The organism is Streptomyces sp. NRRL WC-3626, from assembly GCF_000718785.1.
Classification (GTDB): Bacteria; Actinomycetota; Actinomycetes; order Streptomycetales; family Streptomycetaceae; genus Streptomyces; species Streptomyces edwardsiae.
Window position 1 is genome coordinate 398,199 of the sequence record NZ_JOCA01000002.1, and the last position, 110,510, is coordinate 508,708.

Sequence of the window (110,510 nt, forward strand, 5' to 3'; positions counted from 1 at the left end):
CGCGCCTCGCCGAACTGGACGAGCGGGGCGTGGCCCGGCTCGCCGAGCTGGAACCCGAGGGCTGAGCCGGCCAGTACAGTGCGGTGCACCATCGGGTTCACCGCACAGCAGTGGGGCACAGCGAGCCCGGCCCTGTCGGACGGAACGGACGGAACGTGTCGGACCTCGACCTGCTGACCCAGTCCCTGGCGCGCAACGTCAAGCGCTGGCGCACCGAGCGCGGCTTCACCCTGGACGCGCTCGCCGCGCGGGCGGGGGTCAGCCGCGGCATGCTCATCCAGATCGAGCAGGCCCGCACCAACCCGAGCATCGGCACGGTCGTCAAGATCGGGGACGCGCTCGGCGTCGCCGTCACCACCCTGCTCGACTACGAGCAGGGCCCCAGGGTCCGGATCGTCCCGGCCGACCGGACCGTGCGGCTCTGGCACACCGAGGGCGGCAGCTACAGCCGGCTGCTCGCGGGCACCGAGGCTCCCGGCCCGCTGGAGATGTGGGACTGGCGGCTGATGCCGGGCGAGAGCAGCGACTCCGACCCGCACCCCGCCGGCACGGTCGAGCTCGTCCACGTCACGTCCGGGGAACTGACCCTCACCGTCGACGGAACCGAGCACCGGGTGCCGGCCGGGGCCAGCGCCTCCTTCGAGGCGAACGCGCCCCACACGTACGGCAATCGGGGTGATGTCCCGATGGAGATGATCATGACCGTGTCCGTGCCGCCCGTGCACTGAGACACCCCTCGGACGGCCCGCCGGCGGCTGTTACGGTGCGGCCATGCGCGCACCCATCGGAGACTTCGACCACGCCACACCCGCCCCGGACTGCCTCGACGAGCTCACCGCCCCGGTCGCCGCCGCCGTCCGCGCCTGGAGCGGCGGCGTTCCCGCCGACCGGATCCTGCACGTCGACACCGACCCGCGCTGGGCGGACACCGCCGTCTTCGTCGAGCACTACGGCCGGGACCTCCTCGAACGGTCCGCGAACTGCGTGGTGGTGGCCGGCAAGCGCGGCGGCGGGACCACGCTCGCCGCCTGTGTGGTCCTGTCCACCACCCGGCTCGACGTCAACGGCGTCGTACGCCGTCACCTCGGCGCCCGCAAGGCATCCTTCGCCCCGATGGACACGGCCACGGGGGAGACCGGCATGGAGTACGGCGGCATCACCCCGATCGGGCTGCCCGGCGACTGGCCGGTGCTGGTGGACGCGGCCGTCGTGGACCTCCCGTACGTGCTCGTCGGCAGCGGCCGGCGGCGCGGCAAACTGCTCGTGCCGGGCAAGGCGTTCGCGGAGCTGCCCGGAGCGGTCGTACTGGAGGGGCTGGGAGCGGCCTGACCCGTCACCTCATCGCGTGGTGGGCGAGCGCGAGGTGAGGATCCGCGGCACCGGGCGCCGGCTCCGGGTCGGCGTGGACCAGCGCCGCGGTCAGCCGGGGGATCGCGTGCAGCAGCGCGTGCTCGGCCTCCACGGCGACGCGGTGGGCCTCGCGCAGCGTCGCCTCGCCGTCCACCACGACCGCCACCTCGGCGCGCAGCCGGTGGCCGATCCAGCGCAGGCGCAGCTCGCCCACCGCGCGCACTCCCACAACCCCGGTCAGCGCCCGCTCGGCCCGGTCCACCAGAGCCGGGTCCACGGCGTCCAGCACCCGCCGGAACACCTCCCGCGCGGCGTCCCGCAGCACCAGGACGATCGCCGCCGTGATCGCCAGCCCGACCACCGGGTCCGCGTACCGCCAGCCCAGCGCCGCGCCACCGGCACTCAGCAGCACCGCCAGCGAGGTGAATCCGTCGGTACGCGCGTGCAGTCCGTCGGCGACCAGCGCGGCCGAGCCGATGGCACGCCCGACGCGGATGCGATAGCGGGCCACCCACTCGTTGCCCGCGAATCCGACGAGCGCCGCCACGGCGACCACCGGGAGATGGTCCACGGGGCGCGGATCCAGCAGCCGTGCGAACGCCGTCCAGCCGGCGAAGGCCGCGGACGCGGCGATCGTCAGCACGATCGCGAGGCCGGCCAGATCCTCCGCGCGCCCGTAGCCGTAGGTGAAGCGCCGGGTGGCGGCGCGCCGTCCCAGCACGAAGGCGATGCCCAGCGGTACGGCGGTCAGCGCGTCCGCCGTGTTGTGCACCGTGTCGCCGAGCAGCGCCACCGACCCCGACACGGCCACCACGACCGCCTGCGCCAGCGCCGTCACGCCCAGCACCGCGAGGGACACCCACAGGGCGCGCATGCCCCGGGCCGAGGACTCCAGCGCGGAGTCGAGCTTGTCGGCGGTCTCGTGGGAGTGCGGGGTGAGGAGATGGGAGAGGCGGTGCAGCGGTGACGCCCGATGGTGCCCGTGCCCGTGCCCGTGCCCGTGCTCGTGCTCATGGTGGCGGTCGCTCACGATCGTCCCCTTCCGGTGCGCGAGGTGGACGCGACGGCGCCCACGGCACCATTATGTGCGTATGAGCGCACGCATGCACCTATCACCTGCGCACGATGCGCACCCACACACGCCTGGCGAGGAGCACTTCGCGCTCGCGGCGGAGCTGCTCGCCCTGCTCGGCGACCGCACCCGGCTGACCCTGCTGCACGCCCTGACCGGCGGCGAGGCCGACGTCACCACGCTCACCGGGGCCTGCGGCGCGGCACGCCCCGCGGTCAGCCAGCATCTGGCGCGGCTGCGGCTCGCGGGGCTCGTGGACACCCGCAAGGAGGGCCGCCGGGTCATCTACTCCCTGCGCGACGGCCATCTGCGCCGGCTGGTGGACGAGGCGCTGAACGTGGCGGACCACCGGATCGGCGACCGCCCCCCGCACGACTGACGGGGCCCGGCTCAGTACCGCGCGGCCGTGCCCAGGTACTGCTCCGCGAAGGCGGCAGCGGCGGCGGGGGAGGAGAACAGACGGCGCAGCCGCGCGAGCGTGGTGCCCGCGCGGAACGGGTCGCCCGCCGCGCCGCCGTGGTACAGCTCCGACAGCCACTGCGAGAACTCCTGGTAGTCCCACACGCGCCGCAGGCACTCCCGTGAGTAGCCGGCCAGTCCGCTGTCGTCGTCCCGGGTCAGCCGCGCGGCCAGCGCGTCGCCGAGCAGGAACGCGTCGTGCAGGGCGAGGTTCATGCCCTTGGCGGCGATCGGCGCGACCAGGTGTGCCGCGTCCCCGGCCAGGAACAGCCGCCCGGACGCCATCGGCTCGGTGACGTGGTCGTGCATGTCCAGCACGCGCTTCTCGATCAGGCGCCCCTCGGTGAGCGGCTCCGCCCCGGCCGCCCCGAGGCGGCGGCGCAGCTCCGCCCAGACCCGCTCGTGCGGCCAGTGGTCCGGGTCGTCGCCGGGCGGGCACTGGAGGTAGTAGCGGGTCACCCCGGGACCGCGGGGCATCTGACCGGCGAAACCGTCCGGATGGCAGCCGAACAGTACACAGTCGCCGGACGGCGGCGCCTCGGCGAGCAGGGCCAGCCAGCCGATGCCGTAGTCGTGCCGCGCCACCCGGGCCCGCTCCGGAGCGAGGGACGCCCTGGTCACCCCGCGGGCACCGTCGCAGCCCGCGACGAAATCGCACGCGACGGTCTCCCGCCGGCCGGTCTCCGCGCCGACGTACGACACCGAAGGACGGCCGCCGTCCAGGCCGTGCAGCCGTACGTCCCGCACGCCGAACCGGATCTCCCCGCCGCGCACGTCGGCGTACTCCCGCACCAGGTCCGTCACCAGCAACGGCTGCGGATACACCCAGTGATGGCTGCCCGTCAGCTCCTGATACGAGAACCGGTACCGCTCCCCGTCGAACCGGAACTCGCACGCGGTGTGCCGCTCGGCCCGCTCCAGCAGGTTCCCCGCGAGCCCCCGCCGCTCCAGACCGCGTACCGCCCACTCCTCGATCACCCCGGCCCGGGGCCGCCGTTCGATGAACTCCCGCGTCCCGGTCTCCAGGACCAGACAGTCCACACCGGCCGCCCGCAGAATGTTGCCGACCGTGAGCCCGGCGGGTCCCGCACCCACGATCACGACCGGAAAGCGTTGCGGAGAAGGGGAGTTGAGGTGGGGGGAGGGCTGAATCATCGCGCCATTATGGCGGCGGCACGCCCTCCGCGCAGCGCCTAACCGAGACGGGGTATCTCGATCGCCGGGCAGCGGTCCATCACCATCTCCAGGCCCGCCGCGCGGGTGCGCTCGTAGGCCGCCTCGTCGATGACGTCGAGCTGGAACCACACCGCCCGGGCGCCCTTGGCCACCGCCTCGTCCGCGACGGCCCCGGCGAGATCGCTGTTGACGAACACGTCCACGACGTCCACCTCGAAGGGGATGTCCGCGAGGGAGGCGTAGCCCTGCTCGCCGTGCACCGTCTCCGCCTTCGGGTGCACCGGCACCACCCGCTTGTCGAACCGCTGCAGCACCTGCGCGACGCCGTACGCCGCGCGCTGCCGGTTCGACGACAGGCCCACCACGGCCCAGGTGTCACCGAGTCCGGTGAGGATCTTGCGGACCGTCGCCTCGTCGCCGTACACCGTCGGCCTCCCGGAAGTCGTGAATCGGCTGTCGCATCGCACAACGAAGCGGGACGCACGGTGATTCCCGACGACGGCCCGTTCCCCCCTCGGCGAAACGGTGGACGATACCCGCGCCGGACCGTCCGGCGCCGGGAACCGCACCCCGTGACCCGAAAAGCGGCCCGGATACCTGCGTACGCCCGCTCACGCGCCTACGCTCGCCTCGTGCTGCGCATCACCGACGCCCGAACCGGCGACCTCGTGAACGCCGCCCCTGCACGCCGGGGCCTGACCCGGGTCGAGGCCCACACACAGGGGTTCGACCCGACGAACCTGCGTGTGCTACTCGTCGCCGACCTGCTCGTACGCGCCCTGGAGCTCGGCGGCACGCCGGTTTGGGCGCTGCTCACCGGCGAACGGGAGCAGGCGGAACTCCGCGCGGCCGGCGCGGCCCTCGGGGTGCGCCCCTTCGAGGACGCCGGGGACGTCGGCGCCGGCCTCGGCGAGGCGCAGGTGCTGCACGTGGTGAGCGAGGGCGGCGCGACACCCGGTGGAGTGCGGGTCGCCGTGGCGCCCGTGCACGGGGAGCCGGACGATGCCGACCCCGCCGCCCTGCGCCTGGCCCTGCTCGCACGGCCCAGGGGCGAGCCCGTGACGGCCGACGCGGCCGCCCTGGCAGAAGCGGCCGCCACCCTCGACGGCTGGCGCCGCGCGGTCGCCGGCTGGGCGCGACGGCCCTCCCGGCCGGTCCCCGACCCGGTCCGCGCCGATCTGCGCACCGCGTGGGAGGGTGATCTGGACACGGCCGGGGTGCTCGACGTGCTCCGCGCGGTGGCGGCCGACCCGGACCTGGCGGACGGGGCACGCTTCGAGACGTACGCCTACGCCGACCGGCTGCTCGGCCTCGACCTCACCCGCGACCTGGGAGCCCCGGCGTGATCGAGCGCGCCGGGCGGGGACCGCTGCGCCGGCTGGTCGTCCTGCGTCACGCCAAGTCCGCCCGGCCACAGGGCGTCGGCGACCACCGGCGTCCCCTCGCCCCGCGCGGGCTCCGGGACGCACCCGCCGCCGGGCGCGCGCTCGCCGAGGCGGACTGCCTGCCCGGCCTCGCGCTGTGCTCCACCGCCGTACGCGCCCGCCGCACCTGGGAGCTGGCCGCCGCGCAGTGGGGCACGCCCCCGCCGGTCCGGTTCGACCGGCGCCTCTACCTCGCCGGCGTACCCGGTCTGCTGGCGGTGGTCGGCGAGGTGTCCGCCGAGGTCGAGACGCTGCTGCTGGTCGGGCACAACCCGGGTCTGGAGGACCTCGTCCTCACCCTGGCGGGGGACGGCCTCGACGACAGCCTGGAGCGCGTCCGCACCAAGTTCCCCACCTCCGCGATCGCCGTCCTGTCCTGGCGCGGCACCGGATGGCGGAATCTCACCCCCGGCGCCGCCCTGCTGACGTCGCTGACGGTGCCCCGGGGCGGGACGGACCTCCCGCGCGGGGGCGCATAGGCTGGCCGGATGCAGGACGAGTACCGCACCGTCGCCCGCGCGGGTGTGCACGAGACCGAGGTCAACCGCTCCCGCTTCCTGTGCGCCCTCGCCCCGGCGGCCACCGAGCAGGAGGCGCAGGACTTCGTCGCCGCCGTCCGCAAGGAGCACGCCGACGCCACGCACAACTGCTGGGCGTACGTCATCGGCGCCGACGCCTCCGTCCAGAAGGCCAGTGACGACGGCGAGCCCGGCGGCACCGCGGGCGTCCCCATGCTCCAGATGCTGCTCCGCCGCGACATGCGGTACGCCGTCGCCGTCGTCACCCGCTACTACGGCGGCGTCAAGCTCGGCGCGGGCGGACTCATCCGCGCGTACGGCGGCGCCGTCGGCGAGGCGCTGGACGGCCTCGGCACGATCACCCGCCGCCGCTTCCGCCTGGCCACCGTGACGGTCGGCCACGATCGGGCCGGCAAGGTCGAGAACGACCTGCGCGCCACCGGACGCGAGATACGCGACGTGCGCTACGGCGAGCAGGTCGCGATCGAGATCGGCCTCCCGGACGCCGACGTACCCTCCTTCCGCGCGTGGCTCGCCGACGCGACCGCCGGCACCGCCGGGTTCGACCTGGGCGGAGAGGCGTACGGGGACGCGTGATCCGTCCGTATTGCCCGCCTGTGAGCGGATGATCCGCCCTTGCGGAACGGGTCATGACGGAGCGATACGGGAGTAACCGCCCGTGCTGTCGGACCCGGCGGTTACGCTGCGGGAATCATGAGACTGCTGCACACTTCCGACTGGCATCTCGGCCGGTCCTTTCACCGGGTCGGCATGCTCGGTGCCCAGGCCGAGTTCATCGGCCACCTCGTCCGCACCGTGCGCGAGCGCGACGTGGACGCGGTGGTCGTGTCGGGAGACGTGTACGACCGCGCGGTGCCGCCGCTCGCCGCGGTCGAGCTGTTCGACGACGCCCTGCACCGGCTCGCCGAGCTGGGCGTGCCGACGGTGATGATCTCCGGGAACCACGACTCGGCCCGGCGCCTCGGCGTCGGCGCCGGGCTCATGGGACGCGCCGGCATCCATCTGCGTACCGACGCCTCCGCGTGCGGTACACCGGTGGTGCTGGCCGACGGGCACGGGGACGTCGCCTTCTACGGGCTGCCCTACCTCGAACCCGCGCTGGTGAAGGACACCCTCGGAGTGGAGAAGGGCGGCCACGAGGCCGTGCTGGCCGCCGCCATGGACCGCGTCCGCGCGGATCTCGCCGCCCGCCCCCCGGGCACCCGCTCCGTCGTCCTCGCGCATGCCTTCGTCACCGGCGGCGAACCCAGCGACAGCGAGCGGGACATCACCGTCGGCGGGGTGGCCGCCGTGCCCGCCGGGGTCTTCGACGGCGTCGACTACGTGGCGCTGGGGCATCTGCACGGCTGCCAGACCCTCACCGGCCGCGTGCGCTACTCCGGCTCCCCGCTGCCGTACTCGTTCTCCGAGGCCGACCACCGCAAGAGCATGTGGCTCGTCGACCTGGCCGCCGACGGGACCGTCACCGCCGAGCGCGTGGACTGCCCGGTGCCGCGCGCCCTGGCCCGGATCCGCGGCACCCTGGAGGAGCTGCTCGCCGATCCCGCGCTGGCCCGGCACCAGGAGGCGTGGGTCGAGGCGACCCTCACCGACCCGGTCCGCCCCGCCGATCCCATGGCCCGGCTCGGCGAGCGTTTCCCGCACACCCTCAGCCTCGTCTTCGCCCCGGACCGGGCGGCGGACGACCCCGACGTCACCTACGCGCGCCGCCTCGCCGGCCGCGACGACCAGCAGATCGCCGAGGACTTCGTGACCCACGTGCGCGGCGCCGAACCGGACGCGCGCGAACGGACCGTCCTGCGGGACGCCTTCGACGCGGTCCGCGCGGACGACGCGGTGCGGGAGGTGGCCCGATGAGGCTGCACCGGCTGGACCTGACCGCCTTCGGGCCGTTCGGGAGCACCCAGAGCGTCGACTTCGCCGAACTGTCGGCAGCGGGGCTCTTCCTGCTGCACGGCCCCACCGGCGCCGGCAAGACCTCCGTCCTGGACGCCGTCTGCTACGCGCTGTACGGATCCGTCCCCGGTGCCCGCCAGAGCGGTCAGGGCATGACCCTGCGCAGCGACCACGCCGCTCCGGGCGTCCGCACCGAGGTCACGCTCGAACTCACCGTCGCCGGACGCCGGCTGGAGATCACCCGGCAGCCGCCCTGGGAGCGCCCCAAGAAGGGCCGCCGCGCGGGCACCACCGTGGACAAGGCCCAGACCTGGCTGCGCGAGTACGACGCCGTCCGGGGCGCCTGGAAGGACCTCAGCCGCTCGCACCAGGAGACGGGCGAGGAGATCACCCAGCTCCTCGGCATGAGCCGGGAGCAGTTCTGCCAGGTCGTGCTGCTGCCCCAGGGCGACTTCGCGCGCTTCCTGCGCGCCGACGCCGAAGCCCGCGGCAAGCTGCTGGGCCGGCTCTTCGACACCCGCCGCTTCGCCGACGTGGAGAAGCGCCTCGCCGAACGCCGACGGGCCGCCGAGACCCGCGTGCGCGAGGGCGACGCGGACCTGCTCGCCGACGCCCACCGCATGCAGCAGGCGGCGGGCGGCGCCATGGAACTGCCCGAACTCACGCCCGGCGAACCGGGACTGGCCGAGGCCGTGCTGGTCGCGGCCGCCGTCGCCCGCAGCACCGCACGGGAACGGCTCACCGCGGCCCGCTGCCGCCTCGCCACCGCCGAGTCCGCCCTCGCCGACGCCGACCGCGCTCTCGACGGCGTACGCGAACGGGACCGGCTGCAGCGGCGCTTCGCCGAGGCGCGCGAGCGGGCGGCGCGGCTCGAGGAGCGGTCCGGCGCCCACCGGGAGGCGCGGACCCGCATGGAGCGGGCCCGCAAGGCCGAGACGGTCGCCCCCGCCCTGGAGATACGGGACTCCGAAGACACCGCCCACCGACGGGCGTCCGGCGCCGAACGGCACGCGCGTGCGCTGCTCCCCGCGGCCTTCGAGGACGCGGGGGCGGCCGGACTCGCCGCCGCCGCACGCCGGGCCGCCGAGGAACTGGGCGGACTGGAGTCCGCCCGCCGCGCCGAGCGCCGGCTGACGGAACTCCTCGGTGAGCGCGCGGCCCTGGAGCGTCAGGAACGCGCCGACGAGGAGGCGCGGGAGGACGCCGAGACCTGGCTCGCGCAGTGGGACGGCACCCGCGCGGGACTGCGCGACGCCATCGAGTCCGCACAGCAGGCCGCGACCACCGCCCGGGAACTCGACGTACAGCGCGACCCCGCACGGCAGCGGCTGAACGCCGCACGGCTGCGCGACCGGCTCGCCCAGGAATGGGAAACGGCGGAAGAGCAGGCCCGGACCGCCCGGGAGGACGCGCTCGCGGCCCGGCAGCACTGGCTCGACCTCAAGGAACAGCGGCTGAACGGCATCGCCGCCGAACTCGCCGACGGCCTCACCGACGGCGACCCCTGCGCGGTCTGCGGCGCCACCGAACACCCCGCGCCCGCCCGCAAGGTCGACGGGCACGTCGACCGCGAGACGGAGGAGCGCGCCCTCGCCGTCCACCAGCGCGCCGACGAACGGCGCGCCGAGTCCGAGCAACGGCTCGGCGTCGTACGCGAGGCACTGGCCGCCGCGAGCGCGGAGGCCGGCGACACCCCCACCGAACAGCTCGCGCGGGAGTCGGACGAACTGGAGCGGCGCCACACGCGGGCACGCGAGGCGGCCTCCGTGCTGCACGACGCGCAGGAACGGCTGCGCCGCGCGGAGCACGAACACGGAATCCGGGTCGCCGCCCGGAGCGAGGCCGCCGTCCGGGCCGCCTCACGCGTGGGGCACCGCGAGCGGCTGGACCAGGAACGCGTCACGCTGGAGGAGGAGTTGGCGCGGGCGCGCGGGGAGGCGACCAGCGTGGCCGCGCGGGCCGCGCAGCTGGAGCGGAGCGCCGCACTGCTCACGGACGCGGCCGACGCGGTCCGCGCCGCCGAGGACGCCGCCCAGCGGCTCAAGGAGGCCGACGCCCGGCTCTCCGACGCGGCCTTCCGCGCGGGCTTCGACACCCCGCAGGCCGCCGCCGACGCCCTCCTCGACGACGCCGCCCACCGGGAACTCCAGCGGAGCCTGGACGCCTGGCAGGACGAGGAAGCCGCCGTGCGGGCCGTCCTCGCCGAACCGGAGACCGCGGCCGCCGCGCAGCGGCCGCCCGCCGACCTCGCGGCCGCGCAGCGGGCCGCGGAGGACGCGGACCGCAGGGTGCGCGACGCCGCCTCCGCGCGGGACGCCGCCGCCCGGCGCTGCACCGAACTCGACCGGCTCTCCGCGCGTGCGGCCGGCTCCGTACGCCGGCTGGGACCCCTGCGCGACGAGTACGACCGGGTGGCCCGTATGGCCGGGCTCGCCGCGGGCACCTCGGCCGACAACGAACGCAAGATGCGCCTGGAGTCGTACGTCCTCGCCGCCCGCCTGGAACAGGTGGCCGCCGCAGCGACCGTACGGCTGCGGCGCATGTCGTCCGGCCGCTACACCCTGGTGCACTCCGACGACCGCGCCGGCCGGGGACGCAGCGGTCTGGGGCTGCATGTCGTGGACGCCTGGACCGGACGCGAACGCGACACCGCGACCCTCTCCGGCGGCGAGACCTTCTTCGCCTCGCTCGCCCTCGCGCTCGGTCTCGCGGACGTCGTCACCGACGAGGCGGGCGGGGTCCGGCTGGACACGCTCTTCATCGACGAGGGATTCGGCAGCCTGGACGACCAGACCCTCGACGAGGTCCTGGACGTCCTGGACTCCCTGCGCGAACGCGACCGCAGCGTCGGCATCGTCAGTCACGTCGCCGATCTGCGGCGGCGGATCCACGCACAGCTGGAGGTCGTGAAGGGCCGTTCCGGCTCGGAGCTGAGGGTGCGCGGGACCCGCTGAGGCGGGTCGCCGCCCCGGCGCGCGGCGCGGCAGCGGCGACGAGATCGTGGCAGGGCCTCCTGCGGTCGCCGGCCGGGTGGCGCAGCCGAGGAACGGACGGGGCCAGGAGTTCCGCGGCGAGTCCGGGGACGAGCGCGCGCCGGGCGAGGTGCCCCGCGCCGACGACCGCGGATGCTCAACCCCCGGCTTCGGTACGGGAGTCGACCCGGTAGGTTCTGCGCATGGTGCGATACGCGGAGCCGGGCACGGTCGAGTGGGTGGAGTCGGGCGGCGGGCCGCTCATCGCGGTACCGGAGACGGTCCTGCCCTTCTGGACCGGCGCCGACGGCGAGGAGACCGCCTCGGACTACGACCGGGCCTGCGAGGTGGACGGACTCGTCGGCCTCCTCCCGGTCGGCGACGCGACGGCCCTGGTCCTGGGCGACGAGCCCGCCGCGACCGCGTTCCTCCCCGAACACGGCACCCTCGTCCGCTGGATCGCCGGCGACTCCGAGGCGGACCTCCTGGCGAGCGTCCCGGCGGCGCTGCGCACCGCTTCGTGGGGACCCGAGGTGACGTGGAAGGTCCCCGGCACGGTCGTCCTGTTCGACGCCGCCTGGCCGGGCACCCGGTCGACGACGGCCGACCACGTGAGCCTCACGCTCACCGCCGGCCGCTACGGGGTCCGCACGGCCCAGGTCCAGCCGGGCCCGGAGACCTGGCTGGTACTCGTCCGGCTACGGCCCCTGGCCTGACGGACGGCCCACCCGACCGGCGGCGTCCACGACGCCGTCGCCGCCCGCCGGGGCATGCCCGACGACCCCGCCCGCCCCGTCGCGTGGCTCGCCACGGACGAGGCGGACCGGATCACCGGCCAGGTCATCGACTCCGAGGCCGGCCTCCGGCGCCGGACCGGCTCACAGTGCCGCCAGCTCGTCCACCAGGTCGTCCAGGCCCAGCGAACCCTGGGACAGGGCGGCCATGTGCCACGCCTTGAGGTCGAAGGCGTCGCCGTGCCGCTCGCGGGCCTTCTCCCGGCCGAGGAGCCACGCCCGCTCACCCAGCTTGTAGCCGATCGCCTGACCCGGGATCGTCAGATAGCGGGTCAGCTCGCTCTCCACGAAGTCCGCCGGACGGCTGCTGTGCGCCCCGAAGAACTCCTCGGCCAGTTCCGGCGTCCACCGCTCGCCCGGGTGGAACGGCGAGTCCGCCGGGATCTCCAGCTCCAGATGCATGCCGATGTCGACGATGACCCGCGCCGCCCGCATCATCTGCGCGTCCAGGTAGCCCAGCCGCTCCTCGGCGTCCGCGAGGAAGCCGAGCTCGTCCATCAGCCGCTCCGCGTACAGCGCCCAGCCCTCGGCGTTGGCGCTCACGATGCCGACGGAGGCCTGGTAGCGGGAGAGGTTCTCGGCCACGTGCACCCACTGCGCGAGCTGCAGATGATGGCCGGGGACACCCTCGTGGTACCAGGTGGAGACCAGGTCGTAGACCGGGAAGCGGGTCAGCCCCATCGTGGGCAGCCAGGTGCAGCCCGGCCGGGAGAAGTCCTCCGACGGGGGCGTGTAGTACGGCGCCGCCGCACTGCCCGCCGGCGCGATCCGCGACTCCACCTTCCGTACCCGCTCCGCCAGGTCGAAGTGGGTGCCGTCCAGCGCGTCCATCGCCCGGTCCATCACGCCCTGCAGCCACTCGCGGACCTCGTCGACGCCCTCGATGTGCCGGCCGTGCTCGTCGAGGTGCGCCAGCGCCACCCACGGGGTCGCGGCCCCGGGCAGGATCTTCTCCGCCTCCAGCCTCATCTCGCCCAGCAGCCGGTGGTACTCGGACCAGCCGTACGCGTACGCCTCGTCCAGGTCCAGGTCGGTGCCGTTGAAGTAGCGGGACCAGCGGGCGTAGCGCTCCCGGCCCGCCGTGTTCGGCGCGCCCTCGATGGCCGGCGCGTACACGTCGCGCATCCAGTCCCGCAGCTCCACGACCGCCGCGGTCGCCGCGCGGGCGCTCTCGTCCAGCTCCGCGCGCAGCGCGTCCGGCCCCGCGGCGGCGAAGTCCTCGAACCAGCCGCGGCCCTCGCCCGTGTCCGCCCACTCGCCGAGCTGCCCGACGAACGTCTCCGTCGGCCGCGGAGCCGCGTACAGCTTGCGTTCCAGGCCCAGCGCGAGGGACTCCCGGTAGCCCGCCAGCGCGGCCGGGACCGCGCGCAGCCGCTCGGCGATCGCCGCCCAGTCCTCCTCCGACTCCGCCGGCGTCACCGTGAACACCTCGCGCACCGAATGCGCGACCGTACCCAGGTTGCCGACCGCGCGCAGCCCCTCGTCCGCCTCGTGCACGGCGAGCTCGGCGGTGAGCCGCTCGCGCAGCAGACGGGCGCAGCGGCGCTCGATGCCGCTGTCCGCGCCGGGCTGCCGCTCGGCCTCGTCGAGCCGCGCGAGCGTGGCCCGCTGGAGCCCGGCGAGCGCCTCCTGTCCGGCGGGCGAGAGATCGGGCAGACGCGAGGAGCTCTCCTTCACTCCGAGGAACGTCCCGGCGACGGGGTCGAGGGCGATGAGCTCGTCGACGTAGGTGTCGGCGACCTGACGGGGAAGCGCGCTGTTGGTCTGAGACATGGCGACCATCCTGGTACGCGTCCTGTCGCGCGTCATCCCGTTTGAGCTGTGGGCGAAGGCGGCAGCATCGGCCCGCAGTCCCACTGCTGGAAGATCAGCCGGGTCTCCACGCGCGCCACCTCCCGCCGCGAGGTGAACTCGTCCAGCACCAGCCGCTGCAGATCGGCCATGTCCGCGACGGCGACATGCACCAGATAGTCGTCGGGGCCGGTCAGATGGAACACGGTCAGCGACTCCGGCAGCGCCCGGATGCGCTCCACGAACGGCCCCACCAGCTCCCGCCGGTGCGGCCTGACCTGCACCGACAGCAGCGCCTGGAGCCCACGCCCCAGCTTGGCGGGATCCAGCGTCAGCCGGTGCCCGAGGATCACCCCCGAACGGCGCAGCCGGGTCACCCGGTCCAGACACGTCGACGGCGCGACCCCGACCTGCGCGGCGAGATCCCGGTACGTCGTCCGGGCGTCGTTCTGCAACAGCCGCAGCAGATGAAGGTCCACCGGATCCAGTACGACAGATTCGGCCATCGGGCGAACGTAGCACGGTATCCAGCCACCTGAACCCGTTCGGTGTTCACCCTTCCGTCCATGGACTTGGGCATGGACACGCGACACACCACCCGGGCACTCGCCACCGAGGCCGTGCACGCGGGCCGCGACGATCTCGCCGGACGGGGACTGCACGCCCCGCCGATCGACCTGTCGACCACCTACCCGTCGTACGACAGCCGGGGCGAGGCGGCCCGGATCGACGCCTTCGCCGCCACCGGCGCCGAACCGGAGGGCCCGCCCGTCTACGGGCGGCTCGGCAACCCGACCGTCGCCCGCTTCGAGACCGCCCTGGCCCGGCTCGAAGGCACCGAGTCGGCGGTCGCGTTCGCCAGCGGCATGGCCGCCCTCAGCGCCGTCCTGCTGGCCCGCGGCTCGATGGGACTACGGCACGTCGTCGCCGTACGTCCCCTGTACGGCTGCAGCGACCATCTGCTGACCGCCGGACTGCTCGGCTCCGAGGTGACCTGGACCGACCCGGCCGGGGTCGCCGACGCGCTGCGTCCGGACACCGGTCTGGTGCTCGTGGAGACCCCGGCCAACCCGACGCTCGCCGAGATCGATCTGCGGGCCGTCGCCCACGCGTGCGGCTCCGTGCCGCTGCTCGTCGACAACACCTTCGCCACCCCGGTCCTCCAGCGGCCGGCCGAGCACGGGGCGCGGCTGGTGCTGCACAGCGCCACCAAGTACCTCGGCGGGCACGGGGACGTACTGGCCGGTGTGGTGGCCTGCGACGAGGAGTTCGCCGGGCGGCTGCGCCAGGTGCGGTTCGCCACGGGCGGGGTACTGCACCCGCTGGCCGGATATCTGCTGCTGCGCGGCCTGTCGACCCTTCCGGTCCGGGTGCGGGCAGCGTCCGCGAACGCCGCCGAACTCGCCCGCCGGCTCGCCGCCGACCCGCGCGTGGACCGGGTGCACTACCCGCGTATCGGCGGGGCGATGGTCTCTTTCGAAGTGCACGGGGACCCGCACGGGGTGATCGCCGGCGTACGGCTGATCACCCCGGCCGTCAGCCTCGGCAGCGTGGACTCGCTCATCCAGCACCCCGCCTCCATCAGCCACCGCATCGTCGACGCCGACGACCGCAGGGACGCGGGTGTCGCCGACCGGCTGCTGCGGCTCTCGGTCGGCCTGGAGGACGTCGAGGACCTGTGGGCCGATCTGGACGCGGCTCTGGGGGAGCGGGCCGGCGCCCCCGGACGCCCGGAGGCACTGGCCGAGGGCTGAGACCGGCCCCCCGGGGAGCGGTCCGGTGGCGCACCCCCTTCCCGGGGGCCCGTACGACGAGGTGTCCCCGTACGGCGCGGGTTACGGCCGGCCGATCCGCTCGCCGTGCTCCCGCTCCCGCGGCAGCCGGTCCCGTACGGCGTCCAGGCGGGCCGTGACGACCAGCGTGCCCTCCTCGATCTGGTAGTCGAGGGGCAGCCCCAGTCCGCGCATCGCGGCGACCATGCCGGTGTTGGACGCCCGCGTCACGGCGTACACGTCGGAGCAGCCCGCCTCGGCGGCCATCCCCACCAGCCGGGTCAGGAGTTCGGCGCCGATGCCCCGGCGCTGCCACGCGTCCTCCACGAGCAGCGCCACCTCGGTCTCGTCGCCGTCCCACAGCAGATGGCCGAGGCCGACCATGCGGCCCGAGGCGGTCTGCGCGGCGAGCGTGCGGCCGAAGCGGGGGCTGAGCAGATGGTTCAGATAGCGGTCCGCGTCGCCGGCCGGCCCGTGGTACCGCATGCGCAGGGTCTCGGCGGAGCACCGCTCGTGCATCGCCCGCGCGGCGGCCAGGTCACCGGTGTCCGCGCGGCGCACGGAGATGTCGCTGCCCTCGGGCAGGGTGAGGACGTCACGGCCGCGCGGGATGCGCGGACCGAGCCGGGCGTCCAGCTCCACCAGGGCCCGCGCGCGGGCGAACTCGGTGGGGGTGAACGGCAGATACGGCCGCTCCAGGGTGAGCACCCCGCCCTCCGGGGCGCGCAGCCGGATCACGGTGTCGTCCAAGAGGCCCTCCTCGGGCACGTCTTCGGGCACCCGCCGGCCGCCCACGGTCACGGCGGGCCGGGAGCGGATCGTGCACCGCCCCAGCAACTGACGCAGCGCGAGCGGCAGTTCGGCCGCGTCCTGGGCGGTACGGACGGCCAGCCCGAGGACTCGGGTCGGGGCGTCCACCAGATCGTGGGCGTCGGCCCGCTCGGTCCAGGTGTCCGTGCCCCCGGCGCGCGACACGGCCGCGACGAGGTCCGTCCCCTCCGGTGCCCGCAGCAGGAACTCGTCGACGGTGTCCTCGCCCAGCGGGTGCGTCTGCAGGCTGAGGATGTCGACCCGCAGCCCGGCCAGCGCCGTGCACAGCACGGCCAGCGCGCCCGGTTCGTCCTTCACCGTCGTCCGCATCCGCCACAGTACGCTGCCCCCGGACCCGGCGGAGGGCGGCGGCGTGCCGCCGGTATCGTGCGCCGGCGGCACGCTGCCGTGGCGTCGTGCCCACCATGCGTGGAAGGCGGCCGCGCACCGCGCGGCGGGCCCGTCGTACCGGGTGTTCGTCACTTCAGACATGTCTCGACTCATACAGCCACTGTGAAGGAATCGTGTTTCGTGATCACGAACGTACTGTGACTGATGGGTAAAGCGCGCTTCTGTCCGCTTTGTTGGGTCGGTGACGTCGGTCACTGACCGGAGCGACCGGCCGGTGTCACTGGCCGACCAGTCCCGGGCGCAGCGTCCTCGTGAACAGCACCGTGCCGTCCTGCTCCCGCATCCGCACCGTCAACTCGCCGCTGCCGCCGTCGATGTCGACCTCGCCGAAGAACTGGAAGCCGCCCGCGGGCGAGACGTTCGACGCGGTCGGCGCCTTCACCCACACCCGCTCCGGACCGAACGTGCCGTCCAGCGCGACGGCCGGGAACGCCCCCGCGTTCAGCGGACCGGAGACGAACTCCCAGAACGGCTCGAAGTCGTCGAACGCGGCACGCGACGGCTGGTAGTGCTGCGCCGAGGTGTGGTGCACGTCGGCCGTCAGCCACACCGTGCCGGTGATCCGCCGGTGCTTGACGAACCGCAGCAGCTCCGCGATCTGCAGCTCCCGCCCCAGCGGCGCCCCCGGGTCGCCCTGCGCCACCGCCTCCACGTTCCGCGCGCCCTCGGTCGTGTCCGGTACGACGAGGCCGATCGGCATGTCGGCGGCGATCACCTTCCACACCGCGCGCGAGCGTGACAACTCCCGCTTCAGCCACTCCAGTTGCTCGCGCCCGAGGATGCCCTGCGGGTCCACGGTCTGGTCACCGGAGGAGTTGGCGTTCCGGTACGTCCGCATGTCCAGCACGAACACGTCGAGCAACGGCCCCTGCCGCAGCACCCGGTACACCCGGCCCTCCCGGGCGCCCGGCCGCAGCGTGGACATCGGGAAGTACTCGCTGAACGCGCGCCGCGCGCGGGCCGCCAGCACATCGACGTCCTTCTCCGTGTACCGGGCGTCCGCGTCGGAGATCCGCTGGCCCGGGTACCAGTTGTTGCGCACCTCGTGGTCGTCCCACTGCACGATGGACGGCACCTGGGCGTTGAAACGGCGCAGGTTCCCGTCGAGCAGGTTGTAGCGGAAGTTGCCCCGGTACTCGGCGAGGGTCTCGGCGACCTTGGCCTTCTCCTCGACGGTGATGTTCCGCCAGGTCGTTCCGTCGGGCAGCGGTGCGGTCGCGGAGAGGGGGCCGTCGGCGTAGACGGTGTCGCCGCTGAACAGGAAGAAGTCGGGGTCGAGCCGGGCCATCGCGTCGAAGATGCGGTAGCCGCCGATGTCGGGGTTGATGCCCCAGCCCTGGCCGGCCAGGTCGCCCGACCACAGGAACCGCACCCCGTCCCGGCGCCGGGCGGAGACGGTGCGGAAGGTGCCGGTGACCGGCTCACCGGTGCGGCGCGGGTCGTCGGGGTCGGCGAGCAGCACCCGGTAGTGGATCTGCTCCCCGGACGGCAGACCGCGCAACCGGGTCGTGCCGGTGAAGTCGGTGCCCGGGCCGAGGACCGGGCCGTGCCATCGGTGCGGATGGCGGAACGACTCGGTCGCCGACGTCTCGACGATCATCCGCGCCGGACGGTCCGAGCGCACCCACACCAGCCCCGAGTCACGCGTGACGTCGCCGGTCTGCACACCCCACGCGGCCCGCGGGCGCCCGGAGCGGGCGAAGGCGGGCGCCGCGCCGAGGGCGGTGGGCAGGGTCAGGGCCGCCGAGGCCGCGAGCGAGCCGCGCAGCACGGCGCGACGGCCGGGGAGCGGACGGTGGGACATGGTGCGCCTCCAGTGACGGGATCCGGCCAGTGTGCGCACCCACACCTACTCGGGCCGTACGGCACGCACGCGAACCCCGGGTGAACAACCGGACGCGTCACCGCGCGCGTGCGCGCCCCGGCCTCAGCCGCTGCCGTCGAGGATGACGCGGGCGACCAGCGCCGGGTCGTCGTTCATCGGGACGTGGCCGCAGCCGGGCAGCCGGACCAGCCGGGCCCGGGGAATGATCTGCTTGGCACGCACACCCTGCCGGGGGACGAGCAGCCGGTCCTTGGCGCCCCAGGCGACGGTCACCGGGATGCCGGGCACATCGTCCGTGAACCGTACGGTGGCGCCCGCGCGGAGCGTCTCGGTGAACCCCGCGGCCCCGGCGAGGGCGAGCGTCTCGGCGACCACGGCCTCGGCGGAACGGCGCCCGGGACGGGCGTAGATGGTGCTGGTCAGTACCGCCCGGCCGGCCGCGGAGCGGGCGAGACGCTGCACCAGCGGGAGCGGCATCCGCTCCGCGATCCGCCGCATGCCGGTCAGCACGGCGAAGGCGTACCGCCGCTCACCCCGGGTCCAGAAGCCCGCCGGAGACAGGGCGGTGACGGACCGTACGAGCCGGTCGCGGCCGAGCTCCAGCGCCAGCAGACCGCCGAGCGAGTTGCCCGCCACATGCGGCCGGCCGAGCTCCAGTTCCTCGCACAGGGCGCGCAGCGCGGCGCTCATGGTGGGCAGGTCGTGGGCGAGACCGCCGGGCAGCGCCGGCGAGGCGCCGAAGCCCGGCAGGTCCACGGCGATCACCTCGCGCTCCGTGGCGAGGATGTCCACCACCGGGTCCCAGGCCTGACGGTGGTGGCCGATGCCGTGCAGCAGGAGCAGGGGCTCACCGCGGCCCACGCGCGCGTAGGACAGGGTCACGGACTGCGGGCCGAGGGGAGAGGTGACCTTGAAGGACACGGTCGCGGACATGGGGCTGCTCCTCTTCTGGAACTCGGGACGCGCGGAAACGGACGCCGCCTGACGTCGTGGACAGCTTGTCAGCGATTACTACCGGCGGGTAGCCCCCGGTTGGGTGTGCCCCGGGGCGGCCGGTGCCGCCTGGACACGGCCGCGCGGGTCCGCTGGGATGGTGCCGTGACCGCCGACTCCGCGACCGATGTCTTCGAAGCGCACCGCCCCGTCCTCCTCGGGGTCGCCTACCGCATGCTGGGGCGGGTCGCCGACGCGGAGGACGTCGTGCAGGACGCGTGGCTGCGCTGGTCGGGCGGCGACCGGTCCGGCGTACGCGACCCGCGCGGCTACCTGGTGCGCGTCACCACCCGCCTCGCCATCGACCGGCTGCGCCAGATCAAGGCGCGCGGTGAGACGTACGTCGGCCCGTGGCTGCCGGAGCCGTACGTCACCGACTTCGGCGACGCGGTCCCGGACACCGCCGAACGGGCGGTGCTCGCCGACTCCGTCTCCCTCGCCGTCCTCGTCGTCCTGGAGTCCCTCTCCCCGCTGGAACGCGCGGTGTTCGTGCTGCGCGAGGCGTTCGGCTACCCGTACGCCGACATCGCGGTCATGCTCGACCGCGGTGAACCGGCCGTACGGCAACTCGCCGGCCGCGCCCGCGGACACGTCGGGGAGGGCCGTCCGCGTTACGACGTCGACCCCGCCCAGCGCCGCGACCTCACCGAACGCTTCCTCGCCGCGGCCACCGAGGGCGACCTGGAGGGGCTGCTGGAACTGCTCGCCCCGGACGTGCGTCTGGTCGGCGACAGCGGCGGCAAGTCGCGCGCCCCGCTGCGGGTCCTGGAGGGCGCCGACCATGTGGGCCGCTTCCTCTTCGGAACCGCCCGCAAGGGTCTGCCCGACGTCTCCTTCCGCTTCCTGGAGCTCAACGGCGGCGTGGCGGTGCTCGTCCGGTCCGGCGGCAAGCCCGACTCCGTCTTCCAGCTCGACGTCGCAGACGGACGCGTCCGGACGGTGTACGTCATCCGTAATCCCGACAAGCTGTATTCGCTCGCCGCTCTCCCGTAGGACCGCCTCCGGGTCCTTCGTCTCGGGTTGATTGGTATTGACCAAGGGTGTGGGCCGCCTTATGGTCGCAGACAAGTGAAACAACCTTTAATAAACAAGGGCGCTAAAACGCCCGCCGGACACGGCGATCGTGGAGGACAGGGTGGGGACCACGCAGCTGGAAACGGTGCCGGAACCGAAGTACTGGCACCTGAGGACCGTGCTCAGCGAGGCGCTGGACTCGGAGTTCTCGGTGGGCGAGATCCTGCCCAATGAGCGTGATCTCGCCGCCCGCTTCGGCGTCGCGCGCGCCACGCTCCGGCAGGCTCTGGAACAGCTCGAACTCGAGGGCAGGCTGCAGCGCCGCCGGGGGGTGGGTACGACGGTCGCGCCGCCGCGCATGGGCGTGTCCGTCGGGACGGCACAGCACGCCTGGCCGGGCGGGGCGCAGGATGCCTGGCAGGCCCTGGACTGCGCGCTCGAGGTGCCGCCCGCCGGCGTCGCCGAGGCGCTGGTGACCGGCAGCGCCGAGCCGGTGCACGTCGTGCGGCGCTCCCGGGTGTCCCACGGCCAGCCCGTCGCCGCCGAACTGCTGTACATCCCGGGGGACTCGGTACCGGACCTGACCGGCATCGACGCGCCGGCCGGTCCGGCACGCGCGCGTGCGGTGCTGCGGGAGCTGCAGCGGCTGGAGCTGGAGCGGCAGGAGAACGCGGTAGAGCTCGGGTCCGCCCGCGCGGACGACGCGAGGGAGTTGGACCGCCTGCCGGGCGCGCCGGTGCTGGTCGTGACGACCCGCTTCATCGCCCGCGGCCGTACGGCGGCCCTGTCCATGGCGACCTATCGCGCGGACACCTGCCGACTCACCTTCGGCGACGCGGGCGGCGTGGAAATCCACCACGGCCCGACCCGCCACGCCTCCTGACCCCGCAACCACGCCCACCCCTGCAGCCCGCCGTAGCTGCGGGCAGTCGTGCCGCTGGGGCGGCACGGGTGGGCGCAGCGGCACCCCCTCCAGCGGGGCGAGCGCACCCTCACCCCCGTCCAGCAGCTGCCCGGGGTGACGGCTGAGCGGGGGGACGGAGCGCAGCCCGGCGCCTACGGGGTGCCGTCGCGCCCACCCGTGCCGCCCTGCGGCACGACTGCCCGCGGACCGGCGGGATCGGCGGGAGCGGCGGGGAGCGATGGCGTCGCGCGACCCGGACTCGGGCGCTAGCGGCGGGCCGTTACCGTGCCCTCTACCGCGAAGAGTTGTTCCTCGACGTGGTCGAGGGCCAGGCGGACCGCCCCCGTGGCGACCGCCGCCTCCCCGAGATGGGACAGCGTGACCCGCGGCGGTCGCAGGCAGTAGCGGGCCAGTTCGCGGCGCAGCGGCTCGAGGACGCCGTCCAGGCCCGCCGCCCACCCCCCGATCACCACCAGCTCCGGATCGAGCGCCAGCACCAGCGCCGCCACATCGTGCACCAGCCGCCGGATGAACCGGTCCATCGCCGCCAGCGCCCGCTGATCACCCTCCCGCGCCTGGGCGAACACCTCGGCGACCGCCTGCTCGTCCAGCGGATGCAGCGGCTCGTCCGTCGTGGACAGCAATGTCTCCGGCGTGGCCTCCCGCCCCAGCAGATGCAGCGCCCCGATCTCGCCGGCCGCCCCGCCGTACCCCCGGTGCAGCCGCCCCCCGATCAGCGAACCGGCCCCGGGGCTCAGCCCGGCCAGCACGAACACCACGTCGTCGGTCTCCCGCGCGGCCCCCTTCCAGTGCTCGGCGACGACGGCGGCGTTCGCGTCGTTCTCCACGAGCACCGGACACTTGAAGGACCGGCTCAGCCGCTCACCGAGGCCGAGCCCCGTCCAGCCGGGCAGCGCCGTGCCCAGCCGCACCGTTCCGTCCGCCTCCACGATCCCCGGCGTACCCACGCCCACGGCCCGCAGCGAGCCGCGCGGGACACCGGCCCGGCGCAGTAGCTCGGCGACGGCCGCGTCGATCCGCTCCAGCCGCTCGTCGGCGTCGACCGTCTCGTCGACGTCCCGCGCCTGGGCCCCGATCACCCGCCCGTCCAGATCGGCCAGCAGCGCGGCCACCCGGTGCACGCCGATCTCCAGGCCCAGCAGATGCCCGGCCTCAGCCCGGAACCGGAACCGCCGAGCCGGCCGCCCCTGCCGCCGCGCGGCGCCCTCCTCGGCCACCGTCTCCACGACGAGGCCCGCCTCGATGAGCCCCTCCACCACGCCCTCGACGGTCGGCCGGGACAGCCCCGTCACCCGGGTCACCTCGGTCAGCGTCGCGCAGTCCGTGGCCCGCAGCGCGTGCAGCACCACCGCGGAGTTGATCCGTCGCAGCAGCGAGGGGTCCCCGCCGGTCAGCCGACCCACCGTCCGTCCTCCCTGCTCGTGCGCGTGTTGGGCGGATCGTACTCGGCGCCGACGGCCCCGGCGACCTCCGGGCGGGGACGCCCCGAAGGGGCACGGTTCAGCCCGGCGCCACGAAGCCCGACTCGTACGCCGCGATCACCGCCTGGGTCCGGTCCCGCGCCCCCAGCTTGGCCAGCACGGCGCTCACATGGGACTTCACGGTCTCCGTCCCCACCACCAGCTTCGCGGCGATCTCCGCGTTCGTCAGGCCCCGCGCCATCAGCCGCAGCACCTCCCCCTCGCGCTCGGTCAGCCGCGCCCGCGCCAGCCGGTCGCGCGCCGCGCGGTTGCCGTCGCCGTCGGCGTACTGCGCCGCGAGCCGCCGTACCGAGGCGGGGAACAGCAGCGACTCGCCCTCGGCGACCAGCCGCACCGCGTGCACGATCTCCGCCGGCCGTGCCCGCTTCAGCAGAAACCCGTCGGCTCCCGCACGCAGCGCCCCGTACACGTACTCGTCGTTCTCGAACGTCGTCACGACGAGGATCTTCGGCGGCGCGTCGACCGACCGCAGCAACGCGCGCGTGGCCTCGATCCCGTCCAGCAGCGGCATGCGTACGTCCATGGCCACCACGTCCGGCCGCAGCCGCCGTACCAGCGGAATGACCGCCGCCCCGTCGGCCGCCTCCCCGACGACCTCGATGTCCGCCTGCGCCTCCAACACGGCCCGCAGACCCGCGCGTACGAGGGGCTCGTCGTCGACGAGCAGAACGGTGACCGGCATCCGGTCAGCGTAGATCAGCCCAACGGCAGTTCCACCCGCACCCGCCAGTCACCCCGGTCGGGGCCGGTGTGCGCCTCGCCGCCCAGCAGGGACGCGCGCTCGCGTATGCCGCGCAGGCCGCTGCCCCTGCCGGGTGCCGGTGCCGCCCCGGTGAACGGATTGCGGACCTCCAGGCCCAGCGTGCCGTCCCCGACCGTGACACGGACCCGCACGGGGACGGCACCCGCGTGCCGCAGCACGTTGGTCAGAGCCTCCTGGAGAATGCGGTACCCCTCGCGGGAGACCGGCCCGGGCACGGTGTCCAGGGGGCCGGTCATGTCGGCGTCGACCGTCGCGCCGGAGGCCCGCGCGGACTCCAGCAGCCGGCCGGCGTCCGTGAGGGCCGGCCGGCCGCCGGCCGGTCTCCCGGACTCGCGCAGGACACCGAGGACCCGCTCCAGGTCCTCCAGAGCCGCCCGGCCGGTCTCCTCGATGGCGTCCAACGCCCGCTCGGTGAACGCGGGATCGCCGGCCGCGCGGGCGGCGCCCGCCTGCACGACGGCCACGGTCAGCGCGTGGCCGATGGAGTCGTGGAGCTCACGGGCGATGCGCGTGCGCTCCAGAAGCTGCTCGGTGCGTTCCTCCAGGGCGGCCAGCCGCTCGGCGGGGGAGGGGCCGAGCAGACGCCGCGCCAGCGCCGTGATCAGCCGCCCCGACGTGACCACGGTCGCCGCCAGGATCACCAGCAGCACGGGCAGCAGCAGGACATGCCACCACCTGTGGCCGTCGAGCAGGAACGGCTCGCCCGACGCCGTGTCCCCGCCGAACGCCGCCGCCGCCAGGTCCACCGCGGCGATGAGCAGGTTCGCGACGAACACAGAGGTCGCGCAGCCGATCAGCAGCCGCACCTGCAGCCATACGACGACCCGGCCCCGGTCGCTCCAGGAGACGGACGGAGCGACGACGATGCCGGCGCTGTCGCTGTCGTGCCGCTGGCCCGTCAGCAGCAGCCTGGCCTGCAACCCCTCCACCGTGCGCATCGCGGGCACCAGTCCCGCCGGCAGCAGCGCCACGGCCGCCAGCGCCCAGGTCCACCACGCCTCCTCCAGGAACAGCCACAGCGACGGCCACACGATCGCCATGAACAGATGCAGCAGGCGTGTGTACGTCACTGTCCGGCCGAACGGGCGCAGCAAGCGGGGCATTGCGTCATCGTCCCAGCCGTCACCGGCAACGGACCTCCCCCGCGCGGGGGAGACGATCTCCACCGGCGGGGGAGGCGCCGCCCCCGTGCGAGGCGCCACGCTGAGGCACATGACCAGCATCGACGTCCAGGACCTCACCAAGGAGTACGGCACCCGGCGAGCCGTCGACCACCTCACCTTCCGCGTCCTGCCCGGCCGCGTCACCGGCTTCCTCGGCCCCAACGGCGCGGGCAAGTCCACCACGATGCGCCTGGTGCTCGGCCTCGACCACCCCACGTCCGGCTCCGCCACCCTCGGCGGCCGCCCCTACGCCGCCCTCGACGAACCCCTGCGCCACGTGGGCGCCCTGCTGGACGCGCAGGCCGCCCACGGCTCCCGCACCGGCCGCGACCATCTGCGGGTCCTGGCGGCGAGTCACCGCATCCCGGACCGCCGGGTCGACGGGGTGCTGGAGGAGACCGGTCTGGGCCCGGCGGGGCGGCGCCGGGTGCGGACCTACTCCCTGGGCATGCGCCAGCGGCTGGGCATCGCCGCCGCACTGCTCGGCGACCCGGAGGTGATCATGCTCGACGAGCCCTCCAATGGCCTCGACCCGGAAGGCATCGTGTGGATCCGCACCCTGCTGCGCCGGCTCGCCGACGAGGGGCGGACCGTGCTGGTCTCCAGCCATCTGATGAACGAGACCGCCTCCTTCGCCGACCATCTCGTCGTCCTCGGCCGCGGCCGGCTCCTCGCCGACACCCCGATGCGGGAGTTCATCGACGCCCGCGTGCGTCCCGCCGTCCGCGTCCGCACCTCCGACCCCACCGCCCTCAGGAGTGCCCTCGCCCGGCACGGTCACGACGTCGCGGAACACCCGGACGGCCACTGGACGGTGCCGGACGCGCGCGTGGACGACATCGGACGCCTCGCCTCCGCCGCACAGGTGCCGCTTCTCGAACTCACGGCGGCCGAGGGCACCCTGGAACAGGCCTATCTGGATCTGACCGCCGCCGAGACCGAGTTCGCCGCACAGCCCCAGGAGGCCTGACCCATGCCGTTCGCACCCGTGCTCCACGCCGAGTGGCTGAAGATCCGCACCGTCCGCTCGCTCCCGGGAGCCCTGTTCGCGCTGTTCGCGGCGACCACCGCGTTCTCCGCGCTCGCCGGCCTCTCGGACACGTCGGACCCCGGGTCCGACCCCCTCTTCACGGCCCTGTCCGGTGTCACCCCCGGTCAGATCGCCGCCATCTCCTTCGGCGCCATGGCCGTGGCGGCGGAGTACCACGACGGAGCCCTGCGCCTCTCCCTGGCGGCGACCCCGCGCCGCGGCCGCTGGTTCGCCGCCAAGGTCACGGCCATCGCCGTACCCACGTTCCTCGTGAGCCTGCTGACCGCCCCCGCCGCCCTCCTCGCGGCCCGCGCGGGGCTCGGACCGGCGGCGAGCGGCCTCACCGCGGCCGAACAGATCCGGGGTGTCGTGGGCTGCGGCGTCTACCTCACGCTGATGGCCCTGCTCGCCGCCGGCCTGGCGACCGTACTGCGCAGCGGGGTGGCCACGCTGTCGCTGCTGATCCCGTTCATCCTGGTCGTCTCCTTCGTGATCGGCGACGCGGCCGGCACCGTCGTCGGCTATCTGCCCGACCGTGCCGGACAGGTGGTCCTGTACCAGCACCACGAAGGAACCCCCGGCCCCTGGACCGGACTTGCGGTGACCGCGCTGTGGACGGCCGCCGCCCTCCTGGCCGGGGCCTGGAGCCTGCGCCGCCGGGACGCCTGAGCGGGAGGCCGGCTGACACCCCGCCAACTGTCAGTGGCGGCGGGTTTACTGGACCCATGAACATCGCCCGGCACATCGCCCTCATCGACGAGCTGTGCTTCCGTCCGTTTCCGGCGGAGCACGGCCCGTCGGACGTCGGCTTCGGCGGACCGGGCCACCATGTCGCCGTACTGGAGACCGGCGACGGACCGGACGCCGACCCCGCGCGGTGGGCGGTCACGGTGGACCAGTTCGAGAAGGGCCGCGACGCCGTGTACGAGGTGCTGGCCTCCCGCTGGGGGGACGTCGACCCCTGGAACCTGCGGACGGTCCTGCTGCGCACGGAGCGGGAGGAGATACCCGAGCCGTGGGCCCGGCTCGGCGCACTGGCCGATGTGGCCTGGCTGTGGGAGGTGCAGGGCACCGGCCGCTGGGTCGCCGTCGCGGTCGCCCACCGCGACCCGGCGGACGCGGTCCGGTTGCTGGCGGTGGTCACGGAGACGGCACCGCCCTGACCGCCGGCCCTCACGGCCCCGCCGCGGCCTCCCGCAGCCGTCCGAACTCCTCCGCCAGCGTCACCGGCGTCCAGTGCGCGTTGAGCCCGCTCGGATTGGGCAGCACCCACACCCGGGAGTCACCGATGAGCCGCGCCTGCGGCCCCACCTGTGCTTTCCGTTCGTCGAACGCCGCGCGATACGCGGTGACCCCGACCACGGCCAGCCACCTCGGCCGCAGCCGCGCCACCTTCAGCGCGAGCAGCCGCCCGCCCTCCCGGTACTCCTCGGCGCTCAGCTCGTCGGCCCGCGCGGTCGCCCGCGCCACCACATTGGTGATGCCGAGCCCGTACGACAGCAGTTCCCCCTGCTCGGACGGCAGCAGCAGCCGGGGCGTGAAACCGGAGCGGTGCAGCGCCGGCCAGAAGCGGTTGCCGGGGCGGGCGAAGTGGTGGCCCGTCGCGGCCGTCGTCAGACCCGGGTTGATGCCGCAGAACAGCACCCGCAGGCCGTCCGCGGCCACGTCCGGTACGAGACGGTCGCGGGCGGCCTCCAGCTCCTCCTGGGTGAAGCGCGTCAGAGGATCGCCCCGGGGGTGTACCCGGCGGCCTCCGGGTGCCGCTTGAGGATCTCGTCGATCCGGCCGACGACGGCCGTGACCTGGTCGCTCGCCGCGCCGGTGAAGGACAGCTTGTCCGCCATCAGCGCCTCCAGCTCGGCCCGGCCGAGCGGCAGCCGCTCGTCGGCGGCGAGCTTGTCGAGGAGGTCGTTGCGATCGGCGCCCCGCTCGCGCATGGCGAGGGCGGTCGCGACGGCGTTCTCCTTGATCGCCTCGTGCGCGACCTCGCGGCCCACGCCCGCGCGCACCGCGCCCATCAGCACCTTGGTGGTCGCGAGGAACGGCAGATAGCGGTCCAGCTCCCGGGCGACGACGGCCGGGAACGCGCCGAACTCGTCCAGCACCGTCAGGAACGTCTCCAGCAGACCGTCGAGCGCGAAGAACGAGTCCGGCAGCGCGACCCGGCGCACCACCGAACAGGACACGTCGCCCTCGTTCCACTGGTCGCCGGCCAGCTCGCCGGTCATCGAGGCGTAGCCGCGCAGGATCACCATCAGGCCGTTGACGCGCTCGCAGGAGCGGGTGTTCATCTTGTGCGGCATCGCGGAGGAGCCGACCTGGCCGGGCTTGAAGCCCTCGGTGACCAGCTCGTGCCCGGCCATCAGCCGGATCGTCTTCGCCAGCGACGACGGCGCCGCGGCCAGCTGCACCAGCGCGGTGACGACCTCGTAGTCGAGCGAGCGCGGGTAGACCTGGCCGACGCTGGTGAACGCCTGCGAGAAGCCCAGATGCCCGGCGATCCGCCGCTCCAGCTCCGCGAGTCCGCCCGCGTCGCCGCCGAGCAGGTCCAGCATGTCCTGCGCGGTGCCGACCGGGCCCTTGATGCCGCGCAGCGGGTAGCGGCCCAGCAGCTCCTCCACCCGGCCGTGGGCGACGAGCAGCTCGTCGGCGGCGGTGGCGAACCGCTTGCCGAGGGTGGTGGCCTGCGCGGCCACGTTGTGCGAGCGGCCGGCCATGACCAGCTCGCCGTACTCACCGGCCAGCCTGCCGAGGCGGGCCAGGACGGCCACCGTACGGTCGCGCATCAGCTCCAGCGAGAGCCGGATCTGCAACTGCTCGACGTTCTCGGTGAGGTCGCGGGAGGTCATGCCCTTGTGCACGTGCTCGTGCCCGGCGAGGTCGTTGAACTCCTCGATCCGCGCCTTCACGTCGTGCCGGGTGACCTTCTCGCGCTCGGCGATCGAGGCCAGGTCGACGGTGTCGAGGACACGCTCGTAGTCGGCGATCGCCGCGTCGGGCACCTCGATGCCGAGGTCCTTCTGGGCCCGCAGCACGGCGAGCCAGAGCTGCCGCTCCAGCCTCACCTTCTGCTCGGGCGACCAGAGCGTGGCGAGCTCGGCGGAGGCGTAGCGTCCGGCGAGGACGTTCGGGATACGGGGCTTGGCGGGCGCAGCAGTCACGTATCGGGAGTCTACTGGCGATTCCTGCAGGCCGGCGCCACGGGGTCGTTCGTCGGAAGCTACAAGGGCCCGCGGTCAGCGGGCCTCGTACGGCAGCAGCTCCGGGCGCTTGGGCGGCAGACCGTCGCCCGAGGAACGGCCGGTGAGACGGCGGCCGATCCACGGCAGCAGGTACTGCCGGGCGAACCGCGCGTCCGCGGCGCGGCGTGCCGTCCAGCGCGGCGGCAGCGTCGCCTCCGGCGGCAGACGCCAGTCCGGATCGTCCGGCGTGTGCCCCAGCGTCTGCCAGACCGCCTCGGCGACCCTGCGGTGGCCGTCCGCCGTCAGATGCAGCCGGTCCACGTCCCACAGCCGGGGATCGGCGAGCGACGGCGCCCCGTACAGGTCGACGACCAGTGCGCCGTGCCGCTCGGCGAGCTCGTCGACGCACTCGAACAGCGCCTCCATCCGCGGGCGGAACCGCTCCAGGACCGGCCCCTGGCGGCCCGGGCTGCGCATCAGCACCAGCTGCCCGCAGTGCGGGGCGAGCCGCTCCACGGCTTCGGTCAGCAGCTCCCGCACCCGCACCATGTCGCACTTGGGCCGCAGGGTGTCGTTCAGCCCGCCGACCAGGGTGACGACGTCCGCCCGCATGGCGGCGGCGGTCTCGACCTGCTCGTCGACGATCTGCTGGATCAGCTTGCCGCGCACCGCCAGGTTGGCGTACCGGAAACCGGGGGAGGCGGCCGCCATCCGCGCCGCGAGGAGGTCGGCCCAGCCGCGGTAGGTGCCGTCGGGCAGGAGGTCCGACATGCCCTCGGTGAAGGAGTCGCCGAGGGCGACGAGGCTGCTGTAGGTGGGGTTCGTCTGCATGGCGACACAGATGGTAACCCGAGGCACATACCCGGCGGTCGGTCGCCCTCGCTCAGGCCCGCTGCCCGAACAGCTCCTGCAGCACGTCCTCCATGGTCACCAGCCCGGCCAGCCGCCCGTCGGTCCCGAGGACGGCCGCCAGATGCGTACGGCTGCCCCGCATCGCGGTGAGGACGTCGTCCATCGGCGTGCTCTCCCGCACCCGCGCGATGGACCGCATCTCACCGAGCCGGAACGGCAGGTCGCGCGGCGAGGCGTCGAGAGCGTCCTTCACATGCAGATAGCCGACGATGCGCCGCTGCCCGTCCACCACCGGGAAGCGGGAGAACCCGGTCTCCGCCGACAGCCGCTCCAGCCCTTCCGGGGTGACGCCCACGCTCGCGTAGACCACGTCCGCCAGCGGCATCACCACGTCCCGCACGGGCCGCCGGCCCAGCTCCAGGGCGTCGTTCAGCCGCTCCCGCGCGCGGTCGTCGATGAGGCCCGCCTCACCGGAGTCCTTCACGATCTGGGCCAGCTCGGCGTCCGAGAACGACGCGACGACCTCGTCGCGGGTCTCGACCCGCATCAGCTTCAGCAGCGTGTTGGCGAACGCGTTGATCGTGAAGATCACCGGCCGCAGCGCGCGGGACAGCGCCACCAGCGGCGGACCCAGCACCAGGGCGCTGCGCACCGGCTCGGCCAGCGCGATGTTCTTCGGCACCATCTCGCCGAGCAGCATGTGCAGATACGTGGCGAGCGCCAGCGCGATCACGAACGACACCGCGTGCCCCGCGCCCTTGGAGACGCCCACCGCGTGGAACACCGGTTCCAGCAGATGCGCGATGGCGGGCTCGGCGACCACGCCGAGGACCAGCGTGCACAGTGTGATGCCGAGCTGTGCGGCCGCCATCAGCGCGGACACGTGCTCCAGACCCCACAGCACGCTCTTCGCGCGCCGGTCGCCCGCCTCCGCGTGCGGTTCGATCTGGCTGCGGCGCACCGAGATCAGCGCGAACTCGGCGCCGACGAAGAAGGCGTTGACGACCAGCGTCGCCAGACCGATCAGCAGTTGTACGACGGTCATCGCCGTGCCCCCTCGTCGTCGGTGGTGCCGTCCGTCCGTGGTGGTGCCGGCTGGCGGTCGCCGGGCGGCGCGTGCAGCAGGACGCGTGCCGCGCGGCGGCCGGTGGCGTCCACCACGTCCAGCCGCCAGCCCGCCACCTCGAAGGTGTCGCCGACGGCCGGTATCCGGCCCAGCTCGGCCGCCACGAGCCCGGCGAGGGTCTCGTACGGCCCCTCCGGCGCGCGCAGGCCGACCCGGGCGAGCTGGTCCACGCGCGCGGAGCCGTCTGCCGAGAACAGGGTGCGGCCGCTCTCGTCGGCGCCGGCCCGGGCCAGGTCGGGCGTCTCGTGCGGGTCGTGCTCGTCGCGGACCTCGCCGACGACCTCCTCGACGATGTCCTCCAGCGTGGCCACGCCGGCCGTGCCGCCGTACTCGTCGATCACCACGGCCATGGTGCGCCGGCCGGAGAGCCGGTCGAGAAGCCGGTCGACGGTGAGCGAGCCGGGGACCAGCAGCGGTTCGCGCATCAGCTCCGACACGGGCACGTGGGCACGGCGCTCGGCGGGCAGCGCCAGAACGTCCTTGACGTGCGCGGTGCCGACGACCGCGTCGAGGGTGCCCCGGTAGACGGGGAACCGGGAAAGGCCCGTCGCCCGGGTCACGTTCGCCACGTCCTCGCAGGTCGCCTGGACGTCCAGGGCGACGACCTGCACGCGGGGCGTCATCACGTTCTCCGCGCTGAGGTCGGCGAGGTTCAGTGTGCGGACGAAGAGCTCGGCGGTGTCCGCCGCCAGGGCGCCCTCCCGCGCGGAGTGCCGGGCGAGCGCCGCGAGCTCCTGCGGCCCCCGCGCGGACGCCAGCTCCTCGGCCGGCTCCACGCCGATACGGCGCACTATGCGGTTGGCCGAGTTGTTGAGGTGGGTGATGAACGGGCGGAACGCGGCACTGAACCAGCGCTGCGCGTTGCCCACCGTCCTGGCGACGGCGAGCGGCGAGGAGATCGCCCAGTTCTTGGGCACCAGCTCGCCGACCACCATCAGGAACACCGTCGACAGGGCGGTGCCGATCACCAGGGCGAGGGAGCGGGCCACCGAGCCGGAGACGCCCATGTCCTCCAGCGGGCCCGCGATCAGCGCGGCGATCGACGGCTCGGCCAGCATGCCGACCACCAGATTGGTGACCGTGATGCCGAGCTGCGCCCCGGAGAGCTGGAAGGTCAGATTCCGTACGGCCTTGAGCGCGCCGGCGGCGCCCCGTTCGCCGCGTTCGACCGCCCGCTCCAGCTCGGCCCGCTCGACCGTGGTGAGGGAGAACTCGGCCGCGACGAAGGCGCCGCAGGCGAGCGAGAGCAGGATCGCCGCGAGAAGGAGGAGCACTTCGGTCATCGGGTCACCTCTGTCCCATGGTCGGACAGGACGGGAACAGACGCGCGGTGTCGCGGACCGGGGGGCTCGCCCATGGGCGGACGCACACAACCTTTCATGGAGGACCGAGTTGCCCACTCATGGTAAAGGACCGGCAAAGGAGTGTCGGCGGGCTGTGGATCACGGGGTGAGCGGCTTCACCCAGCGCCGCCACCGCTCCTCCGGCGCGTACCCGGCGGCGGTCCACGCGTGATGGGCGATGCCGTTGTCCTGGAGCACCATCGCGTCCGCGCGGCGTCCGCCGAGCCGTACGAAACGGTCCTCGGCGGCGGTCAGGAGCGCGGAGGCGATGCCGCGCCGGCGGTGGTCCGGGTGCACCGCCAGCCGGTACAGGTGGCACCGCCAGCCGTCGAAGCCGGCGATCACCGTGCCGGCCAGTTCGCCGCCGGTCTCCGCGAGGATAAGCGCCTCGGGATCGCGGGCGACCAGCCGCTCCACACCGTCCCGGTCGTCGCTGATGCTCGTTCCCTCGGCGGCGGCCTTCCAGAAGGCCAGCACGGCGTCCAGATCCCGGGGCGTCGCGGCCCGTACACGCAGCTCGTTCATCAGCCGATCCCACCACGCCCACCCCCACCCCACAGCCCATTCCACCATCCGGACCCCCGACGCCGTCCCCACGCCATCCTTCCGCGCCCCCGCGTCCTCGCGCCCCCGCGTCCTCGCGCCCCCGCGTCCTCGCGCCCCCGCGTCCTCGCGCCCCCGCGTCCTCGCGCTCCCGCGCCCCCGCGCCCCGCGTCCCGGCCGATCCCGCGCTCCCGCGTCCCGGCCGATCCCGCGCCCCGCGTCCCCCCCGATCCCGCGCTCCCGCGCCCCGCGCGCCTGCGGCCGCCGCTCCCGCCGGTCCGCGGGCAGGCGTGCCGCAGGGCGGCACGGGTGGGCGCGACGGCACCCCGTAAGCGCCGGGCCGCGCGACCTCCCCCCGCTCAGCCGTCACCCCGGGTGCCGCCGCGATGCCCACCACCGCCGAGCCGATGACGACCGCCGCGATGGTCCCCCACGGGATCGCGAGCGCCGTCATGCCCTGAAGGGCGAGGACCTGCTGGACGCACAGCCCCCACACCAGCCCCAGCCCGAGCCCCAGCACCGCACCGAACACCGCGATCACCACCGACTCCAGCCGGATCATCCGCCGCAGCTGCCGCCGCCCCAGCCCGATCGCCCGCAGCAGACCGATCTCGCGCGTACGCTCCACCACCGACAGCGCGAGCGTGTTGACCACGCCCAGCACCGCGATGACGATCGCCAGCCCCAGCAGGGCGTAGACGAGGTACAGCAGTACCGCGATCTGGTCGTGCACCAGCTCCTTGTAGTCGGCCTGATCACGGGCCTGCACCTGCGGATACGGCTCCAGCGTCGTCTCCAGCCGCTCGCGCAACAGCTCCACGCTCGTCCCGGCGGCCGCGTTGACGTAGAGCGCGGAGTCCTGACCGCCCGGCACGTACTCCTCGACCGTGGCGATGCCGAAGACCAGCCCGCCCGCCATCCCGAAGCCCGAGCCGCCGTCCATGTCGGTGAGGGCGGCCACCGTCAGCTCGGTGCTCCGGCCGCCGGGGAACTCGACCGGGACGGTGTCGCCCCTACGGACGCCGTGCTCCCCGGCGAAGTCCACGTCCATGGCGACGTTGCCGTCCGCGAGCGCGGCCGCCGTGTCGCCGGACGCGTATGTCACGCGTGCGACCTCGTCCGCCCCGTCGTCGTACCCGGCGGCGGTGGTCTCGACCCGCTCCCCGTCCGGCAGCGTCACCGCCACCGGCGCGAACCGCTGCCGTACGACCACTCCCACGCCCTCCGTGTCCCGCACCCGGTCGGTGACCTCCTGGGGGAACGGCGTGAAGTTGGCGTTCTGCAGCACGAAGTCGGCGCCGAGCGTTTTGTCGATCTGCTCGTCGAAGGAGCGGGACATCGAGGCGCTCGCCACCGACATCCCGCCCACCAGGGCGAGCCCCACCATCAGCGCGGCCGCGGTCGCGCCGGTACGGCGGGGATTGCGCAGGGCGTTGCGCTGGCTCATCCGGCCGACGGAGCCGAACAGCGCCGGGAACGCCCCGCCCAGCACCCGGATCACCGGCCGTACCAGCAACGGACCGGCGATCACCGTGGCGACCAGGGTGAGGACGACGCCGAGCCCCAGCAGGGAGGCCGCCGACGACGTCTCGCCGGCCAGGACGCAGCCCACCAGCGCGGCCGCGCCGAGCGCGCCCACCACGGAACCCACCACCGCGCGGGTGCGCAGCGGCCGTCCCGTACCGGCGATCTCCGCGTCCGCCAGCGCGGCCATCGGTGACACGCCCGCCGCGCGGCGGGCCGGGAGATACGCCGCGACGAAGGTGACGCCCACGCCGACGACGTACGCGGTGACGGGGGTGGCCCAGCCGACGACCATCTCCGTGGTCTTCAGGTTCATACCGATCGAGCTCATCAGCCGGATCAGCCCGAGGGCGAGCCCGGTGCCGGCCGCCAGTCCCACCGTCGAACCGACCAGACCGAGCAGCACCGCCTCGGTGAGCACGGACCGGCGTACCTGCCTGCGGTCGGCGCCCAGCGCCCGCAGCAGGCCGAGTTCACGGGTCCGCTGGGCGATCAGCATCGAGAAGGTGTTGACGATCAGGAAGACGCCGACGAGGACCGCGATCCCGGCGAAGCCGAGCATCACGTACTTGATCACGTCGAGGAATCCGCCGAGTTCGTCGGCGGCGGTCTCGGCGGTCTCGTCCGCCGTCTGCACCTTGTAGGCGTCGCCGAGCCGCTCGGTGACCCGGCGCTTCAGCTCCGCGTCGGTGACGCCCGGGGCCGCGTCGAGGGAGACGCTCGTGGCCAGGTCCGCCGAGCCCAGCAGCCTGGCACCCGCCACCGCGGGGTCGAGGAAGACCAGCGCCGCGCCCGGGTTCGTGGTGGTGAACGTGGCGATGCCCACGATCTCCACCCGGAAGGAGCCCGGCTGCGCCTGCACGGAGAGCGTGTCCCCGATCCCGACGTCCTTGGCGTCGGCGGTGTCCGCGTCCAGGACCGCCTCGCCGTCGCCGCGCGGGGTGCGGCCGGAGGTCAGCTCCACCACACTGCGCTCGCTGACGTACCAGTCCACGGCGATCGTCGGCGCGCCCGTGGTCGGCCCCACCGACTCGTTGTCGCCGTCGACGACCGTGATGTTCTCGACGCTGATGTCGGGGCGGGCCGACTCGACGCCGTCGACCCCGGTCAGCTCCCGCACGAGCGAGGCCGGCAGCGTCCGGACGGCGCCGGTGGGCACCGACGACTCCAGGTCGTCCCGCGGTTCCACCGTCACATCGGCGGAGGTGGACGCGAACAGCCGGTCGAAGGTACGGGAGACCGTGTCGGAGAAGATCAGGCTGCCCGCGACGAACGCCACGGACAGCACGATGGCCAGCGCGGACAGCAGCAGCCGTCCCTTGTGCGCGAGAAAGCTCCGCAGCGTCGCCTTCAGCACGGCGTCAGTCCTCCCCGGAGGTCGGCTCGTCGCCGGCCGGGGCGGCCCCCGTGACGGTGTCGTCCGCGGTCGCGCGGATCACGTCGAAGCGCTTCATCCGCTCCAGCACCGACTCCGCCGTGGGCCGGCGCATCTCGTCCACGATGCGGCCGTCCGCGAGGAAGAGAACCAGGTCGGAGTGGGCGGCGGCGCCCGGGTCGTGCGTGACCATCACGACGGTCTGATGGAGCGAGTCCACGGCCTCGCGGAGGAAGCCGAGCACCTCGAGACCCGCGCGGGAGTCGAGGTTGCCGGTCGGCTCGTCGGCGAAGATCAGCTCGGGCCGCGAGGCGAGCGCCCGCGCACAGGCCACCCGCTGCTGCTGTCCGCCTGACAGTTGCGCGGGGCGGTGCTTGAGGCGGTCCCGCAGGCCGAGCGTGTCGATGACCTGGTCCAGCCACTTCTCGTCCGGCTTGTGGCCCGCGATGTCCATGGGCAGGGTGATGTTCTCCCGCGCGTTCAGCGTCGGGATGAGATTGAAGGACTGGAACATGAACCCGATACGGTCCCGCCGCAGCCGGGTCAGCTCACGGTCCCTCAGCCCGGTTATCTCGGTGTCTCCCAGCCACACCTGTCCGGCGGAAACGGTGTCGAGTCCCGCCAGGCAGTGCATGAGCGTGGATTTCCCGGACCCCGACGGGCCCATCACCGCGGTGAACCGGCCGCGCGCGATGTCCACGTCCACCGAGTCCAGGGCCAGCACGGTCGTCTCGCCCGAGCCGTACGCCTTGGTCAGACCGCGGGCGCGGGCCGCGATCCCGTCGGCCGACGCGAGGCCGGGGGCGTGCTCCGCAGCAGGTGTGGACAAGGCCGCCTCCTCCGAATGGACGTCAGGTCGTGCTCGTCGCGCCGAGGGTAGTGTGATACGGCCCACACCCGGTATCCCCCGTGAGGGCAGGTCCGTCTCCACCTTCGGGCCCGGTCCCCGATGCCGGTGTAAGGGGCACGCGCTTCGGTTCGGTGGCCGCACTTGCCGCTGCTAGCGTTCCGGCGCTAGCTTCGAGGCATGGCGAAGACCCAGCTGAACGTGCGCGTCGACGAGGGCACCGCCCGCGCGGCGCGCGAACGTGCCCTCGCGCGGGGGATGAGCGTGAACCGCTACATCGAGGAACTGGTCCGGCAGGACACCGGCGAGGCGGGCCGCGCGTTCGTCGAGGCCGCCGCCGACTTCATGAAGCAGTACGAGGGCGTCTTCGCCGATGAGTTCGGCAAGGACCGCGAAGGCACGCGCGAAGGTCGCCGCTGAACCGTTGAACGACCTGCGCATCGACCTCGCGTGGCTGCTCATGCTCGCCGAGCGGCAGACCCCCGGCGACCCCCAGGTCACCGACTGGGGCGCCCTCGTCGCCGCCGTCGCACGCCACGAGGCCGAGATCTTCGACGTCCCCGTCTACGACGGCCCGTACGCCCGCGCCGCCGCCCTGCTCCAGCTGCTGATCCACGTCCCCGCGCTGGAGCGCTCGAACGCCCTCTTCGCCTCCGCCGTCGCGTACGCCTATCTGGTCGCGAGCGGTCTGAAGGTCGTCACCTCGCCGGAACAGGTGCGCGACCTGGCCCGGCTGGTCAAGGACGGCGAGGCGACCGTGGACGACATAGCGGCCGAACTGCGCCGCTGGAGCGGGTGATCAGCTCCCGCCGGCCGCCGCGTCGCCCCGCGGGCGCCACGCGGTGCCCATGACGCAGAACGAGGTGGGCAGCGCCGGCCCCTTCTCCGGCATCAGCATCCGCCGGTAGGGGCCGAGCTCGAACCCCGCCTCCCGCAGCGCGCCGACCGGATCGCGCGCCATGTGACAGCCACCGGCCAGCGGCGGCCACACCGTCCGGTCCAGCGCCCGCTGGGTCAGACGCATGACCCGTCCGCCGCCCCGGCCGTGCTCGAAGAACCGCACCTCGCCGCCCGGCCGCAGCACCCGCCGCAGCTCCGCGAGCGCCCGCGGCACGTCCCGGACACTGCACAGCACCAGCGAGAGCACCACCGCGTCGAACGCCTCGCTCTTGACCGGCAGCGCCTCCGCCGCACCCGGCACCACGTCCACCGGCACCTGGGCGCGCAGGGCCGCCTCCACGGCCAGCGCGCGCAGCGCGCGCTCCGGCTCGATGGCGACGATCTCCGAGACGGTGCCCGGGTAGTGCGCGAAGTTCAGACCGTTGCCCGCGCCGATCTCGATCACCCGGCCGGACAGGCCGCCGAGCAGTCTGCGCCGTACCCCGGCCATCCCCGCGCGGGTCTCGGCGGCGACGCTGACCCGCGCGTAGGAGCGGGCGAACAGCGGATGGTGCACGGTGTCCCGCTCCACCTTGGTGGACCGGCCGGACCGCAACTGCATGAGGACCTCCCCCGGAACGGGTCTACGGCGATTCTCCCCCGAAAGGCCGCTCCGCACCCCCCGCGTGCCGTCACGGGGCCTCGCGCGTCCGGAACGACTCCGCGTCCCAGCTCCCCTCGAGGCGGGGCGCGAGCCAGTGCGGGGCCGAACCCCGGAATCGCGCGGGGGCCAGGGCGCCCGCCCCGGCCGGTACGGCGCCCAGCAGCGGTACACCGGTCACGTCCGGCAGGTCCAGCAGATTGCACCGCGAGGCCAGATCGGGCCCGTCCGGCCAGCTGCCGATCACCACACCCGCCGGATCCAGCCCCCGCCCGCGCAGTTCACGGACCGTCAGCTCCGTGACGTTCAGCGTGCCGAGCCCCGCCGACGCCACCACCAGCACCGGCGCGGCCAGCAGTGCCGCCGCGTCCGCCAGCGTCCCGCCGGCCGCGTCGAACCGTACGAGCAGCCCGCCCGCGCCCTCCACCAGCACCAGATCGTGCTCGGTGGCCAGCTTGGCGGCCCGCTCCGCCACCTCGTGCGGACGCACGGGCGCCCGTCCGGCCCGGCGGGCCGCCGTGGACGGCGCCAGCGGCTCCGGGTAGCGGGCGAGTTCGTCCGTCGTCACCGCGCCGGCCAGCCGCGCGACCTCCGCGGCGTCCCCGGGCTCCTCCGGCCGTACACCCGTCTGCGCCGCCTTGAGCACGGCCACCGAACGGCCCGCCGCGAGCGCCGTCGCGGCGAGGGCGGCCGTCACCACCGTCTTGCCGACCTCGGTGCCCGTGCCCGTGATCACCATCACCGGCATGTCAGCCCTCCTTCGCCGCCGCGCGCACCGCGCGGGCGATCCTCGCCAGATCCGCGTCATCGGTGACGTACGGCGGCATGGTGTAGATCAGATCGCGGAACGGCCGCAGCCACACGCCCTCGCGCACGGCCGCCTCCGTGGCCGCCCGCATGTCGACGGCGTGATCGAGCTGGACCACCCCGATGGCGCCCAGCACCCTTACGTCCCGCACCCCGGGCAGTCCGGCCGCCGGGGCGAGGCCCTCCCGCAGGCCCGCCTCGATCCGCCCCACCTCCGCGCGCCAGTCCTGGCCGAGCAGCAGTTCGACGGAGGCGCAGGCCACGGCCGCCGCCAGCGGATTGCCCATGAACGTCGGCCCGTGCGCCAGCACCGGCACCTCCCCGCGCGAGATGCCCTCGGCCACCCGAGCGGTGCACAGCGTCGCCGCCATCGTCAGATAGCCGCCGGTCAGCGCCTTGCCCACGCACATCACATCCGGCGTCACCGCCGCGTGCTCCGCCGCGAACAGTGCGCCCGTGCGCCCGAACCCGGTCGCGATCTCGTCGAACACCAGCAGCACGCCGTGCGCGTCGCACGCCTCGCGCAGCACCCGCAGATACGCGGGGGAGTGGAACCGCATCCCGCCCGCGCCCTGCACCACCGGCTCCACGATCACCGCGGCCAGTTCACCGGCGTGCCGCTCGATCACCGACCGCAGATGCCCGGCGTACGCCTCCTCGTACCCGGCCGGGGGAGCGTCCGCGAACACCTGGCGCGGCAGAGCCCCGGACCACAGCTCGTGCATGCCGCCCTCGGGGTCGCACACCGACATCGGCTGCCAGGTGTCCCCGTGGTAGCCGCCCCGCCAGGTCAGCAGCCGCCGCTTCTCCGGCCGGCCCAGCGAACGCCAGTACTGCAGACACATCTTGACGGCGACCTCGACCGACACCGACCCGGAGTCGGCGAGGAACACATGCTCGAGCCCCTCCGGAGACATGTCGACCAGGAGCTTCGCCAGCCGTACCGCGGGCTCGTGGGTGAGCCCGCCGAACATCACATGGCTCATCCGCCCCAGCTGCCCGCGCGCGGCCTCGTTGAGCACCGGGTGGTTGTAGCCGTGGATCGCCGACCACCAGGACGACATCCCGTCGACCAGCTCGCCCGAGCCGTCCGCGAGCCTCAGCCGCACCCCGCTCGCCGACTCCACGACGAGCGGTTCCTGACGGCCCGGCATGGGCCCGTACGGATGCCAGACATGCCGCCGGTCGAGCTCCAGCAGCTCGGCGACGGACCGCTCAGGCATTGGGCGCGAGATCCGTTCCGGCGCCCCGGCGGCGGACGGCGACCAGGTCCGTACGAGGCTCCTCGGGCGCACTCGCGCTGGAGTCGGTGACAGCCGGACCGCATGCCCCGCCGCCCTCGTGGGAACCGCAGCCGCCCCCCGCGCGGTGCTCGGGCAGTGTCACCTCGCCGGCCCCCTCCACCTCGAACCCGGCGTCCGCGATCATCTCCAGGTCCGCCTTGCCGGCCTGGCCCTCGCTGGTGAGGTAGTCACCGAGGAAGATCGAGTTGGCCAGGTGCAGCGCGAGCGGCTGCATCGTGCGCAGGTGCACCTCACGGCCGCCGGCGATCCGCACCTCGACGTCCGGGCAGACGAACCGCGTCATCGCCAGGATGCGCAGACACCGCTGCGGGGTGAGGTTCCACTCCTTGGCGAGCGGCGTCCCCTCGAACGGGATCAGGAAGTTCACCGGCACCGAGTCCGGGTCCAGCCCGCGCAGCGCGAAGACCACGTCGACCAGGTCCTCGTCGCTCTCGCCCATACCGGCGATCAGCCCCGAACAGGCCGACAGACCGGCGGCGTGCGCCTTGCGCACCGTGTCCACCCGGTCGGCGTACGTGTGCGTGGTGGTGATGTCCCCGTACGTCGACTCGGACGTGTTGAGGTTGTGGTTGTAGGCGTCCGCGCCCGCCTCGCGCAGCCGCTCCGCCTGGCCGTCGGAGAGCAGCCCCAGACAGGCGCACACCTCGACGTCCTCGTTCTGGTCCTTGATGGCCCTGATGGTGTCCGAGACCCGGTCCACGTCACGGTCGGTCGGCCCCCGGCCGCTGGCCACCAGGCACACCCGCTTGGCGCCGCCCGCGAGACCGGCGGCGGCCGCCTGCGAGGCCTGGTCCGGCTTGAGCCAGGTGTACTTGAGGATGTCCGCCTTGGAGCCGAGCCGCTGGGAACAGTAGGAGCAGTCCTCCGGGCACAGACCGGACTTGAGGTTGACGAGATAGTTGAGTTTCACCCGCCGGCCGAACCAGTGCCTGCGCACCTTCCCGGCAGCGGCCACCACATCGAGCAGATCGTCGTCGGACGTCGCGAGGACGGCCAGTGCTTCCGCGCGGGTCGGCGTCTCGCGCCGAAGCCCCTTGTCCACCAGCGTGTTCAGCAGGTCCATGGGAGCCGATCCTGTCCTACCCGGGCCGCCCGGGCCAAGGAGAGTTCGTACAACAGAGGCCATTCGAGGTGTGGGTATTGCCACACAGTGGTCCGTCCGGGCTGCCGCTAGTGTCTGTGGACTGCCTACAAAATCCCCGGAGGACCCATGGCGTTCGGCTGGATCGACGAACAGGCGGAACTGCGCCGCCGGGCCGGACTCGTACGCACCCTGCGCCCCCGGGCCGCCGGCACACCGCCGCTCGATCTGGCGAGCAACGACTATCTGGGCCTGGCCCGGCATCCGGAGGTCACCGAGGGCGCGGCCCGGGCGGCGCGGACCTGGGGCGGCGGCTCGACCGGCTCCCGGCTCGTCACCGGCACCACCGAGCTGCACACCGAGCTGGAGCGCGAACTGGCCGGGTTCTGCGGCTTCGAGGCGGCCCTCGTCCTCTCCTCCGGCTACGCCGCCAACCTCGCCGCCGTCACCGCGCTGGCCCCGCACGGCACCAGGATCGTCTCCGACGCGGGCAACCACGCCTCGCTGATCGACGGCTGCCGGCTGGCCCGCGGCACGGCCCATGTGGCGGCGCACGCCGACCCCGACGCCGTACGCAAGGCGCTGGACGGGCACGACGGACCCGCGGTCGCGGTGTCCGACACGGTGTTCTCGGTGGACGGCGACGCCGCCCCGCTCGCCGCACTCGCCGAGGTGTGCCGGGAGTACGGCGCGGGACTGGTGCTCGACGACGCGCACGGTCTGGGCGTGCTCGGCGACGGCGGGCGCGGAGCCCCGTACGCGGCCGGACTCGCGGGCGCCGACGACGTCGTCGTGACGGTGACCCTGTCGAAGTCGCTCGGCAGCCAGGGCGGAGCGGTGCTCGGCCCGGCCCGGGTGATCGAACACCTGGTCAACACGGCCCGTACGTTCATCTTCGACACGGGACTCGCCCCCGCCGCCGTCGGCGCGGCGCTGGCGGCACTGCGGCTGCTGCGCCGGGAACCCGGGCGCGCGGCGCGGGCGGGCGAGGTGGCGCGGGAGCTGCACTCCCGGCTGACGGCCGCGGGTCTGGAGGCGGTACGTCCCAACGCCGCGGTCGTCTCCGTGCGGGCTCCCTCCCCGGAGCAGGCCGTGCGATGGGCGGCCGACTGCCGGGCGGCCGGTCTGTCCGTGGGCTGCTTCCGTCCTCCTTCCGTGCCCGACGGCGTCTCACGGCTCAGACTGACCGCCCGCGCGGACCTGTCCGGGGCGGAGATCGAACGCGCTGTACAGGTGATCGGCGAGACGCGGCCATGAGTCGGCGGGGCACGGCCGTGCGTCGTCCGATGCCGGATCGGTCGGGTGGGTGACCCGGGCTTGCCTCAGCGGACCGCGGTCAGGAACCGCGCCCAACAGTGGGGCGGGACGATCAGCGCGGGACCGTCCGGGGCCTTGGAGTCGCGCACGGCGAGCAGTCCGGCCAGGGCTCCGGTGGCCGGCCGGGCCGTCTCGACGCAGTTGTTCGCACCTGTGCTGTAGCTGCTGCGCAGCCATGTCACATCACGCAGTGCGAGGCTGGAAGGGATGGTCCGAGGGGGTGCGGTCATCGTGCCTCCTTACGCGCCGGCGGCCGCGCCGGCGATGAAATCCAACGAGTCCTCGGGTGAAAGGGCGTGGACCGAAAGGGCGTCGAAGGCCTCCGAGAAGGCCCGGAGGTCTTCTTTCCGCTCCAGATGGAGGCTACTCGTCAAGTGGTCGAGAACAACCACGTCCAGATCAGAAGTGCGCGAAAACGAAAAGATTACGAAAGGACCGGTCACGCCGATGTGTGCGCCCGCCGTGAACGGCAGTACCTGCAGCCGTACTTGGGGGAGCCGGGCCGCCTCGACCAGCCGTTCCAGCTGACGGGCCATCACTCCGGGCCCTCCGACCTCCCGGCGCAGCACCGCTTCGTCGAGGACCGCGCTCAGCTCGAGCGGCGGTGACGCCCGCAGTACGTCCTGCCGGGCCAGCCGTACCTCCACCAGCGTGTCCAGCCGCTCCTCCGACGCGTCCTCCAGGGCCGCCTCGGTCACCGCACGCGCGTACTCCGGTGTCTGCAGCAGACCGGGGATCACCGTGGTCTCCAGGGTGCGCATCGCGCTCGCCTGCGACTCCAGGCTGATGAAGTCCCGGTAGGTCGGCGGCAGTACACCGCGATAGGCGTGCCACCAGTGGTGCCGTCCGGCCTCGTCACCGGACCCCGACAGCACCAGCAGCAACTCCCGCAACTGCCGGTCGGTCACACCGTAGACGTCGAGCAGCAGGCGCACATCGGCCGGTTTCACCCCGCTCGTGCCCGTCTCGATCCGGCTCACCTTCGACTGGTGCCAGCCCGCGAGGCGCGCCGCCTCACCACTGGTGAGTCCGGCCGAGGTGCGCAGGGCACGCAATTCGGCGCCCAGTTTCCGGCGGCGCACCGCGGGACCGTGCTGCATGCGCTTCTCCTTACTCCTTCCGGGCCGCCCGGATACGGTCTCCCGTCGCAGAGTTCACCGCTTTGAGCGACAGATATATGCATATCCTGGTGGATCGCCGCCCTACGCCGTGCGGTGATGGCAGTCTGGCGACGAAGCACCAGTGCGGGACCGTACTCGAACCATCCGCTCCGTGCCGGACTGCGGTCCCGGGGGAAAGGGACGACGTCGCCATGGCAGACCATCTGGAAGCATCCGTCACTCTGCCGAGCGAGCCCGCCTCGGTCGCGGCCGCCCGTGCCCATGCGGTGGGCGCGCTGGAGGAATGGGGGATGCCGGCGGACGCGGAACTGTGCGACACGGTCCGGCTGATCGTCTCCGAGCTCGCCACCAACGCGGTGCAGCACACGCTCGGGCAGTCGCCCACGTTCACCGTGGACGTCGTCCTGGTCCGTGACGAGCGGGTGCACATCGGGGTCACGGACAGCCATCCGCGGTTCCCCAAGCGGCTGCCCGCGGCGGTCCAGCAGGACAACGGCCGCGGGCTGGTCATCATCCGCTGGCTGACCGTCGAATGCGGCGGCCGGCTCAGGGTCCGCCCCACGCGCGAGGGCGGCAAGACCGTCTCGGTCGACCTCCCGTGGACCGTGCCGACGGCCGCCGAAGCGGTCATGGCGGCGGTGCGGCGGAAGCGATAAGCCTCACCGGACGGGGCGGCGGCACGGCCGGGGCGCCGCCGCCCCCGCGGTCACCGCACCCGGCCGTACGAGACGCTGCGGGTCCAGATCTTCTGCAGCCGCACCACGTCCCCGGTCTTCGGCGCGTGCCAGATCTTGCCCTTACCCGCGTAGATGCCCACGTGGTAGACGTAACCGCCGGAATGGAAGAACACCAGGTCTCCCGCCTTGCGGCTGCCGGCGGAGATGTGACGCGTGGTGTTGTACTGCTGCGCGGCGGTGCGCGGCAGCTTCTTGCCGGCCTTCTTGAACGAGTACAGCGTCAGGCCGGAGCAGTCGAACCTGTGCGGCCCTATGGCGCCCCACTGGTAGGGCGATCCCTTCTTGGAGGCGGCGATGCGCAGCGCCTTGGTGGCCGTGGTCGCGGCCGCCGCCTCCGAGGCGGCTCCGGGGACGGCGATGGTGGCACCCACGGCGGCCAGGGTGAGGGCCGAGGCCGTGCCGGCCCGGGCCATGAGAGACGGGACACGATTGAGCGCAGTCATGCGCAACCCTTCGTCAGCCGCCTGTGAAGGATGACCTGTCGGATTCGGGCTGGCGAAGTGGCCCGGCCGCACGAGTGCGGCTTCACCCCAAGGACTGCTCGGAACTGACGTCCCGGCGGCCCGTCGTGCCTGGGTCCTCCACTCCTGCCGATCCACTCCTGTCGACCGGTCATCCGGGCGGCGGCAGGACTCGGCGTCCGCCCGGATCGCCCCGCCGCGGCGGCGGGGTCTTGTCGTCAGTCAGGGATCTTGGCTCATGGCGCGATCGAAAACCCAACGGAACGGGGGGTTTGTGTTGTTACTCACCACTCACCTGTTCGGGTGGACACCCCTTGGGCCGGGGCGTCGTCCCCTGCGCGGAGGAGCCGCGGACCAGCGGCGGAACGACCCGTTCCGCCATCCGGGTACGTGCGTTGCGCAACTTCGACGCCCTGAAAACTGCAGGTTCGTCTACGCCGGATGGTGGTAAGCCGTTCGGTCCGTTTCGGCCCCGCGCCGGGGCGCACCACCGGCCGGGGTCGTGACACCGGATGCGAGGGCGTCAACTGCCGGAGTCCGGCGGCAGCGTGACCCTGGCCGTACGGCGTTCGCCGTCCAGCACCCGCAGGGCGCGGGCCAGTGTGCCGGAGTGCAGTTCGCTCTCGCCGCGCCGGTGCATCAGGGTCAGCGCCTCGCGCAGCGCGACGGCCTTGCCGACCAGCGCCTGGGCGGCCCGCAGCCCCCGGTAGGTGTCACCGCCCAGCGCCGGGTTGACCCGGCCGAGCAGGTCGGCGGCCTCGAGGTAATGGTCGATCAACTCGGCCTCCGCGCGGGTCAGCGCGGGCAGCGGCGGCAGTTCCGGTGGCAGCATCCGCGGCTCACCTCGTGCCGGAGGAGTCGGAGGCGTCCCTGCGACGGGGCACGATCCGGTCCGCCAGGCCGTACTCCAGCGCCTCCCGGGCGTCCAGCACCTTGTCCCGCTCGATGTCCGCACGGACCTGTTCCGCGGTGCGGCCGGTGTGCCGGACCAGGATCTCCTCCATCCGCTCCCGGATCCGGGTCAACTCCTCGGCCTGGATCGCCAGATCGCTCGTCTGCCCTTCGACCGGCTCCAGGAGGGAGGGCTGACGGAGCACCAGCCGGGAGCCCGGCAGCAGGTATCGCTTGCCCGGAGTGCCGGCGGCCAGCAGCAGCGCGGCGGCACCCTCGGCGCGGCCCAGACAGATCGTCTCCACGTCGCAGGTGACGAACCGCAGCGTGTCGTAGATCGCCGACATGGCGTGGAAGGAGCCGCCGGGAGAGTTCACGTAGAGCGAGATGTCCCGGTCGGGGCTGTGGTGCTCCAGGTACATGAACTGCGCCATCACATCGTTGGCGGAGGTCTCGTCGATCGGTGTCCCGAGGATGACGATCCGCTCCTCGAGCAGCTTCGAGTAGGGGTCCATGGTCCGGTTCCCGAACGCCGTGCGTTCGGTGAACTCGGGCAGGACGTGGCGGGCGGATGGTCGGGTCATGGGAACCCCTTCTGTCGGGTCGTCTCCGTAAAAAATGTACAGGACGTACATGACGTTATGATGGGTTCATGGCCTACGAGATTCCGGTTACCCAAGCCAGGGCTGAGCTCGCCGACCTCATCAACCGGGTGGTGTACGGCGGTGAGCGCGTCGTCGTGACCCGGCACGGAAAACCCCTCGTCGCTCTCGTGTCCGCCGATGACCTGCGACGACTCGAAGAACTCCGGGAGTCCGCGGAACCCGCCGAGGAGCAGGTGATCAGCACGGTGGCGGGTGTCCGGGAGGCCGCTTCCGCTCCTCGCGAACGGCAGCGGTTCGGCATCGCGGCGGAGCACCGGGGGACTCCCCCCTCGTAGCCGTGCGACAGGACCGCGCACCCCCGTCCGCCACGGCGGGGGTGCGCGGTCGTTCCGGGCGCGGGGTCAGGCGAGGAAGGCCGGTTCCCGCTGGGGTGCCGGCCGCGGGCCCGTCCCGCGCTCCTTCAGCGCACCGCCGGCCACCACGGCACCCAGGCCCAGCGCCGCCCACCAGGCCAGCGTCAGAGCGGGGCCCACCGCCGCCGCGCCGTCGAAGAAGGACACCGAGCGCAGCAGTGTCGCGCCCGCGCCCGGTGGCAGCCACTGGCCGATCGCCCCGGCCGGTGCGGGCAGCATCTCCGGGGCGGAGGACGCCCCCGAGAAGGGGTTGCCGAGCAGCATGATCACCACGCCGCCGAGCGCGATACCGGCCCGTCCGACGAGCGCCGCCAGTCCGGCGACCGCCGCGCTCATCGCCAGCGCGGCCAGCGCGAACGTACCCGCCACGGTCCACCAGTTCCCCGGGACCGCCTCCAGCCAGCTGTGCGCCAGCGCCGTGGCCACCACGCCGGCCAGGGCGGAGGATCCGGCCAGCGCGGCCACCGCGCGGGCGCCGCGCAGGCCGAGGAGCGTCACCGCGGCGCCGGCGCCGATGCCGGCCATGGCCAGCGGGAGCACGCTGGTGCTCAGGACGGCGCCGCGCGGGTCCTCGTCGGCCGTGGGGACGACGTCCACGGTGGTCGCCCGGGTGTCCGGAGCGGACGCCCGGTCGGCCACCGCCTGCTGCAGCAGCTGGGCCACGACCGGGCTCGCGGCGGACGCGGTGAGCAGCTTAGGGCCCTGCTCCGTGGCGACGATGGCGCCGTAGACCTCGCGGTTCTCGATCGCCTCCCGGGCGGCGGTCTCGTCGGCGTAGTGGTGGAGGTCGAAGGCGCCCTTCCGGTGCTCCAGCTGTCGCTCCACGGGAGCGGTCGCGGCGGTGGGGCCGGCCAGGCCGAGCGGCAGGTCGTGCGGTGCCGTGCGGGACGCCGGCCAGGCGAAGGCCCAGAGCGCCAGGGCGACGACGGCGGGGATCAGCACGATGACGGCGATCACGCGGCGGTGCGGCGGCAGTGAGGTGGGGGACATGAGGGCTCCGGCGGGTAAAAAGAAGGATCGTTCGTTTTAGGTTCGTCGCCACCGTCCCGCTCTTCCGGTCGCTTGTCAAGAAGGAATGTTCGTTTTAGATTGCGGACATGGCTCGCGTATCCCAGGAACACCTCGACGCCCGCCGCCGCCAGATCCTCGACGGTGCCGCGTCCTGCTTCGCCCGCAACGGCTTCCACGCCACCTCGATGCAGGACGTCCTGAAGGAGGCGGACCTCTCCGCGGGGGCCGTCTACCGGTATTTCCGCGGGAAGGACGAGCTCATCGCCGCGATCGTGACCGACGTGCTCGACACGGTGCGGGGGATTCTCGAGGGGGCCGTGCGGGAGAGTCCGCCGCCGCTGCCGGACGTGCTCATTCCGCGCGCGCTGGCGCGGATGCGCGAGGAGCGGCCGGCCGTGCTGGACGACGGGTCGTGGATGTTTCCGCGGCTGATGATCCAGGTGTGGACGGAGACGACGCGCAGTCCTGAGCTGGCGGTGGTGCTGGGGGAGGGGTACGAGAACGTGCGGGGGGTCTGGGCCCGGGTGGTGGAGGGGTATCAGGAGGCGGGGCTGATGTCCGCGTCGGTGGACGCGGACGTGGTGGCCCGGGCGATGATCGCGTTGGTGCAGGGGTTCGCCGCGCAGATGGCACTCTTCGGGGGGGTGTCCGAGGAAACGTTGCGGGAAGGGGTGCGGGCGTTGATGGGGATGGGGGCTGTGGGGCGTGAGGGTGCCTGACGGGGTGTGTGTTCGGCTGGCGGAACCGGCCTGACCGGTTATCGGATTGGCAAAGAAGCGTCTCCAAGGGTGTCGCCGGTCGGTTCGTTGCGGCGAGGATCCCCCGTGGTCATGGCAACCACGAAGGGGGAGGCCCCAGTTGAGGGACAGCGGAGCGAAGCGGCGGGCGGCGGTGCTCGTCGCGGCGGCGCTCATAGCCGGCGCCGTCGCGGCACCCACGGCGAACGCGACGGCGGACGGCCATCATGGCAAGGACCGTGAGGCCAGGGGCGTGGCGATCGCCGCCGCCCGGGCCGCGAAGGCCGGCGTCGACTGGCGGGACTGCCCCGCCGACTGGAACCTGGCCGCGCCGATCCAGTGCGGCTGGGTCTCGGTGCCGATGGACTACGCCAAGCCGTACGGCAAGCAGATCAAGCTCGCCGTCGACCGCATCGGCAACACCGGCACCCAGAGCGAGCGCCAGGGCGCGCTGCTGTACAACCCGGGTGGCCCCGGCGGCTCCGGTCTGCGCTTCCCGGCCCGGGTCACCGCCAAGAACCCGGTCTGGGCCAACACCGCGAAGGCGTACGACTTCGTGGGCTTCGACCCGCGCGGCGTCGGCAAGTCCGCGCCCATCTCCTGTGTCGACCCGCAGGAGTTCGTCAAGGCGCCCAAGGCGGACCCGGTGCCCCGCTCCGAGGCCGACAAGCGCGCCCAGCGCAAACTCGCGCGCGAGTACGCCGAGGGCTGCCAGGAGCGCAGCGGCGAGATGCTGCCGCACATGACCACGCCCAACAGCGCGCGCGACCTCGACGTCATCCGCGCCGCCCTCGGCGAGAAGAAGCTCAACTTCCTCGGCGTCTCCTACGGCACCTACCTCGGCGCCGTCTACGCCACCCTCTTCCCGGACCACGTCCGCCGCATGGTCGTCGACAGCGTCGTCAACCCCTCCCGCGAGAAGATCTGGTACCAGGCCAACCTGGACCAGGACGTCGCCTTCGAGGGCCGCTGGAAGGACTGGCAGGACTGGGTCGCGAAGAACGACGCCGCCTTCCACCTCGGCACCACCCGCGACGCCGTCCAGGCCCAGTGGCTGAAGCTGCGCGCCACCGCCGAGAAGGACCCGATCGGCGGGGTCGTCGGACCGGCCGAGCTGATCGGCTTCTTCCAGAGCGCCCCGTACTACGACTCCGCGTGGGTCCCCGTCGCGACCGTTTTCAGTCAGTACGTCGCCGGCGACACCCAGGCGCTCGTCGACGCCGCCGCCCCCGACCTGTCCGACACCGCGGGCAACGCGGCCTCGGAGAACGGCAACGCCGTCTACACGGCCGTGGAGTGCACCGACGCCAAGTGGCCCACCAGCTGGCGCACCTGGGACCGCGACAACACCCGGCTGCACCGCGACCACCCGTTCATGACCTGGGCCAACGCCTGGATGAACCTGCCCTGCGCCACCTGGCCGGCCAAGCAGCAGACGCCCGTGGACGTCAAGTCCGGCAAGGGCCTGCCGCCGGTGCTGATCGTCCAGTCCGAGCGTGACGCGGCCACCCCCTACGCGGGCGCCGTCGAACTGCACCAGAGGCTCAAGGACTCCCGCCTCGTCACCGAGCGGAACGCCGGATCCCACGGCGTCACCGGCCTGGTCAACGCCTGCGTCAACGACCGGGTGGACACCTACCTGCTCACCGGCGCTCTCGACCGCACCGACGTGACCTGCGCACCGCACGCCACCCCGAAGCCGTGACACGCGTGAGGGGCGGCCGGAGCTCTCCGGCCGCCCCTCACCCGTGTGCGGATCAGGTCAGCGGCATGCGCGGGAAGCGGCGCTTGTCCTCCGCGCCGCGTTCGGCCTCCTGGGCCTTGGCGACGGCCGCGTACTGATCGACGTACTCCTGCTCGGACAGGGTGAGGATGGCGTACATGATCTCGTCGGTGGCGGCGCGCAGCACCGCCTTCTCGCTCTCCAGCCCGGCGTAGCGCGAGAAGTCCAGCGGCTTGCCGAAACGGATCACCACCGGGTGGATCCGGGGGATCTTCCTGCCGGGCGGCTGCGCCTCGAACGTGCCGATCATCGCGCACGGGATCACCGGCACACCCGCCCTGAGCGCCATCACCGCGACACCGACCTTGCCCTTGTAGAGGCGGCCGTCGTGCGAGCGCGTGCCCTCCGGGTAGATGCCGAGCAGTTCCCCTTTGCCCAGCACGCCCAGACCCTCCCGGATGGCGGCCTGCCCGGCGTCCTTCCCGCTGCGGTCGACCGGGATCTGGCCGGCGCTGTGGAAGAAGAACGCCGTCAGCCGGCCCTTGAGACCGGGGCCGGTGAAGTACTCGGCCTTGGCGAGGAAGGTGATGCGCCGCTTGAGCACGGCCGGCATCAGGAAGTGGTCCGAGAACGACAGATGGTTGCCGGCCACGATGGCGGCGCCGGACGACGGCACATGCTCGAGGCCCTCTATTCGCGGCCGGAAGACCAGTCGCAGCAGCGGGCCCAGCAGCACGTACTTCAGCAGGTTGTAGAACAAGGGCATGCTCCTCGACTCCGGCGGACGGGCGGTGCCGCCGCGTCCCGGCTGGCCATCCGGCACGTCGTGGGATGTCAGTCTAGGTGCGGACGGCAGGGCCCGGCATCAGGTTCGACGCGACCGGAGGGCACCGCTCCGCGCGGCCGTCCGAGTAGGCTCCGCGGCATGCGGATCTCCGTCTCCTCCGACATGGACGAACCCGTGGCCCGCGCCCTCCTCGCCGAGCTCCGCGACCGGGGCCACGAGGTACGGGCGCACGGCGCCCTCAGCCCCGGCGACGACCCGGGATGGGCCGTCTGCTCCGGGGCGGCCGCCCGCGAGGTCGCCGACGGGAGCGCCGACCAGGCGGTGGTGTGCTGCTGGACCGGCACCGGTGCCTCGATCGCCGCGAACAAGGTGCCCGGCGTCCGCGCCGCCCTGTGCACGGACGCCTACACGGCGGACGGCGCCCGCCGCTGGAACGACGCCAACGTGCTGGCCCTCAGCCTGCGGCTGACCTCCGTGCCGCTGCTGACGGAGATCCTCGACGCCTGGTTCGCCGGTGCCCCCGCCGACGACCCGGAGGACCGGCGCAACGTGGCACACCTCGACCGCGCCGGCTCCTGATCACAGCCCTACGACGACCAGCGCCGTGTCGTCGGTGGCGCCGCCCGGGGCCAGCAGTTCCAGCAGCACGATGTCCGCGAGCGTCTCGGGGTCCTGCGTCCGGTGCCGGCGCAGGGACTCGGCGAGCCGCAGCAGCCCCGTGTCGATGTCCTCCCGGCGTCGTTCGACGAGACCGTCCGTGTAGAGCACCAGCGTCGCGCCCGGCTCGAACCCGGTCTCGGCCTCCGGCCGGGCCGTCGGCACGGGCTGGGCGTCGAGCGGCGGGTCGGTGGCCCGGTCCAGGAACTCCACACGTCCGTCGCGGTGCAGCAGCACCGGCGGCGGGTGGCCGGCACTGCTGTACCTGATGGTGTGCCGGTCGAAGTCGACGAAGGTGGTCACCGCGGTCGCGGACTCGGCGCCGTCCACCACATGGGCGTAGCGGCCCACCACGTCCAGCGCCTGAGCGGGCCCCTCCGCCACCCGGGAGGCCGCTGTCAGCGCGCTGCGCAGCTGGCCCATCACCCCGGCCGCCGCCAGACCGTGCCCGACCACGTCCCCCACCGAGACACCGATCCGGTTGCCGCCCACCAGGTCGACCAGGTCGTACCAGTCCCCGCAGACGTTGAGCGCGCCCAGCGCGGGCCGGTAGCGCACCGCGGCCCGGCGATGGCCTACCTGCCGGCGGGCGGGCAGCATCGCCTCCTGCAGTGCCAGGGCCACCTCCCGCTCCCGCGCGTGCGCCTCGCGCAGCCGGTTGTTGAGCTCCTGCAGCTCCCGGCCGCGCGCGTACAGCTCGGCCTCCAGCATCCGGCCCCGGCCGTCTCCCTCGCCGCCCCGGAACCGGATCAGCTCCGTGACCTCCTCGACCCGGTGCACGATCAGCACCACCCGCCCGTCGGGGCCGCGCACCGGCGTGTTCACCGGGCTCCAGTAGCGCTCCTCCCACATGCCGGAGTGCTCCGGGGTCTCGACGTCGTAGCGCTGTACGGCCATGGTGTCGCGCTCACCGGTGGACAGGACCCGCAGCAGCGAGGTGTGCAGCAGGTGCGCGCCCACGGCATCCGGGTCGTCCGGGTTCTGCGGGAAGACGTCGAACATGTAGCGGCCGACGATCGACTCGCGGGAGCGTCCGGTGCCGTGGACGAAGGCCGCGTTGACGTCCGCGTACACCAGATCCGGGGTCAGCAGCGCGACCATGCCGGGCAGGGCCCGGTAGACCGCCTCGTAGTCGATCGACACCTCTGTCATGGCCCCGCCTCACTCCGGTGGCGCGGTCAGCGACTGCTCCGCCCAGATGATCTTCCCGCCGGGTACGAAGCGGGTGCCCCACCGCTCGGCGAGCTGGGAGACCAGCAGCAGCCCGCGTCCGCCCTCGTCCATCGCGCGGGGATGCCGCAGATGGGGTGCCGTGGCACCGTCGTCCACCACCTCGCACACCAGCGTGCGCTCATGGATCAGCCGCAGCCGGACGGGTCCCGAGGCGTAGCGGATGGCGTTGGTGACCAGCTCGCTGACGACCAGCTCCGTGGTGAAGACCAGCTCGTCCAGGCCCCAGCGGGTCAGCTGCCCGGTCGCCGTCCTGCGGGCCTCGGCCACGACGGCGGGATCCGCGGACAGGTCCCACGCCGCCACATGGCCGGGGTCGAGCCGTTTGGTGCGGGCCATGAGCAGGGCCACGTCGTCGTACGGACGGGTCGGCACCAGCGCGTCCACCACGGCCCGGCAGCTCAGCTCCAGTGTGGGTTTCGCGGCGCTCTCCAGTGCCCGCCGCAGCCGGTCCCGGTTCGTGTCGTAGGCCCCGTCCCGGTCGGGGGGCAGCAGCAGACCGTCGGTGTGCAGGACGAGCGTGGTGCCCTCGGGCAGGGTCAGCTCCACCGACTCGAACGGCGGACCGCCGACGCCCAGCGCGGGCCCCTCCGGCAGCTCCACGAAGGAGACGGTGCCGTCCGGCGCTATCACGGCCGGTGCGGGATGGCCCGCCGCGGCCATCGTGCACTTCCCGTCCACGGGGTCGTAGACCACGTACACGCAGCCGGTCCCCACCGGATGGCCGTAGGTCCCCTCCGGCCCGGCGCCCTCGTCCCCGGCCGACCGGTCCACCAGGTCGTCCAGGTGGGCGAGCACCTCCTCGGGCGGCAGGTCCAGCGCCGCCAGGGTCCGTACGGCGGTCCGCAGGCCGCCCATGGCCGCGGCGGCGTCGATGCCGTATCCGGGGGCCTCGCCGACGATGAGGGCGACCCGGGCGCCGGACAGCGGGATCAGGTCGTACCAGTCGCCGCCGAGACCCGTCAGTTCGTCGGCCGGGCGGTAGCAGGCGGACACCTCGACGGCGGCCTGATCGGGCAGATGGAGGGGCAGCAGGCTGCTCTGCAGCACCAGCGCCGCGTTCCGCTCACGCGTGTAGCGCCGGGCGTTGTCCACGCAGACGGCGGCGCGGGAGACCAGGTCCTCGGCCAGATGGAGGTCGTCCTCGTCGAAGGGATCGTGCCGGCGGCGGAAGAACGCGGTCATGCCCAGGGTGACACCCCGGGCGCGGACCGGGACGATCATCGCGCTCCGCAGGCCGAGCTCCAGGAAGGTGGACTCCCGGCCGCCCGGCGGCGTGGCCCACGCCAGGTGGAGCGGGTCGAGCCGCTCCTGAAGCCAGGACCGGCCCGTGGCCAGACAGCGCACCGGCGGAGAATCCGACGGGTACGACAGCACCGTCCCGGTCTCCACGGCTGCCCGCGGCAGGTCGTCGTGCAGTGACCGCTGGCCCGCCCGACGCAGCGGTACCAGGCCTGAAGCGGTGGCCGGGCCCGGCTGGACCTCGGCGCCGCGCAGCACCGTCTCCAACAGGTCCACGGCGACGTAGTCCGCGAGCTCCGGCACGGCCACGTCCGCCAGTTCCTGCGCGGTCCGCTCGATGTCCAGGGTGCGGCCGATATGCGCACCGGCGCGGTCGAGGAGGGCGAGGCGCTGGCGGGCGCGGTGCCGCTCGGTGACGTCCACGACGGTGTAGTACACGCCCATCGGGCGGCCCTGTTCGTCGTCCAGACGGGTGAACGACAGCACGTGCGCGGTCTCGCGCAGCGGCGCCGAGCGGACCCGGCCGACGTGCTGGTAGCCGACCACCTGTTCGCCGGTGTCCAGCACGTGCCGCATCCGCTCCTCGACGGCCTCGGCGTCCAGCCCCGGCTGCACATCGGCGAACCGCAGACCGAGGCGCTGTCCGGCCGTTCCGCCCCCGAACTGCTCCAGCGCGGTGTTGGACCACACGTAGCGCAGATCCGTGTCGACGATCGCGATGCCGATCGACGCACCGGCGACCATCTGTTCCAGCACCGGGCGGCTCATGTCCCAGCCCGGGGCGCCGTCCAGCTCCGACAGCAGGACCAGCAGCGGCGAACCGCCCCCCGGCCGCACCGTCGCCGTGATCCGCACCATCACCGCGACCGGCCGGCCGCCCCGGTGCCGGGCGGTCAGCAGCCCCGCCCAGTCGCCCTCCGAGCGGCACCGCTCGACCAGGTCCGGCATCCGCTCGGCGTCGCCGGTCATCAGCAGTTCGGCGAATGAGCGGCCCACGGTCTCGGTGGGGCGATAGCCCAGCAGCCGTTCCGCCCCGCCGGTCCAGCTCGACACCGTGCCGTGCGGATCCAGCAGCAGGGGAACGGCGTCGGCCACATCGAACGCCTGCCGGGCAACGTCCTGCTCCTTGTGTCCGCCCACGGGCGACCTCTCTGTCGCGGAGAGTGGTCCGAGAGTGGTGCTGCCACCTCTTGTCCCCATCATCACCCTGGGAGCGGGACGGCGGCTCCCCGAACCGCGCCGTCCCCCGGAATGATCACCGGGGGACGGCGCCGTTTCAGACCTGCCCGGCCAGGACCTTCCCCACCGTGTGCAGGGCGCCTTGGACCTCCTCCGCCGTGACGGTCAGGGGCGGGGCCAGCCGGATGGTGGAGCCGTGCGTGTCCTTGACCAGGATGCCCTCCCGCATCAGCCGTTCACTGATCTCGCGGCCGGTGCCGAGTGCCGGGTCCACGTCCACGCCCGCCCACAGGCCGCGCGCGCGGAACCCGACGACGCCCTTGCCGACCAGCGATTCCAGGCCCGCGCGCAGCACCTCGCCCAGTTCCGCCGCCCGCCGCTGGAACTCGCCCGTCTCCAGCAGTTCCACCACGGCCGTGCCGACCGCCGCGGCCAGCGGATTGCCGCCGAAGGTCGACCCGTGCTCACCCGGGCGGAGCACCCCCAGCACCTCGCGCCGGGCCACCACCGCCGACACCGGCACGATGCCGCCACCCAGCGCCTTGCCCAGCAGGACCATGTCCGGGACGACCGACTCGTGCTCCACGGCGAGCGTACGGCCCGTACGGCCGAGCCCGGACTGGATCTCGTCGGCGATGAACAGACACCCCGCGCGGCGCGTCAGCTCCCGCACCTCGGCCAGATAGCCGTCGTCCGGGACGATCACACCGGCCTCGCCCTGGACGGGCTCGATCAGCACCGCCGCCGTCGTGTCGTCGACCGCCGCCTCCAGCGCCGCCGGATCGTTGTACGGCACCACCCGGAAGCCCGGGGTGAACGGACCGAACCCGCCGCGGGCGACCTCGTCCGTGGAGAAGCTCACGATCGTCGTCGTACGGCCGTGGAAGTTGCCGGCCGCCACCACGATCGTCGCCCGGTCCGCCGGGACGCCCTTCACGTCGTAGGCCCACTTGCGGGCCACCTTGATCGCGCTCTCCACCGCCTCCGCGCCGGTGTTCATCGGCAGCACCATGTCGAGACCGGTCAGCGCGGCCAGCCGCTCCGCGAACTCGGCGAGCCGGTCGTTGTGGAACGCGCGCGAGGTCAGCGTGAGCCGGTCCAGCTGGCGGTGCGCCGCCTCGATCAGCGCCGGATGCCGGTGTCCGAAGTTGAGCGCCGAGTAGCCGGCCAGCATGTCGAGGTACCGCCGGCCCTCCACGTCCTCCACCCAGGCGCCCTCCGCGCGGGCGACGACCACGGGCAGCGGATGGTAGTTGTGCGCGAGGACCGGCTCCTCCGCACCGATCAGCTCGGCGGACGTACGCGCGGAAACGACAGTGGTCATGAGCGGATCTCCTGTGTGCAGCACTTGATGCCCCCGCCCGCCTTGTGGAACTCGGACAGGTCGACGGGAACGGGAACGTAGCCGCGCTCGGCGAGCCGGGCGGCGAGGACGGTGGCCCCGGGGGAGATGAACACATGACGTCCGTCGGAGACCGAGTTCAGCCCGAACGCCATGGCGTCCTCACGGGACGCGAGCACCCCGTCCGGATACAGCCGGGCGAGCACCTCGCGGCTGCCCGGCGAGAACGCCTCCGGGTAGTACGCGACGTTCTGTCCGTCCAGCACGAACAGCGCCGTGTCCAGGTGGTAGAAGTACGGGTCCACCAGCGTCAGGCCGATCACCGGCACCCCGAAGTACTCCTGCGCCTCGCGGTGTGCCTCGGGGGTGGTGCGGAACCCGGTGCCGGCGAGGATCCAGCGCCCGGCCGGCACCAGATCCCCCTCGCCCTCGCACACGGACTCGGGATGCTGCACCTCGTACCCCTCGGCCTTGAACCAGGCCTCGTACGGCACGGATTCCGGGCGCCGCTCGGGCGCCAGGAACAGGGAACCGAAGACGCGGCCCTCCACGACGACCGCCGCGTTCGCGGCGAACACCATGTCGGGCAGGGCGGGCTCCGGCGTCACGCTCTCCACGGTATGACCGTGCGCGCGGTAGGTGTCGACGAGCGTCCGCCACTGGCGCTGCGCCAGCAGGACGTCGACGGGACGGTCGGGACGCATCCAGGGATTGATCGCGTACCGGACGGCGAAGTGTCTGGGGTCGCAGACGAGATAGCGCCGCCGGGACGCCACACGGGAGTCGGGCACAGAGGGGTTCCTCCGCTTCCACGCGGTGACGACAGGGGTGAGACCACGGTAGGAAGCGAGTGATACGGGCGACAAGGAACAAAAGCTGCGTGTTCACGCAGGATCGCTGCGTGGTTCCACCGTTCGGCGCACGTCTGCTGCGCCATCCGGCGCGGGCTGACTCACTCCCGCCTCAGGACTGTCCGGCAGCAGATGGGACAGCACCATCACACTGATCGTCTTCCGGATGAACGGCTCCTGGCGGATCCGCTCCAGCACCTCCTCGAAGTGCTCCACGTCCCGCGCCCGCACATGGAGCAGCGCGTCCGCGCCGCCGGTCACCGTCATCGCGGCGGCGATCTCCGGATGGTTGCGCACCACCTCCGCCAGCCGCCGGGGCGGCGCGGCCCCCTCGCAGTACACCTCGACGTACGCCTCGGTCCGCCAGCCCAGAGCCGCCGGCCGCACCGTCGCCGTGAACCCGGTGATCACCCCGGTCTCGCGCAGCCGGTCCACCCGGCGCTTGACCGCCGTCGACGACAGTCCGACGGCCGCGCCGATCTCGGCGAACGACGTCCGGGCGTTCGCCATCAGCGCGGTCACGATCTTCCGGTCGAGCTCGTCGAACGACGCGGGCCTGCTGTTCATGCGGGCACTGTATCCAGCGCGAACGCCCACGTCCGGGGCATGTCCAGACGTGGAAAACACCCCTACACTCCACCTTCATGCTGCGCGCCCTCGCCGTCGACGACGAACGCCCCTCACTGGAGGAGCTGCTCTACCTGCTCAACGCCGACCCCCGTATCGACAGCGCCGAGGGCGCCGGCGACGCCACCGACGCCCTGCGCCGCATCAACCGCGCCCTGGAATCGGGACCCGACGGGCCCGACGCCGTCGACGTCGTCTTCCTCGACATCCAGATGCCCGGCCTCGACGGCCTCGACCTGGCCCGGCTGCTCACCGGGTTCGCCCGGCCCCCGCTCATCGTGTTCGTCACCGCCCACGAGGACTTCGCCGTCCAGGCCTTCGACCTCAAGGCCGCCGACTACGTCCTCAAACCCGTGCGCAAGGAACGCCTCGCCGAGGCCGTCCGCCGCGTCGTCGAGCTGCGCGCCGCCGCACAGCGCGACGCCGCCGCGCCGCGCATCCCCGTGCACGAACCCGACCCCGACCACATACCCGTCGAACTCGGCGGCGTGACCCGTTTCGTCGCCGTCGACGACATCACCCACGTCGAGGCCCAGGGCGACTACGCCCGCCTGCACACCGACCGGGGCAGCCACCTCGTACGGATCCCGCTGTCCACCCTGGAGGAGCGCTGGCGCTCGCGCGGCTTCGTCCGCATCCACCGCCGCCATCTGGTCGCGCTGCGCCACATCGGCGAACTCCGGCTCGACGCGGGCACCGTGAGCGTCCTGATCGGCTCCGAGGAACTCCAGGTCAGCAGGCGGCACGCCCGCGAACTGCGGGACCTGCTGATGCGCCGGACCACGAGCTAGGCGCGGGGGACGACATGCCTCAGGACCCGACCGAACGCCGGGTGGTCGTCACCGGCCCGCCCCGCCGCGCCCGCCGCTCCTCCGGCTACTACCGCCCGCGCACCGAGATCGACGAGCAGACCACCCTCGGCCACACCTACGTCCGCTCCCTCATGCGCATCCAACTGCGCACCGGACTCACCGTGTTCGCCGTCCTCGCCCTGCTCATCGGCCCGCTGCCGCTGGTCTTCGCCGCCGCCCCGGACGCCCGCCGCCTGGAGTGGGCCGTGCTCGGCTTCGGGCTCTACCCCCCGCTCGTCCTGCTCGCCCGCTGGTACGTCCGCCGCGCCGAACGCAACGAACGCGACTTCGTGCGGCTCGTCGAAGACCGCTGAGGCCGCCCGCCGCCGTGAACTCCGCCTACGCCGTCACCGCCGTCGCCCTCGTCGCCCTCGCGACCGTCCTCGTCGGCGCCTTCGGCCTGCGCATCTCCCGCACCACCTCCGACTTCTACGTCGCCTCCCGCACCGTCGGCCCCCGCCTCAACGCGGCCGCCATCAGCGGCGAGTACCTCTCCGCCGCCTCCTTCCTCGGCATCGCGGGACTCGTCCTCGTCCAGGGTCCGGACATGCTCTGGTACCCGGTCGGCTACACCGCCGGCTATCTGGTGCTGCTGCTGTTCGTCGCCGCACCGCTGCGCCGCTCCGGCGCCTACACGCTGCCCGACTTCGCGGAGGCCCGCCTGGCCTCGCAGACGGTACGGCGGCTCGCGGGCGCCTTCGTCGTCGGCGTGGGCTGGCTGTACCTGCTGCCGCAGCTCCAGGGCGCGGGGCTCACCCTGACCGTCCTCACCGGCGCGCCCGACTGGCTCGGCGGGGTGATCGTCGCCGTGGTGGTCACCGTCATCGTCGGCGCGGGCGGCATGCGCAGCATCACCTTCGTCCAGGCCTTCCAGTACTGGCTGAAGCTCACCGCACTGCTCGTCCCCGCCCTCTTCCTGATCGCCGCCTGGCAGAGCGACGGCGCCCCCAGCCACGCCTTCGACGAACCGGCCGCCTTCCGCGAACAGCGGGTGGTACGGATCGACGACACCCTGGACCTGCGGCTCACCGCGCCGCTCACCGTCACGGTGGACGGCACCGTCGACGGCCGCGACCTCGACGGCACCGAGACCGCCCTGTCCGCGGGCCCCCACCGCATCGACGGCGGCACCCGGCTCACCTTCGCCGAGGGCGCCGAGGTCCCCGCCGCCGGACGCGGCGCCGACGACGCCCTCTCGCCCTCCCGCGCCGAGTCCCGCGAGGAACGCCCGCTGTACGCCACGTACGGGCTGATCCTCGCCACCTTCTTCGGCACCATGGGCCTGCCCCACGTCGTGGTCCGCTTCTACACCAGCCCGCACGGCGTCGCCGCCCGCCGCACCACCGTCGCGGTCCTCGGCCTGATCGGCGCCTTCTACCTCCTCCCGCCCGTCTACGGCGCCCTCGGCCGGCTGTACGCCCCCGAGCTCACCCTCACCGGCGACGCGGACGCCGCCGTCCTGCTGCTGCCCGGCCGCATGATCGGCGGGACGGGCGGCGACCTCCTGGGCGCGCTGGTCGCCGGGGGCGCCTTCGCCGCGTTCCTGTCCACGGCCTCCGGGCTCACCATGGCCGTGGCCGGCGTCCTCACCCAGGACGTGCTCCCCACCCGCGGCGTACGCCACTTCCGGCTCGGTACCGTCCTCGCCATGGCCGTACCCCTCGGGGCGAGCCTCCTGGTCGGCGGACTGCCGGTGGCCGACGCCGTGGGGCTCGCCTTCGCCGTCTCCGCCTCGTCGTTCTGCCCGCTGCTCGTCCTCGGCATCTGGTGGCGCCGGCTCACCCCGCCCGGCGCGGCGGCCGGGATGCTGGTGGGCGGCGGCTCCGCCTTCGTCGCCGTCGCCGCCACCATGGCCGGCTATCCGGGCGACGGCCCGCTGCACGCCCTGCTCGCCTGGCCGGCGCTCTGGTCGGTGCCGCTGGGCTTCCTCACCATGATCCTGGTCTCGCTGGCCACGCCCGGCCGGGTACCGCCCGGCACGGCCGCGGTGCTGGCCCGCTTCCACCTGCCGGAGGAACTGCGTACGGAGGTGTCCGCATGAGCGGCTTCCTCGCCGGTCTCCTCGTCGCCGTTCTGCCCCTGCTGGCCGCCGGATTCTGGATCGGCCGGCGCACCGCCCGGCCCACCAGCCTCGCCGGACTCGGCACCCCCGTCGAGCACGCCACCTTCGAGGCGCTGCACACCGCCTCCCTGGCCACACCCCCGCTCCGGGCCGGCCTCACGGAGGAGACCGCCGGCAAGTCCGCCCGCAAACTGCGCTCCCTGCTGGGCACGGACGCCCTGTGCCTCACCGACCGCGACCAGGTCCTCGTCTGGGACGGCGCCGGGTCCCATCACCGCACCGAGATCATGGAACGCCTCACCGGCCCCCTCGACACCGGCCGCGGCGAGGCCTTCCCGCTCACCTGCGACACCCCCGACTGCACGGTCCGCTGGGCCGTGGTCGCGCCGCTCACCGTCGACGACCGGGTGCACGGCGCGCTCGTCGCCTGCGCGCCCCGCGAGTCCGCGGTCCTGGTCCGGGCGGCGGGGGAGGTCGCCCGCTGGGTCTCCGTCCAGCTGGAACTCGCCGACCTCGACCAGTCCCGTACCCGCCTCATCGAGGCCGAGATCAGGGCGCTGCGGGCGCAGATCTCCCCGCACTTCATCTTCAACTCACTGGCCGTGATCGCCTCGTTCGTGCGCACCGACCCGGAACGGGCCCGGGAACTGCTCCTGGAGTTCGCCGACTTCACCCGCTACTCGTTCCGCCGGCACGGCGACTTCACCACCCTCGCCGACGAACTCCACGCCATCGACCACTACCTGGCGCTCGTACGGGCACGGTTCGGCGACCGGCTCTCCGTCACCCTGCAGATCGCCCCCGAGGTGCTGCCGGTCGCGCTGCCCTTCCTCTGCCTCCAGCCGCTGGTGGAGAACGCCGTCAAGCACGGGCTGGAGGGCAAGGCCGACAAGTGCCACATCCAGATCACCGCCCAGGACGCCGGCGCCGAGGCCCTCGTCGTCATCGAGGACGACGGCGCCGGAATGGACCCCGGCCTGCTCCGCCGCATCCTCGCCCGCGAGGTCAGCCCCACCGGCGGCATCGGACTGTCCAACGTCGACGACCGGCTCCGCCAGGTCTACGGCGACGACCACGGCCTCGTCATCGAGACCGCCGTGGGTGCCGGTATGAGGATCACCGTCCGGCTGCCGAAGTACCAGCCGGGCGTCCACCTGACGGGGCGGCTCTCCCCCAAGTGAGGCGGGCCGCCCCGGACCGGTTCGTCAGGCGCTGCGGGTGGCCACCATTCCCAAGGTGATCAGTCCCAGGACGACCCAGCCGAACCACAGCCAGCCGTTGCTGCCGAGCGCCACCGTGTACGCGGTCACGGCGACCAGGGCACCGACGGTGAGCACCCCCATGGCCTTCGTCGAGCTGTCACCGTCGGAGAAACCGTTCGTGGAACCGGGCATCGCAACACCCTCCTCATCGTGCGGCTCACTCCATGGTGCCCCCGTTCCGCCTCCTTTACGGCGCGGAAGGCGACAAACGTTCGGGCAGGCTCAGTTTCCGCGGGCGTTCAACGAGGCCAGATAGGCGTTGTACGCCTCCAGCTCCTTGTCCCCGTCCCGGTCCGCCGCGCGGTCCGAGCGCTTGGCCTGCCGCTGGTCCGAGGCGTACCACTGGAACAGCAGCGCGATCAGCACCAGCACGGAGGGGACCTCGCTGAACGCCCAGGCGATGCCGCCGGCCGCGTTCTGGTCGGACAGCGCGTCGACGGCGAGCGAACCGGGCGGGTTCTCGAAGGTCGTGACCATCGGCGTGGACGCCATCATCAGCGCGATGCCGAAGAACGCGTGGAACGGCATGCCCGCGAACAGCTCCAGCATCCGCATCAGATAGCCCGGCCGGTGCGGGCCCGGGTCCACGCCCATGATCGGCCAGAAGAAGACCAGGCCGACGGCGAGGAAGTGCACCATCATCGCCACGTGCCCCGTGGTGGAGCCCATAAGGAAGTCGAACAGGGGAGTGAAGTACAGACCGTACAGGCTCGCGATGAACATCGGGATGGTGAACACCGGGTGCGTGACGACGCGCATGTAGCGGCTGTGCAGCAGCATCAGCAGCAGCTCCCGCGGCCCCTTGCGGCCCCGGCCGGCCGGCGGCAGCGCGCGCAGGGCCAGGGTGACCGGGGCGCCGAGCAGGATCAGGATCGGCGACACCATGCTGATCATCATGTGCTGCACCATGTGCACGCTGAACATGACCATGCCGTACTCGTTCAGCCTGGTGCACATCATCAGCCCGATGCTCAGCACACCGGTGACGAACGCGACGGTCCTGCCCACCGGCCACTTGTCCCCGCGCCGCACGAGCCGGACGACACCCCAGCAGTACAGGGCCAGCCCCAGCAGGCAGGCGATCAGGAAGAAGGGATCCGCCGACCAGCCGAGCCCCCGCCCCAGCGTGAACGGCGGCAGATCCATGGTCGTACCGTGCCCGCCGTGATCCATCCACCGGCTCCTGTTTCGTGCGGATTCTGCGCAATCTGTCCGCACTCAGAGTACGGCCGGCCCCGGCCACACCCGTGACCGGGGTCGGGACCGGGCCGAACCCGGCTAGAGAACACACTCCGCTTCCGCGTAGCGGTCCGTCGGAACCGTCTTCAACGTCTCCACCGCCTCCGCCAACGACACCATCACGATGTCGGTGCCCCGCAGGGCCGTCATCTTCCCGAACTCCCCCCGGTGCACCGCCTCCACCGCATGCCACCCGAACCGTGTGGCCAGCACCCGGTCGTACGCGGTGGGTGTCCCCCCGCGCTGCACATGCCCGAGGATCACCGGCCGCGCCTCCTTGCCGAGGCGGGCCTCCAGTTCGAGGGAGAGCTGCCGGGCGATGCCGGCGAACCGCTCATGGCCGTAGACGTCCTTGCCGCCCTCGTCGAAGTCCATGGTCCCGGACTTCGGCTTGGCCCCCTCCGCGGCGACCACGATCGCGAACCGCTTGCCGGCCGAGAAGCGCTCGCCGACCTTCGCGGCGAGTTCGTCGATGTCGAAGGGCCGCTCGGGTACGACGACGGCGTGCGCGCCGGCCGCCATGCCGGAGTGCAGTGCGATCCAGCCCGTGTGCCGGCCCATGACCTCGACGATCAGCACACGCTGGTGGGACTCGGCGGTGGTCTTCAGCCGGTCCAGGGCCTCGGTGGCCACGCCGACGGCCGTGTCGAAGCCGAAGGTGACGTCGGTGACGGCGATGTCGTTGTCGATGGTCTTCGGCACACCGACTATCGGCAGCCCGTTGTCCGACAGCAGCCGGGCGGCCTTCAGCGTGCCCTCACCGCCGATCGGGATGATCGCGTCGAGGCCGAGCTCGGCCACATGCCCCTTCGCCCGCTCCACGCCGTCCCGCAGATGCCCGGGACGTACCCGGGAGGAGCCGAGGATCGTGCCGCCGCGGGCGAGGATGCCGCTCACCGCGTCGAGGTCGAGCTTGAGGTAGTCGCACTCCAGGAGGCCCTTCCAGCCGTCCCGGAAGCCGATGACCTCGTCGCCGTGGTCGACGACGGCGCGGTGCACGACGGACCGGATGACGGCGTTCAGGCCGGGGCAGTCGCCGCCGGACGTGAGGACACCAATGCGCATAGCCCGAAACAACCTTCTCGATGTGGGCCGGACCGGACCGCGTCGTCCGGCTCGATCCCCGCCACCCTAGCCGCTACGGGGGGCCGGACCGCACCTTGCGTCCGCCTGCTGGACGACCCCGCTCACCTGTGCGGACCAGCCGTCAGACGGGCCGGTCGCACGGGGGGCCGTCCGCGGGCGGACGGGGTCTCACGCGGGCTGCTGCGCCGCCTCGATGCGCTCGCTGCGCAGCGCCTCGTACCAGCGGTCGTCGGTCGGCGGCAGCGCGTTGACGTCGAGGGCCAGCTTCAGCAGCAGGTCCGCGATCAGCGGGTTGCGGGCGAGCACGGGACCGTGCATGTAGGTGCCGAAGACGGTCTCGTTGAACGCGCCCTCCGTACCGTCCCCCGTGCCGTTGCCGTTGCCGAAGCGCACCTGGGCGAGCGGGCGGGCCGTGGGGCCCAGGTGGGTGACGCCCTGGTGGTTCTCGAACCCGGTCAGCGGGGGCAGCCCCAGCTGCGGGTTGACGTCGCCGAGCACGTCGCCGACGCACCGGGCGCCCTCGCCGCGGACCGATACCACGTCGAGCAGGCCGAGGCCGGGCTCGCGCTGGCCGAGGTCGTTGATGAACTCGTGGCCGAGGATCTGGTAACCGGCGCAGACCGAGAACACGATGGCGCCGTTGCCCACCGCCCGCTGCAGACCGCCGTCGCGGCGCAGCCGCTCGGCGGCCAGCCGCTGCGGACGGTCCTCGCCGCCGCCGATCAGATAGATGTCGCCGGAGGTCGGGATCGGCTGGTCGCTGCGCACGTCGAGCCGCGCCACGTCCAGGCCGCGCTGCCGCGCCCGGCGCTCCACGACGAGGACGTTGCCCTGGTCGCCGTAGGTGCTGAGCAGGTCAGGGTAGATCCACACGACCCGCAGCTGGTTGTCGCTCACTTCAAGTCCCCACAGGTGTCGTTGGTCAGTTGCCGACGCGGCGGCGCAGGTCCTGGAACGCGGTGTAGTTGGCGATGACCTCGATCCGTCCCGGCGGGCACAGCTGCACCGCCTGGTCGAGGTTCTCGCAGACCTGGAACTGCTGGTTCGCGACCTCCAGGCGTACCGCGAGGTCCAGCTTCCGGTCGCCGACGACACAGATCGGGTGGCCGGTCAGCCGCGTGTAGTCGACGTCCCACAGCCAGGAGGTGTCGGTGCCGTCGGCGCCGCGCGCGTTCACCGAGAGGATCACCGGGGTCGGCGGCGGGTCGATCAGCGAGAACGTCTCCAGCCAGCCCGCGGGGTTCTTGGCGAGCAGCAGCCGTAGATCACGGCCCTCGAACTGGACCACGTCGTAGCGGCCGGCCACGGCCTGCACCTGGTACATGCGCTCCAGGGCGACCTGCGGCGGCACCCCGAAGACGGCGGTGACGGCGGCGGAGCTCGCCGCGTTGGCCTTGTTGGCGCGGCCCGGCAGCTGGAGGTGGATCGGCCAGGCGGAGCCGTGCGGGTCGAGGACGTGGTCGCCGGAGAGCGCCCAGCTCGGGGTGGGCCGGCGGAAGCCGCACTCGCCGCAGAACCAGTCGTCGCCCGGGCGCTGCATCACACCGCCGCAGGACGGGCAGGACCAGGCGTCGTCCTTCCACATCTGCCCGGCGGCGACCCAGATCACGTTGGGGGAGGAGGACGCGGCCCACACCACCAGCGGGTCGTCGGCGTTGGCGACGATCACGGCCTTGGAGCCGGACAGGCCCTCGCGCCAGTTCTCCGCGAGCATGCGGGTCTCGGCGGCGCGGTCCAGCTGGTCGCGGGAGAGGTTGAGCAGGGCGATGCACTTGGGGTCGGTGGCCTGGGCGACGCCCACGAGGTACTTCTCGTCGACCTCGATGACGCCGAACCTGGCCTCCGCGCCGGCGGCCAGCGCCGACGTGATGCCGGCCGGCATGTTGGCGCCGAGCGCGTTGGAGACGACCGGTCCCGCGGCCTTGAGGGCCTCGGCGATCAGCCGGGTGGTGGTGGTCTTGCCGTTGGTCGCGGAGACCAGGGTCACGTCCAGGTGCTGTGCGAGCCTGGCGAGGAGATCGGGGTCGAGTTTGAGTGCCACCCGGCCGCCGATCACCGAACCGCTGCCGCGCCCGGCGGCGCGGGACGCCGCCGCGACCGCCTTGCCCGCGGTCACGGCCAGCTTGGCCCGCGGCGTGAGCGGGTCCGAGTTGCCTGCCATCAGTTCTCGATCCTCCTTGCGTACGCGCCGCGTCTGTGCCTGACGGCCACGTGGTGAGACCTCAGCCTATCGAGATCCGTTCGCACTCCAGAACCGCGGCACCACTGTGAGACGGGCGTTGCTGAAAGGACCGTACTCTGACAGGCATGCGACAAGGCTCCATCCCCGGCGTTCACGGACGTGTACGGCCCCTCACGCTGCTCGGCGAACCCGTGCTGCACGCCCCCTGCCGGGAGGTCACCGACTTCGGCCCGGAACTGGCCCGCCTCGTGGACGACTTGTTCGCCACGATGTACGCGGCGCGGGGCGTGGGCCTGGCCGCCAACCAGGTCGGCGAGCCGCTCAGGGTGTTCGTCTACGACTGCCCGGACGACGAGGACGTCCGTCACCTGGGCCATGTGGTGAACCCGCGCCTCGTCGAGAAGGACGGGGTGGTGGTGCGCGGTCCGGAGGGCTGTCTGTCGCTGCCGGGCCTGGAGGCGGGCACGGAGCGGTACGACCATGCCGTGGTCGAGGGCTTCACGGTGACCGGCGAACCGGTCACCGTCCACGGCACGGGCTTCTTCGCCCGGTGCCTGCAGCACGAGTGCGACCACCTGGAGGGCAGGATCTACGCCGACCACCTCACCGGCCGGCGCCACCGCAGACTGCTGCGCCAGGCGAACAGGGCTTCCTGGCACCGGCAGCCCTGACCATTCGGAACCCCGGCCCTCCTCCGGCACCGGGTCCGTCCCGGGGTGCCGCCCGGCCCGGCCGCTGCGCACCGGGCGCCCGGTGTTCAGAAGCCGGGGCCGCCGACCTTGTCGCCCGCGGCGGCCAGGCGGCCCCAGAGCAGGTCGGCGAGGCTGCGGACCAACTCGGCCCGGGAGCAGGGGCGTTCGCCGAGCCACCAGTCACCGGCCGCGTGCATCATGCCGACGATGCCGTGCCCCCACACCCGGGCCAGCTGCTGGCCGCCCGGCCCGAGGTCCAGCCGTTCCCCGATCACCTGGGCCAGCTCCTCGCCCATGCGCCGCAGCAGCGGTGCCGAGTGCTTGCCGACGTCGAAGCCCTGGTCGCTCTGGGTCTCCTCCGCCGGATGCATCAGGAACCGGTACACCTGAGGCCGGGCCTCGATCGCCGACAGGTAGGTGTCGAGGGTCGCCTCGACCCGCTCGCGGCGGTCCGCCGGGGCGTCCAGCGCGGCCCGCAGCGAGTCCAGCAGCGCGTCGGTGTGCCGTTTGGCCAGGGCGGCGTAGAGTCCTCCCTTGTCCCCGAAGTGCCGGTAGAGGATCGGCTTGGTGATGCCGGCCTCGGCGGCGATCGCGTTCATCGAGGCCCCCGGGCCGTCGCGCAGCACCACCCGGTCGGCGGCCTCCAGCAGCTCGCGCCGGCGTCGCTCGGCGGACGTCTGCTGATCGGTCCGCTGTGTGGTGTCCATGAGTTCTCCCCACCCGTGCTGGTTCGGTGACGCCTGCGCAAACTAACACTGAAGGTGCCGAGGCCATCGAACGGGATGCCGAGGGCGCCAGGGGAGTTGACTTTTCCTACCCGCCGGTAACAGACTCGGGGTTACCGCAAGTAACATGCACGTGTGCTGCCGCTGGAGGGGTCATGGCCGAGTTCACCATGGAGCTCAACGACGAACAGAAGGAGGTCCGGGACTGGCTGCACGGCTTCGCCGCCGATGTGATCCGCCCCGCGGCCGCCGAATGGGACGAGCGTGAGGAGACTCCCTGGCCGGTCATCCAGGAGGCCGCCAAGGTCGGCATCTACTCCCTGGACTTCTACGCCCAGCAGTACTTCGACGCAAGCGGCCTCGGCATTCCCATGGCCATGGAGGAGCTCTTCTGGGGCGACGCCGGCATCGCCCTGTCGATCGTCGGCACCGGCCTCGCCGCCGTGGGCGTCCTCGCCAACGGCACCGAGGAGCAGATCGGCACCTGGATCCCCCAGATGTACGGCGACGCGAGCGACGTCAAGGTCGCCGCGTTCTGCTCCTCCGAGCCCGACGCCGGCTCCGACGTGGCCTCGATGCGCACCCGCGCGGTGTACGACGAGGCCAAGGACGAGTGGGTGCTCAACGGCACCAAGACCTGGGCGACCAACGGCGGCATCGCCAACGTGCACGTCGTGGTCGCGGTGGTCGACCCCGAACTCGGCTCCAAGGGCCACGCCTCCTTCATCGTCCCGCCGAGCACCCCGGGCCTGTCCCAGGGCCAGAAGTTCAAGAAGCACGGCATCCGCGCCTCGCACACCGCCGAGGTCGTCCTCGACAACGTGCGCGTGCCCGGCTCCTGCCTGCTCGGCGGCAAGGAGAAGCTGGACGCGCGTCTCGCCCGCGCCCGGGAGAAGGCCAAGAAGGGCGGCGAACGCGTGAAGAACGCCGCGATGGCCACCTTCGAGGCCTCCCGTCCCGCCGTCGGCGCCATGGCGGTCGGCACCGCCCGCGCGGCGTACGAGGTCGCCCTGGAGTACGCCACCACGCGTGAGCAGTTCGGCCGCCCGATCATCGACAACCAGGGTGTCGCCTTCCAGCTCGCCGACATGCGCACCCAGATCGACGCCGCCCGCCTGCTGGTGTGGCGCGCCTCCTGGATGGCGATCAACGGCAAGCCGTTCACCGCGGCCGAGGGCTCGATGTCCAAGCTGTTCGCCAGCGAGACCGCCAAGAAGGTCACCGCGCAGGCCATACAGATCCTCGGCGGCAACGGCTACACCCGCGAGTACCCGGTGGAGCGCATGCACCGCGACGCCGCGATCTACACCATCTTCGAGGGCACGAGCGAGATCCAGCGCCTGGTCATCGCCCGCACCCTGTCGGGCATGCCGATCCGCTGAGTACGGCCACCCGAGCGACCCGGCGGTGCGGGCGGCACCGCCGGGTTACCCCTGCGCGGCTCCGGGGGAAGCCTGGTGCGTGACCGACGTGACGGAGGACGCGATGACACGCACGGCCCGGGACCTGCTGGAGACGGCCACCGGGGAACTCGCCCCCGACCCGCGCTCCAACCCGCTGGTCCCCCTGATCGCCCGCGGCGAGGCGGACCCCACGGTCCTGACCACGCTGGCCCTGGAACAGCGCTGGGTGATCCCGGCGGACCGCCGCGCCTTCCTGCACCTGGCGAAGCGCTCCGACCCGGAGCCGGCCGCCTTTTTCACCGCCCTGGCCGAGGGCGAGACCCTGGCGGCGGAACACCTGAGGACGTTCGCGGCCGCGTGCGGCGTGAACGAGACCCGGGCGAACGCGTACACCCCCCTGCCGGGCTGCCAGTCCTACCCCGCGTACGTCGCCTGGCTGGCCCTCAACGCCGAACCGGCGGACGCCGTCCTCGCCCTCACGGTGAACTTCTCCGCCTGGGGCGGCTACTGCGCGACGATCGCCAAGGCCCTGCGCACCCACTACGGCTTCACGGACGAGTCCTGCGCCTTCTTCGACTTCTTCGCGGAACCGGCCCCCGATCTCGACGAGGCGGCCATGAAGGCGGTCCGGACGGCCTTGGAGGAAGGCCGCCTCGACGAGAACCGCGCACGCCGGCAAGCCCGGCTGCTCCAGGCCTACGAGGCGGCTTTCTGGACGACGCTGGCAGAACTCGCCTAGGTACGCGGGGCTTTCGCCATGCGGCTGGGCCGCGTGGGGCGCGACCGGCCACATCCGGCCCGCACTCGCGAGACTAGGAGGCACCCCCACTGCTGTGGGCGATACAGGCAACGTCGATCCGGTCGGCCAACTTCGCAAGCTCGATGGTCAACGCGGCGACCGTGTCCTCGTCCAGCCCTTCCTCCCCCGCCTCCACCAGCCGGACCCACCGCCCGCCCACCGTACGCAGCAGCTTGCTGACATCGGCGGCGGCAACCTGCAAGGTCCCGCGGTCGTCGACGATCAGAGGCAGAGTCACTTCGCGGTTCACACTCGGGATCGTAGCCGCGCGGACATCACGCACCCTGCCAAACCGTGGTGATGTTGCAGAACTCCCGGATTCCGTGCCCGGACAGCTCACGCCCGTACCCGGACCGCTTGACCCCGCCGAACGGGAACGCCGGATGGGACGCCGTCATCCCGTTGACGTACACACTGCCCGCCTCCAGATCCCGTACGAACCGGTCGACCTCGGCCTCGTCGCGGGTCCAGACGTTGGAACTCAGCCCGAAGTCGGTGTCGTTGGCGATCAGGACGGCCTCGTCGATGTCCGCCGCGCGGTACAGCGTGGCGACCGGGCCGAAGGCCTCCTCGCGGTGGACGCGCATCTCCCGGTCGATACTGGCGAGCACGGTCGGCGGATAGAACCAGCCGGGCCCCTCGGGGCGCTCACCGCCGCACAGCACGGTCGCACCCGTGCGTACGGCGTCGTCGACCAGTTCCTCGAGATCGGCGCGGCCCCTCTCACTGGAGAGCGGGCCGACGTCGGTCTCCTCCTCCATCGGGTCGCCGACCTTCAGCGCCTTCATGCCGGCCGTGAAACGCTCGGCGAAGGCGTCGTAGACGTCCGTGTGCACGATGAACCGCTTGGCGGCGATACAGGACTGTCCCGTGTTCTGCGTCCGCGCGGTGACCGCCACCTCGGCGGCCCGGTCCAGATCGGCGGAGGGCATGACCACGTACGGGTCGCTGCCGCCCAGTTCCAGCACCGTCTTCTTGATCATTTCTCCGCAGGCGGAGGCGACCGCGCGACCCGCGGGCTCGCTTCCGGTGAGGGTGGCCGCCTTCACCCGCTCGTCGCGCAGGATGTCGTCGACGGCGGCGGAGCCGATGAGGAGGGTCTGGAAGCAGCCCTCGGTGAAACCCGCGCGGTGGAACAGGTCCTCCAGGTACAGGGCGGTCTGCGGCACGTTCGAGGCATGCTTGAGCAGGCCGACGTTGCCCGCCATCAGGGCGGGCGCGGCGAACCGCACCACCTGCCACAGCGGGAAGTTCCAGGGCATCACGGCGAGCACGGGGCCGAGCGGCCGGTAGCGCACCAGGACCCGGGAGGCGCCGGAGTCCCGCACGTCGGAGGCGTCGGGTTCCTCGTCGGCGAGGAGCTCCGCCGCGTGATCGGCGTACCAGTGCATCGCCTTGGCGCACTTCGCGGCCTCCGCGCGGGCCTGCTTCACCGGCTTGCCCATCTCCGTGGTGATCACCCGGCCGATGGACTCGCGGTCCTCGTCGAGGAGCTCGGCGGCCCGGTGCATCAGACGGGCGCGCTCCTCGAAGGAGGTCGTCCGGTACGTCCGGAAGGTGGCCTCCGCGAGCTGGATCCGGTGCCCGATCTCCTCCTCGTCCATCGGGTGGTACGTCTTGACCGTCTCACCGGTCGCCGGATTCACGGTGGCGATGTGCATCGCTGACCTCCCTGGAGCAGGCTGTGCTTTTTGACCTTCCCGCGCGGCGGTGGGCGGCGCAACGCGGGAAGGTCTCCTCAGGGCGAGTGCTCCGCCAGGCGGTCGAGAAACGCGCTCTGGGCGGAGACGATCACCTCGCGGGCCCGGTCCAGGGGGAACCACGCCACCCGGTCGAGTTCCGGGAACTCCGCCGTCCGCCCCGACCGCGGCGGCCACTCCATCGTGAAGGTGCCGGGGATGATCGCCGCCGGATCGAGATCGGCCTCCACCGCCCACGCCGTGACGGTCTTGCCGCCCGCCTGCCGGACCTCCCCGAGCGCGATGGCCTTCCCGTCCGGCGGGGCCAGCCCCAGCTCCTCCCGGAACTCGCGGCGTGCCGCCTCCCAGGCCGGCTCGGAGGGGTCGTACTCGCCCTTCGGCACCGTCCACGCCCCGGATTCACGCCGGGCGAAGAACGGGCCGCCCAGATGGCCGAGCAACACCTCGATGCCCTGAGCGGTGTGCCGGAACAACAGCAGTCCGGCGCTGCGGGTACCCTTCACGGCCGTACCCCGGGGTGCGCGGCGAGCAGGGACTCGACCGTGTCGGCGTCCTCGGGGCGCTTGTCCTCGCGGTAGCGGATCACGCGGGCGAAACGCAGGGTGACCCCGGCCGGGTAGCGGGTGGAGCGCTGGAGGCCGTCGTAGGCGATCTCCACGACGAGTTCGGGCCGTACCGTCACGACGTATCCGCTCTCCTCGACCGCGAGCTCCCGCAGCCGTGCGGTCTGCCAGGTCAGCATCGCGTCCGTCATGCCCTTGAAGGTCTTGCCGAGCATGGCGAAGCCGCCGTCGGCGGTGCGGGCGCCCAGATGCAGATTGGAGAGCTTCCCGGTGCGGCGGCCGTGGCCCCACTCGGCGGCCAGCACCACCAGGTCGAGCGTGTGCACGGGTTTCACCTTCAGCCAGGAGGCGCCGCGCCGGCCCGCGCTGTAGGGGGCGTCCACGCCCTTGACGACGACACCCTCGTGGCCGCGTTCCAGTGTCCCGGCGAGGAACTCCTCCGCGGTGCCCAGGTCCCCGGGCCCCGACACGAGGGTGCGGCGCACCCGCATGGGTCCGGGGACCAGCCGGGCCAGTTCCGCGTGCCGCTCGGTGAAGGGGAGGTCCAGCAGGTCGCGGCCGTCGACACAGAGCGCGTCGAAGAAGACGGGGGAGACCGGGACCTCCCGCGCGGCCGCGGCCACGTCCACCCGGGAGCCGACACGTCCGGCGGTCTCCTGGAAGGAGCGGGGGCGGCCGTTCTCGTCGAAGGAGATGACCTCGCCGTCCAGGATGAACCGGTCGCCCTGCAACTCCCGGGCCGCCGCCGTCACTTCCGGCAGCCGGTCGGTGATGTCGTCGAGGGTGCGCGTGTGTACGCGTACGGTGTCGCCGTCGCGGTGCACCTGGACGCGGATGCCGTCGAGCTTCTCCTCGACCGCGCAGACCCCCAGCTTCCCGACCGCCTCCGCGACCGAGGAGGCGCTGTGCGCCAGCATCGGCAGCACCGGGCGGCCGACGGTGAGCCGGAACCGCTCCAGCGCTCTTGGACCGTCCGCCAGCAGCGCCCCGGCCACCGTCTGCAGCGAGCCCGCCAGCATCACGGCCCGCCGTACGTCCGTCGCCGGCGCGTCCGTGGCCTGCGCCAGCCCCTCCACCGCGACCGCGTCCAGGGCGCCCTGCCGGACCTCGCCGGTGAGCAGCCCGAACAGGAACCGCTGCTCGTCCCCGGTGCAGGCGGCCAGCAGCTCGCCGACCAGCCGGGCCCGCTCGGTCTGCGACCCCGGACCGGACACCTCGCCGAGCGCGGTGAGCAGCGCGTCGACCTCGCGCACCGTCAGGGAGGGCTCGCCGGCCGGGGCGACCGGACGGCTCAGCACCTTCCAGCCGACCCCGATACGGCCCTGCGGCAGCCGTCCCGCCAGATACGGGATGACCACCGGCACATCGTCCGGCTCCGCCTCCCGGAACAGCTCGGCGAGCAGGGCGATCTTCCGGGACCGCGCCGAAGCGGCGGCGACCTCCTGGGACACACGGGCCAGCCGGGACAGCAGCATGCAGCCATGGTGCTACGGAGGCCGGCGCTCCACACCCCGGCCGTGCGCGTCTACCCCTCCACCGCCGCGTCCAGGTCGCTCATCCGCAGGTCCCCCACGATCGCGGCCGCCGCGCGGTATCCGCCGCTCGCCGCGTGCACCACCTGCTCGGCGAAGCCGATCGCGTTGCCCGCCGCCCACACCCCGGGCACCGTGGTCAGACCGGTCGGGTCGACGACCGGGTACGCCCCGAACGGGGTCTCGTTCATCTCGGCGCCCAGCCGCTCCAGCAGGCCCGTCTGCGGAATGGGACGCGGCGCGACGAAGACCACCGAACGGGCGTGTGTGCTGCCGTCGGCCAGCCGCACCCCGGTGAGCCGGTCGTCCTCGGCCACCAGCTCCGCGACCTCCCCGGACACCACACCGACGCCGGCGGCGGCGAGCCGGCGCAGATCCTGGTCGGACAGCTCCGCCTCGGCGACCCGGTGCAGGAAGAGGGTGACGTCCTTCGACCACTGGGACACCATCAGCGCCTGGTGCACACTCATCGCGCTCGACGCGAGCACCCCGAACGGCTCGTCGCGCACCTCCCAGCCGTGGCAGAAGGGGCAGTGCAGCACGTCCCGCCCGAACCGCTCGGCGACCCCGGGGACATCCGGCATCTCGTCCTTCAGCCCGGTCGCCACGATCAGCCGCCGGGCGCGTACGGCCGGTCCCCTGTCGAGTACGACGGTGAAGTCCCCGTCCCGGGTGACGTCCGTGACCCGGTCCCGGACGAGCTCCACGCCGTAGCGCGCGATCTCGTCCCGGCCCAGCGCCAGGAACTCGGCCGGGGACATCCCGTCCCGCGACAGATAGCCCTGCATGTGCGACGACGGCGCGTTGCGCGGCTCGCCCGCGTCGACGACCAGCGCCCGGTTCCGCGCCCGGCCGAGCACCAGCGCGGCGGACAGCCCCGCCGCTCCGCCTCCGACCACGACCACGTCGTAGGTCTCGGTCCCGTATGTCCCGTTCATCGTGACCACCTCCAGGACGACAGTCGCCCGGGCACTGCCGTATTGACAAACAACTTTGCCGAACCTGCAATATCGGTATGACTACGGACGATGTTCTGGCGGAAGTGGGCGCCCGGCTGCGGCGGATCAGGAAGGAGCGGGAGGTGACCCTCGCCGCGCTCTCCGAGGCGACCGGCATCTCCGTCAGCACGCTCTCCCGGCTGGAGTCGGGACTGCGTAAACCCAGTCTGGAGCTGCTGCTGCCGATCGCGCAGGCCCACCAGGTGCCGCTGGACGAGCTGGTCGGCGCGCCGCCGGTCGGTGACCCGCGCATCCGTGCCTCCCAGCCGATCCAGCGCTACGGCCGCACCTTCTGGCCGCTCACCCGGCAGCCCGGCGGGCTCCAGGCGTACAAGGTGGTCGAACCGCAGCGGAAGCTCGAACCCGAGCCGCGTACCCACGAGGGCTACGAGTGGCTGTACGTGATGTCGGGGAAGCTGCGCCTGGTGCTCGGCGAGCACGACGTGGTGCTGGTGGCGGGGGAGGCGGCCGAGTTCGACACGCGGGTGCCGCACTGGTTCGGGTCGACGGGGGAGGGGCCCGTGGAGTTCCTCAGCCTGTTCGGTGCGCAGGGGGAGCGGATGCACGTGCGGGCGCGGCCCAAGCGGGCGTGACGGACGCGGCGGCCGGGCGATCCCGCCGCGCGTGACGGACGCTTCCCTGATCGGCAAGCGACCGCTTAGTATGCGGTGGACCCGGTCAGGCGAACACGACGTTCACGCTCCCGTGGAGGCCCCGCATGCAGGCATGGCAAGTGCACGAGCTCGGCGAGCCGGGCGAGGTGATGCGTCTCGCGGAGGTGGCGCGGCCAAAGCCCGCTGACGGGCAGGTCCTGCTGAAGGTGCGCGCCGCCAACATCAACTTCCCGGACGCGCTGATGTGCCGGGGCCAGTACCAGGTCAGGCCGCCGCTGCCGTTCACGCCGGGCGTGGAGATCTGCGGCGAGACCGGGGACGGGCGCCGCGTGATCGCCAACCCCGCGCTGCCGTACGGCGGTTTCGCCGAGTACGCCGTCGCGGACGCCGCCGCACTGCTGCCCGCGCCCGAAGCGCTGGACGACGCCGAGGCCGCCGCCCTGCACATCGGCTACCAGACCGGCTGGTTCGGCCTGCACCGCAGGGCCCGCCTGGAGGCCGGCGAGACCCTCCTCGTCCACGCCGCCGCAGGCGGGGTCGGCAGCGCGGCCGTACAGCTCGGCAAGGCCGCCGGCGCCACCGTCATCGGCGTGGTCGGCGGCGCCGCGAAGGCGTCCGTCGCCCGCGGACTGGGCTGCGACGTGGTGATCGACCGGCGCGAGCAGGACGTCGTCGCCGCCGTGAAGGAGGCCACCGGCGGCCGGGGCGCCGATGTGGTCTACGACCCCGTCGGCGGTCCGGCGTACGCCCAGTCCGCGAAGGCCGTCGCCTTCGAGGGCCGGATCGTCGTCGTCGGCTTCGCGAGCGGGTCCATCCCCAGCCCCGCCCTGAACCACGCCCTCGTCAAGAACTACGCGATCCTCGGCCTGCACTGGGGCCTGTACAACACCAGGAACCCGAAGCTGGTCCAGCACTGCCACGAGCAGCTCACCGCACTCGCCGCGCGGGGCGCGATCAAGCCGCTGGTGAGTGAACGCGTACCGCTCGCCGGGGCCGCCGACGCCGTACAGCGGGTCGCCGACGGCCTCACCACCGGACGTGTCGCCGTGCTGCCCTCGACGGAGAACGGAGCCGCCGCATGACCGACGCCGCCGAACTGCGCCGCCGTACCCAGGACCTCCTCGCCGCGCATCCCCCGGCCGGCACGGAGCGCCTGGACTTCCTGCGCGCCCGCTTCGACGCCGGACTGGCCTGGGTGCACTTCCCCGAAGGGCTCGGCGGACTCGGACTCCCGCGCTCCCTCCAGGCCGTCGTGGACGCCGGACTGGAAGCCGCCGGGGCGCCCGACAACGATCCGCGCCGCATCGGCATCGGGCTCGGCATGGCCGCGCCGACGATCCTGCGGTACGGCACGGAGGACCAGAAGCGCCGCTTCCTCAAGCCTCTGTGGACCGGCGAGGAGGTCTGGTGCCAGCTGTTCAGCGAGCCCGGCGCCGGATCAGACCTGGCCGCCCTCGGCACCCGCGCCGTCCGTGAGGGCGAGGACTGGGTGGTCGACGGGCAGAAGGTGTGGACGTCCAGCGCCCATCTCGCCCGCTGGGCCATCCTCATCGCCCGCACCGACCCGGACGTGCCCAAGCACCGGGGGATCACCTACTTCGTCTGCGACATGACGGATCCCGGCGTCGAGGTGCGGCCGCTGCGCCAGATCACCGGTGAGGCCGAGTTCAACGAGGTGTTCCTCACCGGCGTCCGCATCCCCGACGCCCACCGCCTCGGGGAGACCGGCGACGGCTGGAAGGTCGCGCAGACCACCCTCAACAACGAACGCGTCGCCATCGGCGGCATGCGGCTGCCCCGCGAGGGCGGCATGATCGGCCCGGTCGCCAGGACCTGGCGCGAACGCCCGGAACTGCGCACCCACGACCTCCACCAGCGGCTGCTGAAGCTCTGGGTCGAGGCCGAGGTCGCCCGGCTCACCGGCGAACGCCTGCGCCAGCAGCTCGTCGCCGGGCACCCCGGCCCCGAGGGCGCCGGCATGAAGCTCGCCTTCGCCCGCCTCAACCAGGAGATCAGCGGCCTGGAGGTGGAACTGCGCGGCGAGGAGGGCCTGTTGTACGACGACTGGACCATGCGCCGCCCGGAACTGGTCGACTTCACCGGCCGCGACGCCGGCTACCGCTACCTCCGCTCCAAGGGGAACAGCATCGAGGGCGGGACCAGCGAGGTCCTGCTGAACATCGTCGCCGAGCGCGTTCTGGGCCTGCCCACCGAGCCGCGCACCGACAAGGACGTCGCATGGAAGGACCTGGCCCGATGAGCGATCTTCTGTACGCGGAGGAGGAAGAGGCGCTGCGCGCCGCCGTCCGGGACCTGCTCACCGACCACTGCGACGCGGCGGGCGTCATCGCCCGCACCGAGTCGGACACCCCGCACGACCTCGCGCTGTGGAAGTCGCTGGCCGGCGCCATGGGCCTCGCGGGCCTGCTGATCCCGGAGGAACTGGACGGGCAGGGCGCCACGCACCGGGAAGCCGCGGTCGTCCTCGAGGAGCTGGGGCGTGCGGTCGCGCCCGTCCCGTATCTCACCAGCGCCGTCGTCGCCACGGAGGCGCTGCTGGAGTGCGGCGCCGACGACCTGCTCTCCCGGCTGGCGTCCGCCACGGCGATCGGCGCGCTCGCCGTCGCCCTCAACGTTCCGGCGGGTGGCGCCCACAGGACCGTACGGCTGGAGAACGGCGGCCTGCACGGCGAGCTGACCGGCATCGCGGACGCGGTCGTCGCCGACGTGTTGCTGGTGCCCGCCGACGACGGCGGCCTGTACGCGGTCGACGCCGCCGCCGTCACGATCGTCCCCCAGGTTGCCCTGGACCTGACCCGGCCGCTCGCGACCGTCGTGCTCGACGGCGCCCCCGGGCGGCTGCTCGGCGAGGCCGGACCCGCCGTGCGCCGCGCCCTGCGGGCCGGTGCGGGACTGCTCGCCTCGGAACAACTCGGGCTGGCCGAATGGTCGCTGACGGAGACCGTCGCCCACTTGAAGGACCGCAAGCAGTTCAACCGTCCGGTGGGCGGCTTCCAGGCGGTCAAGCACCGGCTCGCCCAGCTGTGGCTCGAGGTCGTCAGCCTCCGCGCCGCCGCCCGGAACGCCGCCGACGCTCTCGCCACCGGCGAGGACACCGACGTGGCGGTGACCGTCGCCCAGGCCTACGCCGCACCCGTCGCGGTCCGCGCCGCGGAGGAGGCACTGCAACTGCACGGCGGTATCGGGATGACCTGGGAACACCCGGTGCACCTCCATCTCAAGCGCGCCAAGGCCGACTCGATCGCCTACGGCACGGCCGGCGCCCACCGCGAGGCGCTCGCGGAACTGGTCGACCTGAGGGGGCCTCAGGTCCGTTTGCGGTAGCGGCCTCGTCCGGCCCGGGTGAGGGGTGGCCTCCAGCCGGTGCGAGTCCGGCGACGGCCTTACGGGTGGTGGCCAGGTCCGCGGGTCGGTGCGGGACCGTCCGGAGGAGACCGGCTCGGGAATCAGGAGGTGCAGTAGCCGGCCTCGAGGTCCTCGATCAGCGTCGGCCCGGACGGTTCCCAGCCCAGCAGCTCGCGGGTGGCGGCGCTGAAGGCGGGCTGGTCGCCGCCGAGCAGGTCGCCCAGCTGCCGGTCGAAGCCGACCAGCATGGCGATCAGGCCGTGGTCTCCCTCGGCGTGCACGGTGCGCGGCAGCCGGACCAGACCCGAGCGGATTCCCCGCTCGGCCAGAGCCAGAACGGCCTTGGCCGTGGCGGCCCTGCGGCAGGCGGCACCGACGCCCGCCCGTCGTCACCCGCATCGGCCCGCCCGCCGTCGTCCGCTCGCCCTCGCCGCGCCGTTGCCCACGGCCTCCTCACTGCTCGCGGAAGCCGCGAAGTTCAGCTGCTCATGTGGCGGCATCCAGGCTCGTCGAGCAGGTGGCTGGGGAGGTCGCGGACTCGGTCGCGAGGCCGATCAGCTCCTCAAGCCGGTCGTGAGCCCTGGTCAGGTCGTCGATCTGGGTCCGGATGCGGTCGCGTTCGTCCTTGAGCCGCTGTGTCATCCGCGGGGTCGCGACGAGGGTGTCCAGGAAGGGCAGAACCTGCAGGATGGCTTTGCTGCTCAGCCCGGCCGAGTAGAGAAGCTGGATGAACCTCACCCGCTCGACGGCGGACTCGGGATACCGCCGGTGGCCGCTGGGGCTGCGGTCGGCGACGACGAGCCCCTGCTCTTCGTAGTACCGCAGCGCACGGACGCTGACCCCGGCGCCTTCGGCCACTTTTCCGATACGCATGGCGCCTCCCGGCGGTTGGGACTTGATCCTCACGTCGACGTGAGGTTTTAGCGTACGCCGTATGAACATCCACGGAGCCACCGCGCTCGTCACCGGAGCCAGCCGCGGCATCGGCCGCCACCTCGCCGCCCAGCTCGTCGAGCGGGGTGCGAAGGTCTACGCAACCGCCCGTCGACCCGAATCGATCGACCTCGATGGCGTGGAGGTCCTCGCCCTGGACATCGCCGATCCGGCCGCCGTCGCGGCGGCGGCCCGCGCGGCGGACGACGTCGACCTGCTCGTCAACAACGCCGGGATCCCAGGAGGCACCCTGCTCGGCGACCTGGAGGCCGTCCGCGCCGTGCTGGACGTGAATTTCTGGGGCACGCTGTCCATGGCCCGCGCGTTCGCGCCGGTCCTCGCGGCGAACGGCGGGGGCGCCATGGTGAACATCGCCTCGTCGGCGTCCTGGTTCGTCTTCCCCGGCAGCAGCGCCTACGCGGTCTCGAAGGCCGCGGTCTGGAGCATGGGCAACGCCCTGCGTCAGGAACTGGCCGGGCAGGGCACCAGTGTCGTCTCGGTCCACCTCGGAGCAGCCGACACGGACATGGTGAAGGGCCTGGACGTACCCAAGACGGCCCCGGCCGATGTCGCCCGCCTCGCCCTCGACGGTGTCCAGACCGATGCGTTCGAGGTGGTCGTCGACGAGTTCACCGCGATGGTCAAGGCGTCGCTGAGCAAGGATCCCCGCGACTTCGACAAGCAGTTCCAGCAGTTCCTGAACGCCTGACCACAGGGGCCAGGAGATCGATGACGTTCATCCGGCCTTGAAGCCCTGGTCCACCACTGCCTTCCCCAGGCGCATCCCGCACCGGGCCCGCCTTTCGGCATGAACATGAGGTCGCCCGGACGGGGATCAGTACCACGATCGGGCGAAGAAGCCCGTCCCTCCAGGGACGGGCTTCTTCCGCGCGCCCTGCTCCGGTGAGGTGAACGACCGACGGCGGATCGGCCAACTCACCGCACCACCCTGCTCCTTGGCCACCACCGGACCTCATACTCTCCATGGTCCCGTACGGCCCTTCCAGGGAGGCAGAGCATGGCCCTCACCACCCGTCGCAGAGCCCTCACCACCCTCGGCGCCGCCCTCGCCGGCACCGTCGTGCTGCCCGCCGCGCAGGCGCTGGCCGGCGAACAGAGGCACCGGCCCCGCCCGTTGTGGCGCGCCCACGCCCACAACGACTACGAGCACCCACGCCCCCTCCTCGACGCCCTCGACCACCGCTTCGGCAGCGTCGAGGCCGACATCTACCTGGTCGACGGTCAACTCCTCGTCGCCCACGACCCCGTGGACCTCGACCCGTCCCGCACGCTGAGGTCCCTGTACCTCGACCCGCTCGCCGCGCGCGTGCGGGCCAACCGCGGATCCGTGTACCGCGGGTACCACGAGCCGCTCCAGCTGCTGGTCGACATCAAGACCGAGGGGGCGGCCGCCTATCTCGAACTCGACCGCCAACTGCGTCGCTACGGCCATCTGTTCACCACCTGTGCGCACGGCAGGGTGCTGCCCGGGGCGGTCACCGTCGTCGTCTCCGGCGACCGCGCGGCCCGCCCGCCGATGGAGGCCCAGCGGGTGCGCCGCGCCTTCTACGACGGTCGGCTCACCGACCTCGGCACCACCGCACCCGCCTCCTTCGTCCCACTGATCAGCGACAACTGGACGCTCAGCTTCAGCTGGCAGGGCGTGGGCGCCTTCCCGGAGGCGGAGCGCCGGAAACTGCGCGCCATCGTGGGCACCGCCCACACGCGCGGGCAACGCGTTCGGTTCTGGGCCACCCCGGACCTGCCCGGCCCCGCCCGCGACGCACTCTGGGGCGAACTGGTGGCGGCGGACGTCGACCACCTCAACACCGACGACCTCGCGGGCCTGGAAGCCTTCCTCGACGCCCACCGGAGGGCGTGACACCACACGTTCGGCGGACAGGTCAGCCGCCCGGACGAACCCTCCGCTACGCCACACTTGCGGCCGAACGCCGCGAAACGGATGTGGCGGAGGAGGTTGACGATGGCGATTTCCATCTCTGTGGTGCTGCTGCTCTCGGTCCTTGCGGTGATCTTCCTGCGCAACGGCGGGCTGAAGGTCTCCCACGCGCTGGTCTGTCTGCTGCTCGGCTTCTATCTGGCCAGCACGAGCATCGCGCCCACGATCCACAGTGGCCTCATGGCGACGGCCGACATCGTCGGCAGTCTGCGGCCGTGAGGGGGTTCAGCGGTCGGCCACCGCGTCACGCGGCAGCACGGTGACGCGGTGGAAGTTGCAGCCGGCCGGTGCGGGCAGGGCGGACGGAGGCCGGTTCTGGTGGGCCTTGAGAGCGACGCTCACCAGACTCAGCAGCAGGTCGATGTCCGTGGCACAGTCGAGATGGACCGTCACCCAGCCCGAACCCGGCACCAGTTGTATGGCACTCGAGCCGCCCAGGTCGTAGTGGAAGCGCTGGACGGCGCGTTGGGTGAGGTGGAGGTCCACGTCCCGCGCGGAGTGGAAGTGGACGATCTCGTCCCGGGCGCTTCGCAGCGCCTGCCCCGTACCGCAACGAGGCGGACAGGCCGAGAGATCGGGCCACGTGAGCAGTCGCTCCATGGCTCGCTGCGCCGGTGTCATGCGCCCATCGTCGCCTGCTCGGCGTCCGGCAACCAGAAGTTGTGCGATTCGTAATCGACTGGTGAGGTCGTGGACCCGCGCGGCCGCCCCGCGCGCCGGGCCGCCCGCCCTCGACGACACCACGGCCGGGGCCCCGCTCGCCCGGCCTCGACGCACCGGTGAACAGGCATGTCGGGCCACCTGGGCCGCCTTCGGGCCGGGTCTGCCCGCCCGGCTCGGCGACCGGTCGGGGGGAACGCCCCGCCCGACCGGGCCCTTTCGCCGGACTCGGCGACCCGTGGGGTCGGCTTCGCCCGGTCCCCTCGGTCGCCGGCCGGGCCGGGTCCGTTCGGCCAGGGGCGGCGACCGCCGGATCGGTTCGTTCGCTCGCCCCGGCCGCTCGTCGGGTCAGGCCCGTTCGGCCACCGCCGCCGGGTCGTCCAGGACGCCCCGGACCACCGAGTGGGCCGCGCCCAGCAGCGGGCCCTCGGGGCCCAGCGGGGACACGGAGACGGGGCAGGGCGGTCCCGCGGTGCGCCGGGCCAGTTCGGAGCGGAGCGACGGCAGCAGCCAGGGGGCGAGCCCGGACAGGGCTCCGCCGAGTACCACGCTTTCGGGGTCCAGCAGGTTGACCGCTCCCGTGAGGGCGATCCCCAGCGCCGTTCCCGCCTCGTGCAGGGCGTCGCGTACCTCGGCGTCGCCCTGCTCGGCGCGGCCCGCGAGGAGGCCGACGCGGTCCTCGCCCGGCTCCAGTCCGGCCGCGCGCAGCACCGCGTCCTCACCGGCGTACTGCTCCAGACAGCCCCGTCCGCCGCAGGCGCACTGCGGCCCCTCGGGCCGTACCGGCACATGGCCCAACTCGCCCGCGAAACCGCGGTTCCCGTGCAGCAGCCGCCCGTCCACGACGACCGCCGCGCCGATACCGACCTCGGCCGACACATGGAGGAAGTCACGCGGGGTGTCCTCGCCGAGCCACAGCTCGGCCAGCGCACCGAAGTTGGCCTCGTTCGCCACGGTGAGCGGCAGACCGGCCGGCAGCAGACCGCCGAGGTCCGTGTCGTGCCAGCCGAGGTTCGGGGCGCGTACGACGGTCCGCGCGTCACGCGCGACCAGACCCGGTACGGCCACGGCGAGCCCCGCCGGCCACAGGCCCTCGCCCTCCGCCTCGGCGACGACCCGCTCCACCAGCCCGGTGAGTTCGCCGAGCACCGGCTCGGGGGAGCGGCCGCGGTTGGGTACGTGCCGGACCGCCCGGGACCGGACCCGCCCGCGCAGATCGACCGCGCAGACCGCGAGGTGGTCGACGCCCACCTCGGCGCCGATCCCGGCGGGGCCGCGCCCGCTGACCGCGAGCGCGAAGCCGGGACGGCCCACGCGTCCGGGCCGCTCGGGGCCCAGTTCCTCCAGCAGGCCCGAGCGGATGAGTTCGTCGACCAGCGTGGACACGGCCGCGCGGGTCAGTCCGATCCGGGAGGCGACGGCGGCCCGGGACAGCGGCCCCTCGGCGCTGACGGTGTGCATCACACGCGAGAGGTTGCGGCGGCGCATGCCCTGCTGCGTGTCGGGCAGCGCGCGCCCGGGACCGGCCGGGGGGCGGGCCTTGTGCGGCGGTGTGCTCATTCCTCCGTCGTTCCTCGGTCTCTGCGGCCGTCGGCGTACTGACGGCCGCTACGGCCTGCCGGCTTGTGCCTGTCGGCCGGTCGGTGTCCGCGGTTCGTGCCTGCCGGTCCGTGCGGGGCCGGCAGGCACGGTCGGCCGGGCCCACCGGCGGGTGCCGTCAGCCGGCGGTCGTGCCGCGGTTCAGCAGCGGGGCCGCGTCGGAGAGTATCCCGGCCAGCCTGGCCAGCGTCTCCTCGTCCCGCTCCACGGCTTCCAGCACCGGGCCCGCCGCCGTGTCCCAGCGCCGGGCGACCGCGGCCGGGTCCTCGCCGGTGAGCAGCCCGGCCGCCTGCGCCGCCGCCCCGAGCGCGACCAGTTCCTTCGCCTGCGGCACCTGCACGGCCCGCCCCGACAGCCGCCGTACGGTCTGCTGCCAGGCCGTGCCCCGGGCGCCGCCGCCGATCAGCAGCAGGGGCGCCGACGGGTCGGCGTCCTCGTCGAGGACGAGGTCCAGCGCGGCCAGCAGGGAGTACACGGCACCGTCGTAGGCGGCCTGGAGCAGCTGGCCGCCGGTGGTGTCGTGGCGCAGACCGTGCAGCAGGCCGGAGGAGTTGGGCAGGTTCGGGGTGCGCTCGCCGTCCAGGAAGGGCAGCAGCGTGACACCGCGCCCCGGTTCGACGGCCTCGCGGTCCAGGTTCAGCAGCGCCGCGACCCGGTCCACGGCCAGCGTGCAGTTGAGCGTGCAGGCCAGCGGCAGCCAGTCGCCGCGCGCGTCGGCGAACCCCGCCACGGTGCCCGTCGGATCGGCCGGCCTGCGCTGCGTCACCGCGTACACCGTGCCCGAGGTGCCGAGGCTCATCACCGGCGTGCCGGGACGCACCCCGAGGCCCAGCGCGGCGGCCGCGTTGTCCCCGGTGCCGCACGCCACCAGGGTGCCCTTGGAGAACGGCAGGCCGTGGCCGTCGCGCACGGTCCCGGCGACCTCGCCGGGCCGCACCACGCGCGGCAGCAGCGCCGGGTCGAGCCCCACGTGCGCGAGGATCTCCTCGTCGTACGCCTCCGTCCCCGAAGCCCACCAGCCGGTGCCGGAGGCGTCGCCGCGGTCGGTCGTGCCCTGCCCGGTGAGCCGCTCGGTGAGGTAGTCGTGGGGGAGGCGGACCGCCTTCGTCGCACGCACCGCGTCCGGCTCGTGCTCCGCCAGCCAGGCCCACTTGGTGACGGTGAAGGAGGCGGCGGGCACGCTTCCGGTGCGCTCGGCCCAGAACTTCGCGCCGCCCAGCTCCTCGATCAGGCGGCGGCCCTGCGGCGCGGAACGCACGTCGTTCCACAGCAGCGCCGGGCGGACCGGCTCCCCGTGCCGGTCCAGCGTGACCAGGCCGTGCTGCTGCCCGCCGATCGACACCGCGGCGGCCTCGTGCGCCGCCTCGCCGCACTGGCGCAGCGCCTCGGACAGGGCGTCCCACCACTGGCGCGGATCACTCTCCCGGCCCGCTCCCGACGTCACCGTGTGCGGGGCCTGGCCGCTCGCGACGACCCTGCCGGTGGCCACGTCGACGACCAGCGCCTTGGTGGACTGGGTGGATGTGTCCACGCCGACGACGAGCGGACCCTCGGCTGCTGACATCGGTCTCTCCCTCTTCCGCACTCGGCGGGGTGTGTCTCTTCCCAGAAATGTTCCTGCATACTAATTTGTAAAGCGCCATGACGAAATAGCTTCAGCGAGCAAGGAGCCGCGGCATGAACTACCAGCCCACCCCCGAGGACAAGTTCACCTTCGGACTGTGGACCGTCGGCTGGCAGGGACGGGACCCCTTCGGCGACGCCACGCGGCGTGCCCTCGACCCGGTCGAGTCGGTGCGGCGCCTGGCCGAGCTGGGCGCCCACGGCGTCACGTTCCACGACGACGACCTCATCCCCTTCGGCTCGAGCGACAGCGAGCGCGAGGAGCACATCAAGCGGTTCCGGCAGGCGCTGGACGACACCGGCATGAAGGTGCCGATGGCCACCACCAACCTGTTCACCCACCCGGTGTTCAAGGACGGCGGCTTCACCGCGAACGACCGTGACGTGCGCCGCTACGCCCTGCGCAAGACCATCCGCAACATCGACCTCGCGGCGGAGCTCGGCGCGCAGACCTATGTGGCGTGGGGCGGCCGCGAGGGCGCCGAGTCCGGTGGCGCCAAGGACGTACGCGACGCCCTGGACCGTATGAAGGAGGCCTTCGACCTGCTCGGCGAGTACGTCACCGAGCAGGGCTACGACCTCCGCTTCGCCATCGAGCCCAAGCCGAACGAGCCGCGCGGCGACATCCTGCTCCCGACCGTCGGCCACGCCCTCGCGTTCATCGAGCGCCTGGAGCGCCCGGAGCTGTACGGCGTCAACCCGGAGGTCGGCCACGAGCAGATGGCCGGGCTGAACTTCCCGCACGGCATCGCGCAGGCGCTGTGGGCGGGCAAGCTCTTCCACATCGACCTCAACGGCCAGAACGGCATCAAGTACGACCAGGACCTCCGCTTCGGCGCGGGCGACCTGCGCGCCGGGTTCTGGCTGGTCGACCTGCTGGAGTCGGCCGGGTACGAGGGCCCGCGGCACTTCGACTTCAAGCCGCCGCGGACCGAGGACTTCGACGGTGTGTGGGCCTCGGCGGCCGGCTGCATGCGCAACTACCTGATCCTCAAGGAGCGCGCCGCCGCGTTCCGTGCGGACCCGGAGGTGCAGGAGGCGCTCGCCGCGTCCCGTCTGGACCAGCTGGCCCAGCCCACGGCGGCCGACGGCCTCCAGTCCCTGCTCGACGACCGGTCGGCCTTCGAGGACTTCGACGTCGACGCGGCCGCCGCGCGGGGCATGGCCTTCGAGCGCCTGGACCAGCTGGCGATGGACCACCTGCTGGGCGCCCGCGGCTGACCCGGGGCCGTCACGCGTGAGGGCCCGCCGCGGGGGAATCCCACGGCGGGCCCGAGGCACGCGCGGTGCGCCGTCCTGGGCGTGCGCTCCGCGCGGGGTACGACGGACTCATGGCACGCGCGCCCTGAGTTCGTATCAACTTCCGTGCGGCGTCCTCGCGCGGCTCCCCTCCCGGCGAGGACCATGGTGCGCATGGCCACGCCACCCGTACCGCCCCGGCCGCCGGACGGCGGCAGTTTCGGCCCGCCCGGATCGCCCGGATCGCCCAGGCCTCCGGGCGGACACAGGGCCGTGCTCCTCCTGTTCGCCGCTGTCGCGGTGATCGCGGCCGTGGCCGTCGTCGTACTGATGGCCGGGGGAGACGACGGCCCGCCGGACGGGACGCCGAGCGGGACGGCGACCGGCACCTCGCCGAACCTCCCCACCCAGCTCCCCGGCGACCTGCCGAGCCTGCTCCCCTCCGGCTTCCCGACCGACCTCCCGTCGGACCTTCCCACCGAACTGCCGTCGGGCTTCCCGACCGGACTGCCGAGCGGCCTGGAGTCCCTCCTGCCGTCCCTGGGCGATGTGGAACTGCCCTGACGGCACACCATGTCCGGCCTGGCCGGTGGTCAGCCCTCGGGGGTGCCCTGTGCCGTGGCCAGTGCCGTCGCCGGGTCCTGGGAGGGGTCCCCTGCCGGGGTCCAGCGTCCGCGTTCCCCGCGGTACGGCCACCAGCGCCCCTCGCGGTCCAGGCGCAGCTGGACGGGCGCACCGGCGACCGTCCACCGGTTGGCCCGGACCCGGAGCACCGGCCGCTCGTCCTCGTCCCACGCCGACTCGAGAGCGGCACGCGCGCGTGCCAGCCGTTCGCCGTCCACGGCCCACTCCTCGTCGAGCACGGCCAGTGCCGCCGTTCCACCCTGCCGCCAGGCCCGTACGGCGACGGCCAGCTCCTCCCGGCTCCGCCCGGACCCCTCGGCGAGCCGTTCGGTCACCGCGCGGTGCGGCTCCCCGGCGGCCAGCCGCACCGCGTCCCGCGCGACGGTCGGCTCCGGTGCCACCGGCTGCCGTCCGTGCCCGTCCCGGAGCGCCTCCGCGAGCAGCCGATGGGCCTGTACGGCCGTCCGCGCGGCCAGGAACTCCAGCGCGGACGGATCCACACCGGCCGCGGGCGCGGCCTCGGTGTCCAGCGACGGCGGGGTCCCCGGCTCCGCGGGGAGCGCGGGCAGGGCCGGAAGGGACGGCAGGATGTCACCGGCCGCGTAGGCCTCGGCCGCGTCCACGCCGTCCGGCCCCTGGGCGGTCCGCCCCGCGGACGCCTCGCCCCGGGCCTGGAGGGCCTCCAGGAGGGCGCGCTCACCCCGCCCCCGCATCAGCAGGAGGACGAACGGGTCCTGGTCCAGCAGCCGGGCCATTTGGTAGCACAGCGCCGCCGTATGACCGCAGTGGTCCCAGGCACCGCACTCGCACTCCGGCTCCAGATCGCCCAGCCCCGGCAGCAGGTCGACGCCGGCCGACTCCGCGTCCTCGACCAGATGCGTCGGCATCTCACGGTCGAGCAGCGCCGCGACATGCCCGGCCCGCTCCGCGGCCATCGCCAGGAACCGGTCCCACTGCTCCCCGGACAGCTCCTGCAGCAGTACGTCCGCGCGGTGGGGCGTACGGTCCCGGTCCTGTACGACCGCGGTGACGCGCCCCGGCCGTACGGACACCGCGCCGACCGCGCCCGCGCGGGCCAGCGCGCGGCCCGCCTTGAGCTGCCCGGAGTCCAGCGCCGTGCCCTCCAGCGCCGTCAGCCAGGCGCGGCCCCACCAGGTCACCGCGAAGGCACGCCCCCGCGCGGGCGGCAGCGCGGCGAACGTGCGCTCCGCGTCGGTCCCGTCATCGTCGTAGCGGGTCATCGCGATCCCCCTCGCAGTTCGACCAGCTCCGCCAGCTCGGCGTCCGTCAGTTCGGTGAGCGCCGCCTCGCCGGAGCCGAGCACCGCGTCGGCCAGTTCACGCTTGCGCTCCAGCAGCGCGGCGATACGGTCCTCGATGGTTCCCTCGGCGATGACGCGGTGCACCTGCACCGGCCGGGTCTGGCCGATGCGGTACGCGCGGTCCGTCGCCTGTGCCTCGACGGCCGGGTTCCACCAGCGGTCGTAGTGCACGACGTGCTCCGCGCGGGTGAGGTTCAGCCCGGTGCCGGCCGCCTTCAGCGACAGCAGGAACACCGGAACCTCCCCGTCCTGGAAGCGGCCCACCATGGCCTCACGCTCGGCGACCGGTGTGCCGCCGTGCAGGAACTGCGTGCGCACGCCCCGCGCGGCCAGATGCCGTTCCAGCAGCCGGGCCATCCGCACGTACTGCGTGAAGACCAGGACGCCGGCCCCTTCGGCGAGGACCGTGTCGAGGAGTTCGTCCAGCAGCTCCAGCTTCCCCGACCGCCCGGCGATCACCGGCCGTTCCTCCTTGAGGAACTGCGCCGGGTGGTTGCAGATCTGCTTCAGTCCGGTCAGCAGCTTCACGATCTGTCCGCGCCGCGCCATGCTGTCCGCCTCGGCGATCGCGGCCATCGCCTCGCGCACGACGGCCTCGTACAGTCCCGTCTGCTCCGGGGTGAGGGAGACGGCGTGATCTGTCTCCGTCTTGGGCGGAAGCTCGGGCGCGATCCCGGGGTCCGACTTGCGGCGGCGCAGCAGGAAGGGCCGTACCAGACGCGCCAGCCGCTCGGCCGCCGCCGGGTCCTGACCGCCCTCCACGGCGTCGGCGTACCGCCGGCGGAAGGTGCCGAGCCGGCCGAGCAGACCGGGGGTCGTCCAGTCGAGAATGGCCCACAGTTCCGACAGGTTGTTCTCCACCGGCGTGCCGGTGAGCGCCACGCGCGCGCGTGCGCCGATGGAACGCAGCTCACGCGCCGTCGAGGAGTAAGGGTTCTTCACGTGCTGGGCCTCGTCGGCGACGACCATGCCCCAGGGGACCGCGGCGAGCCGTTCGGCGTCCAGCCGCATGGTGCCGTACGTGGTGAGCACGAACTCGCCGCCGGCCAGGTCGTCCAGCGCCCGCCGTGCGCCGTGGAAGCGGCGTACCGGGGTGCCGGGCGCGAAGCGTTCGATCTCCCGCTGCCAGTTGCCCATCAGCGATGTCGGGCAGACCACGAGCGTGGGGCCCGCGGACTCGGGGTCGCTCTGGCGGTGCAGGTGCAGGGCGATGAGGGTGATGGTCTTGCCGAGTCCCATGTCGTCGGCCAGACAGCAGCCCAGACCCAGGGAGGTCGTGCGGGCCAGCCAGGTCAGGCCGCGCCGCTGGTAGTCCCGCAGTGTGGCGTCGAGCGCGGCGGGCTGCTCGACCGGCTCCTGCGCCTCGGGGTCCGCGAGCCGGTCCCGCAGCGCCGCCAGCCACCCGGTGGGCCGCACCTCGATCCGGCCGCCGTCCACCTCCACGGAGCCCGTCAGCGCCGCGCCGAGCGCGTCGACCGGCGTGACCTTCCGGTCCTTGCGCGCACGGGCCCGGGCCAGCTCCCGGGGGTCGATCAGCACCCACTGGTCGCGCAGCCGGACGAGAGGACGGTTCGCCTCGGCGAGCCGGTCCAGCTCCTCGCGCGTGAGCCGCCGGTCGCCCACGGCGAACCACCAGTCGAACGCCAGCAGCGCGTCGGCGGACAGGAACGACGGCCCGTCCGCGGGTCCGGTCCTCCCGCGCCCCGGCTCGTCGTCGGCGGGACCGACCTCCGCGCGCGTGGTCAGTTCCCGGACCAGCTCCTTGGGCCAGTGCACCTCGACGCCCGCCCCGGCGAGAGCCCGACCGCCCTCGCCGAGCAGTTCGGTGACGTCCTCCTCCGCCAGGTCCACCGCGTCCGGCACGGTCGCCGACAACAGGGGGGTGAGCGATGCCCAGGCGCGCGCCGCGCGGCGCAGCGCCAGCAGGGCGTCCATTCGCGCGCGCGGGCCGAAGTCCGCGTCGGACACCCCCGCCCACACCTCGCCGGCGTCCGCCACGAGCGCGGGGTCGCCCACGCCGTGCATCTGAAGGACGGCCCGGAAGGAGACCCCCGCCAGGTCGGCCGCGTCCACGAGCCCGCGCACCTCGATCCGCAGCGACAGCCGTACGCCGGCGTCGTGGCCCGCGGCGACGTCGGCGGCCCAGGTCCGCAGCTCGGGCAGCCGTCCCGGCTCCGTCGCGGCGAACGCGGCGGTGCCGGTCACGAGGTGGGCGGCGGGGGAGCGGGGCAGCGTGTCGGCGACGGCGTCGAGGAAGGCGCGCAGCAGCCGTTCGGGGTCGGGCAGGCGGGGCGGCCCGGTGCCGTCCAGCGGTGTCGCGTGGGCCTCCGGCGGCATCGCCGCGGCGAGCCGCCGGATCGCCTCCACGTCCTGCGCGTCCAGCGGGCCGACGCGCCAGGCGTCGTGGTCGGCGGGGGAGAGGCCGGGCAGCAGCAGGCCGCGTGCCACCAGCCGCAGGGCGTGCACGGCGGCGTCGCCCCAGAACCGGGTGGCCCGGTGGGCGGCGGCACCGTCGGCGCGCGCACGCGTGAGGAGCGGAAGCGCGAGGCGCACCGGTAGCACGGTGGCGGGCACCCGCACCGTCTCGACCCCGTCGTCGCCGGGTACGACGACGGTCAGCCGCTCGGCAGACGCCCCGTCCACGGCAGGAGGAGACGATCCGTCCGGCCGCCAGAAGGCCACCCGCCCCGTGCGTGCGGGGTCGCCGGGAAGGAGGACAGCTGCTGAATCCGCCAGCTCGGAGAGTGCGGAGGAGGACGCCGGGGAAGTCGTCAGCGCAGTGATGAGAAGAGACCTCAAACTTGACTAGCGGAGTCGGAATCGCCGAGGGTACAGCACGGGTGGCGTCGGCCGGGTATGCCTGTGCTGTGAGCCGAGTCACCATGGAGGCGCGTCGTGAGCCCGCCGCGCGGGGGCTCACGACAGGTGCTCATGGTGCTCGGAGACCTTAGGGGCCACACCTCAGGGACGTCTCAGGGTCGCGGTCCGGAACCGCCGGGAGCGCGGGTCCGTTTTCACGGCAGAGAGCGGCAGTGGCCGCGAAGGAGGCGACACTCATGTCAAAGAACGCCAAGATCGCCGCAGGGGGTGTGGCGGTCGGACTCGTCATGTTCTTCCTGCTGCCCTGGTGGGCCGCGCTTCTGATCATCCTGGGAGTTCCCGCCGCCGCGTATCTCACCCTGGACCCCGCGCAGCGGCGCCGGCTGCGGCGCGTCTCGCGCAAGGAGCTGGGCCGCTGAGGCACTGTCGCGCCACCGCCTCACCGGAACCCGGCGCGCGGGAGCCGACCATGCCGCCGTCCGCGCGCCCACCGACTGGCGGGTCCGCGGACGGCGCGGCTCCCCGCTCCACCCACGTGGCCGGCGGGCCGAACGCCGGGCGGTGAGAGGGCCGTCCGGAAGGGTGTCGTGCGGCCCGTCGACGCGCGTGCCGCCCCGCACGGTGCGGGAGCGGCGCGGCCATGGCGTCGTACGGCTCCGGAGCCGACGGCCTTGGCCGGTAGCGAGTCCGGATCGCCGCGCAGGGGGCATCGGCCGCCCGACGCGCCGGGTAGAACGACGGTCACGCGCGGGGCGTCGCACACGCCGCCGGAAGCCGGCCGCCACTCGTCACGCCGTCCGGGGCCGCGTGCGCTCAGAGCGGCCGTACGGCCATCCGGTCGAGTGCCTCGAGGAGGCCCGGCAGCTCCGGGCCCCGGCCCACCGGCAGGACCTCGCCGGGTTCGTCGTCGAGCAGGACGAACGCGATGTCGTCCGTCCGGGCGACCAGCGACCACCCGGGTCCGTCGGCACGCAGAATGCGCGCGCCGCCCGGGGCGAAGGCCGAGCGGACCCGGCCGAGCGGCGGCGGCGAGTCGACGTACGCGCGGGCCTCCGCCAGCACCTGCCGGATCCCGGGGTGCCCCGGCCGTACCACCGGGCCGTCGCCCGCTCCGCTCTCGGCACTGTCCCCCGCCTCGTCCCCGTCGCCGTCCCGAGCGGGCTCCTCGGCGTCGGGTGTACGGGCCGGTCCTCCCGGTTGCGGGAACGCCGCGTCGTCGACCTGCTCCCGCCAGACCGCCCACTGGAGCGCGATCTCGTCCGCGCCCAGCCGGCGCTGGGCGGGTCCCCAGACCTGCACGTCCGGCGGCGTCAGCCGGGGCCCGTCCACGACCTCGGGGCCCGGATCGTGCGGCGCCGGCACGTTCGGCGCCGCGACGGCGACCGCGAGGGGCCAGCCGGGCAGCGCGGCGACGACCGTGCGCTCGTCCGGCGACAGATCGTGCTCCATGCCGCAGTCCCAGGACGCGATCGCGACGGCGACCAGCGAGACGTCGTCCACGACGACGGTCCACCGGGCACCCTCGCCGTCCTGTCCGAGCACCAGCCCGTACCCGTCGGCGAGGGGCGGCAGGCCGAGCGCCGTACAGGCCTCCGGGTAGTCGTCGCCCAGCACGCTCGGGAACTTCGCGGGCGTCAGCAGCGCGGCGGTGAGCACATAGAGTGCGTCGTCCGCGGCCGCCAAGGCCTCCTCGTCCGTGCCGGCCATCCCAGCCTCCCCATCGGTTCGTCCACCGGCGCGCACCCTATGCCGACCCCGAGCCGCTTGTCACGACCCCCCGTACCCACGTCCGGAGCTGCAGGTTTCCGCCCCGACGGGGCGAAATCGGCCATGCGCCGGCGGACGCCTCAGACGGCCGGGAGCCCCAGCAGCGCCCGCGCGACCGTCCCCGGAGACTCGTCGCGCTCCCGCGCGAGCGCGACGACCGCCCGGCACGCCAGTTCGGTCACCCCGAACGACAGGGCCTCCGGTGACACCCACCCGGCCGCCTCGTCGATCCGGTCCTGGTCGTCCTCCGCGCAGGCCGAGACGTACGCGGCGGCGGCCTCGAACAGGTTGTGCGGACGCCGCCCGCCCCCCCCGCCGCACCCGGACCGCCGGTCGCTGTGCCGCCGATTCTCCGAACCCGACCCCACATACGGTTCACCCTTTCCCGGGTGCGGTCGTCCGCGCCGGACGTCCAACTCCTGGCGGCCGACGTAGAGTCGCGGCCCCGACGGCAGAAGAGGGCAGCAGGGCGCGGGGCGTGACCGGGGCGTTCAGTCCGTGCGGACGGCGAGTGCCAGGAAGCGGGTGTCCTCGTCGACGTACGACGTCATGTGCCAGCCCGAACGGGAGAGCAGCGCACGCAGGTTGGGCTCCGCGCGGAGGTCGTCCGGGGTGATCGTGCGGCCAGCCGGGCGGCGAGCGCGGCCCGGCCGATCGGATGGAACAGCGCGAGCACGCCACCGGGCCGGACCACCCGCGCGATCTCCCGGAGGTTTCCCGCAGGATCGGGCAGATGGGCGATGAGGCCCGCGGCGAACACGGCGTCCAGCACGTCCGGGCGCAGCGGGAGCGCGGCGACGTCGGCGAGCAGCAGCGCGCCGTCGCGGTCCCGGCCGGCCCGCGCCGCCTCCCGCAGCATGGCGGGTGTCAGATCCGCGCCGAGGACGACGCCCGAGGGCCCCACGGCCACACGCAGCGCGGGCAGCGCCCGCCCGGTGCCGCAGCCCGCGTCGAGTACCCGTCCGCCCTCGCGCAGCCCGAGTTCGGCGACCGCGGCCGCGTAGGCGGGACCGTCGTCGGGGAAGCGGCGGTCCCAGTCGGCGGCACGCGCGGTGAAGAACTCCTGGACGTGTGTGTGGTCGTCGCTCATGCTCCGCATGATTCCTCACCGGGACGGCTCCCCGACCCCGACCGCGGCCCCGGCGGCCGGCAGCAGCGAGTTCCGGCCCTCGCGGATCCCTTTCGGCGCCGTCGACCGCCGTGCGGGAGCCCGGCGTCATCACGCGCGCGCGACGCCTGGCGCGTGCCCGGCCTGGACGCCGAAATCACCGTCGTGCCGTGCGACGCACGCGAGCCGCACTCGGGGAAGGGCACGCCGGGGACGCCGGGCGGATGCGCGCCGCCCGGCTGCCCGACCCGGTGGGACGCGCTCCCGCGCGGCCGGCGATCAGTCCGCGACGCCCTTTTCGGCCAGAATCTTCTCGATGCCGACGCGGACGAGGAGCTCTCCGGGCACCCCGTTGCGCTCCCCGAACTCCGCGGCACGTTGCTCGCCCATGTACCGCGCGCCGATCCTGGCGGCCCAGTGCCGGAGTTCCCCGGGGTCCTCCGAGAGCCGCGCCCTGCCCTGCAGCACCACGTAGGAGAACGGCGGCCGGTCGTCGTCCACGCAGAGGGACACCCGTCCGTCACGTGCCAGATTGCGTCCCTTCACGGTCCGCGCGCCGGTGTTGAACACCACCTCGTCCCCGTCCACGAGGAACCAGATCGGTGCCACATGAGGGCTGCCGTCGGCACGGACGGTGCAGAGCTTCGCGGTACGGGTGCCGTACGAGACGAACTCCCGCCACTCTTCCTCGGTCATCTTGTCTCCCATGGCTCCCATTCTCCTTGCCGGGCGCACGGTCGTGGGGAAGGCTGGCGGCGCGGGACCCTCTTGACACGAGGGGACGGCACACGGGGCAGACCACGGGGAAGAGACCAGGGGGAGACACACGACATGGCGCAGAAGCGGGGACTCGACTGGCTGCTGGACGACCTGACCCAGCGCGTCGAACACGTACGGCACGCACTGGTCCTGTCCAACGACGGACTGGTGACCGGCGCGAGCACCGGACTGCGGCGGGAGGACGCGGAGCACCTGGCCGCCGTCTCGTCCGGACTGCACAGCCTCGCCAAGGGCTCGGGCCGGCACTTCGGAGCGGGCGGGGTGCGGCAGACGATGATCGAGTTCGACGAAGCGGTGCTCTTCGTCACCGCGGCCGGCAGCGGCAGCTGCCTGTGCGTGCTCAGCGGTGCCGAGGCCGACATCGGCCACATCGCGTACGAGATGACGCTGCTCGTCAACCGGGTCGGCGAGCATCTGGACGTGGACACCCGTCGGCCGGAACCCGGCACAGAGCTCTGACCTGCACGTTCGTCCTTCGCCGTGGAGTTATCCACAGGCTCGCCACGGAGAGTGACAAAGCGGCTACGGTTTTTCGAGCGGCGCACCCGGCGCCGGCCGCCCACACTCCACGGGGGAGACGAGCATGTCCGGACAGCACACCATCACGTACGAGGCCGCCACCGCCGACCGGCCCGCCGCGGCACGGGACACCTGGGTCGGCACGGGCCGCGCGGCCCGCGAACTCGGACTCAAGCCGACCGAGTTCGACCTCGCCGTACAGCTCGGCCGCGTTCGTACGACCACCGGCGGCGGAGGCCGGCGGGTCGCCCGCGCCGAGATCGAGCGGCTCCGGGCCGGGCCCGGGTTCCCGGAATCCCTGCACCGGAGTGTGCGGGCCGTGGGCACCACGGAGGGCGCCGCCCTCATCGGCGTGACCAAGACCCGGTTCACCCGCCTGGCGCGGCTGGGACTGCTGGTGCCGGTGAAGTACTACCTGAACCGCTACCGGGCCGTGGTCTGGCTCTATCTGGCCGAGGAGCTGTGCCTGTTCACGGCCGACAGCGAGAACGTGCCCCTGCTGACGGGCCGCACGCCCGAGAGCCTCAGGAGCCAACTCGACACCGGCATCGACCTGCGCCCGCGCAACTGGCGCACCCGGCAGCTGGGCTTCCTGCTCCGCCAGGCCGACGGCCCCTGGGAGCGCGCCGGAGCCGTGGCGTCGCTGCTCGACCCGCAGCATGTGTCGGAAGCGGTCCAGGACGCCTACGACCGCTCCCACCTCGACCGGTTCCGCCGGCCGCCGCCGTCCCACGGCGCTCCCGGCTCACCCGCCGCGGACCTGGCGGAGGAACTCATGACCGCTCAGGACCCGGACGAGATCGCCTGGTTGCAGGCCGATCTGAGAAGGCTGACGCACGAGGCCCGGACCCGTCGGCCGGCACCCCGTCCCACTCACCACCACCCCGCACCGGCCCATCCGGCGCCGCCCGCCGAGGAACCGGCCCGCGAGACGCCCCGCGGCCTGTTCGCGAGGTGGTGGCGCGGAAGCCGGTGACCCCTGGCGCCCCGGAGCCCGTGACTACAGCGCCCGGAACAACCCCTCCTGGACGACGGACACCAGCATCCGGCCCTCCACGTCGTAGATCCGGCCGCGGGCCAGACCCCGCCCGCCCGTGGCGATCGGCGACTCCTGGTCGTACAGGAACCACTCGTCCGCGCGGAACGGGCGGTGGAACCACATGGCGTGGTCCAGCGACGCCATGTCGAAGCCGCGCGGCCCCCACAGAGGCTCCACCGGGATCCGCACGGCGTCCAGAAGGGTCATGTCGCTGGCGTACGTCAAAGCGCAGGTGTGCACCAGCGGATCGTCCCCGAGCGGGCCGACCGCGCGCATCCACACAGCGCTGCGCGGCTCGGCGCCCTTGACGTCGTCGGGATCCCAGCGCAGCCGGTCCACATAACGGATGTCGAAGGGCTGGCGGCGCGCCATCCGCTCCAACTGCTCCGGCAGCGCGCCCAGATGCTCACGGATCTCGTCCGAGACCGTCGGCAGCGACTCGGGGTCCGGGACCTCACGGGCCGGCGGCAGCTGGTGCTCGAAACTCCCCTGTTCAGGCTTGTGGAAGGAGGCGGTCAGAGTGAAGATCGTGCGGCCCTGCTGTACCGCGGTGACCCGCCGGGTCGTGAACGACCGGCCGTCCCGCACCCGTTCGACCTGGTACACGATCGGCACCCCGGGCCTGCCCGGACGCAGGAAGTACGCGTGCAGCGAGTGCACCGGACGGTCGCCCTCCGTGGTGCGGCCGGCGGCGACCAGGGCCTGGCCGGCCACCTGGCCGCCGAAGACCCGCTGCAGTGACTCCTGCGGGCTGCGGCCACGGAAGATGTTGACCTCGATCTGCTCCAGATCGAGCAGGGAGACGAGGCTCTCGGCCGGATTCGTCATGGGTGAGATGCTCCTGTGCTCACAACTGGCCGACGTCGGTGACCCGGACGACAGCGCGGCCCTCCGCGTCGGAGGCGGTGAGGTCCACCTCGGCGCTGATGCCCCAGTCGTGGTCGTCGTTGGGGTCGTCGAAGATCTGCCGCACCCGCCACAGCCCGTTCTCCGGCTGCTCCTCGATCAGCAGCAGCTTCGGCCCGCGGGCGTCGGGACCGGTGCCGAGCTCCTCGTACTCGTCCCAGTACTTGTCCATCGCCTCGCCCCAGGCGTCCGCGTCCCAGCCGCCCTCGGAGTCCAGCTCGCCCAGCTCGTTCACCCGGTCCAGGGCGGCGAGCTCGACCCGGCGGAACATGGCGTTGCGGACCAGGACGCGGAAGGCACGCGCGTTGGCCGTGACCGGCTTGACCTGGTCGGCCTTCTCCTGCGCCTCCTCGGCGGTCATCTCCTCCGGGTTGGCCAGCTGCTCCCACTCGTCCAGCAGACTGGAGTCGACCTGGCGCACCGTCTCGCCCAGCCAGGCGATCAGGTCCTCCAGGTCCTCCGACTTCAGATCGTCCGGGACGGTGTGCTCCAGCGCCTTGTAGGCGCTCGCCAGGTACCGCAGCACGATGCCCTCGGTACGGGCCAGCTCGTAGTGGGACACCAACTCGGTGAACGTCAGCGCCCGCTCGTACATGTCCCGGATCACGGACTTCGGCGACAGCGGATGGTCACCGACCCAGGGGTGGCTCGTGCGGTAGGTGTTGTACGCGTGGAAGAGCTGCTCCTCCAGCGGCTTCGGGTAGGTGACGTCCTGGAGGCGCTCCATGCGCTCCTCGTACTCGACCCCGTCGGCCTTCATCGCGGCCACCGCCTCACCGCGCGCCTTGTTCTGCTGGGCGGCGAGGATCTGGCGCGGATCGTCCAGCGTGGACTCCACGACGGACACCATGTCCAGCGCGTACGAGGGCGATTCCGGGTCCAGCAGCTCGAACGCGGCCAGCGCGAACGTGGACAGCGGCTGGTTCAGCGCGAAGTCCTGCTGCAGGTCCACGGTGAGACGCACGATGCGGCCCTCCGCGTCCGGCCGGTCGAGCTTCTCGACGATGCCGCCGTCCAGCAGCGAGCGGTAGATGGCGATCGCCCGCCGGATGTGCCTGAGCTGCTGCCTGCGGGGCTCGTGGTTGTCCTCCAGCAGCCGCCGCATCGCCTCGAAGGCGTTGCCGGGACGCGCGATCACCGACAGCAGCATCGTGTGCGTGACCCGGAAGCGGGAGGTCAGCGGTTCCGGCTCGGAGCCGATGAGCTTCTCGAAGGTCTGCTCGCTCCAGGCGACGAAGCCCTCGGGCGCCTTCTTGCGCACCACCTTGCGGCGCTTCTTCGGGTCGTCGCCGGCCTTCGCCAGCGCCTTCTCGTTCTCGACGACGTGCTCCGGCGCCTGCGCCACCACGAAGCCCTCGGTGTCGAAGCCGGCCCGTCCGGCGCGGCCCGCGATCTGGTGGAACTCGCGGGCCCGCAGCGTGCGCACGCGGGTGCCGTCGTACTTGGTCAGCGCGGTGAACAGCACGGTCCGGATGGGGACGTTGACACCCACGCCGAGCGTGTCCGTGCCGCAGATGACCTTCAGCAGGCCGGCCTGCGCGAGCTTCTCCACCAGCCGCCGGTACTTGGGCAGCATGCCGGCGTGATGCACACCGATGCCGTGCCGGACGTAACGGGAGAGATTGCGGCCGAACTTGGTGGTGAAGCGGAAGTTGCCGATCAGTTCGGCGATCCGGTCCTTCTCCTCACGCGTGCACATGTTGATGCTCATCAGCGCCTGCGCCCGCTCCACCGCCTGCGCCTGCGTGAAGTGCACGATGTAGACCGGCGCCTGCCGGGCCTCGAGCAGATCCGTGAGCGTTTCGGTGAGCGGTGTGTACCGGTACTCGTAGGAGAGAGGGACGGGCCGCGTCGCCGAGCGGACCACCGACGTCGGGCGGTTGGTGCGGCGGGTGAGGTCCTTCTCGAAGAAGGAGACATCGCCGAGCGTCGCCGACATCAGCACGAACTGCGCCTGCGGCAGCTCCAGCAACGGGATCTGCCAGGCCCAGCCGCGGTCCCCCTCCGCGTAGAAGTGGAACTCGTCCATCACGACCTGGCCCACGTCGGCGTTCTTGCCGTCGCGCAGCGCGATGGACGCCAGTACCTCGGCGGTGCAGCAGATCACCGGGGCGTCGGCGTTGACGGACGCGTCGCCGGTGAGCATGCCGACGTTCTCCGTGCCGAAGATCTTGCACAGTTCGAAGAACTTCTCCGACACCAGCGCTTTGATGGGCGCCGTGTAGAAGGTGACCTCGTCGCGCGCCAGGGCGGCGAAGTGGGCCGCCGCCGCGATCATGCTCTTGCCGGAGCCCGTGGGCGTCGACACGATCACGTTCGCCCCCGAGACCACCTCGATCAGCGCCTCCTCCTGATGGGGGTAGAGCGTGAGACCGCGCTCCCGCGCCCACGACTCGAAGGCTTCGTAGAGGGCATCGGGGTCGGCGGTCGGAGGCAGCTGATCGATGAGGGTCACGCCCCCATCTTGCCTGCCCGCCGGCCCGAGAGGGGAATCGGCTGCGGGCACGAAGATCGCGAACGCTACGCTGTGTCGCCGGCGGAGCGGCAACGCACCGGGCCAACCGGCCAGCGGCGAACGAGAAATGGGGCGGGCAGCAGCAATGATGGGACCAGCACACTCACTGTCGGGCGCGGCGGCCTGGCTGGGCGTCGGCGCGGCGACGGCCGCCGCCGGACACGCCATGCCCTGGCCGGTGCTCCTGGCCGGTGCCCTGATCTGCGCCGGCGCCGCGCTCGCCCCGGACCTGGACCACAAGGCGGCCACCATCTCGCGGGCCTTCGGACCTCTCTCCCGCTGGCTGTGCGAGATCGTCGACAAACTGTCCTACGCGGTCTACAAGTCCACCAGGAAGCCCGGCGACCCCCGCCGCTCCGGCGGGCACCGCACGCTCACGCACACCTGGCTGTGGGCGGTCCTGATCGGTTCCGGCACCGCCGCCCTGGCCATCGCGGGCGGGCGCTGGGCGGTGCTGGCCATCCTCTTCGTGCACATGGTGCTGGCCATCGAGGGCCTGCTGTGGCGGGCGACGCGAGGCTCCAGCAGCGACGTCCTGGTGTGGCTGCTGGCGGCGACCAGCGCCTGGATCCTCGCCGGCATCCTGGACCAGCCGGGCAAAGGCTCCGACTGGCTGTTCACCGCGCCCGGCCAGGAGTACCTGTGGCTGGGGCTGCCGATCGTGCTGGGCGCCCTGGTGCACGACATCGGGGACGCGCTGACCGTCTCCGGCTGCCCGATCCTGTGGCCGATACCGGTCGGCCGCAAGCGCTGGTACCCGATCGGCCCGCCGAAGGCGATGCGTTTCCGGGCCGGCAGCTGGGTCGAACTGAAGGTGCTGATGCCGGTGTTCATGATCCTCGGCGGGATAGGCTGCGCCGCCGCGCTCAACGTGATCTGAGTCCCGGGCGGGACACCGACTCAGTCGGCGCCTGCACCGCCGTACCGGCGCTCGAAGCGGGCGACCCGGCCCTCCGTGTCCACGGTCCGGGCCCGGCCCGTGTAGAAGGGGTGGCTCTCCGAGGAGATCTCCACCTCCACCACCGGGTAGGTCTCGCCGTCGTCCCACTCGATGGTCTGCTCGCTGGTCGCGGTGGACCGGGTGAGGAAGGCGTAACCGGCGGCACGGTCCCGGAAGACCACCGGGTGGTAGTCGGGGTGCTTGTCCTGCTGCATGAATGCTCCTCGGGGTCAGCCCGGCAGGTTGTCCTCGTCGACGACATGCACGGCGGCCTCCTCGGCGGAGGCGGCCGCGCCGTCGATGCCGACGTCCATGGCGACCAGGGCCTCCTCCTCGTCCTCGTGCGCCCCTTCGTCGGGGGCCACCAGACGGCCGGAACGTGTGCCGCCGACCTCGTTGTCCAGGGGTTCCCCGTCGGTGCCGGAGGAATCACCGATGCCGTCGTCGTCGAGGGCGGCGGGGTCGGGCAGCTCCTCGGCGAGCCGCTGGTCCAGCGTCTCGCCCTCCTGGCGCTCCGCCGCCGTCACGCCGTAGTGCTCCACGGCCCAGGGCCGCTCCGGAGGGGACCAGCCCCGGTCGAGGGGGTCGGCGACGCCGTCGTTCTCCAGGGTGTCCTCGGCGTCCAGCAGTCCGGCGTCGTCCTGAACCTCGGACGCGTCGGGCTGGTAGACGTCGTCTCCCCAACCGTCGGCGCTGTTCACGGGTACCTCCAGAGAGTGGGGGCGGGCCCGTTCCCGCCGCGGCCCGCACCGGGCCGTCCGTGCGGCACACCGGCGCCCCCGGTACCCCTTCCGGGCCCGGGCCCCCGAACCGATGCCTGACTCCACCCTTCCACCGGACCTCCCCACCCCGCAACGCCACACCCGGCCCCGACGCGTCACGACCACGACCGCGAACCTCTCACCTCGGACGATCCCCCGAGCCCTACGAGACACCGGAACCCCGGCCGACCGCCGACCCGCGTCCCGGCCGCCCCGGACCGGGACGCCCGAGCCCCGACGTCTCAGCCCGTCCACCCAGCCGCACCGCCCGCGTTCTCCCCGCCCCCGGACCGGGACGCCCGAGCCCCGGTCCGGGGCGGGCATGCCCACCACCCGGCCGCACCGGCCGCACCGGCCGGGTACCGGGCTCGGAGCGGGCGGCCCGGGCACCGAAGTGCGCGTTTGCGTGCCGTCGGGCGGGGCCGGTTCGGCACGGGGCCCGGTCAGCCGTGCCAGGAGCGCCACAGGGACGCGTACGCGCCGTTCGCCGCGACCAGATCGTCGTGGCTGCCGAGTTCGCTGATGCGGCCGTTCTCCACGACGGCGATGACGTCCGCGTCGTGGGCGGTGTGCAGACGGTGGGCGATGGCGACGACGGTCCTGCCGTCCAGGACACGGGCCAGGGAGCGTTCCAGGTGACGTGCCGCGCGCGGGTCGAGCAGCGATGTCGCCTCGTCCAGGACCAGCGTGTGCGGGTCGGCCAGTACCAGCCGGGCCAGCGCGATCTGCTGGGCCTGGGCCGGAGTGAGCGCGAACCCGCCCGAGCCGACCTCGGTGTCCAGCCCCTCCCCGAGGGCGCGGGCCCAGCCGTCCGCGTCGACCGCGCCCAGCGCCGCCCACAGTTCGGCGTCCACCGCCTCCGTCCTGGCGAGCCGCAGATTGTCGCGCAGGGAGCCCACGAAGACGTGGTGCTCCTGGTTGACCAGCGCCACATGCTCCCGGACCCGTTCCGCCGTCATCCGGGACAGCTCGGCGTCGCCGAGGGTGACCCGGCCGTCCCGGGGCGCGTAGATCCCGGCGAGCAGCCGGCCCAGCGTGGACTTGCCCGCGCCCGAGGGGCCGACCAGCGCCAGCCTGGTCCCCGGGGCGACCTTGAGCGACACCTCGCGCAGGACGTCCACGCCCTCCCGGTAGCCGAAGTGCACCCGGTCGGCGTGCACCCGGCGTCCGTCGGGGGCGAGCCCGGCGTCACCGGCGTCGGGCTCGATGTCCCGCACCCCGACCAGCCGGGCCAGCGACACCTGAGCCACCTGCAGCTCGTCGTACCAGCGCAGGATCAGCCCCACCGGATCGACGAGCATCTGCGCGATCAACGCACCCGTCGTCAGCTGGCCGACACCGATCCAGCCGTGCAGCACGAACACCCCGCCGATCATCAGCACCGAGCCGAGCACGGTCACATGGGTGATGTTGATCGCGGGGACGAGCACCGACCGCAGCCAGAGCGTGTAGCGCTCCCACGCCGTCCACTCCGCGACCCGCCGGTCGGACAGCGCGATGCGCCGCTCCCCGAGGCGGTGCGCCTCCACGGTCCGCCCCGCGTCCACGGTCTCGGCGAGCGAGGCGGCCACGGCGGCGTACCCGGCGGCCTCCGAGCGGTAGCCGGCCGGCGCCCGCCGGAAGTACCAGCGGCAGGCGACCACCAGCAGCGGCACGGCGACCAGCACGGCCGGAGCCAGCACCGGCGCCGTGACGACGAGACCGCCCAGCAGCAGCGCCGCCCACACCACACCGATGGCCAGCTGCGGCACGGCCTCGCGCATGGCGTTGCCGAGCCGGTCGATGTCGGTGGTGATCCGCGACAGCAGATCACCCGTGCCGGCCCGTTCCAGCACGCCCGGCGGCAGCCCGACCGACCTCACCAGGAAGTCCTCGCGCAGATCGGCCAGCATCCGCTCGCCGAGCATCGCCCCGCGCAGCCGGACCTGCCGTACGAACGCCGCCTGGACGGCCAGCGCGAGCACGAACAGGGTGACCGTGAGCCCCAGATGCAGCTCCCGCTCCCGGTCCGCGACCCGTTCCACCAGCCCGCCCAGCAGGTACGGGCCGGTCATCGAGGCGATCACGGCGATGGTGTTCACGGTGATCAGCAGCAGGAAGGCCCGGCGGTGCCTGCGCAGCAGCTCCGCCACGTAGGCGCGGACGGTCGCGGGCGCGCCCACGGGCAGCGTGCTGGCCGCGGTGGGGGCCGCCGGGTCGTACGCCGGTGGCGCCACGCCGATCATGCTGTCTCCTCGATCTCTTCGAGCTCTTCCAGCCGCTCCAGCCGGTGCAGGACCTCGTCCTTGTCCAGCTTGTCGAGCGGCGCGGCCTCGTCCTCGGTCTCGCGCGTCACCACGGCCCGGTACCGGGGCTCGGTGCGCACCAGATCGCGGTGGACACCGACGGCCGCGACGGTGTCGCCGTGCAGGAACACCACCCCGTCGGCGCGGTCCAGCAGCAGCGGGGAGGAGGTGAACACCACGGTGGTGCGCCCCGCCCGCAGCTCGCGCACGCCCTGGGCGATACGGGCCTCGGTGTGCGAGTCGACGGCCGAGGTCGGCTCGTCCAGGACGAGCACCTCCGGGTCCGTGACCAGCGACCGGGCCAGAGCCAGCCGCTGGCGCTGCCCGCCGGACAGGGACCGCCCGCGCTCGGTGATCCGCGCGTCCATCGGGTCGTCGGCGTCCACCGAGCCCTGCACCAGTGCCGCCAGTACGTCCCCGCACTGCGCGGCGTCCAGCGCGTCGCGCGGGTCGACGGCACCGGACGCCGGCACGTCGAGCAGTTCGCGCAGGGTGCCGGAGAGCAGCACCGGGTCCTTGTCCTGCACGAGGACGGCCCCGCGGGCCGAGTCCAGGGGCAGTTCGTCGAGCGGCACGCCGCCGAGCAGCACCGGTGTGCCCGGTTCGGAGGGGTGTCCGCCGAGCCGTTCGGCCAGCCGCCCCGCCGCGTCCGGGTCCCCGCACACCACGGCGGTGAGCCGGCCCGAGGGGGCGAGCAGCCCGGTCGCCGGGTCGTGCAGGTCCCCGGACGGAGCCTCGGCGGCGCGGGATCCCCCGGTGTCGGTGGCCCGTTCCAGCGACAGCACGCGCGCGGCCCGTTTGGCCGAGGGGCGCGAGAAGGAGTACGCCATCGCGATCTCCTCGAAGTGCCGCAGCGGATAGGTGAGCACCATGACCGAGCTGTAGACGGTGACCAGTTCACCGACGCCGATCCGGCCCTCCCGGGCGAGATGGACGCCGTACCAGACGACCGTGATCAGCAGGATTCCCGGCAGCAGTACCTGGATCGCGGCGATCAGTGCCCACATGCGCGCGCTGCGCACGGCGGCGTGGCGGACCTCCTGGGAGGCACGGCGGTAGCGGTCGAGGAACAGTTCCTCGCCGCCGATGCCGCGCAGTACGCGCAGTCCGGCGACGGTGTCGGAGGCCAGTTCGGTGGCCCGGCCGGCCTTCTCGCGCTGCACGTCCGCCCGCCGGGTGGCGCGGGGCAGCAGCGGCAGCACCGCGATCGCCAGCACCGGCAGTCCCACGGCGACGACGACCCCGAGCGAGGGTTCGTAGACCACCAGGCCGGCGCAGACCAGCAGGATGGTGACGGCCGCCGCGGTGAACCGGGACAGGGCCTCCACGAACCAGCCGATCTTCTCCACATCCCCGGTGGAGACCGCCACGACCTCACCGGCGGCGACCCGCCGGGTCAGCGCGGACCCCAGCGTCGCGGCCCTGCGGGCCAGCAGCTGCTGGACGCGGGCGGCGGCGGTGATCCAGTTGGTGACGGCGGCGCGGTGCAGGAAGGTGTCACCGATCGCGTTGCCCGCGCAGGCCAGCGCCATCAGTCCGCCGGCCAGCGCGAGCCCGCCGCCGGAGCGGTCGACGGCGGCCTGGACGGCGGCACCGACGCAGAACGGCAGCGAGGCGACCGAGACGAAGTGCAGCAGGCCCCAGCCCAGCGACGTGAGCTGCCCGGACAGCTGGTTGCGGAAGAGCCACCACAGGAATCGGGGACCCGAGCGCGCGTCGGGCACCCCCGGGTCGGGATACGGAAGGTCTTGGATCTGCATGACGTCCCAGTGGCTCGGATCAGGAGGCGGTGGAATCGGGGAGGAGGCCGGGGCGGGCGGAGCCCTCCACCGGCGGAGGCAGCAAACCGTGACAGGTTGACCCCGCTACGTACCGGGAGGCAAACGGTTTTCCCCACGACCGCACAGAACCGGCGGCGCCGTCACACAGGTCGGGCGGACGCGTCACCGCACCGTGAGGGGACCGGCCCGTCGATCAGCGTGTTCAGCAGGGCGCCCAGCTCCTCGCGCTGTGCCTCCCCCAGCGGGGCCAGGATTTCCTCGGCGGCCGAGCGACGCGCGGCGCGCAGCTCCCGCAGTGCCGCGCGTCCGTCGTCGGTCAGCTCGATCCGGATCACCCGCCGATTGGCCGGATCCGGCACCCGCCGCACCTTGCCGTGCGCCTCGAGACCGTCGACCAGCGTGGTGACCGCCCGGGGAACCACCTCCAGCCGCTGGGCGAGATCGGCCATCCGCGGCGGCGAGCCGTAGTGCGCGAGGGTACGCAGCAGCCGCGACTGGGCAGGGGTGATGCCGAGTTCGCGCCGCTCCAGGTGGCGCTTCTGGATGCGGTGGACCCGGCGGGTCAGCCGAAGCAGCTGCTCGGCCAGCAGGCCGTCGGGATCGGGAGCGGTCATACGGGAACAATATCAGGATGACGTTCATTGTGAGTATAGGTAACAATGAGCCAGGCTCCGCTCGCCCCCGGGCGCCCGTCCTCCGAAGGAGACCATGCACCCCGATCACGAACCCGCCTGGACCCCGCCTGCCGGCACCGAGGAACAGCCCCGGCAGGTGCGGCGCATCCTGAGGCTCTTCCACCCCTACCGCGGCCGCCTCGCGGTCGTCGGCCTCCTCGTCGGCGCCGCGTCACTGGTCTCGGTCGCCACCCCGTTCCTGCTGAAGGCGATCCTCGACGTCGCCATCCCCGAGGGCCGCACCGGGCTGCTCAGCCTGCTCGCCCTCGGCATGATCCTCAGCGCCGTCCTCACCAGCGTCTTCGGCGTGCTGCAGACGCTGATCTCGACGACCGTCGGCCAGCGGGTCATGCACGACCTGCGCACCGCCGTCTACGGCCGGCTCCAGCGCATGTCGCTCGCCTTCTTCACCCGCACCCGCACCGGCGAGGTCCAGTCCCGCATCGCCAACGACATCGGCGGCATGCAGGCCACGGTCACCTCCACGGCGACCTCCCTGGTCTCCAACCTCACCAGCGTGGTCGCCACCGTCGTCGCGATGCTCGCGCTCGACTGGCGGCTGACCGTCGTCTCGCTGGTCCTGCTCCCGGTGTTCGTCTGGATCAGCCGCCGCGTCGGCAACGAACGCAAGCGGATCACCACCCAGCGCCAGAAGCAGATGGCCGCGATGGCCGCCACGGTCACCGAGTCGCTCTCGGTCAGCGGCATCCTGCTCGGCCGCACCATGGGCCGCTCCGACTCCCTGACCGGCGCCTTCTCGGACGAGTCCGAGCGCCTGGTCGACCTCGAGGTGCGGTCGAACATGGCCGGCCGCTGGCGCATGGCCGTCATCACGATCGTCATGGCCGCCATGCCCGCGATCATCTACTGGACGGCCGGCATCACCCTGCGGGCGGGCGGGCCGGAGGTCTCCATCGGCACCATCGTCGCCTTCGTCTCGCTCCAGCAGGGCCTGTTCCGCCCGGCCGTGAGCCTGCTGTCCACCGGCGTCCAGATCCAGACCTCGCTCGCGCTCTTCCAGCGCATCTTCGAGTACCTCGACCTCCCGATCGACATCACCGAGCGCCCGGACCCGGTCCGCCTCGACCGGATCAAGGGCGAGGTCCGCTTCGAGGACGTCACCTTCGGCTACGACGGCAAGGGCGGTCCCGTCCTCGACGGCATCGGCATCACCGTCCCGCCGGGCGGCAGTCTCGCCGTGGTCGGGCCGACCGGCGCCGGCAAGTCCACGCTCGGCCACCTCGTGCCCCGGCTCTACGACGTGACGGACGGCCGGGTCACCCTCGACGGCGTCGACGTCCGCGACCTCGACTTCGACACGCTGGCCCGCGCGGTGGGCGTCGTCTCCCAGGAGACGTACCTCTTCCACGCCTCGGTCGCGGACAACCTGCGCTTCGCCAAGCCCGACGCCACGGACGAGGAACTGCGCGCGGCGGCGCGGGCCGCCCAGATCCACGACCACATCGCCGCCCTGCCCGACGGATACGACACGGTGGTCGGAGAGCGTGGTCACCGCTTCTCCGGTGGTGAGAAGCAGCGCCTCGCGATCGCGCGGACCATCCTGCGCGACCCGCCGGTCCTGGTGCTCGACGAGGCCACCAGCGCCCTGGACACCCGTACCGAGGCGGCCGTCCAGCGGGCCATCGACGCCCTGTCGGCCGACCGCACCACGATCACCATCGCCCACCGCCTGTCCACCGTCCGGGGCGCCGACCAGATCGTGGTCCTCGACGCCGGCCGGGCCGTGGAACGCGGCACGCACGACGAACTGCTGGAGCGCGGCGGGCGCTACGCCGCCCTGGTGCGCCGTGACGCCCAACTCGAGCCGACAAAATGAAGATATGCCGGGTTTGTGGCGGTATGCGGGTTACCGTGCCCGCATGCAGACGAACACTCCGTCACGGAACACGATCCGGCTGACGCGCCGGGGCCGTCTCGCCCTCGCGACGCTCGGGGCCCTCGTGGCCGGCACCGCCGTGGCGGTGCCGCTGCTGATCCTGGGCGGCGACGCCGAGTCCCGCCCCACGGCCCTGGTGGTCCCGCAGGGCTGGCGGGCGAGTCAGGTGTACGCCGCCGTCGACAAGGTCCTCGAGCTGCCGGCCGGCACCACGAAGAAGTCCCTCGCCAAGGCTGACCTGAAGCTGCCCGACGAGGCCGAGGGCAATCCGGAGGGCTACCTCTTCCCGGCGACCTATCCGCTGAAGGAGAATCCGACCCCGCAAGAGCTGCTCTCCCGCATGGTCGACACCGCCGGCAAGAAGTTCAACGGCGCGCCGATCGCCGCGGGCGCCCAGCGCAACGCCATGAACGTCTACCAGGCGGTCACCGTCGCCAGCCTCGTCCAGGCGGAGACGGCCGACCGGGCGGACATGGGCAAGGTGGCCCGGGTGATCTTCAACCGGCTGGAGCGCGGCATGCCGCTCCAGATGGACTCCACTGTCCGCTACGCCCTCGGCCGTACGACGCCGGGGACCACGGCCGCCGACCTCGAGGCCGACGGCCCCTACAACTCCTACCAGCGCATGGGGCTGCCCCCGACCCCGATCGGCAACCCGGGCGAGGAGGCGGTGCGCGCCGCGATCAGCCCGACGCCGGGCGACTGGCTCTACTTCGTCACCGTCAAGCCGGGGGACACCCGCTTCACGGCCGACTACGCGCAACACCAGCGCGACGTCGCCGAGTCCGAGGCACTCCGGAAGAGGACGAGCGGACCGCCGAAGGAATAGACGGCGGGCCCACCGTCACGCCGCGACCGGTTCCTCCGCCAGCAGCCGCCTGATGTCCCGCACCGCCGCGCGCCCGGCCCGGTTGGCGCCGATGGTGCTCGCCGAGGGGCCGTAGCCGACCAGATGGATCCGCGGATCGGCGACCGCCCGCGTCCCCTCGACCCGGATCCCGCCGCCCGGCTCCCGCAGCCGCAGTGGCGCGAGGTGCTCGACGGACGGCCGGAAGCCGGTCGCCCACAGGATCACGTCGGCCGCCACCCGCCGTCCGTCCGCCCACTCGACACCGTCGGGCGTGATCCGGTCGAACATCGGCCGCCGGTCGAGCACCCCGTCCTCGAGCCCCTGCCGGATCGCGTCGTTCAACGGCAGTCCCGTCACGGAGACGACGCTGCGCGGCGGCAATCCCTGCCGTACCCGCTCCTCCACGAGCGCCACGGCCGCCCGCCCCGCCTCCTCGTCGAAGGGGCCCTCCCGGAAGACCGGCGGCCGCCGGGTCACCCAGGTGGTGGCCGCCGCGTACGGCGCGATCTCCAGCAGATGCTGGGTGCCCGACGCGCCACCGCCCACCACGATCACCCGCTGCCCGGCGAACGCCTCCGGCCCCGGATACCGCGAGGTGTGCAGCTGGCGCCCCCTGAAGGTCTCCTGGCCCGGATAGCGCGGCCAGAACGGCCGGTCCCAGGTACCGGTGGCGTTGATCAGCGCCCGCGTCGACCAGTCACCCTCCGAGGTCTCCACCAG

Annotated in this window: 109 protein-coding genes, 3 pseudogenes and 1 riboswitch (2 of these 113 cut by a window edge); of the genes and pseudogenes, 47 read left to right on the forward strand and 65 right to left on the reverse strand. The window is 73.1% G+C overall.

Going from position 1 to position 110,510, the window contains the following annotated elements; translation table 11 throughout:
• From IF28_RS0104615 to IF28_RS0104625, 3 genes are all read left to right on the forward strand, one after another.
• Positions 1 to 65, forward strand: partial view of an acyltransferase gene (locus tag IF28_RS0104615; protein ID WP_030214201.1) — the final stretch only. Its footprint begins 733 nt before the window's first position; only the last 65 of its 798 coding nucleotides appear in the window; the start codon falls outside the window, past its left edge; the stop codon is at positions 63 to 65.
• A 90-nt stretch (positions 66 to 155) separates the two neighbouring features.
• The gene (locus tag IF28_RS0104620; protein ID WP_030214204.1) at positions 156 to 728 is read left to right on the forward strand and encodes a helix-turn-helix domain-containing protein; all 573 of its coding nucleotides are present in this window, start codon (positions 156 to 158) and stop codon (positions 726 to 728) included.
• Positions 729 to 771: 43 nt separating this feature from the next.
• The gene (locus IF28_RS0104625) at positions 772 to 1,329 is read left to right on the forward strand and encodes a YbaK/EbsC family protein (RefSeq protein WP_030214223.1); all 558 of its coding nucleotides are present in this window, start codon (positions 772 to 774) and stop codon (positions 1,327 to 1,329) included.
• 4 nt (positions 1,330 to 1,333) lie between these two features.
• On the opposite strand, the gene IF28_RS0104630 is transcribed toward IF28_RS0104625, so the two are convergent.
• The gene (locus IF28_RS0104630) at positions 1,334 to 2,380 is read right to left on the reverse strand and encodes a cation diffusion facilitator family transporter (protein ID WP_030214229.1); all 1,047 of its coding nucleotides are present in this window, start codon (positions 2,378 to 2,380) and stop codon (positions 1,334 to 1,336) included.
• Between the two features lie 61 nt (positions 2,381 to 2,441).
• On the opposite strand from IF28_RS0104630, the gene IF28_RS0104635 reads away from it, so the two are divergent.
• Positions 2,442 to 2,801, forward strand: coding sequence for an ArsR/SmtB family transcription factor (locus tag IF28_RS0104635; protein ID WP_030214231.1), 360 nt, complete (start codon positions 2,442 to 2,444; stop codon positions 2,799 to 2,801).
• Positions 2,802 to 2,812: 11 nt separating this feature from the next.
• Here the strand turns inward: IF28_RS0104635 and IF28_RS0104640 are convergent, their stop codons facing one another.
• Together IF28_RS0104640 and IF28_RS0104645 are read right to left on the reverse strand one after the other, a co-directional pair.
• A complete protein-coding gene (locus IF28_RS0104640; RefSeq protein WP_030214234.1) occupies positions 2,813 to 4,036 on the reverse strand; it encodes a 4-hydroxybenzoate 3-monooxygenase in 1,224 nt (407 codons plus the stop codon).
• A 38-nt stretch (positions 4,037 to 4,074) separates the two neighbouring features.
• A complete protein-coding gene (locus IF28_RS0104645) occupies positions 4,075 to 4,482 on the reverse strand; it encodes a CoA-binding protein (RefSeq protein WP_030214244.1) in 408 nt (135 codons plus the stop codon).
• 207 nt (positions 4,483 to 4,689) lie between these two features.
• Between IF28_RS0104645 and IF28_RS0104650 the strand changes: the two genes are divergently transcribed.
• The 7 genes and pseudogenes from IF28_RS0104650 to IF28_RS39750 all read left to right on the forward strand — a co-directional run.
• On the forward strand, positions 4,690 to 5,403 hold the full coding sequence (locus IF28_RS0104650; RefSeq protein ID WP_030214248.1) for a hypothetical protein: 714 nt from the start codon (positions 4,690 to 4,692) through the stop codon (positions 5,401 to 5,403).
• Entirely contained in the window at positions 5,400 to 5,960 is a 561-nt protein-coding gene (locus IF28_RS0104655; RefSeq protein ID WP_030214251.1) for a SixA phosphatase family protein, read from the forward strand. The genes IF28_RS0104650 and IF28_RS0104655 overlap by 4 nt, the downstream gene beginning before the upstream one ends.
• A gap of 9 nt (positions 5,961 to 5,969) precedes the next feature.
• Entirely contained in the window at positions 5,970 to 6,596 is a 627-nt protein-coding gene (locus IF28_RS0104660; RefSeq protein ID WP_030214254.1) for a YigZ family protein, read from the forward strand.
• Positions 6,597 to 6,713: 117 nt separating this feature from the next.
• Entirely contained in the window at positions 6,714 to 7,877 is a 1,164-nt protein-coding gene (locus IF28_RS0104665) for an exonuclease SbcCD subunit D (RefSeq protein WP_030214257.1), read from the forward strand.
• Positions 7,874 to 10,870 carry an AAA family ATPase gene (locus IF28_RS0104670; protein WP_030214260.1) on the forward strand — a complete coding sequence of 999 codons (2,997 nt, stop codon included), beginning with the start codon at positions 7,874 to 7,876 and terminating at the stop codon, positions 10,868 to 10,870. Before IF28_RS0104665 ends, IF28_RS0104670 begins: the two co-directional genes overlap by 4 nt.
• Positions 10,871 to 11,091: 221 nt before the next feature.
• Positions 11,092 to 11,604, forward strand: a complete 513-nt coding sequence (locus tag IF28_RS0104675) for an immunity 21 family protein (RefSeq protein ID WP_030214264.1) — start codon at positions 11,092 to 11,094, stop codon at positions 11,602 to 11,604.
• A gap of 18 nt (positions 11,605 to 11,622) precedes the next feature.
• A pseudogene (locus tag IF28_RS39750) lies at positions 11,623 to 11,757 on the forward strand (3-ketoacyl-ACP reductase); the annotation flags it as partial.
• Between the two features lie 9 nt (positions 11,758 to 11,766).
• On the opposite strand, the gene IF28_RS0104680 reads toward IF28_RS39750, so the two are convergent.
• Positions 11,767 to 13,455 (reverse strand): DUF885 domain-containing protein, encoded by a 1,689-nt coding sequence (locus IF28_RS0104680; RefSeq protein WP_030214267.1) that lies wholly within the window; start codon positions 13,453 to 13,455, stop codon positions 11,767 to 11,769.
• Positions 13,456 to 13,487: 32 nt separating this feature from the next.
• Entirely contained in the window at positions 13,488 to 13,979 is a 492-nt protein-coding gene (locus IF28_RS0104685) for an Lrp/AsnC family transcriptional regulator (RefSeq protein ID WP_030214269.1), read from the reverse strand.
• Between the two features lie 72 nt (positions 13,980 to 14,051).
• Here IF28_RS0104685 and IF28_RS0104690 point away from each other — a divergent pair, with 72 nt between their 5' ends.
• Positions 14,052 to 15,227: a trans-sulfuration enzyme family protein gene (locus IF28_RS0104690; protein WP_234324930.1), complete on the forward strand. Its 1,176-nt coding sequence runs from the start codon at positions 14,052 to 14,054 to the stop codon at positions 15,225 to 15,227.
• Between the two features lie 81 nt (positions 15,228 to 15,308).
• Here the strand turns inward: IF28_RS0104690 and IF28_RS0104695 are convergent, their stop codons facing one another.
• From IF28_RS0104695 to IF28_RS0104705, 3 genes are all read right to left on the reverse strand, one after another.
• Positions 15,309 to 16,547 carry a GNAT family N-acetyltransferase gene (locus IF28_RS0104695; RefSeq protein WP_051713639.1) on the reverse strand — a complete coding sequence of 413 codons (1,239 nt, stop codon included), beginning with the start codon at positions 16,545 to 16,547 and terminating at the stop codon, positions 15,309 to 15,311.
• 136 nt (positions 16,548 to 16,683) lie between these two features.
• The gene (locus IF28_RS0104700) at positions 16,684 to 18,270 is read right to left on the reverse strand and encodes an alkaline phosphatase D family protein (protein ID WP_030214280.1); all 1,587 of its coding nucleotides are present in this window, start codon (positions 18,268 to 18,270) and stop codon (positions 16,684 to 16,686) included.
• Positions 18,271 to 18,393: 123 nt separating this feature from the next.
• On the reverse strand, positions 18,394 to 19,224 hold the full coding sequence (locus tag IF28_RS0104705; protein WP_030214284.1) for an alpha/beta fold hydrolase: 831 nt from the start codon (positions 19,222 to 19,224) through the stop codon (positions 18,394 to 18,396).
• A gap of 165 nt (positions 19,225 to 19,389) precedes the next feature.
• On the opposite strand from IF28_RS0104705, the gene IF28_RS0104710 reads away from it, so the two are divergent.
• Positions 19,390 to 20,277, forward strand: a complete 888-nt coding sequence (locus tag IF28_RS0104710; RefSeq protein WP_030214287.1) for an RNA polymerase sigma-70 factor — start codon at positions 19,390 to 19,392, stop codon at positions 20,275 to 20,277.
• Between the two features lie 142 nt (positions 20,278 to 20,419).
• Positions 20,420 to 21,181 (forward strand): GntR family transcriptional regulator, encoded by a 762-nt coding sequence (locus IF28_RS0104715; RefSeq protein WP_030214290.1) that lies wholly within the window; start codon positions 20,420 to 20,422, stop codon positions 21,179 to 21,181.
• 287 nt (positions 21,182 to 21,468) lie between these two features.
• On the opposite strand, the gene IF28_RS0104720 is transcribed toward IF28_RS0104715, so the two are convergent.
• The 3 genes from IF28_RS0104720 to IF28_RS0104730 form a co-directional block, all read right to left on the reverse strand.
• Positions 21,469 to 22,626 (reverse strand): ROK family transcriptional regulator, encoded by a 1,158-nt coding sequence (locus IF28_RS0104720; protein ID WP_030214293.1) that lies wholly within the window; start codon positions 22,624 to 22,626, stop codon positions 21,469 to 21,471.
• 97 nt (positions 22,627 to 22,723) lie between these two features.
• Positions 22,724 to 23,386, reverse strand: coding sequence for a response regulator transcription factor (locus tag IF28_RS0104725; protein ID WP_030214296.1), 663 nt, complete (start codon positions 23,384 to 23,386; stop codon positions 22,724 to 22,726).
• Between the two features lie 14 nt (positions 23,387 to 23,400).
• Positions 23,401 to 24,570: a sensor histidine kinase gene (locus IF28_RS0104730; RefSeq protein ID WP_030214300.1), complete on the reverse strand. Its 1,170-nt coding sequence runs from the start codon at positions 24,568 to 24,570 to the stop codon at positions 23,401 to 23,403.
• 109 nt (positions 24,571 to 24,679) lie between these two features.
• Between IF28_RS0104730 and IF28_RS0104735 the strand changes: the two genes are divergently transcribed.
• The 3 genes from IF28_RS0104735 to IF28_RS0104745 are packed head-to-tail and all read left to right on the forward strand — an operon-like array spanning position 24,680 to position 26,823.
• Positions 24,680 to 25,600: an ABC transporter ATP-binding protein gene (locus IF28_RS0104735; RefSeq protein WP_030214303.1), complete on the forward strand. Its 921-nt coding sequence runs from the start codon at positions 24,680 to 24,682 to the stop codon at positions 25,598 to 25,600.
• A 3-nt stretch (positions 25,601 to 25,603) separates the two neighbouring features.
• The gene (locus IF28_RS0104740) at positions 25,604 to 26,329 is read left to right on the forward strand and encodes an ABC transporter permease (protein ID WP_030214311.1); all 726 of its coding nucleotides are present in this window, start codon (positions 25,604 to 25,606) and stop codon (positions 26,327 to 26,329) included.
• A 56-nt stretch (positions 26,330 to 26,385) separates the two neighbouring features.
• On the forward strand, positions 26,386 to 26,823 hold the full coding sequence (locus tag IF28_RS0104745; RefSeq protein WP_030214312.1) for a hypothetical protein: 438 nt from the start codon (positions 26,386 to 26,388) through the stop codon (positions 26,821 to 26,823).
• A 10-nt stretch (positions 26,824 to 26,833) separates the two neighbouring features.
• Here IF28_RS0104745 and mug read toward each other — a convergent pair whose 3' ends face one another.
• The 8 genes and pseudogenes from mug to IF28_RS0104780 all read right to left on the reverse strand — a co-directional run bounded on the left by mug (position 26,834) and on the right by IF28_RS0104780 (position 36,434).
• The gene (gene mug, locus IF28_RS0104750; RefSeq protein WP_078620873.1) at positions 26,834 to 27,382 is read right to left on the reverse strand and encodes a G/U mismatch-specific DNA glycosylase; all 549 of its coding nucleotides are present in this window, start codon (positions 27,380 to 27,382) and stop codon (positions 26,834 to 26,836) included.
• Positions 27,379 to 28,821, reverse strand: coding sequence for an adenylosuccinate lyase (purB, locus tag IF28_RS0104755; RefSeq protein ID WP_030214314.1), 1,443 nt, complete (start codon positions 28,819 to 28,821; stop codon positions 27,379 to 27,381). The genes mug and purB overlap by 4 nt, the downstream gene beginning before the upstream one ends.
• Positions 28,822 to 28,896: 75 nt before the next feature.
• Entirely contained in the window at positions 28,897 to 29,673 is a 777-nt protein-coding gene (locus IF28_RS0104760; RefSeq protein WP_030214317.1) for an SGNH/GDSL hydrolase family protein, read from the reverse strand.
• 52 nt (positions 29,674 to 29,725) lie between these two features.
• Positions 29,726 to 30,739: a hemolysin family protein gene (locus tag IF28_RS0104765; protein ID WP_030214320.1), complete on the reverse strand. Its 1,014-nt coding sequence runs from the start codon at positions 30,737 to 30,739 to the stop codon at positions 29,726 to 29,728.
• Positions 30,736 to 32,103, reverse strand: coding sequence for a hemolysin family protein (locus IF28_RS0104770; protein WP_030214325.1), 1,368 nt, complete (start codon positions 32,101 to 32,103; stop codon positions 30,736 to 30,738). Before IF28_RS0104770 ends, IF28_RS0104765 begins: the two co-directional genes overlap by 4 nt.
• A 159-nt stretch (positions 32,104 to 32,262) precedes the next feature.
• Entirely contained in the window at positions 32,263 to 32,688 is a 426-nt protein-coding gene (locus IF28_RS37495; protein WP_078620875.1) for a GNAT family N-acetyltransferase, read from the reverse strand.
• A 364-nt stretch (positions 32,689 to 33,052) separates the two neighbouring features.
• A pseudogene (locus tag IF28_RS0104775) lies at positions 33,053 to 35,587 on the reverse strand (ABC transporter permease); the annotation flags it as partial.
• A gap of 4 nt (positions 35,588 to 35,591) precedes the next feature.
• Entirely contained in the window at positions 35,592 to 36,434 is an 843-nt protein-coding gene (locus IF28_RS0104780; RefSeq protein ID WP_037892493.1) for an ABC transporter ATP-binding protein, read from the reverse strand.
• 198 nt (positions 36,435 to 36,632) lie between these two features.
• Here IF28_RS0104780 and IF28_RS0104785 point away from each other — a divergent pair, with 198 nt between their 5' ends.
• Together IF28_RS0104785 and IF28_RS0104790 are read left to right on the forward strand one after the other, a co-directional pair.
• The gene (locus tag IF28_RS0104785) at positions 36,633 to 36,872 is read left to right on the forward strand and encodes a hypothetical protein (RefSeq protein ID WP_030214335.1); all 240 of its coding nucleotides are present in this window, start codon (positions 36,633 to 36,635) and stop codon (positions 36,870 to 36,872) included.
• A 4-nt stretch (positions 36,873 to 36,876) separates the two neighbouring features.
• Positions 36,877 to 37,251 carry a hypothetical protein gene (locus IF28_RS0104790; RefSeq protein ID WP_030214338.1) on the forward strand — a complete coding sequence of 125 codons (375 nt, stop codon included), beginning with the start codon at positions 36,877 to 36,879 and terminating at the stop codon, positions 37,249 to 37,251.
• Here IF28_RS0104790 and IF28_RS0104795 read toward each other — a convergent pair whose 3' ends face one another.
• The 4 genes from IF28_RS0104795 to bioB all read right to left on the reverse strand — a co-directional run bounded on the left by IF28_RS0104795 (position 37,252) and on the right by bioB (position 41,166).
• Entirely contained in the window at positions 37,252 to 37,953 is a 702-nt protein-coding gene (locus IF28_RS0104795) for a class I SAM-dependent methyltransferase (RefSeq protein WP_030214341.1), read from the reverse strand. It abuts the gene before it with no gap.
• Positions 37,954 to 38,023: 70 nt separating this feature from the next.
• Positions 38,024 to 38,740: a dethiobiotin synthase gene (gene bioD / locus IF28_RS0104800; RefSeq protein ID WP_030214346.1), complete on the reverse strand. Its 717-nt coding sequence runs from the start codon at positions 38,738 to 38,740 to the stop codon at positions 38,024 to 38,026.
• 1 nt (position 38,741) lies between these two features.
• Positions 38,742 to 40,022 (reverse strand): adenosylmethionine--8-amino-7-oxononanoate transaminase, encoded by a 1,281-nt coding sequence (locus tag IF28_RS0104805; RefSeq protein ID WP_030214347.1) that lies wholly within the window; start codon positions 40,020 to 40,022, stop codon positions 38,742 to 38,744.
• Positions 40,015 to 41,166 (reverse strand): biotin synthase BioB, encoded by a 1,152-nt coding sequence (bioB, locus tag IF28_RS0104810; RefSeq protein WP_030214349.1) that lies wholly within the window; start codon positions 41,164 to 41,166, stop codon positions 40,015 to 40,017. The genes IF28_RS0104805 and bioB overlap by 8 nt, the downstream gene beginning before the upstream one ends.
• 147 nt (positions 41,167 to 41,313) lie before the next feature.
• Between bioB and IF28_RS0104815 the strand changes: the two genes are divergently transcribed.
• A complete protein-coding gene (locus IF28_RS0104815) occupies positions 41,314 to 42,441 on the forward strand; it encodes an 8-amino-7-oxononanoate synthase (protein ID WP_030214351.1) in 1,128 nt (375 codons plus the stop codon).
• Positions 42,442 to 42,506: 65 nt separating this feature from the next.
• Here the strand turns inward: IF28_RS0104815 and IF28_RS0104820 are convergent, their stop codons facing one another.
• Together IF28_RS0104820 and IF28_RS0104825 are read right to left on the reverse strand one after the other, a co-directional pair.
• Positions 42,507 to 42,731, reverse strand: a complete 225-nt coding sequence (locus tag IF28_RS0104820; RefSeq protein ID WP_030214353.1) for a DUF397 domain-containing protein — start codon at positions 42,729 to 42,731, stop codon at positions 42,507 to 42,509.
• Positions 42,732 to 42,740: 9 nt separating this feature from the next.
• Positions 42,741 to 43,601, reverse strand: a complete 861-nt coding sequence (locus IF28_RS0104825; RefSeq protein ID WP_030214355.1) for a helix-turn-helix domain-containing protein — start codon at positions 43,599 to 43,601, stop codon at positions 42,741 to 42,743.
• 212 nt (positions 43,602 to 43,813) lie between these two features.
• Here IF28_RS0104825 and IF28_RS0104830 point away from each other — a divergent pair, with 212 nt between their 5' ends.
• Positions 43,814 to 44,278 carry an ATP-binding protein gene (locus tag IF28_RS0104830; protein WP_030214358.1) on the forward strand — a complete coding sequence of 155 codons (465 nt, stop codon included), beginning with the start codon at positions 43,814 to 43,816 and terminating at the stop codon, positions 44,276 to 44,278.
• Between the two features lie 50 nt (positions 44,279 to 44,328).
• Here the strand turns inward: IF28_RS0104830 and IF28_RS0104835 are convergent, their stop codons facing one another.
• The 3 genes from IF28_RS0104835 to IF28_RS0104845 all read right to left on the reverse strand — a co-directional run bounded on the left by IF28_RS0104835 (position 44,329) and on the right by IF28_RS0104845 (position 46,295).
• Positions 44,329 to 44,802 (reverse strand): C40 family peptidase, encoded by a 474-nt coding sequence (locus tag IF28_RS0104835; protein WP_030214361.1) that lies wholly within the window; start codon positions 44,800 to 44,802, stop codon positions 44,329 to 44,331.
• A gap of 3 nt (positions 44,803 to 44,805) precedes the next feature.
• Positions 44,806 to 45,008, reverse strand: a riboswitch (cyclic di-AMP (ydaO/yuaA leader).
• 335 nt (positions 45,009 to 45,343) lie between these two features.
• Positions 45,344 to 45,652, reverse strand: coding sequence for a hypothetical protein (locus tag IF28_RS0104840; protein ID WP_030214364.1), 309 nt, complete (start codon positions 45,650 to 45,652; stop codon positions 45,344 to 45,346).
• Positions 45,653 to 45,659: 7 nt separating this feature from the next.
• Entirely contained in the window at positions 45,660 to 46,295 is a 636-nt protein-coding gene (locus IF28_RS0104845; protein WP_030214367.1) for an ATP-dependent Clp protease proteolytic subunit, read from the reverse strand.
• Positions 46,296 to 46,363: 68 nt separating this feature from the next.
• Between IF28_RS0104845 and IF28_RS0104850 the strand changes: the two genes are divergently transcribed.
• Positions 46,364 to 46,651, forward strand: a complete 288-nt coding sequence (locus IF28_RS0104850; protein ID WP_030214370.1) for a type II toxin-antitoxin system Phd/YefM family antitoxin — start codon at positions 46,364 to 46,366, stop codon at positions 46,649 to 46,651.
• Between the two features lie 66 nt (positions 46,652 to 46,717).
• Here IF28_RS0104850 and IF28_RS0104855 read toward each other — a convergent pair whose 3' ends face one another.
• Positions 46,718 to 47,719, reverse strand: coding sequence for a membrane protein (locus tag IF28_RS0104855; protein ID WP_030214373.1), 1,002 nt, complete (start codon positions 47,717 to 47,719; stop codon positions 46,718 to 46,720).
• A 107-nt stretch (positions 47,720 to 47,826) separates the two neighbouring features.
• Between IF28_RS0104855 and IF28_RS0104860 the strand changes: the two genes are divergently transcribed.
• Together IF28_RS0104860 and IF28_RS0104865 are read left to right on the forward strand one after the other, a co-directional pair.
• Positions 47,827 to 48,459 carry a TetR/AcrR family transcriptional regulator gene (locus IF28_RS0104860; protein WP_030214376.1) on the forward strand — a complete coding sequence of 211 codons (633 nt, stop codon included), beginning with the start codon at positions 47,827 to 47,829 and terminating at the stop codon, positions 48,457 to 48,459.
• Positions 48,460 to 48,598: 139 nt separating this feature from the next.
• The gene (locus IF28_RS0104865; protein ID WP_030214384.1) at positions 48,599 to 50,182 is read left to right on the forward strand and encodes an alpha/beta hydrolase; all 1,584 of its coding nucleotides are present in this window, start codon (positions 48,599 to 48,601) and stop codon (positions 50,180 to 50,182) included.
• A gap of 52 nt (positions 50,183 to 50,234) precedes the next feature.
• On the opposite strand, the gene IF28_RS0104870 is transcribed toward IF28_RS0104865, so the two are convergent.
• Positions 50,235 to 50,960 carry a lysophospholipid acyltransferase family protein gene (locus tag IF28_RS0104870; protein WP_030214387.1) on the reverse strand — a complete coding sequence of 242 codons (726 nt, stop codon included), beginning with the start codon at positions 50,958 to 50,960 and terminating at the stop codon, positions 50,235 to 50,237.
• 165 nt (positions 50,961 to 51,125) lie between these two features.
• Here IF28_RS0104870 and IF28_RS0104875 point away from each other — a divergent pair, with 165 nt between their 5' ends.
• Positions 51,126 to 51,566, forward strand: coding sequence for an RpiB/LacA/LacB family sugar-phosphate isomerase (locus tag IF28_RS0104875; RefSeq protein WP_030214390.1), 441 nt, complete (start codon positions 51,126 to 51,128; stop codon positions 51,564 to 51,566).
• On the opposite strand, the gene IF28_RS0104880 is transcribed toward IF28_RS0104875, so the two are convergent.
• From IF28_RS0104880 to IF28_RS0104900, 5 genes are all read right to left on the reverse strand, one after another.
• A complete protein-coding gene (locus tag IF28_RS0104880) occupies positions 51,567 to 52,796 on the reverse strand; it encodes a PP2C family protein-serine/threonine phosphatase (protein WP_030214393.1) in 1,230 nt (409 codons plus the stop codon).
• Between the two features lie 9 nt (positions 52,797 to 52,805).
• On the reverse strand, positions 52,806 to 55,256 hold the full coding sequence (locus IF28_RS0104885; protein ID WP_030214397.1) for a SpoIIE family protein phosphatase: 2,451 nt from the start codon (positions 55,254 to 55,256) through the stop codon (positions 52,806 to 52,808).
• 136 nt (positions 55,257 to 55,392) lie between these two features.
• Entirely contained in the window at positions 55,393 to 56,619 is a 1,227-nt protein-coding gene (gene rocD / locus IF28_RS0104890) for an ornithine--oxo-acid transaminase (protein WP_030214400.1), read from the reverse strand.
• Positions 56,616 to 57,428: a dimethylargininase gene (ddaH, locus tag IF28_RS0104895; RefSeq protein ID WP_030214403.1), complete on the reverse strand. Its 813-nt coding sequence runs from the start codon at positions 57,426 to 57,428 to the stop codon at positions 56,616 to 56,618. The genes rocD and ddaH overlap by 4 nt, the downstream gene beginning before the upstream one ends.
• 93 nt (positions 57,429 to 57,521) lie before the next feature.
• On the reverse strand, positions 57,522 to 58,055 hold the full coding sequence (locus IF28_RS0104900; RefSeq protein ID WP_030214404.1) for an Lrp/AsnC family transcriptional regulator: 534 nt from the start codon (positions 58,053 to 58,055) through the stop codon (positions 57,522 to 57,524).
• A 77-nt stretch (positions 58,056 to 58,132) separates the two neighbouring features.
• Here IF28_RS0104900 and IF28_RS0104905 point away from each other — a divergent pair, with 77 nt between their 5' ends.
• Genes IF28_RS0104905 through IF28_RS0104920 form a run of 4 tightly spaced genes read left to right on the forward strand, consistent with a single transcriptional unit; the run spans position 58,133 to position 62,209 of the window.
• Entirely contained in the window at positions 58,133 to 58,906 is a 774-nt protein-coding gene (locus IF28_RS0104905; protein ID WP_030214405.1) for a LytR/AlgR family response regulator transcription factor, read from the forward strand.
• Between the two features lie 14 nt (positions 58,907 to 58,920).
• A complete protein-coding gene (locus IF28_RS0104910; protein ID WP_030214406.1) occupies positions 58,921 to 59,280 on the forward strand; it encodes a hypothetical protein in 360 nt (119 codons plus the stop codon).
• Positions 59,281 to 59,294: 14 nt separating this feature from the next.
• Complete coding sequence (locus tag IF28_RS0104915) at positions 59,295 to 61,007, forward strand: cation acetate symporter (RefSeq protein ID WP_030214407.1); 1,713 nt, start codon at positions 59,295 to 59,297, stop codon at positions 61,005 to 61,007.
• Positions 61,004 to 62,209 (forward strand): sensor histidine kinase, encoded by a 1,206-nt coding sequence (locus tag IF28_RS0104920; RefSeq protein ID WP_030214408.1) that lies wholly within the window; start codon positions 61,004 to 61,006, stop codon positions 62,207 to 62,209. Before IF28_RS0104915 ends, IF28_RS0104920 begins: the two co-directional genes overlap by 4 nt.
• Before the next feature lie 24 nt (positions 62,210 to 62,233).
• On the opposite strand, the gene IF28_RS0104925 is transcribed toward IF28_RS0104920, so the two are convergent.
• The 5 genes from IF28_RS0104925 to IF28_RS0104945 all read right to left on the reverse strand — a co-directional run bounded on the left by IF28_RS0104925 (position 62,234) and on the right by IF28_RS0104945 (position 66,776).
• On the reverse strand, positions 62,234 to 62,422 hold the full coding sequence (locus IF28_RS0104925; protein WP_030214409.1) for a membrane protein: 189 nt from the start codon (positions 62,420 to 62,422) through the stop codon (positions 62,234 to 62,236).
• 90 nt (positions 62,423 to 62,512) lie between these two features.
• Entirely contained in the window at positions 62,513 to 63,463 is a 951-nt protein-coding gene (locus IF28_RS0104930; RefSeq protein ID WP_030214410.1) for a cytochrome c oxidase assembly protein, read from the reverse strand.
• A 105-nt stretch (positions 63,464 to 63,568) separates the two neighbouring features.
• The gene (locus tag IF28_RS0104935) at positions 63,569 to 64,594 is read right to left on the reverse strand and encodes a 6-phosphofructokinase (RefSeq protein WP_030214411.1); all 1,026 of its coding nucleotides are present in this window, start codon (positions 64,592 to 64,594) and stop codon (positions 63,569 to 63,571) included.
• Positions 64,595 to 64,783: 189 nt separating this feature from the next.
• Positions 64,784 to 65,512 (reverse strand): type 1 glutamine amidotransferase, encoded by a 729-nt coding sequence (locus IF28_RS0104940; protein WP_030214412.1) that lies wholly within the window; start codon positions 65,510 to 65,512, stop codon positions 64,784 to 64,786.
• A gap of 25 nt (positions 65,513 to 65,537) precedes the next feature.
• Positions 65,538 to 66,776 carry a Mur ligase family protein gene (locus IF28_RS0104945; protein ID WP_030214415.1) on the reverse strand — a complete coding sequence of 413 codons (1,239 nt, stop codon included), beginning with the start codon at positions 66,774 to 66,776 and terminating at the stop codon, positions 65,538 to 65,540.
• Between the two features lie 146 nt (positions 66,777 to 66,922).
• On the opposite strand from IF28_RS0104945, the gene def reads away from it, so the two are divergent.
• Positions 66,923 to 67,468: a peptide deformylase gene (gene def / locus IF28_RS0104950; protein WP_030214419.1), complete on the forward strand. Its 546-nt coding sequence runs from the start codon at positions 66,923 to 66,925 to the stop codon at positions 67,466 to 67,468.
• Positions 67,469 to 67,554: 86 nt separating this feature from the next.
• Here the strand turns inward: def and IF28_RS0104955 are convergent, their stop codons facing one another.
• Positions 67,555 to 68,196, reverse strand: a complete 642-nt coding sequence (locus IF28_RS0104955; protein WP_030214422.1) for a TetR family transcriptional regulator — start codon at positions 68,194 to 68,196, stop codon at positions 67,555 to 67,557.
• A gap of 173 nt (positions 68,197 to 68,369) precedes the next feature.
• Here IF28_RS0104955 and IF28_RS0104960 point away from each other — a divergent pair, with 173 nt between their 5' ends.
• Together IF28_RS0104960 and IF28_RS0104965 are read left to right on the forward strand one after the other, a co-directional pair.
• The gene (locus IF28_RS0104960) at positions 68,370 to 69,596 is read left to right on the forward strand and encodes an acyl-CoA dehydrogenase family protein (protein WP_030214424.1); all 1,227 of its coding nucleotides are present in this window, start codon (positions 68,370 to 68,372) and stop codon (positions 69,594 to 69,596) included.
• 103 nt (positions 69,597 to 69,699) lie between these two features.
• A complete protein-coding gene (locus tag IF28_RS0104965) occupies positions 69,700 to 70,356 on the forward strand; it encodes a transcriptional regulator (protein WP_030214425.1) in 657 nt (218 codons plus the stop codon).
• 73 nt (positions 70,357 to 70,429) lie between these two features.
• Here the strand turns inward: IF28_RS0104965 and IF28_RS0104970 are convergent, their stop codons facing one another.
• The 5 genes from IF28_RS0104970 to IF28_RS0104990 form a co-directional block, all read right to left on the reverse strand.
• Positions 70,430 to 70,666 carry a DUF6213 family protein gene (locus tag IF28_RS0104970; RefSeq protein WP_030214426.1) on the reverse strand — a complete coding sequence of 79 codons (237 nt, stop codon included), beginning with the start codon at positions 70,664 to 70,666 and terminating at the stop codon, positions 70,430 to 70,432.
• A 25-nt stretch (positions 70,667 to 70,691) separates the two neighbouring features.
• Complete coding sequence (locus IF28_RS0104975) at positions 70,692 to 72,077, reverse strand: NADP-dependent succinic semialdehyde dehydrogenase (RefSeq protein WP_030214427.1); 1,386 nt, start codon at positions 72,075 to 72,077, stop codon at positions 70,692 to 70,694.
• A gap of 77 nt (positions 72,078 to 72,154) precedes the next feature.
• Positions 72,155 to 72,619, reverse strand: coding sequence for an NUDIX domain-containing protein (locus tag IF28_RS0104980; RefSeq protein ID WP_030214428.1), 465 nt, complete (start codon positions 72,617 to 72,619; stop codon positions 72,155 to 72,157).
• Positions 72,616 to 74,154: an ATP-dependent DNA ligase gene (locus tag IF28_RS0104985; RefSeq protein ID WP_030214429.1), complete on the reverse strand. Its 1,539-nt coding sequence runs from the start codon at positions 74,152 to 74,154 to the stop codon at positions 72,616 to 72,618. Before IF28_RS0104985 ends, IF28_RS0104980 begins: the two co-directional genes overlap by 4 nt.
• Positions 74,155 to 74,204: 50 nt before the next feature.
• A complete protein-coding gene (locus IF28_RS0104990) occupies positions 74,205 to 75,149 on the reverse strand; it encodes an NAD(P)/FAD-dependent oxidoreductase (RefSeq protein WP_030214431.1) in 945 nt (314 codons plus the stop codon).
• 77 nt (positions 75,150 to 75,226) lie between these two features.
• Between IF28_RS0104990 and IF28_RS0104995 the strand changes: the two genes are divergently transcribed.
• The 4 genes from IF28_RS0104995 to IF28_RS0105010 all read left to right on the forward strand — a co-directional run bounded on the left by IF28_RS0104995 (position 75,227) and on the right by IF28_RS0105010 (position 79,168).
• Complete coding sequence (locus IF28_RS0104995; protein ID WP_030214444.1) at positions 75,227 to 75,802, forward strand: helix-turn-helix domain-containing protein; 576 nt, start codon at positions 75,227 to 75,229, stop codon at positions 75,800 to 75,802.
• Positions 75,803 to 75,927: 125 nt separating this feature from the next.
• On the forward strand, positions 75,928 to 76,905 hold the full coding sequence (locus IF28_RS0105000; protein WP_030214447.1) for an NADPH:quinone oxidoreductase family protein: 978 nt from the start codon (positions 75,928 to 75,930) through the stop codon (positions 76,903 to 76,905).
• Complete coding sequence (locus IF28_RS0105005) at positions 76,902 to 78,083, forward strand: acyl-CoA dehydrogenase family protein (protein WP_030214450.1); 1,182 nt, start codon at positions 76,902 to 76,904, stop codon at positions 78,081 to 78,083. Before IF28_RS0105000 ends, IF28_RS0105005 begins: the two co-directional genes overlap by 4 nt.
• Complete coding sequence (locus IF28_RS0105010; RefSeq protein ID WP_030214458.1) at positions 78,080 to 79,168, forward strand: acyl-CoA dehydrogenase family protein; 1,089 nt, start codon at positions 78,080 to 78,082, stop codon at positions 79,166 to 79,168. The genes IF28_RS0105005 and IF28_RS0105010 overlap by 4 nt, the downstream gene beginning before the upstream one ends.
• Positions 79,169 to 79,290: 122 nt before the next feature.
• Here IF28_RS0105010 and IF28_RS0105015 read toward each other — a convergent pair whose 3' ends face one another.
• Positions 79,291 to 79,470, reverse strand: a complete 180-nt coding sequence (locus IF28_RS0105015) for a hypothetical protein (RefSeq protein WP_030214461.1) — start codon at positions 79,468 to 79,470, stop codon at positions 79,291 to 79,293.
• Positions 79,471 to 79,675: 205 nt separating this feature from the next.
• A complete protein-coding gene (locus IF28_RS0105020) occupies positions 79,676 to 80,062 on the reverse strand; it encodes a MerR family transcriptional regulator (protein WP_030214464.1) in 387 nt (128 codons plus the stop codon).
• Positions 80,063 to 80,123: 61 nt separating this feature from the next.
• Between IF28_RS0105020 and IF28_RS0105025 the strand changes: the two genes are divergently transcribed.
• The 3 genes from IF28_RS0105025 (at position 80,124) to IF28_RS0105035 (ending at position 82,301) form a co-directional block, all read left to right on the forward strand.
• The gene (locus IF28_RS0105025; RefSeq protein WP_030214467.1) at positions 80,124 to 80,831 is read left to right on the forward strand and encodes an SDR family oxidoreductase; all 708 of its coding nucleotides are present in this window, start codon (positions 80,124 to 80,126) and stop codon (positions 80,829 to 80,831) included.
• A gap of 309 nt (positions 80,832 to 81,140) precedes the next feature.
• Entirely contained in the window at positions 81,141 to 82,004 is an 864-nt protein-coding gene (locus IF28_RS0105030) for a phosphatidylinositol-specific phospholipase C/glycerophosphodiester phosphodiesterase family protein (RefSeq protein ID WP_030214469.1), read from the forward strand.
• A gap of 102 nt (positions 82,005 to 82,106) precedes the next feature.
• Positions 82,107 to 82,301, forward strand: a complete 195-nt coding sequence (locus tag IF28_RS0105035) for a hypothetical protein (RefSeq protein ID WP_030214470.1) — start codon at positions 82,107 to 82,109, stop codon at positions 82,299 to 82,301.
• Positions 82,302 to 82,307: 6 nt separating this feature from the next.
• Here IF28_RS0105035 and IF28_RS0105040 read toward each other — a convergent pair whose 3' ends face one another.
• The 3 genes from IF28_RS0105040 to xylB form a co-directional block, all read right to left on the reverse strand.
• Positions 82,308 to 82,703: a luciferase family protein gene (locus tag IF28_RS0105040; protein WP_030214471.1), complete on the reverse strand. Its 396-nt coding sequence runs from the start codon at positions 82,701 to 82,703 to the stop codon at positions 82,308 to 82,310.
• 387 nt (positions 82,704 to 83,090) lie between these two features.
• Positions 83,091 to 84,302, reverse strand: coding sequence for an ROK family transcriptional regulator (locus tag IF28_RS0105045; RefSeq protein WP_030214472.1), 1,212 nt, complete (start codon positions 84,300 to 84,302; stop codon positions 83,091 to 83,093).
• Between the two features lie 157 nt (positions 84,303 to 84,459).
• On the reverse strand, positions 84,460 to 85,905 hold the full coding sequence (xylB, locus tag IF28_RS0105050) for a xylulokinase (protein WP_030214473.1): 1,446 nt from the start codon (positions 85,903 to 85,905) through the stop codon (positions 84,460 to 84,462).
• A 113-nt stretch (positions 85,906 to 86,018) separates the two neighbouring features.
• On the opposite strand from xylB, the gene xylA reads away from it, so the two are divergent.
• The gene (gene xylA / locus IF28_RS0105055) at positions 86,019 to 87,185 is read left to right on the forward strand and encodes a xylose isomerase (protein WP_030214476.1); all 1,167 of its coding nucleotides are present in this window, start codon (positions 86,019 to 86,021) and stop codon (positions 87,183 to 87,185) included.
• A gap of 192 nt (positions 87,186 to 87,377) precedes the next feature.
• Entirely contained in the window at positions 87,378 to 87,767 is a 390-nt protein-coding gene (locus IF28_RS37500) for a hypothetical protein (RefSeq protein WP_030214479.1), read from the forward strand.
• A 29-nt stretch (positions 87,768 to 87,796) separates the two neighbouring features.
• Here the strand turns inward: IF28_RS37500 and IF28_RS0105065 are convergent, their stop codons facing one another.
• The gene (locus tag IF28_RS0105065; RefSeq protein ID WP_030214482.1) at positions 87,797 to 89,068 is read right to left on the reverse strand and encodes an SWF or SNF family helicase; all 1,272 of its coding nucleotides are present in this window, start codon (positions 89,066 to 89,068) and stop codon (positions 87,797 to 87,799) included.
• On the reverse strand, positions 89,065 to 91,884 hold the full coding sequence (locus IF28_RS0105070; protein WP_078620877.1) for an SNF2-related protein: 2,820 nt from the start codon (positions 91,882 to 91,884) through the stop codon (positions 89,065 to 89,067). The genes IF28_RS0105065 and IF28_RS0105070 overlap by 4 nt, the downstream gene beginning before the upstream one ends.
• Positions 91,885 to 92,204: 320 nt before the next feature.
• Between IF28_RS0105070 and IF28_RS0105075 the strand changes: the two genes are divergently transcribed.
• A complete protein-coding gene (locus IF28_RS0105075) occupies positions 92,205 to 92,387 on the forward strand; it encodes a hypothetical protein (protein ID WP_030214487.1) in 183 nt (60 codons plus the stop codon).
• Positions 92,388 to 92,781: 394 nt separating this feature from the next.
• Here IF28_RS0105075 and IF28_RS0105080 read toward each other — a convergent pair whose 3' ends face one another.
• From IF28_RS0105080 to IF28_RS0105095, 4 genes and pseudogenes are all read right to left on the reverse strand, one after another.
• Positions 92,782 to 93,675 carry a hypothetical protein gene (locus tag IF28_RS0105080; protein ID WP_030214490.1) on the reverse strand — a complete coding sequence of 298 codons (894 nt, stop codon included), beginning with the start codon at positions 93,673 to 93,675 and terminating at the stop codon, positions 92,782 to 92,784.
• Between the two features lie 140 nt (positions 93,676 to 93,815).
• Positions 93,816 to 94,103, reverse strand: a complete 288-nt coding sequence (locus IF28_RS0105085) for a hypothetical protein (protein ID WP_030214493.1) — start codon at positions 94,101 to 94,103, stop codon at positions 93,816 to 93,818.
• A gap of 123 nt (positions 94,104 to 94,226) precedes the next feature.
• Positions 94,227 to 94,825 (reverse strand): annotated as a pseudogene (locus IF28_RS36145) (class I SAM-dependent methyltransferase).
• 297 nt (positions 94,826 to 95,122) lie between these two features.
• On the reverse strand, positions 95,123 to 95,551 hold the full coding sequence (locus IF28_RS0105095; RefSeq protein ID WP_030214500.1) for a PPOX class F420-dependent oxidoreductase: 429 nt from the start codon (positions 95,549 to 95,551) through the stop codon (positions 95,123 to 95,125).
• 123 nt (positions 95,552 to 95,674) lie between these two features.
• On the opposite strand from IF28_RS0105095, the gene IF28_RS0105100 reads away from it, so the two are divergent.
• Together IF28_RS0105100 and IF28_RS0105105 are read left to right on the forward strand one after the other, a co-directional pair.
• The gene (locus IF28_RS0105100; protein ID WP_030214503.1) at positions 95,675 to 96,082 is read left to right on the forward strand and encodes a roadblock/LC7 domain-containing protein; all 408 of its coding nucleotides are present in this window, start codon (positions 95,675 to 95,677) and stop codon (positions 96,080 to 96,082) included.
• A 124-nt stretch (positions 96,083 to 96,206) separates the two neighbouring features.
• Complete coding sequence (locus IF28_RS0105105) at positions 96,207 to 97,118, forward strand: DUF6397 family protein (RefSeq protein WP_030214508.1); 912 nt, start codon at positions 96,207 to 96,209, stop codon at positions 97,116 to 97,118.
• 24 nt (positions 97,119 to 97,142) lie between these two features.
• Here IF28_RS0105105 and IF28_RS0105110 read toward each other — a convergent pair whose 3' ends face one another.
• Complete coding sequence (locus IF28_RS0105110; protein ID WP_030214511.1) at positions 97,143 to 98,009, reverse strand: acyl-CoA thioesterase; 867 nt, start codon at positions 98,007 to 98,009, stop codon at positions 97,143 to 97,145.
• Positions 98,010 to 98,028: 19 nt separating this feature from the next.
• Positions 98,029 to 100,593 (reverse strand): DEAD/DEAH box helicase, encoded by a 2,565-nt coding sequence (locus IF28_RS0105115; RefSeq protein WP_078620850.1) that lies wholly within the window; start codon positions 100,591 to 100,593, stop codon positions 98,029 to 98,031.
• A gap of 94 nt (positions 100,594 to 100,687) precedes the next feature.
• Between IF28_RS0105115 and IF28_RS0105120 the strand changes: the two genes are divergently transcribed.
• Complete coding sequence (locus IF28_RS0105120; protein WP_030214517.1) at positions 100,688 to 101,482, forward strand: metal-dependent hydrolase; 795 nt, start codon at positions 100,688 to 100,690, stop codon at positions 101,480 to 101,482.
• A gap of 20 nt (positions 101,483 to 101,502) precedes the next feature.
• On the opposite strand, the gene IF28_RS0105125 is transcribed toward IF28_RS0105120, so the two are convergent.
• From IF28_RS0105125 to IF28_RS0105145, 5 genes are all read right to left on the reverse strand, one after another.
• Positions 101,503 to 101,757: a type B 50S ribosomal protein L31 gene (locus IF28_RS0105125; protein WP_030214520.1), complete on the reverse strand. Its 255-nt coding sequence runs from the start codon at positions 101,755 to 101,757 to the stop codon at positions 101,503 to 101,505.
• Positions 101,758 to 101,772: 15 nt separating this feature from the next.
• The gene (locus IF28_RS0105130) at positions 101,773 to 102,243 is read right to left on the reverse strand and encodes a DUF5709 domain-containing protein (protein ID WP_030214523.1); all 471 of its coding nucleotides are present in this window, start codon (positions 102,241 to 102,243) and stop codon (positions 101,773 to 101,775) included.
• A gap of 503 nt (positions 102,244 to 102,746) precedes the next feature.
• Positions 102,747 to 104,528, reverse strand: a complete 1,782-nt coding sequence (locus IF28_RS0105135) for an ABC transporter ATP-binding protein (protein WP_030214526.1) — start codon at positions 104,526 to 104,528, stop codon at positions 102,747 to 102,749.
• The gene (locus IF28_RS0105140; protein ID WP_030214528.1) at positions 104,525 to 106,348 is read right to left on the reverse strand and encodes an ABC transporter transmembrane domain-containing protein; all 1,824 of its coding nucleotides are present in this window, start codon (positions 106,346 to 106,348) and stop codon (positions 104,525 to 104,527) included. Before IF28_RS0105140 ends, IF28_RS0105135 begins: the two co-directional genes overlap by 4 nt.
• Before the next feature lie 161 nt (positions 106,349 to 106,509).
• Entirely contained in the window at positions 106,510 to 106,983 is a 474-nt protein-coding gene (locus tag IF28_RS0105145) for a MarR family winged helix-turn-helix transcriptional regulator (RefSeq protein ID WP_030214531.1), read from the reverse strand.
• 94 nt (positions 106,984 to 107,077) lie between these two features.
• On the opposite strand from IF28_RS0105145, the gene IF28_RS0105150 reads away from it, so the two are divergent.
• Together IF28_RS0105150 and mltG are read left to right on the forward strand one after the other, a co-directional pair.
• Positions 107,078 to 108,880: an ABC transporter ATP-binding protein gene (locus tag IF28_RS0105150; protein ID WP_030214533.1), complete on the forward strand. Its 1,803-nt coding sequence runs from the start codon at positions 107,078 to 107,080 to the stop codon at positions 108,878 to 108,880.
• Between the two features lie 43 nt (positions 108,881 to 108,923).
• On the forward strand, positions 108,924 to 109,769 hold the full coding sequence (mltG, locus tag IF28_RS0105155; RefSeq protein ID WP_030214545.1) for an endolytic transglycosylase MltG: 846 nt from the start codon (positions 108,924 to 108,926) through the stop codon (positions 109,767 to 109,769).
• Positions 109,770 to 109,784: 15 nt separating this feature from the next.
• Here the strand turns inward: mltG and IF28_RS0105160 are convergent, their stop codons facing one another.
• A protein-coding gene (locus tag IF28_RS0105160) for an NAD(P)-binding domain-containing protein (protein ID WP_030214548.1) crosses the window boundary here: on the reverse strand, positions 109,785 to 110,510 show its 3' portion. Its footprint extends 351 nt past the window's final position; the window shows 726 of its 1,077 coding nt (coding positions 352-1,077); its start codon lies beyond the right edge, outside the window; its stop codon occupies positions 109,785 to 109,787.

Coding starts and splice junctions, on each gene's coding strand:
- IF28_RS0104660 (WP_030214254.1), top strand. CDS start 5,970: ATGCAGGACGAGTACCGCACCGTCGCCCGCGCGGGTGTGCACGAGACC.
- IF28_RS0104880 (WP_030214393.1), bottom strand. CDS start 52,796: ATGACAGAGGTGTCGATCGACTACGAGGCGGTCTACCGGGCCCTGCCC.
- IF28_RS0104745 (WP_030214312.1), top strand. CDS start 26,386: ATGAACATCGCCCGGCACATCGCCCTCATCGACGAGCTGTGCTTCCGT.
- IF28_RS0105035 (WP_030214470.1), top strand. CDS start 82,107: ATGGCGATTTCCATCTCTGTGGTGCTGCTGCTCTCGGTCCTTGCGGTG.
- IF28_RS0104845 (WP_030214367.1), bottom strand. CDS start 46,295: ATGACCCGACCATCCGCCCGCCACGTCCTGCCCGAGTTCACCGAACGC.
- IF28_RS0105095 (WP_030214500.1), bottom strand. CDS start 95,551: ATGGGAGACAAGATGACCGAGGAAGAGTGGCGGGAGTTCGTCTCGTAC.
- bioB (WP_030214349.1), bottom strand. CDS start 41,166: ATGGACCTGCTGAACACGCTGGTGGACAAGGGGCTTCGGCGCGAGACG.
- IF28_RS0104700 (WP_030214280.1), bottom strand. CDS start 18,270: ATGTCCCACCGTCCGCTCCCCGGCCGTCGCGCCGTGCTGCGCGGCTCG.
- IF28_RS0105045 (WP_030214472.1), bottom strand. CDS start 84,302: ATGAGCACACCGCCGCACAAGGCCCGCCCCCCGGCCGGTCCCGGGCGC.
- IF28_RS0104705 (WP_030214284.1), bottom strand. CDS start 19,224: ATGTCCGCGACCGTGTCCTTCAAGGTCACCTCTCCCCTCGGCCCGCAG.
- IF28_RS0104905 (WP_030214405.1), top strand. CDS start 58,133: ATGCTGCGCGCCCTCGCCGTCGACGACGAACGCCCCTCACTGGAGGAG.
- IF28_RS0104625 (WP_030214223.1), top strand. CDS start 772: ATGCGCGCACCCATCGGAGACTTCGACCACGCCACACCCGCCCCGGAC.
- bioD (WP_030214346.1), bottom strand. CDS start 38,740: ATGCCGGTGATGGTGATCACGGGCACGGGCACCGAGGTCGGCAAGACG.
- IF28_RS0104855 (WP_030214373.1), bottom strand. CDS start 47,719: ATGTCCCCCACCTCACTGCCGCCGCACCGCCGCGTGATCGCCGTCATC.
- IF28_RS0105105 (WP_030214508.1), top strand. CDS start 96,207: ATGTCCGGACAGCACACCATCACGTACGAGGCCGCCACCGCCGACCGG.
- IF28_RS0104920 (WP_030214408.1), top strand. CDS start 61,004: ATGAGCGGCTTCCTCGCCGGTCTCCTCGTCGCCGTTCTGCCCCTGCTG.
- IF28_RS0104830 (WP_030214358.1), top strand. CDS start 43,814: ATGGCAGACCATCTGGAAGCATCCGTCACTCTGCCGAGCGAGCCCGCC.
- IF28_RS0104765 (WP_030214320.1), bottom strand. CDS start 30,739: ATGACCGTCGTACAACTGCTGATCGGTCTGGCGACGCTGGTCGTCAAC.
- IF28_RS0104680 (WP_030214267.1), bottom strand. CDS start 13,455: ATGTCTCAGACCAACAGCGCGCTTCCCCGTCAGGTCGCCGACACCTAC.
- IF28_RS0105065 (WP_030214482.1), bottom strand. CDS start 89,068: ATGACCCGCTACGACGATGACGGGACCGACGCGGAGCGCACGTTCGCC.
- IF28_RS0104795 (WP_030214341.1), bottom strand. CDS start 37,953: ATGCAGTTGCGGTCCGGCCGGTCCACCAAGGTGGAGCGGGACACCGTG.
- IF28_RS0104935 (WP_030214411.1), bottom strand. CDS start 64,594: ATGCGCATTGGTGTCCTCACGTCCGGCGGCGACTGCCCCGGCCTGAAC.
- IF28_RS0104960 (WP_030214424.1), top strand. CDS start 68,370: ATGGCCGAGTTCACCATGGAGCTCAACGACGAACAGAAGGAGGTCCGG.
- xylB (WP_030214473.1), bottom strand. CDS start 85,905: ATGTCAGCAGCCGAGGGTCCGCTCGTCGTCGGCGTGGACACATCCACC.
- IF28_RS0104815 (WP_030214351.1), top strand. CDS start 41,314: ATGGCGTTCGGCTGGATCGACGAACAGGCGGAACTGCGCCGCCGGGCC.
- IF28_RS0104695 (WP_051713639.1), bottom strand. CDS start 16,547: ATGTCTGAAGTGACGAACACCCGGTACGACGGGCCCGCCGCGCGGTGC.
- IF28_RS0104785 (WP_030214335.1), top strand. CDS start 36,633: ATGGCGAAGACCCAGCTGAACGTGCGCGTCGACGAGGGCACCGCCCGC.
- IF28_RS0104965 (WP_030214425.1), top strand. CDS start 69,700: ATGACACGCACGGCCCGGGACCTGCTGGAGACGGCCACCGGGGAACTC.
- xylA (WP_030214476.1), top strand. CDS start 86,019: ATGAACTACCAGCCCACCCCCGAGGACAAGTTCACCTTCGGACTGTGG.
- IF28_RS0104670 (WP_030214260.1), top strand. CDS start 7,874: ATGAGGCTGCACCGGCTGGACCTGACCGCCTTCGGGCCGTTCGGGAGC.
- IF28_RS0105100 (WP_030214503.1), top strand. CDS start 95,675: ATGGCGCAGAAGCGGGGACTCGACTGGCTGCTGGACGACCTGACCCAG.
- IF28_RS0105005 (WP_030214450.1), top strand. CDS start 76,902: ATGACCGACGCCGCCGAACTGCGCCGCCGTACCCAGGACCTCCTCGCC.
- IF28_RS0104875 (WP_030214390.1), top strand. CDS start 51,126: ATGCGGATCTCCGTCTCCTCCGACATGGACGAACCCGTGGCCCGCGCC.
- IF28_RS0105140 (WP_030214528.1), bottom strand. CDS start 106,348: ATGCAGATCCAAGACCTTCCGTATCCCGACCCGGGGGTGCCCGACGCG.
- IF28_RS0104735 (WP_030214303.1), top strand. CDS start 24,680: ATGACCAGCATCGACGTCCAGGACCTCACCAAGGAGTACGGCACCCGG.
- IF28_RS0105020 (WP_030214464.1), bottom strand. CDS start 80,062: ATGCGTATCGGAAAAGTGGCCGAAGGCGCCGGGGTCAGCGTCCGTGCG.
- IF28_RS0105075 (WP_030214487.1), top strand. CDS start 92,205: ATGTCAAAGAACGCCAAGATCGCCGCAGGGGGTGTGGCGGTCGGACTC.
- IF28_RS0104760 (WP_030214317.1), bottom strand. CDS start 29,673: ATGCAGACGAACCCCACCTACAGCAGCCTCGTCGCCCTCGGCGACTCC.
- IF28_RS0104990 (WP_030214431.1), bottom strand. CDS start 75,149: ATGAACGGGACATACGGGACCGAGACCTACGACGTGGTCGTGGTCGGA.
- IF28_RS0105080 (WP_030214490.1), bottom strand. CDS start 93,675: ATGGCCGGCACGGACGAGGAGGCCTTGGCGGCCGCGGACGACGCACTC.
- IF28_RS0104690 (WP_234324930.1), top strand. CDS start 14,052: ATGGACACGCGACACACCACCCGGGCACTCGCCACCGAGGCCGTGCAC.
- IF28_RS0104985 (WP_030214429.1), bottom strand. CDS start 74,154: ATGCTGCTGTCCCGGCTGGCCCGTGTGTCCCAGGAGGTCGCCGCCGCT.
- IF28_RS0104825 (WP_030214355.1), bottom strand. CDS start 43,601: ATGCAGCACGGTCCCGCGGTGCGCCGCCGGAAACTGGGCGCCGAATTG.
- IF28_RS0104635 (WP_030214231.1), top strand. CDS start 2,442: ATGAGCGCACGCATGCACCTATCACCTGCGCACGATGCGCACCCACAC.
- IF28_RS0104975 (WP_030214427.1), bottom strand. CDS start 72,077: ATGCACATCGCCACCGTGAATCCGGCGACCGGTGAGACGGTCAAGACG.
- IF28_RS0104930 (WP_030214410.1), bottom strand. CDS start 63,463: ATGGATCACGGCGGGCACGGTACGACCATGGATCTGCCGCCGTTCACG.
- IF28_RS0104820 (WP_030214353.1), bottom strand. CDS start 42,731: ATGACCGCACCCCCTCGGACCATCCCTTCCAGCCTCGCACTGCGTGAT.
- IF28_RS0104995 (WP_030214444.1), top strand. CDS start 75,227: ATGACTACGGACGATGTTCTGGCGGAAGTGGGCGCCCGGCTGCGGCGG.
- mltG (WP_030214545.1), top strand. CDS start 108,924: ATGCAGACGAACACTCCGTCACGGAACACGATCCGGCTGACGCGCCGG.
- IF28_RS0104840 (WP_030214364.1), bottom strand. CDS start 45,652: ATGCTGCCACCGGAACTGCCGCCGCTGCCCGCGCTGACCCGCGCGGAG.
- IF28_RS0104955 (WP_030214422.1), bottom strand. CDS start 68,196: ATGGACACCACACAGCGGACCGATCAGCAGACGTCCGCCGAGCGACGC.
- IF28_RS0105025 (WP_030214467.1), top strand. CDS start 80,124: ATGAACATCCACGGAGCCACCGCGCTCGTCACCGGAGCCAGCCGCGGC.
- IF28_RS0104740 (WP_030214311.1), top strand. CDS start 25,604: ATGCCGTTCGCACCCGTGCTCCACGCCGAGTGGCTGAAGATCCGCACC.
- IF28_RS37500 (WP_030214479.1), top strand. CDS start 87,378: ATGGCCACGCCACCCGTACCGCCCCGGCCGCCGGACGGCGGCAGTTTC.
- rocD (WP_030214400.1), bottom strand. CDS start 56,619: ATGACCACTGTCGTTTCCGCGCGTACGTCCGCCGAGCTGATCGGTGCG.
- IF28_RS0105110 (WP_030214511.1), bottom strand. CDS start 98,009: ATGACGAATCCGGCCGAGAGCCTCGTCTCCCTGCTCGATCTGGAGCAG.
- IF28_RS0105000 (WP_030214447.1), top strand. CDS start 75,928: ATGCAGGCATGGCAAGTGCACGAGCTCGGCGAGCCGGGCGAGGTGATG.
- IF28_RS0105010 (WP_030214458.1), top strand. CDS start 78,080: ATGAGCGATCTTCTGTACGCGGAGGAGGAAGAGGCGCTGCGCGCCGCC.
- IF28_RS0105125 (WP_030214520.1), bottom strand. CDS start 101,757: ATGCAGCAGGACAAGCACCCCGACTACCACCCGGTGGTCTTCCGGGAC.
- IF28_RS0105030 (WP_030214469.1), top strand. CDS start 81,141: ATGGCCCTCACCACCCGTCGCAGAGCCCTCACCACCCTCGGCGCCGCC.
- IF28_RS0105150 (WP_030214533.1), top strand. CDS start 107,078: ATGCACCCCGATCACGAACCCGCCTGGACCCCGCCTGCCGGCACCGAG.
- def (WP_030214419.1), top strand. CDS start 66,923: ATGCGACAAGGCTCCATCCCCGGCGTTCACGGACGTGTACGGCCCCTC.
- IF28_RS0105120 (WP_030214517.1), top strand. CDS start 100,688: ATGATGGGACCAGCACACTCACTGTCGGGCGCGGCGGCCTGGCTGGGC.
- IF28_RS0104910 (WP_030214406.1), top strand. CDS start 58,921: ATGCCTCAGGACCCGACCGAACGCCGGGTGGTCGTCACCGGCCCGCCC.
- IF28_RS37495 (WP_078620875.1), bottom strand. CDS start 32,688: ATGAACGAGCTGCGTGTACGGGCCGCGACGCCCCGGGATCTGGACGCC.
- IF28_RS0104925 (WP_030214409.1), bottom strand. CDS start 62,422: ATGCCCGGTTCCACGAACGGTTTCTCCGACGGTGACAGCTCGACGAAG.
- IF28_RS0104770 (WP_030214325.1), bottom strand. CDS start 32,103: ATGACCGAAGTGCTCCTCCTTCTCGCGGCGATCCTGCTCTCGCTCGCC.
- IF28_RS0104805 (WP_030214347.1), bottom strand. CDS start 40,022: ATGCCTGAGCGGTCCGTCGCCGAGCTGCTGGAGCTCGACCGGCGGCAT.
- IF28_RS0104850 (WP_030214370.1), top strand. CDS start 46,364: ATGGCCTACGAGATTCCGGTTACCCAAGCCAGGGCTGAGCTCGCCGAC.
- IF28_RS0104860 (WP_030214376.1), top strand. CDS start 47,827: ATGGCTCGCGTATCCCAGGAACACCTCGACGCCCGCCGCCGCCAGATC.
- IF28_RS0104900 (WP_030214404.1), bottom strand. CDS start 58,055: ATGAACAGCAGGCCCGCGTCGTTCGACGAGCTCGACCGGAAGATCGTG.
- IF28_RS0104665 (WP_030214257.1), top strand. CDS start 6,714: ATGAGACTGCTGCACACTTCCGACTGGCATCTCGGCCGGTCCTTTCAC.
- IF28_RS0104725 (WP_030214296.1), bottom strand. CDS start 23,386: ATGCCGGTCACCGTTCTGCTCGTCGACGACGAGCCCCTCGTACGCGCG.
- IF28_RS0104835 (WP_030214361.1), bottom strand. CDS start 44,802: ATGACTGCGCTCAATCGTGTCCCGTCTCTCATGGCCCGGGCCGGCACG.
- IF28_RS0104640 (WP_030214234.1), bottom strand. CDS start 4,036: ATGATTCAGCCCTCCCCCCACCTCAACTCCCCTTCTCCGCAACGCTTT.
- IF28_RS0105135 (WP_030214526.1), bottom strand. CDS start 104,528: ATGATCGGCGTGGCGCCACCGGCGTACGACCCGGCGGCCCCCACCGCG.
- IF28_RS0104685 (WP_030214269.1), bottom strand. CDS start 13,979: ATGGCCGAATCTGTCGTACTGGATCCGGTGGACCTTCATCTGCTGCGG.
- IF28_RS0105040 (WP_030214471.1), bottom strand. CDS start 82,703: ATGACACCGGCGCAGCGAGCCATGGAGCGACTGCTCACGTGGCCCGAT.
- IF28_RS0104945 (WP_030214415.1), bottom strand. CDS start 66,776: ATGGCAGGCAACTCGGACCCGCTCACGCCGCGGGCCAAGCTGGCCGTG.
- IF28_RS0105145 (WP_030214531.1), bottom strand. CDS start 106,983: ATGACCGCTCCCGATCCCGACGGCCTGCTGGCCGAGCAGCTGCTTCGG.
- IF28_RS0104730 (WP_030214300.1), bottom strand. CDS start 24,570: ATGCCCCGCTTGCTGCGCCCGTTCGGCCGGACAGTGACGTACACACGC.
- IF28_RS0104675 (WP_030214264.1), top strand. CDS start 11,092: ATGGTGCGATACGCGGAGCCGGGCACGGTCGAGTGGGTGGAGTCGGGC.